General features: G+C 58.0%; 107 protein-coding genes and 4 tRNA genes (2 of these 111 cut by a window edge). 66 read left to right on the forward strand and 45 right to left on the reverse strand.

The features are described 5' to 3' along the window. A protein-coding gene (locus ACRZ9U_RS03995) for an isopenicillin N synthase family oxygenase (RefSeq protein WP_170401499.1) crosses the window boundary here: on the reverse strand, positions 1 to 188 show its 5' end (the start). 787 nt of this gene lie to the left of the window's left edge; the window shows 188 of its 975 coding nt (coding positions 1–188); its start codon is at positions 186 to 188; its stop codon lies beyond the left edge, outside the window. After that, positions 188 to 1,585: an FAD-dependent oxidoreductase gene (locus ACRZ9U_RS04000; RefSeq protein ID WP_170401496.1), complete on the reverse strand. Its 1,398-nt coding sequence runs from the start codon at positions 1,583 to 1,585 to the stop codon at positions 188 to 190. Before ACRZ9U_RS04000 ends, ACRZ9U_RS03995 begins: the two co-directional genes overlap by 1 nt. Before the next feature lie 132 nt (positions 1,586 to 1,717). Between ACRZ9U_RS04000 and proS the strand changes: the two genes are divergently transcribed. Next, positions 1,718 to 3,058: a proline--tRNA ligase gene (proS, locus tag ACRZ9U_RS04005; RefSeq protein WP_170401493.1), complete on the forward strand. Its 1,341-nt coding sequence runs from the start codon at positions 1,718 to 1,720 to the stop codon at positions 3,056 to 3,058. Positions 3,059 to 3,088: 30 nt separating this feature from the next. On the opposite strand, the gene ACRZ9U_RS04010 is transcribed toward proS, so the two are convergent. Further along, positions 3,089 to 3,445, reverse strand: coding sequence for a hypothetical protein (locus tag ACRZ9U_RS04010; protein WP_170401488.1), 357 nt, complete (start codon positions 3,443 to 3,445; stop codon positions 3,089 to 3,091). A gap of 392 nt (positions 3,446 to 3,837) precedes the next feature. Between ACRZ9U_RS04010 and ACRZ9U_RS04015 the strand changes: the two genes are divergently transcribed. Together ACRZ9U_RS04015 and ACRZ9U_RS04020 are read left to right on the forward strand one after the other, a co-directional pair. After that, entirely contained in the window at positions 3,838 to 5,124 is a 1,287-nt protein-coding gene (locus ACRZ9U_RS04015) for a lipoprotein-releasing ABC transporter permease subunit (RefSeq protein ID WP_170401484.1), read from the forward strand. Then, entirely contained in the window at positions 5,117 to 5,803 is a 687-nt protein-coding gene (locus ACRZ9U_RS04020) for an ABC transporter ATP-binding protein (protein WP_170401481.1), read from the forward strand. Before ACRZ9U_RS04015 ends, ACRZ9U_RS04020 begins: the two co-directional genes overlap by 8 nt. On the opposite strand, the gene ACRZ9U_RS04025 is transcribed toward ACRZ9U_RS04020, so the two are convergent. After that, on the reverse strand, positions 5,787 to 6,224 hold the full coding sequence (locus ACRZ9U_RS04025; RefSeq protein WP_170401478.1) for a DMT family transporter: 438 nt from the start codon (positions 6,222 to 6,224) through the stop codon (positions 5,787 to 5,789). The two genes, ACRZ9U_RS04020 and ACRZ9U_RS04025, sit on opposite strands and share 17 nt — an antisense overlap. 97 nt (positions 6,225 to 6,321) lie before the next feature. Between ACRZ9U_RS04025 and ACRZ9U_RS04030 the strand changes: the two genes are divergently transcribed. Next, positions 6,322 to 6,729 carry a c-type cytochrome gene (locus ACRZ9U_RS04030; RefSeq protein ID WP_170401475.1) on the forward strand — a complete coding sequence of 136 codons (408 nt, stop codon included), beginning with the start codon at positions 6,322 to 6,324 and terminating at the stop codon, positions 6,727 to 6,729. A 5-nt stretch (positions 6,730 to 6,734) separates the two neighbouring features. Here ACRZ9U_RS04030 and ACRZ9U_RS04035 read toward each other — a convergent pair whose 3' ends face one another. After that, on the reverse strand, positions 6,735 to 7,421 hold the full coding sequence (locus ACRZ9U_RS04035) for a hypothetical protein (protein WP_170401472.1): 687 nt from the start codon (positions 7,419 to 7,421) through the stop codon (positions 6,735 to 6,737). A 42-nt stretch (positions 7,422 to 7,463) separates the two neighbouring features. Continuing rightward, entirely contained in the window at positions 7,464 to 8,126 is a 663-nt protein-coding gene (locus ACRZ9U_RS04040; protein WP_170401469.1) for a DNA-3-methyladenine glycosylase I, read from the reverse strand. 334 nt (positions 8,127 to 8,460) lie between these two features. On the opposite strand from ACRZ9U_RS04040, the gene ACRZ9U_RS04045 reads away from it, so the two are divergent. The 6 genes from ACRZ9U_RS04045 to ACRZ9U_RS04070 all read left to right on the forward strand — a co-directional run bounded on the left by ACRZ9U_RS04045 (position 8,461) and on the right by ACRZ9U_RS04070 (position 15,545). Then, positions 8,461 to 9,411, forward strand: a complete 951-nt coding sequence (locus ACRZ9U_RS04045; RefSeq protein WP_170392106.1) for an ABC transporter substrate-binding protein — start codon at positions 8,461 to 8,463, stop codon at positions 9,409 to 9,411. A 10-nt stretch (positions 9,412 to 9,421) separates the two neighbouring features. Further along, positions 9,422 to 10,471: a betaine/proline/choline family ABC transporter ATP-binding protein gene (locus ACRZ9U_RS04050; RefSeq protein ID WP_170401466.1), complete on the forward strand. Its 1,050-nt coding sequence runs from the start codon at positions 9,422 to 9,424 to the stop codon at positions 10,469 to 10,471. Further along, a complete protein-coding gene (locus tag ACRZ9U_RS04055) occupies positions 10,468 to 12,531 on the forward strand; it encodes an ABC transporter permease subunit (RefSeq protein ID WP_170401463.1) in 2,064 nt (687 codons plus the stop codon). Before ACRZ9U_RS04050 ends, ACRZ9U_RS04055 begins: the two co-directional genes overlap by 4 nt. Positions 12,532 to 12,636: 105 nt before the next feature. Continuing rightward, positions 12,637 to 13,302: an NnrU family protein gene (locus ACRZ9U_RS04060; RefSeq protein ID WP_170401460.1), complete on the forward strand. Its 666-nt coding sequence runs from the start codon at positions 12,637 to 12,639 to the stop codon at positions 13,300 to 13,302. A 75-nt stretch (positions 13,303 to 13,377) separates the two neighbouring features. Continuing rightward, complete coding sequence (locus tag ACRZ9U_RS04065) at positions 13,378 to 13,914, forward strand: DUF2478 domain-containing protein (protein WP_170401457.1); 537 nt, start codon at positions 13,378 to 13,380, stop codon at positions 13,912 to 13,914. Between the two features lie 158 nt (positions 13,915 to 14,072). Continuing rightward, complete coding sequence (locus ACRZ9U_RS04070; RefSeq protein ID WP_170401454.1) at positions 14,073 to 15,545, forward strand: glycosyltransferase family 39 protein; 1,473 nt, start codon at positions 14,073 to 14,075, stop codon at positions 15,543 to 15,545. 86 nt (positions 15,546 to 15,631) lie between these two features. Here the strand turns inward: ACRZ9U_RS04070 and ACRZ9U_RS04075 are convergent. Beyond that, a tRNA-Tyr gene (locus ACRZ9U_RS04075) sits at positions 15,632 to 15,715 on the reverse strand. 116 nt (positions 15,716 to 15,831) lie between these two features. Between ACRZ9U_RS04075 and rlmB the strand changes: the two genes are divergently transcribed. The 5 genes from rlmB to ACRZ9U_RS04100 all read left to right on the forward strand — a co-directional run bounded on the left by rlmB (position 15,832) and on the right by ACRZ9U_RS04100 (position 18,739). Further along, positions 15,832 to 16,605 (forward strand): 23S rRNA (guanosine(2251)-2'-O)-methyltransferase RlmB, encoded by a 774-nt coding sequence (gene rlmB / locus ACRZ9U_RS04080; RefSeq protein ID WP_170401451.1) that lies wholly within the window; start codon positions 15,832 to 15,834, stop codon positions 16,603 to 16,605. A 12-nt stretch (positions 16,606 to 16,617) separates the two neighbouring features. After that, entirely contained in the window at positions 16,618 to 16,893 is a 276-nt protein-coding gene (locus ACRZ9U_RS04085) for a hypothetical protein (protein WP_255612144.1), read from the forward strand. Positions 16,894 to 17,068: 175 nt separating this feature from the next. After that, a complete protein-coding gene (locus ACRZ9U_RS04090) occupies positions 17,069 to 17,440 on the forward strand; it encodes a YHS domain-containing (seleno)protein (protein WP_255611718.1) in 372 nt (123 codons plus the stop codon). 291 nt (positions 17,441 to 17,731) lie between these two features. Beyond that, a complete protein-coding gene (locus tag ACRZ9U_RS04095) occupies positions 17,732 to 18,202 on the forward strand; it encodes a CoA-binding protein (protein ID WP_170401448.1) in 471 nt (156 codons plus the stop codon). A gap of 120 nt (positions 18,203 to 18,322) precedes the next feature. After that, positions 18,323 to 18,739 (forward strand): VOC family protein, encoded by a 417-nt coding sequence (locus tag ACRZ9U_RS04100; RefSeq protein WP_170401445.1) that lies wholly within the window; start codon positions 18,323 to 18,325, stop codon positions 18,737 to 18,739. Between the two features lie 53 nt (positions 18,740 to 18,792). On the opposite strand, the gene ACRZ9U_RS04105 is transcribed toward ACRZ9U_RS04100, so the two are convergent. The 3 genes from ACRZ9U_RS04105 to hisF form a co-directional block, all read right to left on the reverse strand. Continuing rightward, the gene (locus ACRZ9U_RS04105; RefSeq protein WP_170401442.1) at positions 18,793 to 19,341 is read right to left on the reverse strand and encodes a hypothetical protein; all 549 of its coding nucleotides are present in this window, start codon (positions 19,339 to 19,341) and stop codon (positions 18,793 to 18,795) included. Positions 19,342 to 19,410: 69 nt separating this feature from the next. Then, the gene (locus ACRZ9U_RS04110; RefSeq protein WP_170401439.1) at positions 19,411 to 19,728 is read right to left on the reverse strand and encodes a phosphoribosyl-ATP diphosphatase; all 318 of its coding nucleotides are present in this window, start codon (positions 19,726 to 19,728) and stop codon (positions 19,411 to 19,413) included. After that, complete coding sequence (gene hisF / locus ACRZ9U_RS04115; RefSeq protein ID WP_170401436.1) at positions 19,725 to 20,486, reverse strand: imidazole glycerol phosphate synthase subunit HisF; 762 nt, start codon at positions 20,484 to 20,486, stop codon at positions 19,725 to 19,727. The genes ACRZ9U_RS04110 and hisF overlap by 4 nt, the downstream gene beginning before the upstream one ends. Before the next feature lie 120 nt (positions 20,487 to 20,606). Between hisF and ACRZ9U_RS04120 the strand changes: the two genes are divergently transcribed. Next, the gene (locus ACRZ9U_RS04120) at positions 20,607 to 21,053 is read left to right on the forward strand and encodes a DUF302 domain-containing protein (RefSeq protein WP_255611717.1); all 447 of its coding nucleotides are present in this window, start codon (positions 20,607 to 20,609) and stop codon (positions 21,051 to 21,053) included. Between the two features lies 1 nt (position 21,054). Here the strand turns inward: ACRZ9U_RS04120 and hisA are convergent, their stop codons facing one another. After that, positions 21,055 to 21,774: a 1-(5-phosphoribosyl)-5-[(5-phosphoribosylamino)methylideneamino]imidazole-4-carboxamide isomerase gene (gene hisA / locus ACRZ9U_RS04125; protein WP_170401433.1), complete on the reverse strand. Its 720-nt coding sequence runs from the start codon at positions 21,772 to 21,774 to the stop codon at positions 21,055 to 21,057. 134 nt (positions 21,775 to 21,908) lie between these two features. On the opposite strand from hisA, the gene ACRZ9U_RS04130 reads away from it, so the two are divergent. Beyond that, positions 21,909 to 22,310: a DUF2147 domain-containing protein gene (locus ACRZ9U_RS04130; RefSeq protein WP_170401430.1), complete on the forward strand. Its 402-nt coding sequence runs from the start codon at positions 21,909 to 21,911 to the stop codon at positions 22,308 to 22,310. Positions 22,311 to 22,313: 3 nt separating this feature from the next. On the opposite strand, the gene hisH is transcribed toward ACRZ9U_RS04130, so the two are convergent. After that, positions 22,314 to 22,952: an imidazole glycerol phosphate synthase subunit HisH gene (hisH, locus tag ACRZ9U_RS04135; RefSeq protein ID WP_170401427.1), complete on the reverse strand. Its 639-nt coding sequence runs from the start codon at positions 22,950 to 22,952 to the stop codon at positions 22,314 to 22,316. Continuing rightward, positions 22,953 to 23,540 (reverse strand): imidazoleglycerol-phosphate dehydratase HisB, encoded by a 588-nt coding sequence (gene hisB, locus ACRZ9U_RS04140; RefSeq protein WP_170401424.1) that lies wholly within the window; start codon positions 23,538 to 23,540, stop codon positions 22,953 to 22,955. A gap of 154 nt (positions 23,541 to 23,694) precedes the next feature. On the opposite strand from hisB, the gene ACRZ9U_RS04145 reads away from it, so the two are divergent. Next, positions 23,695 to 23,934: an Lrp/AsnC family transcriptional regulator gene (locus tag ACRZ9U_RS04145; protein ID WP_170325761.1), complete on the forward strand. Its 240-nt coding sequence runs from the start codon at positions 23,695 to 23,697 to the stop codon at positions 23,932 to 23,934. Here ACRZ9U_RS04145 and ACRZ9U_RS04150 read toward each other — a convergent pair. From ACRZ9U_RS04150 to ACRZ9U_RS04160, 3 genes are all read right to left on the reverse strand, one after another. Then, positions 23,931 to 24,797 carry a GNAT family N-acetyltransferase gene (locus tag ACRZ9U_RS04150; RefSeq protein WP_170401422.1) on the reverse strand — a complete coding sequence of 289 codons (867 nt, stop codon included), beginning with the start codon at positions 24,795 to 24,797 and terminating at the stop codon, positions 23,931 to 23,933. The genes ACRZ9U_RS04145 and ACRZ9U_RS04150 overlap by 4 nt on opposite strands. Positions 24,798 to 24,882: 85 nt before the next feature. Then, positions 24,883 to 24,957 (reverse strand) — tRNA-Gly (locus ACRZ9U_RS04155). 33 nt (positions 24,958 to 24,990) lie between these two features. Beyond that, positions 24,991 to 25,065: transfer RNA gene (locus ACRZ9U_RS04160), tRNA-Gly, on the reverse strand. A 148-nt stretch (positions 25,066 to 25,213) separates the two neighbouring features. Between ACRZ9U_RS04160 and ACRZ9U_RS04165 the strand changes: the two genes are divergently transcribed. Next, the gene (locus ACRZ9U_RS04165; protein ID WP_170401419.1) at positions 25,214 to 25,366 is read left to right on the forward strand and encodes a hypothetical protein; all 153 of its coding nucleotides are present in this window, start codon (positions 25,214 to 25,216) and stop codon (positions 25,364 to 25,366) included. Between the two features lie 6 nt (positions 25,367 to 25,372). Here ACRZ9U_RS04165 and ACRZ9U_RS04170 read toward each other — a convergent pair whose 3' ends face one another. After that, a complete protein-coding gene (locus tag ACRZ9U_RS04170) occupies positions 25,373 to 25,756 on the reverse strand; it encodes an MAPEG family protein (protein ID WP_170401416.1) in 384 nt (127 codons plus the stop codon). Between the two features lie 71 nt (positions 25,757 to 25,827). Then, entirely contained in the window at positions 25,828 to 29,265 is a 3,438-nt protein-coding gene (locus ACRZ9U_RS04175) for a pyruvate carboxylase (RefSeq protein WP_170401412.1), read from the reverse strand. Between the two features lie 293 nt (positions 29,266 to 29,558). On the opposite strand from ACRZ9U_RS04175, the gene ACRZ9U_RS04180 reads away from it, so the two are divergent. Next, positions 29,559 to 31,955, forward strand: a complete 2,397-nt coding sequence (locus ACRZ9U_RS04180) for a UvrD-helicase domain-containing protein (RefSeq protein ID WP_170401408.1) — start codon at positions 29,559 to 29,561, stop codon at positions 31,953 to 31,955. Between the two features lie 3 nt (positions 31,956 to 31,958). Here ACRZ9U_RS04180 and ACRZ9U_RS04185 read toward each other — a convergent pair whose 3' ends face one another. Both ACRZ9U_RS04185 and ACRZ9U_RS04190 read right to left on the reverse strand, forming a co-directional pair. Then, positions 31,959 to 32,249, reverse strand: a complete 291-nt coding sequence (locus tag ACRZ9U_RS04185; protein ID WP_170401405.1) for a DUF1330 domain-containing protein — start codon at positions 32,247 to 32,249, stop codon at positions 31,959 to 31,961. Positions 32,250 to 32,623: 374 nt separating this feature from the next. Further along, positions 32,624 to 32,848 carry a DUF1127 domain-containing protein gene (locus tag ACRZ9U_RS04190; protein ID WP_170392061.1) on the reverse strand — a complete coding sequence of 75 codons (225 nt, stop codon included), beginning with the start codon at positions 32,846 to 32,848 and terminating at the stop codon, positions 32,624 to 32,626. 935 nt (positions 32,849 to 33,783) lie between these two features. Here ACRZ9U_RS04190 and mraZ point away from each other — a divergent pair. The 10 genes from mraZ to ACRZ9U_RS04240 all read left to right on the forward strand — a co-directional run bounded on the left by mraZ (position 33,784) and on the right by ACRZ9U_RS04240 (position 43,821). Continuing rightward, on the forward strand, positions 33,784 to 34,251 hold the full coding sequence (gene mraZ, locus ACRZ9U_RS04195) for a division/cell wall cluster transcriptional repressor MraZ (protein ID WP_480439182.1): 468 nt from the start codon (positions 33,784 to 33,786) through the stop codon (positions 34,249 to 34,251). Positions 34,252 to 34,255: 4 nt separating this feature from the next. Further along, the gene (rsmH, locus tag ACRZ9U_RS04200; RefSeq protein WP_170402846.1) at positions 34,256 to 35,248 is read left to right on the forward strand and encodes a 16S rRNA (cytosine(1402)-N(4))-methyltransferase RsmH; all 993 of its coding nucleotides are present in this window, start codon (positions 34,256 to 34,258) and stop codon (positions 35,246 to 35,248) included. Continuing rightward, positions 35,245 to 35,613, forward strand: a complete 369-nt coding sequence (ftsL, locus tag ACRZ9U_RS04205) for a cell division protein FtsL (protein ID WP_170401400.1) — start codon at positions 35,245 to 35,247, stop codon at positions 35,611 to 35,613. The genes rsmH and ftsL overlap by 4 nt, the downstream gene beginning before the upstream one ends. Further along, the gene (locus ACRZ9U_RS04210; RefSeq protein WP_170401397.1) at positions 35,610 to 37,397 is read left to right on the forward strand and encodes a peptidoglycan D,D-transpeptidase FtsI family protein; all 1,788 of its coding nucleotides are present in this window, start codon (positions 35,610 to 35,612) and stop codon (positions 37,395 to 37,397) included. Before ftsL ends, ACRZ9U_RS04210 begins: the two co-directional genes overlap by 4 nt. A gap of 22 nt (positions 37,398 to 37,419) precedes the next feature. Further along, positions 37,420 to 38,901 (forward strand): UDP-N-acetylmuramoyl-L-alanyl-D-glutamate--2,6-diaminopimelate ligase, encoded by a 1,482-nt coding sequence (locus tag ACRZ9U_RS04215; protein ID WP_170401394.1) that lies wholly within the window; start codon positions 37,420 to 37,422, stop codon positions 38,899 to 38,901. Beyond that, entirely contained in the window at positions 38,898 to 40,316 is a 1,419-nt protein-coding gene (locus ACRZ9U_RS04220) for a UDP-N-acetylmuramoyl-tripeptide--D-alanyl-D-alanine ligase (RefSeq protein ID WP_170401391.1), read from the forward strand. Before ACRZ9U_RS04215 ends, ACRZ9U_RS04220 begins: the two co-directional genes overlap by 4 nt. After that, entirely contained in the window at positions 40,316 to 41,398 is a 1,083-nt protein-coding gene (gene mraY / locus ACRZ9U_RS04225) for a phospho-N-acetylmuramoyl-pentapeptide-transferase (RefSeq protein ID WP_170392049.1), read from the forward strand. The genes ACRZ9U_RS04220 and mraY overlap by 1 nt, the downstream gene beginning before the upstream one ends. Beyond that, a complete protein-coding gene (locus ACRZ9U_RS04230; RefSeq protein ID WP_170401386.1) occupies positions 41,395 to 41,925 on the forward strand; it encodes an AAA family ATPase in 531 nt (176 codons plus the stop codon). The genes mraY and ACRZ9U_RS04230 overlap by 4 nt, the downstream gene beginning before the upstream one ends. Before the next feature lie 13 nt (positions 41,926 to 41,938). Next, positions 41,939 to 43,333: a UDP-N-acetylmuramoyl-L-alanine--D-glutamate ligase gene (murD, locus tag ACRZ9U_RS04235; RefSeq protein WP_170402843.1), complete on the forward strand. Its 1,395-nt coding sequence runs from the start codon at positions 41,939 to 41,941 to the stop codon at positions 43,331 to 43,333. Positions 43,334 to 43,446: 113 nt separating this feature from the next. Further along, on the forward strand, positions 43,447 to 43,821 hold the full coding sequence (locus ACRZ9U_RS04240; RefSeq protein ID WP_255611713.1) for a glycine zipper family protein: 375 nt from the start codon (positions 43,447 to 43,449) through the stop codon (positions 43,819 to 43,821). On the opposite strand, the gene ACRZ9U_RS04245 is transcribed toward ACRZ9U_RS04240, so the two are convergent. Beyond that, positions 43,818 to 44,996: a BaiN/RdsA family NAD(P)/FAD-dependent oxidoreductase gene (locus tag ACRZ9U_RS04245; RefSeq protein ID WP_170401383.1), complete on the reverse strand. Its 1,179-nt coding sequence runs from the start codon at positions 44,994 to 44,996 to the stop codon at positions 43,818 to 43,820. The genes ACRZ9U_RS04240 and ACRZ9U_RS04245 overlap by 4 nt on opposite strands. Before the next feature lie 194 nt (positions 44,997 to 45,190). On the opposite strand from ACRZ9U_RS04245, the gene ACRZ9U_RS04250 reads away from it, so the two are divergent. The 17 genes from ACRZ9U_RS04250 to ACRZ9U_RS04330 all read left to right on the forward strand — a co-directional run bounded on the left by ACRZ9U_RS04250 (position 45,191) and on the right by ACRZ9U_RS04330 (position 62,505). Continuing rightward, positions 45,191 to 45,526, forward strand: coding sequence for a cupin domain-containing protein (locus ACRZ9U_RS04250; protein WP_170392042.1), 336 nt, complete (start codon positions 45,191 to 45,193; stop codon positions 45,524 to 45,526). A 253-nt stretch (positions 45,527 to 45,779) separates the two neighbouring features. Beyond that, positions 45,780 to 46,943 carry a putative lipid II flippase FtsW gene (ftsW, locus tag ACRZ9U_RS04255; protein WP_170392040.1) on the forward strand — a complete coding sequence of 388 codons (1,164 nt, stop codon included), beginning with the start codon at positions 45,780 to 45,782 and terminating at the stop codon, positions 46,941 to 46,943. Next, complete coding sequence (locus ACRZ9U_RS04260; protein WP_170401380.1) at positions 46,943 to 48,040, forward strand: UDP-N-acetylglucosamine--N-acetylmuramyl-(pentapeptide) pyrophosphoryl-undecaprenol N-acetylglucosamine transferase; 1,098 nt, start codon at positions 46,943 to 46,945, stop codon at positions 48,038 to 48,040. The genes ftsW and ACRZ9U_RS04260 overlap by 1 nt, the downstream gene beginning before the upstream one ends. Beyond that, positions 48,037 to 49,443 (forward strand): UDP-N-acetylmuramate--L-alanine ligase, encoded by a 1,407-nt coding sequence (gene murC / locus ACRZ9U_RS04265; RefSeq protein WP_170401377.1) that lies wholly within the window; start codon positions 48,037 to 48,039, stop codon positions 49,441 to 49,443. The genes ACRZ9U_RS04260 and murC overlap by 4 nt, the downstream gene beginning before the upstream one ends. A 4-nt stretch (positions 49,444 to 49,447) precedes the next feature. Then, entirely contained in the window at positions 49,448 to 49,696 is a 249-nt protein-coding gene (locus ACRZ9U_RS04270) for a DUF2484 family protein (RefSeq protein WP_170401374.1), read from the forward strand. Further along, positions 49,693 to 49,959, forward strand: coding sequence for a DUF2484 family protein (locus ACRZ9U_RS04275; protein ID WP_170392032.1), 267 nt, complete (start codon positions 49,693 to 49,695; stop codon positions 49,957 to 49,959). Before ACRZ9U_RS04270 ends, ACRZ9U_RS04275 begins: the two co-directional genes overlap by 4 nt. A 23-nt stretch (positions 49,960 to 49,982) precedes the next feature. Then, positions 49,983 to 50,276, forward strand: a complete 294-nt coding sequence (locus ACRZ9U_RS04280; RefSeq protein ID WP_170401372.1) for a hypothetical protein — start codon at positions 49,983 to 49,985, stop codon at positions 50,274 to 50,276. Next, entirely contained in the window at positions 50,273 to 51,199 is a 927-nt protein-coding gene (murB, locus tag ACRZ9U_RS04285; RefSeq protein WP_170401370.1) for a UDP-N-acetylmuramate dehydrogenase, read from the forward strand. The genes ACRZ9U_RS04280 and murB overlap by 4 nt, the downstream gene beginning before the upstream one ends. Positions 51,200 to 51,307: 108 nt before the next feature. Then, entirely contained in the window at positions 51,308 to 52,225 is a 918-nt protein-coding gene (locus tag ACRZ9U_RS04290) for a D-alanine--D-alanine ligase (RefSeq protein WP_170512292.1), read from the forward strand. Beyond that, positions 52,213 to 53,217: a cell division protein FtsQ/DivIB gene (locus ACRZ9U_RS04295; RefSeq protein WP_170401363.1), complete on the forward strand. Its 1,005-nt coding sequence runs from the start codon at positions 52,213 to 52,215 to the stop codon at positions 53,215 to 53,217. The genes ACRZ9U_RS04290 and ACRZ9U_RS04295 overlap by 13 nt, the downstream gene beginning before the upstream one ends. Positions 53,218 to 53,225: 8 nt before the next feature. Continuing rightward, positions 53,226 to 54,560 carry a cell division protein FtsA gene (gene ftsA / locus ACRZ9U_RS04300; protein ID WP_170392023.1) on the forward strand — a complete coding sequence of 445 codons (1,335 nt, stop codon included), beginning with the start codon at positions 53,226 to 53,228 and terminating at the stop codon, positions 54,558 to 54,560. Next, on the forward strand, positions 54,547 to 54,966 hold the full coding sequence (locus tag ACRZ9U_RS04305) for a hypothetical protein (protein ID WP_170401361.1): 420 nt from the start codon (positions 54,547 to 54,549) through the stop codon (positions 54,964 to 54,966). Before ftsA ends, ACRZ9U_RS04305 begins: the two co-directional genes overlap by 14 nt. Positions 54,967 to 55,314: 348 nt before the next feature. Beyond that, on the forward strand, positions 55,315 to 56,916 hold the full coding sequence (ftsZ, locus tag ACRZ9U_RS04310; protein WP_170401359.1) for a cell division protein FtsZ: 1,602 nt from the start codon (positions 55,315 to 55,317) through the stop codon (positions 56,914 to 56,916). A 214-nt stretch (positions 56,917 to 57,130) separates the two neighbouring features. Next, positions 57,131 to 58,051, forward strand: a complete 921-nt coding sequence (gene lpxC, locus ACRZ9U_RS04315) for a UDP-3-O-acyl-N-acetylglucosamine deacetylase (RefSeq protein WP_170401357.1) — start codon at positions 57,131 to 57,133, stop codon at positions 58,049 to 58,051. Positions 58,052 to 58,177: 126 nt separating this feature from the next. Continuing rightward, positions 58,178 to 59,041, forward strand: coding sequence for an outer membrane protein assembly factor BamD (locus ACRZ9U_RS04320; RefSeq protein WP_170392015.1), 864 nt, complete (start codon positions 58,178 to 58,180; stop codon positions 59,039 to 59,041). 36 nt (positions 59,042 to 59,077) lie between these two features. Continuing rightward, positions 59,078 to 60,727: a DNA repair protein RecN gene (recN, locus tag ACRZ9U_RS04325; RefSeq protein WP_170401355.1), complete on the forward strand. Its 1,650-nt coding sequence runs from the start codon at positions 59,078 to 59,080 to the stop codon at positions 60,725 to 60,727. 92 nt (positions 60,728 to 60,819) lie between these two features. After that, positions 60,820 to 62,505, forward strand: coding sequence for a chloride channel protein (locus ACRZ9U_RS04330; RefSeq protein WP_170392011.1), 1,686 nt, complete (start codon positions 60,820 to 60,822; stop codon positions 62,503 to 62,505). Here the strand turns inward: ACRZ9U_RS04330 and ACRZ9U_RS04335 are convergent, their stop codons facing one another. Next, on the reverse strand, positions 62,506 to 63,876 hold the full coding sequence (locus ACRZ9U_RS04335) for a DUF3179 domain-containing protein (protein WP_170401353.1): 1,371 nt from the start codon (positions 63,874 to 63,876) through the stop codon (positions 62,506 to 62,508). A 190-nt stretch (positions 63,877 to 64,066) separates the two neighbouring features. On the opposite strand from ACRZ9U_RS04335, the gene speB reads away from it, so the two are divergent. Continuing rightward, complete coding sequence (speB, locus tag ACRZ9U_RS04340) at positions 64,067 to 65,038, forward strand: agmatinase (protein WP_170401351.1); 972 nt, start codon at positions 64,067 to 64,069, stop codon at positions 65,036 to 65,038. A 30-nt stretch (positions 65,039 to 65,068) separates the two neighbouring features. On the opposite strand, the gene ACRZ9U_RS04345 is transcribed toward speB, so the two are convergent. The 8 genes from ACRZ9U_RS04345 to ACRZ9U_RS04380 all read right to left on the reverse strand — a co-directional run bounded on the left by ACRZ9U_RS04345 (position 65,069) and on the right by ACRZ9U_RS04380 (position 74,332). Further along, the gene (locus ACRZ9U_RS04345; protein WP_480901308.1) at positions 65,069 to 66,289 is read right to left on the reverse strand and encodes an aminopeptidase P family protein; all 1,221 of its coding nucleotides are present in this window, start codon (positions 66,287 to 66,289) and stop codon (positions 65,069 to 65,071) included. A gap of 160 nt (positions 66,290 to 66,449) precedes the next feature. Then, positions 66,450 to 67,661, reverse strand: coding sequence for an ABC transporter permease (locus ACRZ9U_RS04350; protein ID WP_170392003.1), 1,212 nt, complete (start codon positions 67,659 to 67,661; stop codon positions 66,450 to 66,452). Positions 67,662 to 67,666: 5 nt separating this feature from the next. Continuing rightward, positions 67,667 to 68,941 (reverse strand): ABC transporter permease, encoded by a 1,275-nt coding sequence (locus ACRZ9U_RS04355; RefSeq protein ID WP_170392001.1) that lies wholly within the window; start codon positions 68,939 to 68,941, stop codon positions 67,667 to 67,669. 69 nt (positions 68,942 to 69,010) lie between these two features. Then, entirely contained in the window at positions 69,011 to 70,102 is a 1,092-nt protein-coding gene (locus ACRZ9U_RS04360) for an extracellular solute-binding protein (protein ID WP_170391999.1), read from the reverse strand. 101 nt (positions 70,103 to 70,203) lie between these two features. Then, on the reverse strand, positions 70,204 to 71,304 hold the full coding sequence (locus ACRZ9U_RS04365) for an ABC transporter ATP-binding protein (protein WP_170401347.1): 1,101 nt from the start codon (positions 71,302 to 71,304) through the stop codon (positions 70,204 to 70,206). Positions 71,305 to 71,436: 132 nt separating this feature from the next. Continuing rightward, entirely contained in the window at positions 71,437 to 72,150 is a 714-nt protein-coding gene (locus ACRZ9U_RS04370; protein ID WP_170401345.1) for an aspartate racemase/maleate isomerase family protein, read from the reverse strand. Further along, positions 72,147 to 73,292 carry a M24 family metallopeptidase gene (locus tag ACRZ9U_RS04375; RefSeq protein ID WP_170401342.1) on the reverse strand — a complete coding sequence of 382 codons (1,146 nt, stop codon included), beginning with the start codon at positions 73,290 to 73,292 and terminating at the stop codon, positions 72,147 to 72,149. The genes ACRZ9U_RS04370 and ACRZ9U_RS04375 overlap by 4 nt, the downstream gene beginning before the upstream one ends. Continuing rightward, positions 73,289 to 74,332, reverse strand: coding sequence for a pyridoxal-phosphate dependent enzyme (locus ACRZ9U_RS04380; RefSeq protein ID WP_170401340.1), 1,044 nt, complete (start codon positions 74,330 to 74,332; stop codon positions 73,289 to 73,291). The genes ACRZ9U_RS04375 and ACRZ9U_RS04380 overlap by 4 nt, the downstream gene beginning before the upstream one ends. Positions 74,333 to 74,535: 203 nt before the next feature. On the opposite strand from ACRZ9U_RS04380, the gene ACRZ9U_RS04385 reads away from it, so the two are divergent. Further along, positions 74,536 to 74,621, forward strand: a tRNA-Leu gene (locus tag ACRZ9U_RS04385). Positions 74,622 to 74,629: 8 nt separating this feature from the next. On the opposite strand, the gene ACRZ9U_RS04390 is transcribed toward ACRZ9U_RS04385, so the two are convergent. Together ACRZ9U_RS04390 and ACRZ9U_RS04395 are read right to left on the reverse strand one after the other, a co-directional pair. Further along, the gene (locus ACRZ9U_RS04390; RefSeq protein WP_170391988.1) at positions 74,630 to 75,127 is read right to left on the reverse strand and encodes a hypothetical protein; all 498 of its coding nucleotides are present in this window, start codon (positions 75,125 to 75,127) and stop codon (positions 74,630 to 74,632) included. Beyond that, positions 75,120 to 75,881, reverse strand: a complete 762-nt coding sequence (locus ACRZ9U_RS04395) for a helix-turn-helix transcriptional regulator (protein WP_170401338.1) — start codon at positions 75,879 to 75,881, stop codon at positions 75,120 to 75,122. Before ACRZ9U_RS04395 ends, ACRZ9U_RS04390 begins: the two co-directional genes overlap by 8 nt. A 613-nt stretch (positions 75,882 to 76,494) precedes the next feature. Here ACRZ9U_RS04395 and ACRZ9U_RS04400 point away from each other — a divergent pair. The 6 genes from ACRZ9U_RS04400 to ACRZ9U_RS04425 all read left to right on the forward strand — a co-directional run bounded on the left by ACRZ9U_RS04400 (position 76,495) and on the right by ACRZ9U_RS04425 (position 85,198). Further along, positions 76,495 to 78,702: an MSCRAMM family adhesin gene (locus tag ACRZ9U_RS04400; RefSeq protein WP_170401336.1), complete on the forward strand. Its 2,208-nt coding sequence runs from the start codon at positions 76,495 to 76,497 to the stop codon at positions 78,700 to 78,702. A gap of 128 nt (positions 78,703 to 78,830) precedes the next feature. After that, positions 78,831 to 80,777: a type I secretion protein gene (locus ACRZ9U_RS04405; RefSeq protein ID WP_170401333.1), complete on the forward strand. Its 1,947-nt coding sequence runs from the start codon at positions 78,831 to 78,833 to the stop codon at positions 80,775 to 80,777. 36 nt (positions 80,778 to 80,813) lie between these two features. After that, positions 80,814 to 83,120: a type I secretion system permease/ATPase gene (locus tag ACRZ9U_RS04410; protein ID WP_170401332.1), complete on the forward strand. Its 2,307-nt coding sequence runs from the start codon at positions 80,814 to 80,816 to the stop codon at positions 83,118 to 83,120. Between the two features lie 3 nt (positions 83,121 to 83,123). Next, a complete protein-coding gene (locus tag ACRZ9U_RS04415) occupies positions 83,124 to 84,464 on the forward strand; it encodes an HlyD family type I secretion periplasmic adaptor subunit (protein WP_170391969.1) in 1,341 nt (446 codons plus the stop codon). A 72-nt stretch (positions 84,465 to 84,536) separates the two neighbouring features. After that, on the forward strand, positions 84,537 to 84,929 hold the full coding sequence (locus ACRZ9U_RS04420) for a rhodanese-like domain-containing protein (RefSeq protein WP_170401330.1): 393 nt from the start codon (positions 84,537 to 84,539) through the stop codon (positions 84,927 to 84,929). Positions 84,930 to 85,012: 83 nt separating this feature from the next. Continuing rightward, a complete protein-coding gene (locus tag ACRZ9U_RS04425) occupies positions 85,013 to 85,198 on the forward strand; it encodes a hypothetical protein (protein ID WP_170391965.1) in 186 nt (61 codons plus the stop codon). Here the strand turns inward: ACRZ9U_RS04425 and ACRZ9U_RS04430 are convergent, their stop codons facing one another. Continuing rightward, complete coding sequence (locus tag ACRZ9U_RS04430; RefSeq protein WP_170401328.1) at positions 85,199 to 85,957, reverse strand: alpha/beta fold hydrolase; 759 nt, start codon at positions 85,955 to 85,957, stop codon at positions 85,199 to 85,201. An 89-nt stretch (positions 85,958 to 86,046) separates the two neighbouring features. On the opposite strand from ACRZ9U_RS04430, the gene ACRZ9U_RS04435 reads away from it, so the two are divergent. After that, a complete protein-coding gene (locus tag ACRZ9U_RS04435; protein ID WP_170401326.1) occupies positions 86,047 to 86,421 on the forward strand; it encodes a hypothetical protein in 375 nt (124 codons plus the stop codon). A gap of 69 nt (positions 86,422 to 86,490) precedes the next feature. On the opposite strand, the gene glyA is transcribed toward ACRZ9U_RS04435, so the two are convergent. Beyond that, the gene (glyA, locus tag ACRZ9U_RS04440) at positions 86,491 to 87,786 is read right to left on the reverse strand and encodes a serine hydroxymethyltransferase (protein WP_170391950.1); all 1,296 of its coding nucleotides are present in this window, start codon (positions 87,784 to 87,786) and stop codon (positions 86,491 to 86,493) included. A 168-nt stretch (positions 87,787 to 87,954) separates the two neighbouring features. Here glyA and ACRZ9U_RS04445 point away from each other — a divergent pair, with 168 nt between their 5' ends. Beyond that, a complete protein-coding gene (locus ACRZ9U_RS04445) occupies positions 87,955 to 88,716 on the forward strand; it encodes an NAD kinase (RefSeq protein WP_170391948.1) in 762 nt (253 codons plus the stop codon). Positions 88,717 to 88,987: 271 nt separating this feature from the next. Here the strand turns inward: ACRZ9U_RS04445 and ACRZ9U_RS04450 are convergent, their stop codons facing one another. The 3 genes from ACRZ9U_RS04450 to ACRZ9U_RS04460 all read right to left on the reverse strand — a co-directional run bounded on the left by ACRZ9U_RS04450 (position 88,988) and on the right by ACRZ9U_RS04460 (position 95,058). Then, positions 88,988 to 90,427: an amidase family protein gene (locus tag ACRZ9U_RS04450; RefSeq protein ID WP_480901309.1), complete on the reverse strand. Its 1,440-nt coding sequence runs from the start codon at positions 90,425 to 90,427 to the stop codon at positions 88,988 to 88,990. 180 nt (positions 90,428 to 90,607) lie between these two features. Beyond that, a complete protein-coding gene (gene prpE / locus ACRZ9U_RS04455) occupies positions 90,608 to 92,497 on the reverse strand; it encodes a propionate-CoA ligase PrpE (protein WP_170401320.1) in 1,890 nt (629 codons plus the stop codon). 287 nt (positions 92,498 to 92,784) lie between these two features. Beyond that, positions 92,785 to 95,058: an NADP-dependent malic enzyme gene (locus ACRZ9U_RS04460; protein ID WP_170401318.1), complete on the reverse strand. Its 2,274-nt coding sequence runs from the start codon at positions 95,056 to 95,058 to the stop codon at positions 92,785 to 92,787. Between the two features lie 196 nt (positions 95,059 to 95,254). On the opposite strand from ACRZ9U_RS04460, the gene ACRZ9U_RS04465 reads away from it, so the two are divergent. The 7 genes from ACRZ9U_RS04465 to upp all read left to right on the forward strand — a co-directional run bounded on the left by ACRZ9U_RS04465 (position 95,255) and on the right by upp (position 101,654). Further along, on the forward strand, positions 95,255 to 95,959 hold the full coding sequence (locus ACRZ9U_RS04465; RefSeq protein WP_170401316.1) for a hypothetical protein: 705 nt from the start codon (positions 95,255 to 95,257) through the stop codon (positions 95,957 to 95,959). Then, positions 95,922 to 97,025: a cupin domain-containing protein gene (locus tag ACRZ9U_RS04470; RefSeq protein WP_170401314.1), complete on the forward strand. Its 1,104-nt coding sequence runs from the start codon at positions 95,922 to 95,924 to the stop codon at positions 97,023 to 97,025. The genes ACRZ9U_RS04465 and ACRZ9U_RS04470 overlap by 38 nt, the downstream gene beginning before the upstream one ends. Positions 97,026 to 97,129: 104 nt before the next feature. Further along, positions 97,130 to 97,522: a cytidine deaminase gene (locus tag ACRZ9U_RS04475; RefSeq protein ID WP_170391936.1), complete on the forward strand. Its 393-nt coding sequence runs from the start codon at positions 97,130 to 97,132 to the stop codon at positions 97,520 to 97,522. Positions 97,523 to 97,526: 4 nt separating this feature from the next. Continuing rightward, a complete protein-coding gene (locus ACRZ9U_RS04480; RefSeq protein ID WP_170402839.1) occupies positions 97,527 to 98,834 on the forward strand; it encodes a thymidine phosphorylase in 1,308 nt (435 codons plus the stop codon). Beyond that, positions 98,831 to 100,042 (forward strand): phosphopentomutase, encoded by a 1,212-nt coding sequence (locus tag ACRZ9U_RS04485; protein WP_170401312.1) that lies wholly within the window; start codon positions 98,831 to 98,833, stop codon positions 100,040 to 100,042. The genes ACRZ9U_RS04480 and ACRZ9U_RS04485 overlap by 4 nt, the downstream gene beginning before the upstream one ends. After that, positions 100,039 to 101,025, forward strand: coding sequence for an adenosine deaminase (locus ACRZ9U_RS04490; protein ID WP_170401310.1), 987 nt, complete (start codon positions 100,039 to 100,041; stop codon positions 101,023 to 101,025). The genes ACRZ9U_RS04485 and ACRZ9U_RS04490 overlap by 4 nt, the downstream gene beginning before the upstream one ends. Further along, on the forward strand, positions 101,022 to 101,654 hold the full coding sequence (gene upp, locus ACRZ9U_RS04495; RefSeq protein ID WP_170391930.1) for a uracil phosphoribosyltransferase: 633 nt from the start codon (positions 101,022 to 101,024) through the stop codon (positions 101,652 to 101,654). The genes ACRZ9U_RS04490 and upp overlap by 4 nt, the downstream gene beginning before the upstream one ends. A 3-nt stretch (positions 101,655 to 101,657) precedes the next feature. On the opposite strand, the gene ACRZ9U_RS04500 is transcribed toward upp, so the two are convergent. Then, the gene (locus ACRZ9U_RS04500; protein ID WP_170401308.1) at positions 101,658 to 102,671 is read right to left on the reverse strand and encodes a hypothetical protein; all 1,014 of its coding nucleotides are present in this window, start codon (positions 102,669 to 102,671) and stop codon (positions 101,658 to 101,660) included. 147 nt (positions 102,672 to 102,818) lie between these two features. Between ACRZ9U_RS04500 and ACRZ9U_RS04505 the strand changes: the two genes are divergently transcribed. Together ACRZ9U_RS04505 and ACRZ9U_RS04510 are read left to right on the forward strand one after the other, a co-directional pair. After that, on the forward strand, positions 102,819 to 103,757 hold the full coding sequence (locus tag ACRZ9U_RS04505; RefSeq protein ID WP_170401306.1) for a DMT family transporter: 939 nt from the start codon (positions 102,819 to 102,821) through the stop codon (positions 103,755 to 103,757). Between the two features lie 209 nt (positions 103,758 to 103,966). Further along, the gene (locus ACRZ9U_RS04510) at positions 103,967 to 104,743 is read left to right on the forward strand and encodes a Hint domain-containing protein (protein WP_480901310.1); all 777 of its coding nucleotides are present in this window, start codon (positions 103,967 to 103,969) and stop codon (positions 104,741 to 104,743) included. Between the two features lie 53 nt (positions 104,744 to 104,796). Here ACRZ9U_RS04510 and ACRZ9U_RS04515 read toward each other — a convergent pair whose 3' ends face one another. The 7 genes in view from ACRZ9U_RS04515 to ACRZ9U_RS04545 are tightly spaced (at most 53 nt apart) and all read right to left on the reverse strand, a layout consistent with a single transcriptional unit that may run on beyond the window. Continuing rightward, a complete protein-coding gene (locus ACRZ9U_RS04515; protein ID WP_170401304.1) occupies positions 104,797 to 106,998 on the reverse strand; it encodes a 3-hydroxyacyl-CoA dehydrogenase NAD-binding domain-containing protein in 2,202 nt (733 codons plus the stop codon). Beyond that, the gene (locus ACRZ9U_RS04520; RefSeq protein ID WP_170401302.1) at positions 106,991 to 107,479 is read right to left on the reverse strand and encodes a cupin domain-containing protein; all 489 of its coding nucleotides are present in this window, start codon (positions 107,477 to 107,479) and stop codon (positions 106,991 to 106,993) included. The genes ACRZ9U_RS04515 and ACRZ9U_RS04520 overlap by 8 nt, the downstream gene beginning before the upstream one ends. Then, positions 107,479 to 108,690 carry an acetyl-CoA C-acetyltransferase gene (locus tag ACRZ9U_RS04525; RefSeq protein WP_170401300.1) on the reverse strand — a complete coding sequence of 404 codons (1,212 nt, stop codon included), beginning with the start codon at positions 108,688 to 108,690 and terminating at the stop codon, positions 107,479 to 107,481. The genes ACRZ9U_RS04520 and ACRZ9U_RS04525 overlap by 1 nt, the downstream gene beginning before the upstream one ends. A gap of 12 nt (positions 108,691 to 108,702) precedes the next feature. Further along, complete coding sequence (locus ACRZ9U_RS04530) at positions 108,703 to 109,341, reverse strand: glutathione S-transferase (RefSeq protein ID WP_170401298.1); 639 nt, start codon at positions 109,339 to 109,341, stop codon at positions 108,703 to 108,705. Between the two features lie 31 nt (positions 109,342 to 109,372). Continuing rightward, on the reverse strand, positions 109,373 to 109,585 hold the full coding sequence (locus ACRZ9U_RS04535; RefSeq protein ID WP_170391916.1) for a hypothetical protein: 213 nt from the start codon (positions 109,583 to 109,585) through the stop codon (positions 109,373 to 109,375). Positions 109,586 to 109,638: 53 nt separating this feature from the next. Then, positions 109,639 to 111,420 (reverse strand): acyl-CoA dehydrogenase C-terminal domain-containing protein, encoded by a 1,782-nt coding sequence (locus ACRZ9U_RS04540; protein ID WP_170391914.1) that lies wholly within the window; start codon positions 111,418 to 111,420, stop codon positions 109,639 to 109,641. A gap of 38 nt (positions 111,421 to 111,458) precedes the next feature. After that, on the reverse strand, positions 111,459 to 111,762 hold the 3' portion of the coding sequence (locus tag ACRZ9U_RS04545) for a MerR family transcriptional regulator (protein WP_039536426.1). 98 nt of this gene lie beyond the right edge of the window; only the last 304 of its 402 coding nucleotides appear in the window; its start codon lies beyond the right edge, outside the window; it ends in the stop codon at positions 111,459 to 111,461.

A 111,762-nucleotide genomic window follows, 5' to 3' on the forward strand; every position in this document is an offset into this window, starting at 1 on the left:
TCGATATCAAAGATCGCACTGACACACTCGCGCACCTGCTCGATGTGCTCAGGCGCGATGCCTGTCCCTGTGATCGATAGAAACCCGATGCTGGTGCAGGCATCCATGATCTGCGCGACCGTTGCCTGATACAGCGGACCAGAAGGATCAGTCAGCGGGCTGATATCTATGGTTGGAATACGCTCCATCAGTTAATTCTCACGCCTTGCCGTTCCAGTTCCTTATGCACAGGAGCAAGGTTCATACTGTCGAGCTCCTGATTGCTTTTCAGCGATAAGGCCGCCGCGATCCCTGCGCCCTGACCCATCACTGCGCAGCAGGACATGTTGCGCGTCGCGGCGTGAGCGACCCGATCCGCGCCATGGGACCGGCCCGCAACCAACAGGCCCTTGATCCCTTTGGGAAGCATCGAGCGATACGGAATCTGCATATATCGCCCCGTGGTCGGCAAGATCAGAATGCCGTAGCCATCGATGAATTCAGGGTAGATACCGATGGAATCCTCGAACCGGCCCTGATGTCGGGCATCGGTTTCGGTCATGTTGTAGACGGCATCGATCTTGCGCGTATCCCGAATGCCGATGGTCATTCCGAAATTGCGTAGACGTGCGTTTTCGCACCCCGGCATGAAACGGCGGAGGGCATCAATGGCCAGCATCGCCTGTCGGCGGCCTTCGATTTCACCAAAGGTCAGGCTTTCGGGGTCGGTTCCATCGATCTGGTCCATATGAATCAGGTTCATATAGGTCAGTTCTCCGGTATCGTGCATCGCCCCCCAGGTCCCCGCGATCGTGTTCAAATGAGCCGGTATCAAGCCCTCATCAATCGCCTGCTGGAAGGGTTTCTTGACGAAGGGCGAGAACATGTCGTCCTCTTTGCCCGAGGTTTCGATATTCCATTCGCCTCCGCCACCCCAGTCTTTGTAGGTCTGCGGGTCGGCTTTGACACCTTCAATAAAGGCCCGTTTGTCGACACCGGCCAGATGGAACATCACTGAGGCCGCCATCATGTCCTCGCGTGGCGTCTTGTGCGTCGGGGCGCCCGCGCGATGCGCTACATCTGCATCCCCTGTGGCGTCGATAACAACCTTGGCCAAGATCGCCTCACGCCCCGCTTTGGATTCGGTAATCACCCCAGTGATGCGATCCCCCTCCATGATCGGGGCGACGAATTGCCGGTGCAACATCGGATGGACGCCAGCCTCTTCAACCAGCTTGTCGGCCACCAGCTTGAAGCCCTCGCTGTCCAGTTCGTAGCTGAGCGATTGGCTTTCAGGCACTGCTGCACCCATCTCTTTGGCGCGGGTTTCGAACTCCATGCCGATGCCTCCGGCCTCGACAGTTTGTTCGTGGCGATACCAGGCAAAGCCTTCGACGCCGACTGCCGTAATATTCCCACCCATGCAACCGAATCTATCCATCAAGGAAACTTCGGCCCCAGCGCGTGCGGCAGCCAGCGCTGCTGACAATCCAGCGGGGCCCGAGCCGACAACCAATACGTCTGTCTGATGAACAACGGGGATCTGGCGGGCGGGTTCGGTGATTGTTTGCATTGCTGCCTCGCGGTTTAAGGTTTGCGCCAACATTGAAAACCCCAACGCTCGGGTCAATCAAAAAACCGACTGCGCATGGGTCGCAAAACACCGATGTGCGATTGCCCCCGGCTAGGCTTTGGAATAATCACCTTGCAGCGAAATTCTCACCCGTAAGGTTACGTTATGCGCCTCAGCCGTTACTTTCTGCCCGTTCTTAAGGAAAACCCCTCGGAGGCTCAGATCGTCAGCCACCGGCTGATGCTGCGTGCCGGGATGATCAAACAGGCCGCCGCCGGGATTTATTCTTGGTTGCCATTGGGCTTCAAGGTTCTGCGCAAGCTGGAGAACATTGTGCATGAAGAACAGGCGCGGGCTGGGCACATCGCGATCCAGATGCCGATTCTGCAATCAGCCGACCTGTGGCGCGAATCCGGTCGTTATGACGATTATGGCCAGGAAATGCTGCGCATGCAGGACCGCCACGGTCGCGATATGCTGTACACGCCAACCGCCGAGGAACTGGTGACCGACATCTTCCGCGGCCACGTGAGCAGCTACAAAGACCTGCCGCTGACGCTCTATCAGATTCAGTGGAAGTTCCGCGATGAAATCCGCCCACGTTTCGGCGTGATGCGGGGGCGCGAGTTCTACATGAAGGACGGATACAATTTCGATCTGACCAAAGAAGACGCGCTGCACGCCTATAACCGCCACTTGGTCAGCTATCTGCGTACTTATGAGCGGATGGGTCTGCAAGCCATCCCGATGCGCGCTGATTCTGGACCTATCGGCGGTGACTACACGCATGAGTTCCTCGTACTGGCCGATACTGGCGAATCCGAGGTCTTTTATGACAGCGCGGTCACCGATCTGACCTTCGGCGATCGTGAGATCGACTATGATAACCGCGAACAGTGTCAGGCGATCCTCGAAGAGTTCACTTCTAAATACGCCCGAACGGACGAAACCCACGACGAAGCCCTGTTTGACCAAATCCCCGAAAACCGCCGCCGCGTGGCGCGTGGTATCGAAGTGGGGCAGATCTTTTATTTTGGCACCCAGTATTCCGAAGCTCTTGGAGCGACTGTGCAAGGCCCCGATGGCAAGCCGGTTCCGGTGCATATGGGCAGCCACGGCATCGGCGTTAGCCGCCTGATCGGTGCGATCATCGAAGCCAGCCATGACGATAAGGGCATCATTTGGCCCGAAGGCGTGACTCCATTCCATTGCGGCATTGTGAACTTGAAGCAAGGTGATGAAGAGGCGGACGCGGCGTGCGATAAACTCTACAGCGCGTTGACTGCGCTGGGGCTTGAGCCGCTTTATGATGATCGGAATGAACGGGCAGGGGGCAAGTTTGCCACCATGGACCTGATCGGTCTGCCGTGGCGCATCACAGTGGGCCCGCGTGGTCTGAAGAACGGTGTGGTCGAACTCACCAGCCGCCGTACCGGCGAAAGTGAGGAACTCAGCCCCGAAGCGGCCGTCACCAAGATCGCAGAAATCTTTGAGGGCATCGCCTGAACAAGGCGGTGCAACCTTCGGCGGTTTAGCTCAGGAAGCTGAGGTCGGACGTGCGGTCAGGAAATCGCCGTCCGCTTCGCTGCCGCGTGCGACCACGATCGGGCGACCAAAGCGGCGTACAAGTTCCGCCAGTTCGAAGCCCAGAAACCGCAATCCACAGACGCGTTCGTCAGTGGCGCGATCCGTGATGCACAGCCGCCCCTGCCGGAAAGCAAGGCGATAGCCTTTGTCCCGCAGTATGTCGGCCAAACCGGCCCAGCTTGCTGCGCTTGTGAAAACTGGCCTGATCGCTGCCCGCAACAATGCGGCGCTTTCGCAATCCAGTTCTGTTGCTGCTGAACGGGCAGTAATCGGGCCCGTGCCTTCCATATGTTCTTGAATACCCATGAGCGTGCCTCCGCCCTTAAACTCTTAAAATGTGTCCCCCACACAAGTAGGGTGACAAAGTTTCTCACACTAATCAATTTGTGAAACAATATTTCGCACCTGAATGTTGCGATTGTGACTCAGTCGGGTGCTGATATCTCACATTGACTTCATAACTGAAACAATAAGCCCTTGTCTGTGAAGGGGTTCACAACCATTGGTATAATTTGCGGCCAGTGATTTCTCGCGTTGCCGGTGATGATTTGGCGCTTGGGGCAAATGATTCGTTTCAAACTGTTCTTTTCGCCCCTTTATCGGGCGCAGTAACGCCGAACCGGTGTCCGCACGATAACTGGCTTGACCATCCGGCGAAATGTCGAAAGGGTCGCGAAAAATCTGAACCCGAGGCAGAAATGGCCAAATCTCCCCCGCCCTTTGCCCCTTTCGAATGGAAAATCGCCTGGCGATACCTCCGTGCCCGTAGGGCCGAAGGGGGCGTTAGCGTGATGACCTGGATCTCGCTGATCGGGATTACGCTCGCTGTGTTCGCTCTGATCGCGACGCTGGCTGTTCGGTCCGGATTCCGGTCAGAATTCGTGGGCACTATTCTTGGGGCCAACGCACATGTCACGGTGTATTCCGCCGGAGAAATCGATGCGCAGGGGCGGCTAGACCGCACCATCACGGAATTCGATGAAATGGCCGAGCGGATCGCGCAGGTGCCGGGGGTCGAACGGGCAGCACCGCTTGTCAAAGGGCAGGTGCTGATCACCAATGCGGACCGCAGTTCAGGCGTGCAGGTCTTTGGCATTCGTCCCGACGATCTGGCCGAGTTGCCCGGTATTGCAGAAAGCGAAGAGGCCTATGGTGACCTGTCCCGGTTCCCGGACGGCATCGCCATCGGCTCGGGCGTGGCGCGGGCCATCGGGGCGACGGTGGGGGATCGGGTCAAACTGACCTCGCCCAACGGTGTCAAAACCGCATTTGGCACATCTCCCCGCGTGAACGCTTATGAGGTGGTCTATGTCTTTTCTGCCGGGCGCTATGACATCGACCGCACGCGCGTCTACATGCCGTTTGCCGAGGCGCAAAGCTTCTTCAACCGTGAAGGCGTGGCGGACGAGATCGAAGTGATGGTCGAGCGCCCCGAAGAGCTGACCCCGATCCTGATTCCGATACTTGAGGCCGCAGGTGAGCGCAGCCAGATATGGACTTGGCAGGATGCCTCTGGAGGATTCCTGCGGGCGCTGGAGGTCGAAGATAATGTGATGTTCATCATCCTGTCGATCCTCGTGCTGATTGCAGCAATGAACATCGTCTCGGGGTTGATCATGCTGGTGAAGAACAAAGGGCGCGACATCGGTATCTTACGCACCATCGGGCTCAGCGAAGGATCAGTGCTGCGGGTGTTCTTCATTTGCGGGGCCTTTACGGGAATCATCGGAACAGCGATGGGCGTCGTACTGGGCTGCCTCTTCGCTATCTATATCGATCCGATTTTTTCCTTCGTGAACTACGTCATGGGTGGCGGCGTCTGGGACCCGTCCATTCGCGGCATCTACGCATTGCCCGCCGAATTGCACCTGTCTGACGTCATGAAAGCGATAGGGCTGTCACTTGGCCTGTCTTTCCTTGTCACCTATTTCCCGGCTCGTCGCGCAGCGCGGCTGAACCCGGTTGAGGCGCTGCGCTATGAGTGATGTGACTTTGAGGCTCAGCGGTCTGACCAAGACCTATCTGCAAGGCACCCCAGGAGAGGTGCAGGTTCTGCGCGGTGCCGATCTGGAGCTGCGCGCGGGTGAGGCTGTGGCACTGGTTGCGCCATCCGGGGCGGGCAAGTCGACCCTACTGCATATCGCGGGCCTGCTGGATACCCCGGATACAGGCGAAGTCGAAGTCGCGGGGCAGGGCGCGACGGGCAAAGGGGATCGCACGCGCACAGCGATCCGTCGGCGCGATGTTGGCTTCGTCTATCAGTTCCACCATCTGTTGCCTGAGTTTACGGCGCTGGAGAACATCGTGTTGCCGCAACTGGCAAACGGTGCTTCCGAGAAAGCAGCGCAAGCCCGTGCGATGCAGTTGCTTGATCGCGTTGGCGTCGCTCCGCGCGCAGATCACCGGCCAGCAGCCTTGTCGGGCGGAGAGCAACAGCGCGTGGCCTTCTGCCGGGCACTGGCAAATCAGCCACGTGTGCTGCTGGCGGATGAGCCAACCGGCAATCTGGACCCCGATACCTCGGATCAGGTTTTTGCGGCCCTTATGGCGCTGGTCCGGGATGAAGGGCTTTCGGCGCTGATCGCGACGCATAACCTTGATCTGGCGGCGCGGATGGACCGGATGTTGCGGCTGGAGGGCGGCGTGCTCAGGCCAGCTGAGTGATTGCGACCCCGATTGCCATCACCGTAATGCCTCCGGCCCGCATTAATGTCAGCGGCGTAACCTGCGCGCCGAACAAGCCAAAATGGTCAATTGCGGCTGTGCTGATCAACTGGCCGAGTAAGACGAAAAACACCGCATTGCCCACGCCAAAATGTGGGGCCACATGGGTGATTGATAGCACATAGAAGGCGATTAATACGCCGCCCAGCAGCAGATGTTTGGGGGCTTGGGTGAGTTTGGCAAAGGCATCGGATCCACCGAGTACCAACAGCGCCAGCGCTGAAGCGACAAAGGCGATCGCGAACAGGATGACGGCGGCCGCATTGGGTGAGCCGATCAATTTGCCTAATGCGGCGTTCAGCGCGGCGAGGATGGGAACGCCGATTCCGGCGGCCAGCATGATGGCTGCGTATTGTGTCATTGCCTTTTGTCCCTGCGCCTATTTCGTTGATCTGGATCATTGCGCCAGCGCGACCTCCCGGCAAGTCTCGATTTGCCAGGCAGGAGGGAGAAAAGTGATGATCCGATCAATACTTGGCGCGGGCGCGCTGACTGTACTTACCATGATACCACAGGCCTCTTCAGCTCAGGAGGTGGAGACCGGGGCCGAGCTGTATCAGCACTATTGCGCTACCTGTCATGGGTTGGATGCAACGGGGCATGGGCCAATGGCCGGGGTGCTGGTGATCCAGCCGACAAACCTGAGAACGCTGGCCGATGCAAATGGTGTATTTCCGACGGCGCGCGTCGTGGCGCGGATTGACGGGCGCGAACCGTTGGTCAGCCATGGCAGCCCGATGCCGGTTTATGGCCCCTATTTCGAAGGTAACGACACCGCGATCAAAACGCCGGAAGGGCAGCCAATCCTGACCAGCAAGCCAATCGTGGATCTAGTGGCTTACCTGAAGACCCTGCAAGTGAACTAAAAAGCTCAGCGACAGATGCCATTAATCTCTGCGCCCGCCCAGGGTATCAGGACGGAGCTTTCGCGCCTGTTACCGGGCAATTTCGAGACTTCGAATTGGGCGCTTAGCATATCGTGCAGACGCTTGGTTCGAGGTGCGTCGGGGTCGAGCGCCCGGCAGCAAATATATTCCTCGACGATGGCGCCCTGCTGTTCGTAGCCATAGGCCAGAAAATCGGGCGAAGTATCAAGGTCGAACAGGTAAGGATCGTCCTTCCGGCCATGCTCTGCCGCAGCGCGGAACGGGTGATAACCAGTTGTCTTGCGATTTTGCCACTGCCAGACATGGGTTAATTCATGCGCAAGCAACATTGCCCCGATCAGGTTCACCTGATCGGGGTACTGGCTCATGTAGTCGTCCAGATACCAGTCCTTCGTGAAGTATACATGATTGAACAGCGCAACGCCCGCGGGTTTGCCGGTCACGGTTTCCTCTTTGACAGGTGGTAAGATTCGTTCACGGCAGGCAACCCGAGGGCGGGCTTTGCGGGTAAATGTAACCGCTGCGACGGGGGCACCCTCTACCAATCGCACACGATCCAAATTCAATGTGTCTCCGTGGATTTTACTGACAAATGCGCGCTCGTGATCGGTTAGAGGTCGACCACAGGCTACAAATAGAAACAGCAATGAAATCAACAGGGGGCGGATCATGGCATTAAGCCTAATGCGGCAGCTCGGCGCTGCAAGTCGTTTTCAAAGGCTCATCGCCAGAACCCGGCTGATTTCCGTCAGCGATCGCCCGGATTGTCCCATCCATGTATTGAACGCGGCCTGCACCGCGGCCATTGCTTTTTTGGAGGTTGCAGGTTTGTCGATAACGCCCTCAGCGATCAGACGAGCTGTTACATCTTGGGACAGAATAAAGCTGTCCCGACCGGCAAACCGCATAGCATACTGCGCCGAAGCACCGCCAAGCCGCGATCCGCGCTTGGCGAGCATCTGTAGCAAGCCGACATAATCCTGTGATGGCCACCCGCCCAGAATTCGCCCGACGCCACCTTCCGCGCGGAGTTCCAGCAGAAACGCGGCATTGTCGCGCACTGTGGCAATCTTGGTTCCGTTGCGGACAATGCGGGTGTCCTGCAGCAGTGCGTCGAATTTCTCGTCATCCATGAATGCGCAGCGTCCAATGTCGAAGCCGTCAAATGCCGTTTCGAATCCGTCCCACTTCGATTCGATCACTTTCCAGTTAAACCCTGCCTGGAACACGGTTTTCGTAATAAGCGATAACCAGCGATCATCTGACATCGCCACCAATTCGGCGATTGGTTTAGGCTTGCTTAGCTTGCTTTCCAGTTCGGCGGGGCCGCCGTGGCGATCAGCCGATATCTGGTAGATCTTTTCAAAGTGACGCATCTCCCAGACCCTCCCTTATCCAGATGCTGCCTTATTAAGAAGATTTGACAAGGCAAATCAGATCTTGAGATGAAGCGCGTGTTTTATATTGACTAGTCAATCAATATCTTTGACGGTTCCGAACTGACGGTGTTAAGTGTGTGTATTGCCGAGTGGAGCAGCAGGGATGGGTCGTGGTTTAACGCTAGATGAAGCGCGTCGGACCCGGAACAACTGTTCCCTTTCCTTTTTCGGCTAAACTTGTGCATGTTGCGAAATGTGCTGTGACCACAAATGATCCTGGGCGGGCTCGATATCGCCATGGGGCAAACGTAAAAAACAGGGAGTTGTTGTTATGAAAAAGCTAAGCGTAAGCTTTTTGGCTATCGCAGTGGCCGGGGCGGCCCATGCCGCAGATATGGGCGCGGTCGATGAACCGATCAAGCTGGCGATCAACGAATGGACCGGTCAACATGTGACCACCCATGTGGCAGGTGAGATGCTGAAGGCCGCCGGTTATAACGTAGAATACGTGACCGCCGGGATGATGAATCAGTTCCAGGCGTTGGCCGATGGGGACATTGACGCGACATTGGAAATCTGGTCGTCCAACGTGTCCGACGAATACGCCAAGAAGATCGACGAAGGCACCGTTGTTGAAATCGGCGATCTGGGGCTTGATGCCAAGGAAGGCATTGCCTACCCGGCACATGTAGCGGAGCTGTGCCCGGGCCTGCCTGCGTGGGAAGCGCTGAAAGAGTGTGCGCAAGTTTTTGCTACGGCTGAAACTCTGCCCGGTGGCCGTCTGGTCGATTACCCAGCGGATTGGGGTACGCCCGGCGCGGATCGTATGACCGGTCTTGAATTGCCGTTCAAAGCGGTCCCCGCGGGTTCCGAGGGCGCTTTGATCGCCGAATTGCGCGCCTCGACCGAGCGCAAGTCGCCGTTGCTGATCACCTTCTGGCAGCCACATTGGGCGATGTCGGCATATGACGTACAGTTTGTCGAACTGCCTGCAGGCGAAGAGGCGTGCTTTAACGATCCGTCTTGGGGCCCGAACCCCAACGCAGTGAATGATTGCGATTTCTCGCCGTCACGTATCTTCAAGGCCGGTTGGAGCGGCATGGCAGACAAGTGGCCCGCTGCCTATGAAATCCTGACTAACTATCAGCTGTCGGTCGAAGACCAGCAGCCAATGATGGGGGCGATCGACGTAGATGGTGGCGCGGTCGAAGAAGTCGTCGCGGCATGGATGGCCGAGAATGAAGACAAATGGCGCCCCGTCGTTGACGCGGCAACGCAGTGAGTCCGCTTAAGTGACTGAAGCGAATACGCCAGCCATCGCCTGCCAGAATCTCTGGCAGGTGTTTGGCCAAGGTGCCGACAAAGCTCTGACCGACGCGCTGTCTCGGTCAGGGAGTGACGCTGACAAAGCCGCCGCCGATTTGCGCGAACTGGGGTTTATCCCTGCTGTTCAGGATGCCAATTTCGAGGTCAAAGAAGGCGAGCTTTTTGTCATCATGGGTCTGTCCGGCTCGGGCAAATCGACGCTGATTCGTTGCATTTCGCAACTTCTGCCCGGTACGGGCGGCGAGATCCGTGTGGATGGCGAGAATGTCATCGGTGCATCGAAGAAAACCCTGACTGAACTAAGGCGCAAGAAGCTGGGCATGGTTTTCCAGCATTTTGGCCTGTTCCCTCATATGACCGTGGCTGAAAACGTGGCTTATCCGCTGCGTGTGCAAGGCGTCGGTAAAAAGGAACGTTTGGCACGTGCGCAGGAAGTAATCTCGCTGGTCGGCCTGGAAGGCCGCGAAGATAGCTTTCCCCGGCAGCTTTCGGGTGGTCAACGCCAACGCGTGGGGATCGCGCGCAGCCTTGCGGTGAATCCCGATATCTGGTTTCTGGACGAGCCGTTCTCGGCCCTTGATCCTTTGATCCGCCGCCAGCTGCAGGATGAATTCCTACGCATCCAGGCGACGTTGAAAAAATCCATTGTCTTTATCACTCACGACATTCAAGAGGCGCTGAAACTGGCCGACCGCATCGCCATTATGCGCGACGGCAAGATCGTTCAGATCGGCACGCCGACGGATATCGTGCTGCGTCCGGTAGACGACTACGTGCGCGAATTTTCTAAGGACGTGGCCAAAGGCCAGCATGCCAAGGTTGCTTCGGTCATGCGTGATGATGCTGAGCGTGGGCCGGATGATCCGGGCTTGACCACATCCATGACGCTCGACGCGGCGCTCGCACATTGCATGGAGCTGTATGAACCCGTGCCCGTCCGCGATGCAGACGGCAATATTGTCGGTACGGTTCATCCGTCCGATCTCGCCGCAGCTTTGCAGGTGGATGAAGCATGACCGCTGTGACGGATATCCCCGCGCGGCAGGCCCGCCTGACGGCTGGGGCGCAGGCCGCGCTGATTACCCTTGTCGTTGGTGCGGTTTGCCTTGCGCTGGAAGGCGTTGCGCCATGGCTGATCACATGGCCCAAAGAATGGGAACTGCCTGCAACGCAATGGGTTGGTGCGTTTCTCGACTGGTTTCTGAATGGCATTAAACCGGCGATGCGGTTGTTTTCGGACCTGATGACTTATCCGATGAATGCTGCAAACTACGTGCTTGGCAGCACGCCCTGGCCGATCTTGATTGGGGTCGTCACTGCGCTGGGTTGGTATCTGGGCGGTCTGCCGATGGCGGCGCTGGGGTTCTTTGGCCTCAGCTTCGTTCTGGCTTCAGGCTATTGGGCCGAGAGCATGAATACGCTGGCCCTTGTCGCCGTATCTGTCCCCGTGGCGCTGATTATGGGCGGGGCTATCGGTATTCTTGCCAATGAAGTGCCACGTGTGAAGGCCTTTGTTCAGGCAGTACTGGACATCATGCAAACGGTGCCGACCTTTGCCTATCTGACGCCGCTGCTGCTTCTGTTTGGCTTCGGTCCGGTGGTCGGCCTGATCGCTTCGGCCATCTACGCCGCGCCACCTATGGCTCGCAACGTTATGCTGGGGCTGGAACGGGTAGAGCCCGAAATCAAAGAAGCTGCGATCATGTCCGGCGGGACGCGCTGGCAGCAGCTCTTTCAGGTCGAAATTCCTGCTGCCACGACTCAGATCATGGTTGGTGTGAACCAATGCCTGATGGCCGCCCTGTCGATGGTGATCATCGCCGCGGTCATCGGCGGCTTCAACGACATCGGCTGGGAAGTCCTTTTGACCATGCGCAAGGCGCAGTTCGGTGAATCCCTCATGGCCGGTCTGGTCATCGTTGTCTTCGCAGTGATCATCGACAGGATGAGCGGCACTTTGGCGACCGAGCGCAAGCGATATGACAGCCGCGTTGTCTGGGCGATGCTGGGCTTTGCAGTGCTATTTACCGCTGCCTTCTGGTCCCGGTTGCCGAACCCGTCTGACCTTACAGTTCTGGACCCGATGGCCGAGGCGATTGACACCGGCCTGACCTCATTTACGCAGGCTAACGGGCCTTGGCTGGACGCACTCAAGAACAACTCTCTGTTTTATGTGTTGTTGCCCTTGCGGATCGGTCTGGACCAGGCTGTACTACCGTTCACCTGGGGTTTCCAGTGGACCCCGAGCATGAGCTGGGGTCTGTTCGCCGCTGGTGCGGCTATCGCTCTGCTGATGACATGGCGCGGGCATCTGACCGGTGGACTGATCGTTCTTATCCTGATCGGAATGCTGGAAACCGGCATATCAAACCTGCCTTGGCCGTTTGTCCTGACGGGCGCGGCTGCGCTGGGTTGGGTCGCGGGTGGCTGGCGTCTTGCGGCGCTGTCGGTTGGGCTGCTGTGTACCATCCTCGTTTCAGGCCTGTGGGAGCGGGCACTCCTGTCGCTCTACCTCAGCGGTGCCGCAGTGTTTTCCTGCGCAGTAGTCGGAGGGCTGATCGGTCTTGCCAGCGCAGTTTGGGGGCCGGTCTGGAAAGTGGTTCGCCCGATCTGTGATATGCTGCAGACGATCCCACTGTTTGTGTTCCTGATCCCGGTTCTGATGGTGTTTCAGATCGGTGAGTTCTCGGCCTTCTTGGCGATCTGTGCCTACGCCATCGTCCCGATGATCCGCTACACGCGACACGGGCTGGTCAACACACCCGAGGAAATGATGGAAGCCGCAATCTCCAGCGGCGCGACCGAGTGGCAGATCATGCGCGACGTCCGCGCGCCCTATGCCGCACCGACCATCCTACTGGGGCTGAACCAGACCATCCTCTATGCCTTCGCCATGCTGGTGATAGCGGCACTGATCGGGACAACCGGTCTGGGCCAGTCGATTTATCTGGCGCTGGGGCAGGCGGATGTGGGGCTTGGCATCTCGGCCGGTGCCGCCATGGCTATTTTAGCACTGATCGCTGATCGTATGGTGCAGGGTTTTGCCGAGGAACGCCGCAAGGCGCTGGGCCTGTAAGACAGGGCAGGGGCGGGTAACCGCCCCTTTGCCCTCACTTGATTTCGGACAAAGACCAGCGCGCTGTCACGGCCTAAACCGGGCGCAACACGTTCGGAGATTACGATGACTGGTTGGGGCCTCTTCCTCGCAGCACTTGCCACATTCCTTCTTAGCCACATGATTCCAGCACGCCCAGCAGTGCGCGGCTGGCTGATCGGTACGATGGGAAAGCGCGCATATTTCGCCAGCTATTCAATGATTTCTCTAGCAGTTTTGGCCTGGTTGATCATCGCCGCCGCAAATGCACCCTATGTCGAAGTGATCCCGCCGCTTCCAATCTTTCGCTGGGTGCCTTTGCTGGTCATGCCTATAGTCTGCTGGTTGGCCATTGCGGGCCTGTCGATCCGGAACCCGTTCTCATTCGGAGGGCTGGGGCACCGTCCGTTCAATCCCGAAAACCCTGGAATCCTGCGCACGACGCGTCATCCGATACTTGTGGCGTTGATGCTATGGGCTTTGGCACATCTCTTGGCCAATGGAAGCCTGTCGCATGTCATCCTGTTCGGCTTGTTTGCTGGCTTTGCGTTGATGGGCATGGCGCTCATTGATCACCGCACCGCGCGCAATTTGGGGACGGAATGGGTACGCCTTTCCCGCAATACCGCGCGCCTGTCACTCAGCGCGCCCCGCCCTTGGCCCAGCCTTTGGGTCTGGTTGACTGCTTTGGCTTCTTACGCGGTTCTCCTCCACCTGCACGCATCGGTGATCGGGCTTTCTCCGTTGCCTTGATGGATGAAGGTGGTCGGACAAGCCGACGCGTGCTATCTGAAACGTCATCGACTGAAATCTGAGGTCCAAAAAAAAATGCATCTGGCCTATGTAACGACAACCGATCGCGGTGCGACTGACCGCCTGCTTAGCGAATTTGCGGATGGTCTTGTGCAGGCCGGAACACCGATTGCCGGGGTTGTGCAGACCAACACCGAATGTGCCGACGGATATAAATGCGATATGGATCTGAAAGTCATTCCGACCGGGGAAACCATTCGCATCTCACAATCCCTTGGCAAGAACGCTCGGGGTTGCCGTCTGGATCCGGCTGAATTGGAACGGGCCGTCGGCCTCGTGACGCGGTCGCTTGAGGATGGCCCTCAATTGCTGATCATCAACAAGTTCGGAAAGCACGAGGCGGACGGGCGGGGCTTTCGCCCTATTGTCGCCGACGCACTAGAGCGTGAAATTCCCGTCTTGGTGGGCGTCAATCAGTTGAATATTGAAAAGTTTCAGGAATTCGCCGGCGGCATAGCCGAGGCGCTTGGCCCCGATGTCAGCAGCCTGACTGAGTGGTTTGACAAAATATCCCAAACTGACGTTCAACCCGCCGCGGCATCTGGCGGCTGAAGCCCAGGCATCCATCTGCTGAGCTGCGCGCATTGTTTCACGCGCCCAACTGCCGCAAAAATGGTGGACTTGAGCCCACACATCGGGTCTAGCTTCGGTCAAAGTTGCAATCCGGCGGCCAGATATCCTGGGCGAGTGCCGACGAAATGGGCTTATCCATGATCGAAGATCAGTGCGTCTCAGATGAGCGATCTCTGGAAGCCGCTTGCGGGGTCGATGACCCGGCAGCGAAGCAATCCCGTCTCGATGGGTTGATGTCGACAGATCGCTTCTGGTTAAGCATAGTCACGGCTTACTTTCTGCTTCATGTCGTATTGCGAGTTGCAACCGGCGGCGCGCTTGGTCTGGATGAGGCTGAGATACTTCTTGATGCGCGCCGCCTGGAATGGGGCTACGGCCCGCAACTGCCACTTTATGCTTGGCTGCAATGGGGCATCTTTCAGATAACCGGTCCCGGCATATTAGGGCTGTCACTGCTGAAGAACGGGATGCTGCTGGCGACGGTTGTCGCGCTGTACCTGACCATACGAACCCGTCATGCGCCACTGTGGGCAGGGCTGTCGGTCCTGTCACTTCTGATGCTCTATCAGTTTAGTTGGGAGGCGCAACGCGCGCTGACGCATACCGTTCTGGCCAATCTCTGCTCGGTTCTGACCTTCGCGGTGATTTGGGGGCTAATTCGCAAACCGACGACTTGGGGATTCGTCTTGCTGGGCGTAGTCATGGCAATGGGAAGTTTGTCAAAATACAACTATGCGATCGCGCTGCTGGCCATGTTGCTGGCGGCTTTCAGTGCATCTGAGACGCGCAAGCCTCTCTGGTCGCCTCGACTGCTGCTTTCGTTGGGTGTCGCCGCATTGCTTGTCACACCACCGATGCTATGGGTTCTGAACAATCCCGAACACGCATTTGCAAGCGCGCGCAAGTTGGACATGAGCAGCGATGGCCCAACCACATTGATCGCGCTGCAAGGCTTGGTTGAGTTGGCCTTGGCGTCGGCTGGGTTTGTATCGCTCTTGCTAATCGTCCTGGGTGTTCTCTGGTTGGTCTACCTCAGACAAGGGGTGGCCGCCAAAGGCGATGATCTGAGGCGATTGATGACGCGTACTCTGGTCTGGGCGTTGTTACTTATGGCGGCTGTAGTGCTTGTGAGCGGAAGCACCAACGTAAAGGATCGCTGGCTGCAACCGATATTGATTTATGCCGGCCCCGTGCTGTGTTTGTGGCTACTACCCAGAACAGGTCGTAAAGGCGTAAACCGATTTGCTCAGGTCAGCGCCGTTCTAGCGGTGTTTATCGGACTGGCGATGCTGCATCACAATCTGGCAGGGGATGCCAAACGTGCGGCCCCTTTCGCTACTTTGACCTCTGAGATAATCGCGCAAACAACGCCCGAAAGTGCAATTGTTGCTGACAATTGGATTTCCGGAAACATGGCCTATTTTGCGCCCGATCATCCTGTTTACAGCGATCGGGACCCGCGCGCGCCAAATGCTGCTCTTCGGGTTTGGGAATCGGCTCGAAATGTCCCGAAGGACGTCGACCCAGCACAGGTGAAAACCTTGGTTGCGCCATACCGCTTTGACAACAACGAAGAGATGACGCTGTCATTTGGACCTGTGTCGCAATAGCGCGGGGACCATGGCAACTGACAGCGCGCGGTGCAATCAAACAGTTATCGGCCTGAACGAATGGGCCAAATTTATCGGTGAGTAAGTGGTGGGCGACCCTGGAATCGAACCAGGCGTGCGTCTCCGCGAGGGAGTTACAGTCCCCTGCCACACCTTGCGGCCTGTCGCCCACTGTCAGGCGTTGCACCTGACGTGGAGGCGTGATTACTAGCGCGTCTAAAGGGCGTCAACAGGAAAATACCGCTTTGACGCAGGAAACCGAATTCCCGGCCCGGAGGCCCGTATCATGAAGAAACCAAAGTGGGTCGTTGAGAAGGAACAGGCGCGCAAAGCGGCTGCGGCAGAAACCGTCTGGCTGTTCGGTTTACACGCTGTACGCGACGCGCTGATGAACCCGAAACGGCAGAAGCTGCGCCTGATTGTGACGCGCAATGCCCGCGACAAACTGCTGGAAGCTATTGAATTTGCGGAGATTGTACCCGAGATGGTTGATCCGCGAAAATTCACCGCACCGATTGATCCGGGATCGGTTCATCAGGGTGCGGCACTTGAGGTCAAGCCGCTGGAATGGGGTGGGCTTGCCGAGAATTGTATCGGGCAGGAAAACCCACGTGTGCTTCTGCTGGACCGGGTGACAGACCCACATAACGTCGGGGCGATTCTACGCTCGGCAGAAGTGCTGGGCGCCAGCGCCGTCATTGGCACCCGCCACCATTCAGCGCCCGAGACCGGCGCTTTGGCAAAAACTGCCAGCGGCGCGTTGGAACGACAGCCCTATCTACGCGTGCGCAATTTGGCGGATACGATCATCGAGCTGCAGAACATGGGGTATTTAGTCCTGGGTCTGGATGGTGAGGCCGAACAGACGATAGAAGCCACGCTGGGCGACAAGCGTGATCGCCCGGTGGCGCTGGTGCTGGGGGCTGAGGGGCCCGGGTTGCGTCAGAAAACCAAGGAAACTGTCGATCATTTGGTAAAAATTGACGCGGCGGGGGGATTTGGTTCTCTAAACGTCTCAAATGCCGCGGCTATCGCACTATATGCATCCAAACCCAGATGACAGGAGGCCCCCATATCCACTCCACATAAAATTGCCACCTGCTGCTATTGCGGTACCCGTGCCGCATTGGTTCTTCGGGGAAAGCAACAGCACGAGCTGAGTTGCGCAAGCTGCGGCGCACCCCTGCATAATCTCAAGATGGTGCCGAAAGCCAAACTGGCAGATCGGCCGATCAAAAGTTACCAGCCGGCACAGAAGCACAAAAAATACAAAAAGAAGAAAAAGCGGGGCCTGTTCTCAAAGGTGTTGGACGAAGCCTGGGACGTGATCGAAGACGTTTTCGATTAACAACCGCACGCCAGTTCACATCGGCGTCATGGGGGTTTCAGATACGGTTTGAAATATGCATCTTGAAGCCCTCTAACCGCAATCCAGTGAATCACCTATGTTGTCTCGACGTTCCTTCTTGATCAGTCTCTCTTGTACCCCGTTTGCCTCTGTCGTCGGTGCGCAGGAAATGCCCATGTTCTACGTGGACGATGGGATGGCGGTCTCAGGCTATGATGCGGTTTCTTATTTCAAGGCTGGAGCACCAGAGTTGGGTCAGCCCGACATAGCGCTGATGTGGAAGGGTGCGATTTGGCGGTTTGCGTCAGAGGAAAATCGCGATCGATTTGAACGCAATCCGCGCGCCTATGCCCCGCAGTTTGGTGGTTACTGCGCCTATGCGATGGCGAAAGGTCTGCTAAGCAGTACCGATCCCATGGCATGGCAGATTGTGGATGGGCGGTTATATCTGACCCACTCGGAAGCGATCGAACGTATCTGGGAACGCGATGTCACCAATTACATCCGCGAGGCCGAGGGGCATTGGCCTGCGGTTCTTTACCAATAAAGCCTATTGCTCTTGGCTTAAGATCGGCGCGCGGCTTATGTAACGAGCCGTTCTGACCATGATCGCCGAAGGAAATGCGCACGGTTTCATTCGGCGGCATTCCGCCTTTTGTGATGTGTCATCACAAAAATGCGCGCGACCTCTTTTTTTTAGAAAACTCATGCTTAAATGTCACAGTGACCGCGGAATGGAACTGCCGCGGGTCATTTCACTGTCCCTCGTTCCAACAACTGGCGCTCAGGAGTTTCCTGGGCGCTTTTTTCTTTGCATGCGCTTGCTTATGGTGTGCTCATGAATGACTACTCCGACGATGTTCTGACCCAAATCCTTAGGCGCACCAAAGTGGTTGCGGTGGTTGGGGTTTCTATGAACCCGGTGCGGCCCAGCTATTACGTGGCGCGTTATCTGTCGCTCAAGGGATATCGGGTGATACCGGTCAATCCGGGCCATGCAGGCAAGATGCTGTTTGGCCAGACGGTGCAGGCTTCGCTGTCCGACATTCCCGAGCCCGTCGATATGGTTGACATCTTTCGCCGCTCCGACGCTGTGCCGCCCATTGTCGACGAGGCGCTGGATGCGTTTCCCGACTTGCGCACCATCTGGATGCAGATCGGAGTTGAACATGCCGAGGCCGCTGCTAAGGCGCAGGCCCGCGATATCGACGTAGTCATGAACCGCTGCCCCAAGATCGAATATCAGCGCCTGTTTGGCGAACTGCGTATGGGTGGGTTTGCGACTGGAGTGATTTCGTCCAAGCTGTGACGGCCCTGACGTTTGTGTCTACGTCCCGGCCTGAATTGAACAGAAATGGTGCATTTGTTGAGGGGGAGGTCCAATTGGCCTATACCCATTCAGCAAACCAATAAGACAGGACCATGCGGAATGATTGCTTATGTGACCGTTGGTGTTGACGATATCACGCGTGCTGAGCGGTTTTATTCGGCGTTCCTGCCCGCCCTTGGTTATGCGTTGGAGCGGTATCACGGAGACTTGAGCTATGCGCTGCCAGTGCCGCCGGGGCAATCCCCGGTTCAGCCCGAGTTCTATGTAAAATCACCCTTTGATGGAGGCGCGGCTTCGGCTGGCAACGGGGCCATGGTGGCGTTTGAGGCGCGCACCCAACAGCAGGTTCGCGACCTTCACGCCGCTGCGCTTGCCGCAGGCGGGTCTGACGAAGGCCAGCCGGGCTTTCGCGCCTCGTATGGTCCGAATTTCTATGTCGGCTATCTGCGCGATCCTCAGGGCAACAAAATCGCGCTATTTTCCAGCAATCCAAACGAGCCGGGGCGCGACGGGTAACGCTTTCGTCGGGTCGCTATGGCGCTTCGATCACTGCCCGCAGAAGCTCAGTCTCACGGGCTGGATGCTTGTTCCTGTCGCCGCTTTTCCAGAACCACTTCGCGTGGAACCCACTCGTAACGGGTGTCCTCAACCAGGGGCGACCAGAATAGCACTCCGCCATAGCGCCAGGGATCCAAGACAACGCCTTCGTACATGCTCTCTCCCTTGCGGCTGATAATGGCAGTGCTGTGGTCGATGCGGAACGGGTTATCCGCGTTGGCGATGGCGCGGTGCATTTCCAGAGTGCGGAACTGCTCCTGATCCAGTCGCCGCTCAATATCTTCAGCCCAGTGCCAGCACAGACCACGCGGACGCAGACCCTTGTTGACCTTGGCGTTGTGGATAAGCGGAGGGTCGGTGATCTCGTATTCCTGCGCCAGTTGCGCGGTATAGGCATAGGCGATGCGGGCGGCGCGGGTGGCCTCTTCCGGGTCGATATCGGGGCCGAGGCTTTGGATTTCAGCCGCCAGCCGCTGGACCTCATCTCCGGAAGACGGGGGAGGGGTGGCACAGGCGGCGAGGGTGGCAAGCGCTGCCGCGAACACCAAAGCTCTGATCATCTGCGCGTCCTTTGCCTCAATGCACCCGAAGCCGCAGTATAGCGGGCCGGGTCATCGCACGAAACCCGCTTAGTCTTTTGGTCGGGATGCCTTTTCCGTGATGCCGCTGGTGCCCTGTCGACGGGCCAGTTCGCCCAGCACATCATCCAGCGCAACATCGCGCGCGGCCAGCATCACTAGCAGGTGATAAAGCACATCAGCCGCCTCGGAGGTCAGTTTTCCCCTGTCCCCTTTGGCGGCTTCGATGATTGCTTCAATGGCTTCTTCGCCGAATTTCTCGGCACATTTCTCGGGACCTTTGGCCAACAGCTTGGCGGTCCAGCTGCTGTCTGGTTCTGCCCCTTTACGGGCCTCAATCGTAGCCGCCAGATCGTGCAAAATACTCATGTCAGCCTCATCGGTATGCCGGCGGCGGCCATATGCTCTTTGGCCTCGTGGATGGTGTATTCGCCGAAATGGAAGATCGAGGCGGCAAGCACCGCGCTGGCCCCACCTTTGGTCACACCTTCGACAAGATGGTCCAGATTGCCTACGCCCCCGCTGGCGATGACCGGCACTTCCACCGCGTCACTGATCGTTCGGGTCAGGGGCAGGTTGAACCCGGCCTTGGTGCCATCGCGATCCATCGAGGTTAGCAGGATTTCACCTGCGCCCTTTGAAACGACGGTTTTGGCAAATTCAACGGCGTCGATGCCTGTTGGTTTGCGTCCGCCATGGGTGAAAATCTCCCACTTGCCGGGGCTGACCGTCTTGGCGTCAATGGCGCAGACAATGCACTGGCTGCCGAACTGGTCCGCTGCTTCGGCGATGACGTCCGGATTCGCGACGGCGGCCGAGTTAAAGCTGACCTTATCAGCCCCCGCCAGCAACAGGGCCCGCACGTCATCTTTGGTGCGCACGCCACCACCTACAGTCAGAGGCACAAAGCACTGCTCTGCCGTGCGTTGGACCACATCGAACATCGTGCCGCGGTTCTCATGCGTCGCATGGATGTCCAGAAAGCAGATCTCATCCGCTCCGGCAGCGTCGTATGCCTTGGCCGATTCCACGGGGTCACCAGCATCGCGCAGGCCAACGAAATTCACACCTTTGACCACACGGCCATCGGCGACATCCAAACAGGGAATGATGCGGGTTTTCAGCATGGGCTTTCCTTTGCTCGGGGCACCTGTACCGGCAAAGCCCCGCCGATGCCAGACTTGTGATTGTGATCTGTCGCGAAGCCATGGAAATTAGGGGTGAAATTTATGAAAAGGATTACCCAGATGCGACAACTTCTTTTGGCTTCAATTCTCACATTCGGAGGCGCCCTGTCCGCCATGGCTGACGACATCATCAAAGTGGAAACCAACAAATCCGTGGCCGAGGCGCTGGACGCGCTGGAAGCCGCCGTGGGTAATGCGGGCGCCACCGTGTTTGCCCGCGTGGATCACGCGGCGGGGGCGGAAAAGGTCGGAACGCCGATCCCGGCCAATCAGGTGCTGATTTTCGGCAACCCGGCTCTGGGCACTCCCGCCATGCAGATCGACCCGCGCGCGGGGCTGTTCTTGCCGCTGAAGGTGCAGGCCTACGAAGACGCAAACGGACAGGTCTGGCTGGCTTATGAAGATCCGAAAGAGACGATGGACGAGCTCGACGAAGTAGAGAAATCCCCCATCATCGAAAAGATGCGCGGCGCTTTGGCGAAACTGACCGCCGCCGCTGCTCAATAACTCAGTTCAGGGCGCGAATGGCCTCTTTTAGGTCAATCGCGCCATCATAGAGCGCGCGGCCAGAGATCGCGCCGTTCAACTCGACGCCACAATCACGCAGAGCGATCAGGTCGTCCAGCGAGCTGACACCGCCCGAGGCAATTACCGGAATCGAAACCGCCTGCGCGAGCGCCGCCGTGGCTTCGATATTCGGACCCTGCATCGCACCGTCGCGGTTGATGTCTGTATATATGATCGCTGCCACGCCAGCGTCCTCGAAACTGTGCGCCAGATCGGTGACCTGTACGTCGGTCTCTTCGGCCCAGCCCTTGGTGGCAACCATGCCGTTTCGTGCATCTATACCGACGGCTACCTTGCCCGGGAAGGCTTTGGCAGCTTCGCGCACCAGATCTGGGTTTTCGACTGCAACGGTGCCCAGAATCACCCGCGCCAGACCTTTTTCGATCCAGGTCTCGATTGTGGCCATGTCCCGGATACCACCACCCAGCTGAGCGGGCACATCACAGGCTTTCAGAATTGCCTCAACGGGTGCCGCATTAACAGGCTCCCCGGCAAAAGCACCGTTCAGATCAACCAGATGCAGCCACTCGCAACCAGCCTCGACAAAGGCGCGGGCCTGCGCAGCAGGGTCTTCGTTAAAGACCGTCGCCTTATCCATTTCACCACGCAGCAGGCGCACGGCGTTGCCGTCTTTCAGATCGATGGCGGGGTAGAGGATCATGTCGGGCGGCCCTATATCACTGTTACACGCGCGGGATATCGCACAGGCAGGGCAGGGGCGCAACGCGACGCTAAGTCATTCTTGCCCGGTGCCGAACGGCAGGTCAGACTGACCGGAAAGACAGGGAGATAACCATGAAGACATATTCTCTTGCAGCGGTCTTCGTTGCGATGGCCACCACCGCCTTTGCTGCCGATCCGGTAGACGGGCTGTGGAAGACCGCTCCGGGCGATACGGGCGGCTATTTGCATGTGTCGATTTCGGAATGTGGCAGCGCCATCTGCGGAACTATCGACAGCGCATTTGATGCCCAAGGCAACCAACAGCTGGAGTACGAAAACCTTGGCAAGCAAATCATCTGGGACATGATCCCCGAGGGTGACGGCAGCTATGACGACGGCAAAATCTGGGCCCCGGATCGCGACAAAACCTATAGTTCGAAAATGACACTGGACAGCCAGAACAAGCTGACCGTCAAGGGGTGTGCCGTGGGTGGTCTGGTCTGCCGGGGGCAGGTCTGGACGCGGGTGCAGTAAACCTCAGGGCTTCCAGGTCAGGAAATTGCCGATCATACGCAGGCCGACATCCTGGCTTTTCTCAGGGTGGAACTGCATCCCAACCATCGTGTCGCGGCCAATCACGGCCGTGACCTCTTGCCCGTAGTCCACATAGGCCAGCCGTTGCGCCGGATCCATCACCCGGAAGTGGTAGGAGTGCACAAAATAGGCGTGATCGCCTGATTTTATCCCGTCAAAGACCGGATGGTCGCTTTCCAGAATCAGATCGTTCCAGCCCATATGTGGCACCTTGAGCGCGCTGTCCGAGGGCTCGATCTTCACAACATCACCTGCGACCCAGCCCAGACCGTCGGTCTCAGCATATTCATGGCCCTTGGTCGCCATCAGCTGCATTCCGACGCAGATGCCCAGAAACGGGCGGCCTTTCTGCTCGACGGCTTCTACCATAGCGTCATAGATGCCTTTGTGGCCGCGCAACTCGGCGGCGCATGCCGGGAAAGCGCCATCACCGGGCAGAACCAATCGATCAGCCCGCGCGACAACATCTGCATCCGATGTCACGACGACCTCGCCCGCATCCAGTTCGCGGGCCATCCGTTGAAACGCCTTCTCCGCCGAGTGCAGGTTACCGCTCTCGTAGTCAATGATGGCTGTCAGCATCTACAGCGCGCCCTTAGTCGAGGGAATCGCATCCGCCTTGCGTGGGTCGGTTTCGACCGCATCGCGCAAAGCACGGGCAACGGCCTTGAAGGCGGCCTCGGCAATGTGGTGGCTGTTGAAGCCATGCAACTGATCAATATGCAGGGTGATCCCGCCATGGGTGCTGAGCGCCTGAAAGAACTCGCGCACCAGCTCGGTGTCGAACGTGCCGATCTTTTGCGTCGGCAGGTCCACATTCCAGATCAGGAACGGACGAGCCGACAAGTCCAGCGCACAGCGTACTTGTGCGTCATCCATGGGCAGATGGCACTCGCCATAGCGGCGAATACCCTTCTTGTCCCCTAGCGCCTGCGTCAGTGCCTGACCCAGCGCAATCCCGGTGTCTTCGACCGTGTGGTGGTCGTCGATGTGGTAATCACCCTTGGCACGGATCGTCATGTTGATCAGCGAATGCCGCGCCAATTGATCCAGCATGTGGTCAAAGAACCCGACGCCGGTCTGGTTGTCATACTGGCCGGTGCCGTCCAGATTGACCTCGACCGAAATCTCGGTTTCGGCGGTCTGACGGCTGATCTTAGCGCTGCGCATGGGCGAATTCCTTTTGCTACAGGCGCGCTTATAGACCCGGATGGGCGACCTATCCAGACCGCTTTAAGCCTTCGTCGCAAACTGTTGCAGGGGATTGCACCCGGACGCGGCCCGTGCCAGCCTGCGGGCAACACGAACCAACAAGGCCCGGCCCATGTCCACCTGCGTTTTCATCCAGATCCGTTGTAAACCCGGCACCACTTACAAAGTCGCCGAAGAGATCGCGCTGCGTGAAATCCATTCCGAATTGTATTCCACAAGCGGCGAATACGACCTGCTGCTGAAGCTCTACATCCCCGAAACCGAGGATGTGGGCCATTTCATCAACGAAAACCTGCTGGTGATTCCTAATATCGAACGCTCGCTGACCACGATGACGTTCAAGGCATTCTAGCCGAGTTCGAATGTCGTGATGCCATATATCCGTTCAAGGTCGATGTCTGGCGCGTGACTGGAATACATGCGCCCCGTTTCAAATACCTTGGTCAGCCCCAACTGTTTGGCCAATTCCATGGCTTGTGCGTTTGGATTAGGCTTGTCGATGAATACCTCGGCCTTTGCCTGATCGGCGGGTAGCGTCGTCAGAAGGGAAACCAAAAGCGCCTGCGCGATTTGTGGATTGTTGGCAAACAGAGGCCCGACCTTGTACCCGCTCAGGCAGCGCCGCAACGTTGCATAGCCTTTGATCCGCCCATTTTCCTCAAACACCCGCGAAACGTGGCTGGGTGCCTCCAACCAGCCGCGCAAGAACGTGTCGCGCGCGGCGGGGAACAGGCCTCGGTCATACGACTTTAGATCATCGGTTAGTGCGTTGATTGGACGAACCCGGCTGTCCTGCACGCGACCCAGGGCATCCAGGGTGCCGCCGACGGTGCCCGCGAATCGATAATTGTCATACGCCAGTTCAAAACCGAATTTCCGATAGTTGTCCTGCTGTTCGACCACACCATCCATGCCCATGTTACGATCCTGGCAATGTGCCTTGACCGCTTCGGCGACCTGCAATCCGTATCCCGAGCCGCGAAACTCGGGACGCACGATGTAGAAGCCAAGAAATGCGTAGGCATCATCGTAGTTCACGGCGGATGCGGACGCGATCATCTGGCCGTCCAGGAAACCGCCCTTGAATCCTTCGGGGTCCGAACTGCGAAAACAGACCGCGTCGTGCAGCCCGGGGTTCCAGCCTTCCTGTCCCGCCCAATCTACAGCGGTTTGAAGTTCGTCTGCTGTTAAGGCGCGAATGACGTAATCGGGCATATCCGCATCTCCGTCGTAATTTCATGTGCAGCAAAGATGCCGCAGCAATCGCGAAAGAACCAGCATGTTCGGAGAGTTTGGTATCTGGAGCGGGCGAGGCGATTCGAACGCCCGACCCTAACCTTGGCAAGGTTATGCTCTACCCCTGAGCTACGCCCGCATCAGATACTTATATGGTCCGAAGACCTCTCAATGGAGCGGGCGAGGCGATTCGAACGCCCGACCCTAACCTTGGCAAGGTTATGCTCTACCCCTGAGCTACGCCCGCGCCGTTGAGTGAAGAGGGATGTATAAATTCCCACACGAGGCTGCAAGCGGAAAAACACAAAAAACAGCAAAAATCTTTCGACGGAAATTCGGGGCTGCGGTGTTCAAGAGATATAGCAGTGAAGGAAATAAGGGATTGGGCAGAGGAAATGAAAGATATTGCAGACATTAAGATGGCGGCATTGGCGGCGCTGATTGTTCTTACCACCGTGATCTACAGTCAGAGCGATGAAACACTGGCAGAGGCGCAGCCTAGCCTTCCGCAAGCTCCTTTGATCGAAACGCAGGTTTTGACGGGCTAAACGTTCTCATACAGCCAGAACAAGATTCGCCATGGCCGCCAGCAATATGGCCGTAAAGGTCAGACCCATTCCGATCTGGCGCAGGATGATGATCTGTGGGGTCTTGCCAAAACCATAAGCGTGCAGAAGCCTGCCCGCCAAAAGTAACATCCCCAGCAGGTTCACAAGCCAGCCGCCAGCATCTTGCAGTTCGACCATGGCGATAAGCAGCAAAGCAAAGGGAGCGTATTCGGCGCAGTTCGCATGCGTTCGCATTGCCTTGATCATGGCCTTGTCGCCATGATCCCCGACCGATATTTTGCCCACCCGGCGTTGCCGAATGACATTCACGCTGAGTGCGACGTACAGAAATGCGATCAACGCGGCGTAGATCGGGGTGATGGTCAGCATGCGGCCTCCTGATGTTGCAAGGGCCGCCCGGTTCCCCGAACGGCCCTTATTAGCGTAGAAGGCTAAACCGGTTATTCCAGTTCGACCAGCAGATCCTTGGCGTCGATTTGACCTCCGGGCTGGACGTGAACAGCCTTGACCACCGCGTCGCGCTCGGCGTGGATACCTGTTTCCATCTTCATCGCTTCGATGGTCAGCAGCAGATCGCCTTCTTTGACTTCTTGACCTGTGACAGCGGCAACAGTTGCAACGACACCCGGCATTGGCGCGCCGATATGGTTGGGGTTACCAACTTCGGCCTTTGGCCGCTGAGCGGTTGATGCTTTCACCAAACGGTTCGGCACGCGGATCACGCGGGGCTGACCGTTGAGTTCGAAGAACACGCGAACCTCGCCATTCTCGTCCGTCTCGCCGATGGCCTGACAGCGAATCTCCAGCGTCTTGCCGGGATCGATCTCGGCGGTGATCTCCTCGCCCGGCTCCATGCCGTAAAAGAAGGTACGCGTGGGGAGAGTACGGACCGGGCCATAAGTGCGGTGACGGCCCATATAGTCGAGGAACACCTTGGGATACATCAGATATCCATTCAGGTCCTCGTCATCGATCTCTTTGCCCTCAAGCTGTTTGGACAAATCGGCGCGGGTGGCCTCGAGATCGACCGCTTCGACATGCTTGCCGGGGCGTTCGGTGTTGGGGGCCTCGTCCTTCAGGACCTTCTGGATGATGGTATCGGGGAACCCGCCCGGAGGCTGACCCAGATTGCCGCGCATCATGTCCACCACCGAGTCGGGGAAGGCGACATCAGTGTTCGGGTCTTCGACCTGCGCGCGGGTCATGTTCTGGCTGACCATCATCAGCGCCATGTCACCGACCACCTTGGACGACGGCGTCACCTTGACGATATCGCCGAACATCTGGTTCACGTCCGCATACATCTGAGCAACCTCGTGCCAGCGTTCTTCGAGTCCAAGCGAACGCGCCTGTGCCTTGAGGTTGGTAAACTGACCACCAGGCATTTCGTGCAGATATACCTCGGAGGCCGGGGCCTGCAGGCTGGACTCGAAGGCCGCGTATTGGCCACGCACTGCCTCGAAATAGTCGCTGATCTCACGGATGGCCTTGATGTCCAACCCGGTGTCTCGCTCGGTATGGCGCAACGCCTCGACCACGGTGCCGAGCGTTGCCTGAGAGGTGTTGCCGCTGAAACTGTCCATCGCGCAATCCACCGCGTCCACACCGGCCTCGGAGGCGGCCAGAATGGTGGCGCTTGCAATGCCTGCGGTGTCATGGGTGTGGAAGTGGATCGGCAGCCCGACCTCTTCCTTCAGCGCCCGGATCAGGATCTTGGCGGAGGCCGGTTTCAGCAGTCCGGCCATATCCTTCAGGCCCAGCACATGTGCGCCAGCGTCACGCAGTTCCTTGGCCATTCCGACATAGTATTTGAGGTCATACTTAGCACGGTCCGGGTCCAGAATATCGCCGGTATAGCAAACGGTGCCTTCACAGATCTTGTTGTTTTCGATCACCGCGTCCATGGCGACGCGCATGTTCTCGACCCAGTTCAGCGAGTCGAACACGCGGAACACGTCGACACCCTTGGCCGCCTGACGCACAAACTCCTGCACCACGTTATCGGGATAGTTGGTATAGCCAACCCCGTTCGCCCCGCGCAGCAGCATCTGGGTCATCAGGTTCGGCATCGCCTCACGCAGATCACGCAGGCGCTGCCAAGGGCATTCCTGCAGGAAGCGATAGGCGACATCGAAGGTTGCACCGCCCCAGCATTCGACGCTGAATAGCTGCGGCAAGTTCGCAGCATAGCTGGGTGCTACTTTGATCATATCGATCGAACGCATCCGGGTTGCCAGCAGCGACTGGTGCCCGTCGCGCATGGTGGTGTCGGTGATCAGCAGCTGACGCTGCGCCTTCATCCAGTCAGCAACCGCCTGCGGGCCTTTTTGCTCCAGCAGGTTGCGGGTGCCCATCTGCGGTTCGGCCTTGGGCGCGGGGGGCCTGGCCTCTTTCAGGTCGGGGCGCGGCATCGGGCGATCCTTGGTTTCGGGATGCCCGTTCACAGTGATGTCGGCGATATAGTTCAGAACCTTGGTGCCCCGGTCGCGGCGCTTCTTGAACTGGAACAGGTCCGGTGTCTCATCGATGAACTTGGTGGTGTATTCATTCGACAGGAAAGTCGGGTGCTTTAGCAGGTTTTCGACAAATGCGATGTTGGTGGAAACACCGCGCACACGGAATTCCCGCAGCGCACGGTCCATCCGCGCAATCGCCTTTTCTGGCGTTGGGGCCCAAGCGGTCACCTTGGTCAGCAGAGAGTCATAATACCGCGTGATCACCCCGCCTGCATAAGCGGTGCCGCCATCCAGGCGAATGCCCATGCCGGTGGCCGAGCGATAGGCGGTGATGCGGCCATAGTCGGGGATGAAGTTGTTTAGTGGGTCCTCGGTGGTCACGCGGGTCTGCAGCGCGTGGCCGTTCAGGCGAATGTCGGACTGCGTGGCCTTGCCGGTGGCCTCGGTCAGGGTCTTGCCTTCGGCGATCAGGATCTGAGCCTGCACGATGTCGATGCCGGTGACTTCCTCGGTGACGGTGTGTTCCACCTGCACGCGCGGGTTCACTTCGATGAAGTAGAACTTGCTGGTGTTCATATCCATCAGGAACTCGACGGTGCCCGCGCATTCATAGTTCACATGGGCGCAGATACGACGGCCCAGCTCGCAGATTTCGGCGCGCTGTTCTTCGGTCAGGTACGGGGCAGGCGCGCGTTCCACGACCTTCTGGTTGCGGCGCTGGACCGAACAATCGCGTTCATAGAGGTGGTAGATCTCACCATGCTTGTCGCCCAGAATCTGCACTTCGACGTGACGGGCGCGGGTGATCATCTTTTCCAGATAACCCTCGCCATTGCCGAACGCCGCCTCGGCCTCGCGGCGGCCTTCCAGAACCTTTTCCTCCAGCTCATCCTCGGACAGGATCGGGCGCATACCACGGCCACCGCCGCCCCAAGACGCTTTCAGCATCAGCGGATAGCCGATCTCGGCTGCCTCGGCCTTGATGGCTGCCATGTCGTCGCCCAACACCTCGGTCGCCGGGATAACCGGAACGTCGGCGGCAATCGCCACTTTCCGAGCGCTGGCCTTGTCGCCAAGCGCGCGCATGGTCTCGGCCTTGGGTCCGATGAAGGTGATGCCGTTCTGAACGCAGGCATCCACGAAATCCGGGTTTTCGGACAGCAAACCGTAACCAGGGTGGATCGCATCTGCGCCGCTTTCTTTGGCCACCCGGATGATCTCGTCAATCGACAGATACGCCGCAACCGGTCCCAGATCTGCGCCAATGCGATAGGCCTCATCCGCCTTGAACCGGTGCAGGCCCAACTTGTCCTCCTCGGCGAAGACCGCGACGGTGCGCTTGCCCATCTCGTTGGCTGCCCGCATCACACGGATGGCAATCTCGCCGCGATTGGCAATCAGGATTTTCTTGAAGTCTGTCATTTCAGGTCCCGGTCTTAATGGCTGTGGCCTTGTGCATAGGCGGACAATACGGCCACGTACATATGTAGTTCTGGGTAGAACCGGCATGTTAACGCTCGCAAACGCCGCCCTTTTGCGCAAACTTATTGCACATGCTGCATTGCGGCATCAATCCCTCGTAGAAAAGAGCAGATTATGCCCGTTTCCCCGAATATCTTCGCTGCGCCCTTTGGAGGGATGATTCTATTTGATTTGAGCGAACAAGCCGTGAACAAACCCTTTCCCTCCGCGCCCATCCGGCGTAGTTTACCGGCATGAGCAGTTTTGACGAAATGGACGCCTTCGAAGGCGCATCGCTGTCGGCGCGGGCGATGCCTGCGACCTCGGCTGAGTACCTCAACGATCTCAACCCGGCGCAGCGCGAAGCGGTTGAGCGGCTGGATGGTCCGGTGCTGATGTTGGCTGGTGCGGGCACGGGCAAAACAAAAGCTCTGACCGCTCGGATCACCCATCTGCTCAGGACACATAGGGTGCGTGAGAATGAGATTCTGGCGGTGACCTTCACCAATAAGGCCGCGCGAGAGATGAAAGAGCGGGTAGGGCGGATGCTGGGCCGACCCGCTGAGGGGATGCCGTGGCTTGGCACCTTCCACGCAATTTGCGTCAAGCTGCTGCGTCGCCATGCGGAACTGGTCGATCTGAAATCGAACTTCACAATTTTGGACACTGACGATCAGAAACGGCTGCTAAAACAGCTGACTCAAGCCGCCAACATTGACGACAAGCGCTGGCCCGCTCGGATGCTGGCCGGGATCATCGATGACTGGAAAAACCGAGCCCTGACGCCCGACAAGGTGCCTGCTGCGGATGCGGGGGCCTATAATCACAAGGGTATCGAGCTTTATGCCCAATACCAGACCCGCCTACGCGAGCTGAATGCGGTGGATTTCGGCGACCTGTTGCTGCACATGGTCACGATTTTCCAAACCCACCCGGACGTGCTGGAGCAATACCAGCGCTGGTTCCGTTACATCCTTGTGGACGAGTACCAGGATACCAACGTCGCCCAATATCTCTGGCTTCGTCTGCTTGCAGGGGGCCACAAGAACATCTGTTGCGTCGGCGATGACGATCAGTCGATCTATGGCTGGCGCGGGGCCGAGGTGGGCAACATTCTGCGGTTCGAAAAGGACTTCCCTGGCGCCTTCGTGGTCCGGCTGGAACAGAACTACCGCTCGACCCCGCATATTCTGGCCGCTGCGTCCAACGTCATTCGTGGCAATGAAAGCCGCTTGGGCAAAGAGCTTTGGACCAACCGCGAAGAGGGTGAAAAGGTCCGTCTGATCGGCCATTGGGATGGCGAGGAAGAAGCGCGTTGGATCGGAGAAGAGATCGACGCGATGCAAGGTGGCACGCGCGGTGTGCGGCCGATGAACCTTGATGAGATCGCGATCCTCGTACGCGCTTCGCACCAGATGCGGGCGTTTGAGGATCGGTTTTTGACCATTGGTCTGCCTTACAAGGTGATTGGCGGCCCTCGATTCTATGAGCGGATGGAGATTCGCGATGCCATGGCCTATTTCCGGCTGGTGGTCAGCCCCGAGGATGATCTGGCCTTCGAGCGGATCGTGAACACACCCAAACGCGGCCTCGGCGACAAGGCGCAGCAAACGATTCAGGTGGTGGCGCGCGAGAATGGCGTGTCTCTGGTCGAAGGGGCACGGATCGCGGTCGATAACAGCCTGATCAAGGGCAAGGGTAGCAAGGCGCTGCGCGAACTGATCGACGGGTTGGCGCGGTGGAATGCAATGACGCGTGGGCCTCGGATCGAGGTGGACGATGATACGGTGATTGATGACGGTGTTTCACCGATCCGATACGGCGCGCCCGAGCATTCGCATATCGAGCTGGCGCAGATCGTCTTGGACGAATCCGGCTATACCGCGCATTGGCAGAACGAAAAGACGCCCGAGGCGCCGGGGCGGCTGGAAAACCTAAAAGAACTGGTCAATCAGCTGGACAATTTCGAAAACCTGCAAGGGTTTCTGGAGCATGTCAGTCTGGTGATGGATAACGAGCAGGACAGCGACGGGGCCAAAGTCTCGATCATGACGCTGCACGCGGCCAAGGGGCTGGAGTTTCCCGCGGTTTTCCTTCCGGGGTGGGAGGATGGATTGTTCCCCTCTCAGCGTTCGATGGACGAATCCGGTCTCAAAGGCCTCGAAGAAGAACGAAGGCTGGCCTATGTCGGTATTACCCGTGCAGAAGAGGTCTGTACGATTTCCTTTGCAGCCAACCGACGGGTGTTCGGACAATGGCAGAATTCGATGCCGTCCCGGTTCATTGATGAGTTGCCCGAAGATCATGTGGAAGTGCTGACACCTCCGGGGCTCTATGGTGGTGGTCAGCAGGCAGCCGGGATCGAAACTCGCGCAGCCGAGGCGAATGTCTATAACTCTCCGGGCTGGAAGCGGATGCAGGCGCGGCAGGGTCAATATGGCATGTCTCAGCCAAAAGAAAGCCGGAATACTGTGATTGATGCGACAGCCGTGGCCAGCTTTACGCTGGGCGAGCGAGTGTTTCACCAGAAATTCGGCTATGGCGCAGTGATCGGCATCGAAGGTGATAAAGTCGAGGTCGATTTCGACAAGGCAGGGGTCAAGAAAGTGGTCTCGCGCTTTCTGACCAACAAGGATGACGTGCCGTTCTGAAGCTTACAACCCTTCGACCAGCACAAGATTCGCCGTCGCCGTTTTTTGCCTGATCTTGGCCAATTCGACATAGTCCGGATCGTCCTTCCACGCGTTTGCGGCAGCCATATCCGGAAACTCCATCAGGACGATCCCATCTTCTTCCCAACTGCCTTCGATCACTTCAACGGGTTTTGAGGATACGGTTAGAAGCCTTCCGCCATGCCGGTCAAAGATCGGCATGAATCCTTCGAGGTATTTCTGGTACCCATCCGGGTCATGAATGGAAATCTGGGCGATGAAATAAGCGGCCATGGGAGACTCCTGACAAATCGTTCACGACCCCAGCCTACATCTTGTGTGCAAAAAACGAAAAACGGCGGTTCCCAGGGAGGAGGAGGGGAACCGCCGTTCTTTTCTACATCAGGGCAGGGAGGAGGAAGCCCCGATGTATCCGTACCCGGGTTTGATCCCGGTATGAGGAAGACGCGGCGACGTCAGGGAGGAGGAAGACGTCGCCGCGCGCTTTCAACATCGAGGCAGGGAGGAGGAGAGCCCCGATGTATCAGGTTCCGGCGGTCAGGGCCGGTATTAGGTGCGGCAACGTCAGGGAGGAGGAGAGACGCTGCCGCTGAAATACAGGTCCGAAAGGGAGGAGGACGGACCTGATCTCGGTGTTCTTGTTGCGCTTACCGCGCGATCTGCTCTTCGGTGGCCTGTTGGGCCAGCCGGCGGATCATCGAGCGGTGCAAGCCCAGATCAGCCAATTCCCGATCTGACAGTCCCGACAATTCGTTGACTGTCTGACGGTACAGGCGATAACGAGCAACCCGGGTTTTCACGGTCTCAACCAGCGTTGAGATTCCATTTGCCGGTGTGCCTTTCAGAGCTGTTTGTGTGCTTGCGACTGCCATCTTCAAGATCCGTTCATTCTTACTGTTGCCGGCATCGTCCGGCGTTTGCTTGAGACTGAAGATAGGCAAATGCTGCGATCGCACAATAGTTCGCGTCGTCAATGCTGCTATGCAGCAAATGCATGGATTGGCAGGATAATCCGGTACGCCCCAATAATTGCCTTTAAAATACTGGTTTTCACGTGTGGTTGACGTTTCGTGTGTCCAGACCCTGTGATGGTGACCGCTTATCTATTGAGCGGAATTGGTGTTTGTTTGGGCATGTTGTGTCAACTCAAGAGGGGCAAATCTTCTCACCGCAGGTCCGGCGCCTGGGGTGATGGTGCTATGGGAAAGCATGGGTCGCCTATGGGAATGGCCTGTAAAGGGACCGCGATTCGCCCTCTTCGGCTGTCATTCATGGGTGTCTGCGCCAAATAGTGCGTAATTCTAAAAATTATTGGGAATTCATGGGAGGAATAATCTAGGCGTCAATTCTTACATATTTAGTGTTAGTAAGCATTTGGAGCACAATTTGTGGCATATTTGATCCGAGTTTCGATTGCATTAGTCTTGATCTGAAGCCTGCATCAGGCCTCCATATGCAAATTTCCTATTGATTTCCATGAATTCCCATGGCATCCCTTGTGTACCCGATGAGGGCGAGGACAGTTGAGGGGCACCAAACGACCCCGAACCAAAAATACAAAAACAGGTTTCATACAGGCATCTCGCTTTCATCACTTAACAGATCCGGCGCGCGGGCGAGCAGACATCCCCCCAGGTGGCGCGCGCAGCTGGACATCCCGCAAAGCGGGTCAATGCGGCGGGTTGATCAGTGGCAGCAGATCAACCCGCCGTTTTACTTCCGGGGGGAACGTGAATTTTGAGGTGGAGCGCAAGCGAAAGGGACAGTCGTCTTGGCGCGCAGGTTTAGAGGCGAAAGCCAGCATAAGGTGGATACGAAGGGCAGGGTCTCGATCCCGGCCTCGTTTCGTCGTGTGCTTGAGGCCTCGGACCCCAGCTGGCAACCCGGTGACAATCCTGAACTCGTGATTGTCTATGGCGACCACCGCCGCAAATACCTTGAATGTTACACCATGGAAGCGATCGACGAGGTGGATGCCAAGATCGATGCGCTGCCACGTGGCTCGATGCAGCGTCGGATGCTTCAGCGGATGTTCCATGGTCAGTCCTTCCCGACCAATGTGGACGAAACGGGTCGTTTGGTGCTGCCCGCAAAGCTGCGCAACAAGATCGACCTTGAGAACGAGGCGTTCTTTATCGCTGCCGGTGATACCTTCCAGATCTGGAAGCCCGAGACATACGAGGCCGAGGAACTGGCCACGACCGAGGAATGGCTTGACGATCTGCCGGATGATTTCGATCCGATGCAGTATCTCGATGGCATCGGGGATGGGTGACGGCATGGCCGGCGCTCAGACCTCATCGGACAAACCTCATATCCCCGTTCTTCTGCGCCCGTTGTTGGCCGCCGTGGCGCCGGTATCCGGTGCCTGGCTGGACGGCACATTCGGCGCAGGCGGCTATACTCGTGCGTTGCTGGAGGCCGGGGCCGAGAAGGTCATTGGCGTCGATCGCGACCCACTGGCATTTGAAATGGCCGCTGACTGGGCTGGGGAATACGGTGACCGGCTGGTGATGCAGCAGGGCGTGTTCTCTCGCATGGATGAATATGCACAGGATCTGGACGGCGTGGTGCTGGATCTTGGTGTCTCATCCATGCAGTTGGATCAGGCTGAACGCGGTTTTTCCTTCATGAAAGACGGTCCGTTGGACATGCGGATGAGCCAAGATGGTGAAAGCGCAGCTGATCTGGTGAATACGGCAACCGAGACGCAATTGGCCGACATCCTGTTCCATTTCGGTGAGGAACGCGCCAGTCGTCGTATAGCAAAGGCCATCGTCAAGACGCGGGCCGAAGAACCGATCACAACAACTCTGCGGCTGGTCGAGATTATCGAATCCTGCCTGCCGCGCCCCAAACCGGGCCAATCGCACCCGGCGACGCGCAGTTTTCAAGGGCTACGGATCGCGGTGAACGCAGAATACGAAGAACTGTTTCAGGGGCTTATGGCCGCCGAGCGCGCTTTGAAGCCGGGCGGGCAACTGGCCGTTGTGACTTTCCATTCCATAGAAGACCGGATGGTGAAGCGGTTCTTCCAATCGCGCGCGGGCAAAACCGGACGCGCCAACCGTTATGCGCCTGAGATGGAGCAGGAGAAGCCGCAATTCATACTCAAGACCCGCAAGGCCGTAGGGCCGGATGAGCAGGAACTTGAAGAAAACCCACGTGCACGCTCGGCAAAATTGCGTGTCGCGATAAGAACGGATGCCCCGGCAGGGGAAATTGAGGCCCGGGCCATCGGCATGCCGCAATTGGGGGGAAGGGCAAGATGAAGAGTATTCTGTATGTGTTGACTGCACTGTCCGTATTCGGGCTGGCGCTTTGGGCTTATCAAGAGAACTATCGCACGCAGCAGGTGCTGAAGGAAACGCAGTTGCTGCAAGGCCAGATCGGGATGGCGCAGGCGCGACTCGCCGTGCTGAATGCCGAATGGGCCTATCTAAACCGGCCTGATCGTTTGCGTGAGCTGGCGGACTTGAATTTCGAACGTCTCAGCTTGCTGCCTCTGCGGGCTGAGCAGTTTGGTCGCGCCGATCAGATTTCCTATGGCGAGGACCCGGATCTGCCCATCGTCGACCCGCTTGAAATACAGGACGTCACTGACATTCAGGCACTGATCGAGGTGCAGGTTCCATGACCCGTACACCACTTCGCCCTCTGGCCCGTATCCTCGACGCCCGTGCAAAGGGTGAAAACCCCAAGGCGATTGAACGAGAGAACATCCGCAAACGCCACGAAGACATGAAAGACCGCGCCCGCGCACGCGCCGAGGGCCGCCTGTTGGTGTTGGGTATTTTCTTCTTTTGCGCCTTTTCGGTCGTAGGCTTTCGTATGGGCGTTCTGGCTACATCCGAGGCGCAAGAACCATTGGCAAGTGCGCCGGGGGCCTCCATCGCCATGCAACGCGCCAATATCGTGGATCGCGAAGGCCGTATTCTGGCGACCAATCTGGACACCTATTCTGTCTATGCGCAGCCACCGCTGATGATTGACCCGATCGCCGCAGCCGAGCAACTGGTCGCTATTTTCCCTGATCTGGAAAAAGAGCGTTTGGTCAAAGACTTCACCGGTAAGCGAAAATTCCTGTGGATCAAGAAGCGCATCTCGCCCGAGCAGAAGCAGGCGGTGCATGACATCGGAGATCCCGGCATCCTGTTCGGCCCGCGCGAAATGCGGCTATATCCCAATGGCAGACTCGCGGCGCATATTCTGGGCGGCTCGGGCTTTGGCCGCGAAGGTGTCAGCGCAGCTGAGGTGATCGGCGTAGCTGGCGTCGAAAAACAGTTCGACGGCTATCTGCGCGACCCGGCCAACGGCAACAAGCCGCTGCAACTGTCGCTGGATCTGACCGTTCAAGCGGCGGTAGAACAGGTGCTATATGGCGGCATGAAGATCATGAACGCCAAAGGAGCCTCGGCGGTTCTGATGAACGCCCATACGGGCGAGGTCGTCTCGGCCGCGTCGTTGCCGTCTTTTGACCCCAATGACCGTCCGCGCCCGCCGACCTCGGGCTTCGATCCCTCGGACAGCCCGCTGTTCAATCGCTACGTACAGGGTGTCTATGAGCTGGGTTCGGTGTTCAAAATCTTCACCGCCGCGCAGGCGGTGCAGCTAGGTCTGGTGAACTCCAACACCATCATTGACACTTCCGGCCCAATGAAAATCGGGCGCTTCCCGATTGGCGAGTTTAACGGCAAGAATTATGGTGAGATCAGTGTCTCGGATGTAATCAAGTACAGCTCGAACCGAGGCACCGGGCGGCTGGCCTTGCAAATCGGGGCCGACCGGCAACAGGATTTTCTGAACGCGCTAGGCATGTTCGACCCAACCCCATTCGAGATTGTCGAGGCCAAGGGCGGGCAACCGCTCAAGCCCAAGAAATGGGGCGAGTTGAGCACCGTGACGATTTCTTATGGCCACGGCCTTTCGACCAGCCCCATGCATCTGGCCGCTGGTTACGCAGCGATTGCCAATGGCGGGTACTATGTCAGCCCCACGATCTTGCGCCGCAATGGCCCGCAATACGGCCCTCGCGTGATGTCCGAAAACACCGCCAAGCAGGCGCAAAATATGCTACGCAAAGTGGTCACGGATGGCACCGCCAGCTTTGGTGATGTCAAAGGGTACGACGTGGCGGGAAAGACCGGTACTGCCGATAAACCCAAGCCGCGTGGCGGGTACTATGAGGACAAGGTGATTGCCACCTTCGCCACCATCTTCCCGGCTTATGATCCGAAATATGTGCTAATCGTCACGCTGGATGAACCGTCCATCGTAGCCTATGGCGAAAAGCGCCGCACGGCGGGTTGGACTGCCGTTCCCGTTGCTGCCGAACTGATTGGACGGGTGGCGCCGCTATTGGGTCTCAGACCCCGGCTTGAGCCTGAGGCGCGCGCTGCTATAACGCTGACCTCAAATTAGGCTGTCCAGCGAAAGGTGGGTCATGGGCAATCGGTCAAAGAAACTCAGCGAACTGGCCCTGACCGCACGGGGAGGGGCCAATCCCGAAATCACCGGTCTGGCTGTCGACAGCCGCGAGGTCAAAGACGGCTTCCTGTTCGCAGCTCTTCCCGGCACCCGCGTCCATGGTGGAGACTTCATCCAATACGCCCTGCGTATGGGCGCCGCCGCGATCCTGACGGACGCGAAAGGGGCCGAGATTGCCACCGACGAACTAGCCGCATCCGATGCTGCACTGATCGTCACGGAAGACCCCCGTCAGGCACTGGCAGGGGCCGCCGCCCTATGGTTTGGCGCGCAACCGCAGACCATCGTAGCGGTCACCGGCACCAATGGAAAAACCTCGGTCGCCAGTTTCGTCCGCCAGATCTGGACCGAGCTTGGACTTGCCGCCGTCAACCTGGGCACCACCGGTGTCGAGGGCGCATGGACTGCGCCGCTGGCCCATACCACACCCGAGCCGATCACTCTGCACCGCTGTCTTGCCGAGGCTGCCGAAAATGGCGTGACCCATGCGGCGATGGAGGCCTCCTCGCACGGGCTTGAACAGCGTCGCTTGGACGGGGTGCATCTGACCGCTGCCGGGTTCTCGAATTTCACGCAGGATCATCTGGACTATCACGACACGTTCGAGGCCTACTTCGCAGCCAAGGCGGGTCTGTTTGATCGTGTGCTGCCCGAAGACGGGGGCGCTGTGGTCAACCTTGGTGATCCCAAGGGTGCTGAGATGCGCAAGATCGCCGAGGCACGCGGCCAGAATATAATCACCGTGGGCCCTGAGGGTTCTGATCTTTGTCTTCTGAATCAACGCTTTGACGCGACCGGGCAGGATTTGCGCTTTTCATGGAAAGGCAAGGCCTATCAAACCCGCCTGAATCTGATCGGCGGCTTTCAGGCCGAGAACGTTTTGCTGGCTTGCGGATTGGTCATCGCGGCGGGCGAGGACCCCGACCGCGTGTTCGAAACCTTGCCGCACCTGATCACCGTGCGCGGACGGATGCAGCTGGCTGCCACCCGCGACAACGGCGCGGCGGTGTTTGTGGATTACGCGCATACGCCGGATGCCGTGGCCACTGCACTGAAGGCGATGCGCCCGCATGTCATGGGACGTCTGATCGCCATTGTTGGTGCAGGCGGTGACCGAGACGCCACTAAACGCCCATTGATGGGGCGGGCCGCTGCTGAAAACGCCGATGTGGTCTTTGTTACCGATGACAACCCACGCAGCGAAGACCCGGCCACCATCCGCGGTGCTGTCATGTTGGGCGCACCCGAAGCCACGGAAGTCGGGGACCGGGCCGAGGCCATCCTGCGCGGCATCGACGCGCTGCAACCGGGCGACGCTCTGCTGATTGCGGGCAAGGGACACGAAACCGGCCAGATCGTCGGAGATCAGGTCCTGCCCTTTGACGATGTGGAACAGGCCAGTATCAGCGTTGCCGCGCTGGACGGGAGGGTCGCATGACGCTCTGGACCGCAGCCGAGGCCGCAGAGGCCACCAACGGGCGCGCCACCACCGATTGGCAGGTGAACGGCGTCTCCATCGACACGCGCACCCTGCAGCCGGGTGACCTGTTCGTTGCGTTGAAGGCTGCCCGCGACGGCCATGATTTCGTCGCCCAAGCGCTTGAAAAAGGCGCAGGCGCAGCGCTTGTGTCGCATATTCCCGAAGGCGTGCCCGAAGATGCACCGCTGTTGATCGTCGACGATGTGCAGACGGGTCTAGAGGCGTTGGGGCAGGCGGCTCGCACCCGGACAGGTGCGCGCGTGGTGGGGGTGACTGGCAGCGTGGGTAAAACCTCGACCAAGGAAATGCTGGCCAGCATTCTGGAGACGCAAGGCAAAACTCATGCCAGCGTCGCCAGCTACAATAACCATTGGGGCGTGCCTTTGACGCTGGCGCGAATGCCGCGCGACACCGAGTTCGCGGTGATCGAGATCGGCATGAATCATCCGGGCGAAATCGCTCCGCTGGCGCGTCAGGCGCAACCGCATGTGGGGCTGGTGACTACAGTAGCCGCCGTCCACCTCGAAGCCTTCGACTCGGTTGCGGGTATTGCATTTGAAAAAGCTGCGATCTTCGACGGGCTGGCCGAGGGCGGCACCGCTATCGTCAACGCCGATATCGAACACGCGGGCATCTTGCGCGACTGCGCCGCTGCGCATGGTGCAAGGATCGTCGAATTTGGCCACAAGGCGCGGGACTATGCCCTGACCAACGTGCTCCAAGGCCCTGACTCGGTGCGGGGACACGGAATCGTCGGCGGCGCAGACATCACATTCGATGTCCAATCCGCGGGAACTCACTTTGCTATGAACGCGCTGGGCGCTCTGGCGGCCTGTGTCGTGCTGGGGGTCGATCTGGATCAGGCGATTGCCGGTCTGCGCCGCTGGTCTCCGGTCAAAGGGCGCGGTGTGCGCGAGGTGATCGCGCTGCCAGATGGTGGGCAGATTGAACTGCTCGATGACAGCTACAACGCCAATCCAACCTCGATGGAGGCCGCTCTCGACGTGCTGTTTGCGTCGGCGGGCAAACGCAAGATCGCGTTTCTGGGCGACATGAAAGAGCTTGGTGCGCAAGAGCAGGCGATGCACGCCGCCATGGCCGAGGTGCCTGCGATAGCGCATGTTGATCAGGTTCATTGCATCGGCCCGTTGATGCAAGCGCTGCATCAGGCTCTGCCCGAGGGCAAGCGCGGGTTGTGGACGGAAACCAGCGATGAGATGGCCGCCCATTTGCCGGAATTGATCCGCAGTGGCGATGTAGTGATGGCCAAGGGCTCTCTCAGCATGGCTCTGGCACAGATCGTTGACGGTCTGCGGCAAATGGGGCATGGCAGCGCGCCAGAGAGCCGCCGTATTGTGAGAAAGGTTTTGTAATGCTCTATTGGTTAACCGCCCTGTCGGACGGAGGGGATTTCTGGAACCTCTTCCGCTATATCACCTTCCGGGCGGGGGGCGCCTTTCTGACTGCGCTAATCTTTGGGTTTCTGTTCGGAAAACCCTTGATCAACGTATTGCGCAAGCGGCAAGGCAAAGGTCAACCGATCCGAGATGATGGCCCCGAGGCGCATCTGTCCAAGGCCGGGACCCCCACCATGGGCGGGCTTCTGATCGTGGGTGCGCTGGTCACCTCGACCCTGATCTGGGCGCGCTGGGACAATCCGTATGTCTGGATGGTACTGTTCGTGACGCTGGCCTATGCGGCCATCGGCTTCGCGGACGATTATGCCAAGGTCTCAAAGCAGAACACCAAGGGCGTTTCCGGTAAAATGCGGTTGGCGCTGGGGATCATCATCGCCGTGCTGGCGTCACTCTGGGCGACGCTGCACCATCCCAGCGATTTGCAGAACCAGCTGGCTCTGCCGGTGTTCAAGGATACGCTGATCAATCTTGGCCTTTTCTATATCCCCTTTGCGGTGATCGTCATTGTGGGTGCGGCCAACGCGGTGAACCTGACAGATGGTCTGGACGGGCTGGCGATCATGCCCGCGATGATCGCGGCCTCGACCCTTGGTGTGATTGCCTATGCGGTCGGGCGGGTCGACTTCACCGAGTATCTTGATGTTCACTATGTGCCTGGCACCGGTGAAATCTTCATCTTCACTTCAGCGCTGTTTGGTGCGGGGCTGGGATTCTTGTGGTACAACGCCCCTCCGGCGGCGGTTTTCATGGGTGATACCGGATCACTGGCTCTGGGCGGTGCGCTGGGCGCGATTGCCGTGGCTACCAAACACGAGTTGGTATTGGCAGTCGTGGGCGGGCTGTTCGTGGTTGAAGCTTTAAGTGTGATCATCCAGGTTCTTTATTTCAAACGGACCGGAAAGCGGGTGTTCCTGATGGCGCCGATCCATCACCATTATGAGAAAAAGGGTTGGGCTGAACCCACCATCGTGATCCGGTTCTGGATCATTTCACTGATCTTAGCGATGATCGGGCTGGCGACGCTGAAAGTCAGATGAGCCCGCGTTGCGTCGTGCTATCTGGATGCTCCGGTGGTGGCAAATCAACACTGCTGGAGGAGATGGCCCGACGCGGATATTCAACAGTTTCCGAGCCGGGTCGTCGTGTCATTGCCGAGGAAAGACAAGGTGGTGGTCGCGCTCTGCCTTGGGTCAACTCCGAGGTATTCTGCCACCGGATCATTGAACTTGCGATATCAGACTTCGACAATGCCAAAGATGATCTTGTGCTATTTGATCGTTCGGCATTGGACGCGCTGATTTGGTTTGATCGAACCGGTACACCGTTGGAGACCAAAGTGCGTGAACAGATACTGCACTTGGGCTACGACCCATGCGTGTTTCTCTTTCCTCCTTGGCCTGAGATATTCGAACAGGATGATGACCGGCGGCACAACTTGGCCGCAGCTATTGCGGAATACGATGCATTGTGCGACCGGTTACCAGACTATGGGTTCGTAATAGAAAACGTTCCAAAAGGGCCAGTCGCTTGGCGGGCGGACTGGCTGGAAGAACGGCTCGGATAGAAGGTGTATGGCAATGATCCCGGTCAAAGGGTTTTCAGGGCAGAAAGTAGCGGTTCTGGGGTTAGGTCGGTCGGGTCTGACCACCGCACGAGCGCTGCGCGCTGGCAGGGCTGAGCCGATCTGCTGGGATGACAACCCCGCCGCGCGTGAAGCGGCGGAGGTCGAGGGATTCTCGTGTGTCGATCTGCGCCGCCACGGGGCGTATGACGATATTGTCGCACTAATTGTCTCGCCCGGCATCCCTCATCTCTACCCCGCGCCGAACCCGGTTGTGGCCGCTGCGTTGGAAGCCGGAGTTCCGGTCGACAATGATATAGGTCTGTTCTTTCGCTCTTTCGCAGGCCCTGAATGGAACAACTACGACATCCCACCGCGCGTCATCGCGGTGACGGGATCGAATGGCAAATCAACCACCGCTGCGTTGATCCAACATATCCTGACCGAGGCCGGGCGCGACTCACAACTGGCGGGTAACATTGGGCGCGGCGTGCTGGACATCGACCCAGGTGGCGATGGATCGGTCGTGGTACTGGAGCTATCGAGCTACCAGACCGAACTGGCCCGCGCACTGACGCCGGATGTGGCGGTTTTCACCAATCTTTCACCTGATCACTTGGATCGACATGGTGGAATGGGTGGTTACTTTGCCGCCAAACGTCGCCTGTTCGCCGAAGGAGGCCCAGACCGCGCCGTGATCGGGATAGATGAGGCCGAGGGCGCGTTTCTGGCCGGGCAACTGGCCGAGGGGCCGTCGGATGACCGGGTGATCCGCGTCTCGGTGGCGCGCAAGCTGACCGGGTCGGGTTGGCAGGTCTTTGCCCGCAAGGGTTTCCTGTCGGAATACCGCAAGGGCCGTCAGGCCGGATCGATCGACCTGCGTGAGATCAAGGGCCTGCCCGGTGCGCATAATCACCAGAACGCCTGCGCCGCCTATGCCGCCTGCCGTTCGCTGGGCCTTGCTCCGCGCGTGATCGAAGACGCGCTGCACAGCTTCCCGGGTCTGCCGCACCGCAGTCAGATCATCGCCGAGGCGGACGGCGTGACCTATGTGAATGACTCGAAAGCCACCAACGTAGATAGCGCCCTCAAAGCCTTGAGCGCGTTCAAGAAGATACGTTGGATCTGTGGCGGGCTTGAGAAAGAAGGCGGGCTTGAGGCGCTGAACGGGGCAGGGGACCACGTAATCAAGGCCTACGTCATCGGGCGTGAGGCGGCGAGCTTTGCAATGCAGTTGCAGGCCGATGCGCAAGTCTGCACCACTATGGAAGCGGCGGTTATGCAGGCCATGGCCGATGCGCAGCCCGGTGAAACCGTTCTATTGGCACCTGCTGCGGCCAGTTTCGACCAGTATGACAACTTCGAACAACGTGGCGATGACTTCGTGGATCAGGTTAAAAAACGCCTCTGAAAGCAATGCGTTTGCAATAGATCGCCGGTTCGGCGAAGCTGTGGGCCTATCTGCTTGACGCACTGCCTGCATTGGTTTTTTGCCTTCAGGAAATTCAACACGAGGTCATGAATATGCCAAACCGTAAACTTCTTCTGGTCGTTCCAGCGCTGCTGGCTGCTGCGGCTTGCACCAATACCGGGGCCAACTATCAGCCCGTGATCGATGGCCCTGTAGGCCCGAACTACAATTCGGACCTGTATCAGTGCCAGCAACTTGCAGCCTCGCAGGCCAGCGTTGACGGATCGACCGCAGGTAATGCCGCAATCGGCGCTGCAGGTGCTGCAGCCGTCACCGGCATCGTTCAGGACAGCAGCGACAACCTGGGTCGCGCCGCCGTTGCCGGTGCGTTGGTTGGTGCAGGTGCTGACGTGATCAACAAGAACCAGAACAAGGAAGTCATTGTGCGCAACTGTATGCGCGGACGGGGTTACAACGTCGTAGGCTAACGGCTTGCGATGGCACTTCCGGCGGCGTGGCCCGAGGACCACGCCCATTGGAAGTTGTAACCGCCAAGCCAGCCGGTGACATCCACCGCTTCACCAATGACATAGAGGCCGGGGACATCCCTGGCCTCCATCGTTTTAGACGACAGCCCGTCAGTGTCGATCCCGCCCAGAGTGACCTCGGCGGTGCGATAGCCCTCGGTGCCCGACGGCGTAAGCCGCCAGTTGGACAATGCGGCGATCAGTTCCGACAGCGCCGTGTCGGACTGATCCGCAAGATTGCCCTTCATCGGGATATGGTGTGCGAGGTATTCCACCAGACGCGTGGGCAGGTGGCGTGCCAATTCGGTGGTCAGCGCCTTGCGCCCAACAGCCTGCCGCTGATCGCGAAGCAGATCGTATAAAGGCAAATCGGGGATCAGGTTGACCCATATTGCCTCACCCTCGCGCCAGTACGAAGACAATTGCAGCACCGAAGGACCGCTCAACCCGCGATGGGTGAACAACAAAGCCTCGTCGAAACTGGTGCGCTCGTTTGATAGTCGAGCGGGCAGGGAGACGCCGGACAAATCCTTGAACCGACCGTCCGAGAAGGTGAACGGCACCAGCGCCGCTCGTGTCTCGGTTATCTGCAGCCCGAATTGCTGCGCGATGTCATAGGCCAACCCCGTCGCGCCCATTTTGGGGATCGATTTGCCACCCGTGGCCAGAACCAGATTACGACAGGTCAGAGGGATGTGCTTGCCATCGCGTTCGACATCCAAAGCGAAACCGCTTTCGGTTTTGCGCAAGTTGCGCAGCGACGTCTGCACCCAGAGCTCGGCCTCGGCCTTGACCATTTCATTCAGCAGCATCTGGACGATCTGTTTCGAAGACCCGTCGCAGAATAATTGCCCAAGCGTTTTTTCATGCCATGCAATGCCATGGCGATCGACCAGTTCGATGAAGTCCCACTGTGTATATCGCGCCAGCGCTGATTTGCTGAAATGCGGATTCTGAGACAGGAAATTGCCCGGTCCCGCATACATATTGGTGAAATTGCATCGTCCACCACCCGAGATGCGGATCTTTTCTCCGGGAGCTTTTGCATGGTCGATCACCAGCGCCTGGCCACCGCAATGGGCTGCGCACATCATGCCGGCCGCGCCAGCACCGAGGATGATCGTCTCGAAATCCATATGCTGCGCATGGCGTGGATTGTGAGCGATGGCAAGAGCGCAGACCAAGAACGGTGTGGGTTTGGCCCACGGAATTTCTCAGCAGCACTTGGGTTTGTGCCATATGGTATGTGGATTTTTACTCGTAGTGCATTCTGACATGCTAGGCTCTGTGCTAATGCTTGCCGGTTAAATCCATTTAAAGGGACAAAAATATGCGCTTTCCAAACTTCATTACCGACTTTCCAAGACTAGACGTGCCATTTCCCGAAGACGTCGTGCAGACGGCAGTCATTCGATCTGATGCTGGTTTGGTCGCCTTTTTTACTTTTCTTAAAGAAATGGAACTCCCACTACATTCACATGGTGCCCAATGGGGTACGGTGGTGGAAGGAGAAATTGAACTCACCATTGGCGGAGAGACGAAAGTTTATCTGCCCGGCGACAGCTATTCTATCCCAGCCGGAGTGGAGCATGGCGGGCGCATCAAGGCGGGTTCCCGAGTGATCGATGTGTTTGAAGAGCCTGACAGATACCCCATCAAAGACTGACGATTTACTTTTTGAACAATGACGTTGGGCGCGGTTGATAGTTGGATGAACTCAAACCGAGCCTCAACGGGCCGTCGATCAGAACAGGCAGCATGCGCTGCTTGAATGCATGCGCGTTTGTCAACGGCGGCTCATTGTTCCGGAATTCCAGTTCTGCCTGTCATTCTGCTAGCCCAAATGTAAAAATCCCTGTAGACTCTCAATCAGATCCCGAAAAACGGGACGTTAACGAGGCAGATAGTGGCGGTATCTCATGACTGAGATGGTGTATGGCGCGGTCCAGGACCAGCGCGGAGAACCGATTCTTCCGAAGTGGTGGCGAACGATTGATCGCTGGACGATGTCCTGCGTCCTGATCCTGTTTGTCATCGGGCTTTTGCTGGGGCTAGCCTCGTCGCCGCCACTAGCGGGGCGTAACGGGTTCGATCCTTTCCACTATGTAGAACGTCAGGCGATCTTTGGCGGGCTGGCGCTGGTCGCGATGCTGCTGACCTCAATGATGTCGCCGACACTGGTGCGGCGGCTGGCGATTCTGGGCTTTCTGGCCTCGTTCGTGGCGCTGGCCTTCCTGCCGGTCTTCGGTACAGACTTTGGCAAAGGCGCGGTGCGCTGGTATTCGCTGGGTTTTGCCTCGTTGCAGCCATCCGAGTTCCTCAAGCCCGGTTTTGTCGTGGTGGCCGCATGGCTGTTGGCCGCATCACAGGAAATCAACGGCCCGCCGGGGCGGTTGTGGTCCTTTGCACTGTGTATGTCCATCGTGGCAATGCTGGTGATGCAGCCCGATTTCGGGCAGGCCTGCCTTATCCTTTTTGGTTGGGGTGTGATGTATTTTGTTGCCGGAGCCCCGATGCTATTGCTGGTCGGCATGGCCGGGGCGGTCGTTCTGGGCGGCATGTTTGCCTATTCCAATTCCGAGCACTTTGCCCGTCGTATCGATGGTTTCCTTAATCAGGAACTCGATCCGACCACTCAGCTTGGGTATGCCACCAATGCTATCCGCGAAGGCGGCCTGTTCGGCGTCGGCGTGGGTGAGGGGCAGGTCAAGTGGTCTCTGCCTGATGCGCATACGGATTTCATCATCGCGGTCGCGGCCGAAGAATACGGGCTGATTCTGGTGCTGATTATCATCGCGCTGTACTCGCTGATCGTTGTGCGTTCGCTGCTGCGGCTGATGCGCGAACGCGACATGTTCATCCGTCTGGCTGGCACTGGTCTGGCCTGCATGTTCGGCGTGCAGGCTATGATCAACATGGGCGTCGCTGTGCGTCTTCTGCCCGCCAAGGGCATGACGCTGCCGTTTGTCAGTTATGGCGGATCGTCCCTGATTGCAGGCGGCATCGCGGTTGGCATGTTGCTGGCCTTCACCCGAACCCGCCCGCAGGGCGAGCTAGGCGACATTCTGCGCGGACGAGGCTGATGGGCAAACCTTATCTACTAATCGCAGCAGGTGGCACCGGGGGCCACATGTTCCCTGCGCAGGCGTTGGCCGAGGCGATGCTGCAGAAAGGCTGGCGTGTGCGCCTGTCCACCGACCCGCGCGGAGCGCGCTATACCGGCGCGTTCCCCGCAGACGTCGAGATTGTCGAGGCATCCTCGGCCACCTTCGCCCGAGGCGGATTAGCGGCCAAGATGTTGGTTGGACCCAAGATTGCTGCTGGAGTCACTAGCATGGCTGCGCAGATGATGCGTGACAAGCCGGATGTGGTGGTGGGCTTTGGCGGCTATCCGTCGATACCGGCGCTGGGCGCGGCCATCCTGCTGAAGCTGCCGCGTATGATCCATGAACAAAATGGCGTTCTGGGCCGGGTAAACCAACTGTTTGCCACGCGTGTGGCTCAAGTGGCCTGTGGTGTCTGGCCCACCGATCTGCCTGAAGGGTCCAAGGGCATACACACTGGTAACCCGGTTCGCGCCTCCGTTCTTGAACGCGCTGCTGCCCCCTATATCCCGCCTGGGGAGTACCCGATGTCCGTCCTGGTGATGGGCGGCTCACAGGGCGCACGTATCCTCAGTGACGTGGTGCCGGGGGCCATCGCTGCGCTGCCTGAATATCTGCGCGGGTACATCCGAGTCTCGCATCAGGCCCGCGATGAGGATCGTGAACGGGTCAAGGCCTTTTACGCCCATCACGGCATACGCGCCGATGTACAGCCTTTCTTTGATGACGTACCTCGCCGCATGTCCGACGCGCAGCTGGTTGTCAGCCGGTCGGGTGCCTCCAGTATTGCCGACATTTCCGTGATTGGCCGTCCGTCGATTTTGATCCCGCTTGCCACGGCTGCCGGAGATCATCAAACAGCCAACGCGCGTGGGTTGGTTCAGGCAGGTGGGGCGATCATGATCCCCGAAAACGCCCTTGACGTTCCCGCGCTGACACAGCAAATGACCACGGTTCTCACCAACCCCGAAGCCGCACAGCAAATGGCCCATGCCGCGCTATCGGTCGGGGCACCGGACGCCACCGAGCGTCTGGTCGCCCTTGTCGAGCAACTGGCGCAGAAGGAGACCTCATGAATCCAGCAACCAAACTGCCGCAGGACGTTGGACCGATCCACTTCGTGGGCATCGGTGGGATCGGGATGTCGGGTATCGCAGAGGTGCTTTTGAATCTTGGCTACCGTGTACAAGGTTCGGACTTGAAAACCTCGAAGATTACTGACCGGCTGGCTGGGCTGGGTGCTGAGATTTTCGAAGGCCAGCGTTCGGAGAACTTGCAGAACGCCGCCGTAGTCGTGGTCTCAACCGCGATCAAACCGGGGAACCCGGAACTGGACGAAGCACGCGCGCAGGGCCTGCCGGTTGTCCGCCGCGCCGATATGCTGGCCGAACTGATGCGGCTGCGCTCGAATATTGCCATCGCCGGAACCCACGGAAAAACGACCACGACCACAATGATGGCCGAACTGATGGTTGCCGGCGATTTCGACCCCACAGTCATCAATGGCGGCATCATCCACGCCTATGGCAGCAACGCCCGCATGGGGCAGGGCGAATGGATGGTGGTTGAAGCGGATGAGAGCGACGGTTCATTCAATCGCCTGCCTGCAACCATCGCCATCGTCACCAATATCGACCCCGAGCATATGGAGCACTGGGGCGATTTCGACCAACTGCGCGACGGGTTTTACGAGTTCGTCTCGAACCTGCCGTTTTATGGCTTGGCCGTCTGCTGCACAGATCATGCCGAGGTGCAGGCGCTTGTTGGCCGCATCTCCGACCGCCGCGTGCGCACCTATGGTTTCAACGCACAGGCCGATGTGCGGGCCGAAAACCTGACCTATAAGGGCGGCGTTGCCCATTTCGACATCCATTTGCGCCACGAAGACAAGGTGATTGAGGGCTGTACCCTGCCGATGCCCGGCGATCACAACGTCTCGAATGCGTTGTCTGCCGTGGCCGTGGCCCGTCATCTGGGCATGAAAGCTTCGGAAATTCGCGACGCGCTGGCCAATTTCGGCGGCGTCAATCGCCGCTTCACGAAGGTTGGAGAAATTGACGGCGTCACCATCATCGACGATTACGGCCACCATCCGGTCGAAATCGCCGCCGTTCTCAAGGCCGCACGTCAGGCCACCGAGGGCCGCGTTATCGCCGTCCACCAGCCTCACCGCTATTCCCGCCTGTCCGACCTGTTCGACGATTTCTGCACCTGCTTCAACGACGCCGACGTGGTCGCTATTGCCGAGGTCTTTGCCGCAGGCGAAGATCCGATCGAAGGTGCCAGCCGTGACGATCTTGTGCAGGGCCTGATCCGCCACGGCCACCGCCACGCGCGCGCGATCTTGAACGAAGAAGACCTCGCCCGCCTTGTCCGTGAACAGGCCCGCCCGGGCGATATGGTTGTCTGCCTCGGCGCAGGTACGATCAGTACCTGGGCCAACGGTTTGCCTGACCGGTTAATCGCCAAAGCGAGCTAACCTCGTGGCGTTGTCGCTCATACTCGCCTGCGTCTGGGTCTTCGCTTCCACCATTGTGGCGATGCTGCCGATGCACCTGCAATTCCCACCGGGTGTTGTACTGTTTGCCAGCGCGCCTGCTCTGATTCTTTGGCTGAGTTTAGACTATGGCTGGTTCGTCGGAGTCCTGGCTGCTGGCGGTTTTGTTTCGATGTACCGCAACCCGATCCGCTACTACTGGCGCAAGTGGACGGGTAAAGAGGTGTCGGAATGAACTGGTCGATTGCGCTTGCCGGTCTGTGGGGTGTTGTCGCCAACGTGTTGGCGATGTTGCCCAGCAAGGACAACCATTGGCGGCGCGCCTATTTCCTGATCGCCGTTGGCGTCCCCATCCTAGGCTATGTCACCTATGAAAATGGTCCATGGATCGGGCTGCTGGTTCTGGCGGCAGGTATGTCAGTTCTGCGTTGGCCGGTGATTTACCTCACCCGTTGGACAAAGGCGAAAATGCAGGGCATGAAGGCGGCGAACAAGTAACTGGCCATTTTCAGGAGGCCCCCATGGTCGACATCGCCACTTTCGCCTATTTGCCGCTGATTACCCTGATCCTCGGGACGCTTGCGGGTTTTGTCGCCGCGCGCTGGATCGGCCTCAAGGCACTGCTGTGGCTGATCGGGCTGACCTCGGCCCTTGGTCTGGTACTGATCATAGTGCTGGCCGGTGTCGGAACAGGAGAAGAAGAACAGGCGTTCGGACCCTTCGTCTGGCTGACCGGTGCGGTCCTGCCCTTCCTGTTTGCGGTGATCATGGGTGGAGTAGGCGGGCGCAGCCTTGCATCGCGGGAAGGCGCATGAGCGAACTGCCCGACGTCCGTGGCCGCCTGTCCGCGGCGCGTTCTCTTTCCGAACTCACCTGGCTGCGCGTCGGCGGACCAGCGGATTATCTGTTTCAACCCGCCGATACCGAAGACCTTCAGTCGTTTCTGCGTGATCTGCCTGCGGATGTTCCCATCTTTCCCATGGGTGTCGGATCCAATCTGATCGTCCGTGATGGTGGTCTGCGGGCGGTGGTGATCCGATTGGGGCGCGGGTTCAATGGCATCTCGGTCGAGGGCAATACCGTCAGCGCGGGTGCCGCCGCGCTGGATGCGCATGTGGCGCGTAAAGCAGCGGATGGAGGTGTGGACCTGACTTTCCTGCGCACGATACCAGGCTCGATCGGCGGGGCCGTGCGCATGAACGCGGGCTGTTACGGCAGCTATACGGCGGATGTGTTGCAAAAGGCTACCGTCGTCACCCGCGCCGGAGAGATCGTGGACCTGACCCCGCAAGACCTCAGCTTCCGCTATCGCCAGTCCGACCTGCCCGAAGGCGCGGTGCTGATCTCGGCGACGCTTCAAGGCCCCTCGGGCGATCCAGCTGAGCTGCACGCTCGCATGGAGGCGCAGCTAAAAAAGCGCGACGAAACTCAACCCACCAAGGACCGCAGCGCCGGGTCGACCTTCCGTAATCCAGCCGGGTTCTCGTCGACTGGGCGCGCGGACGATGTGCATGACCTCAAGGCGTGGAAAGTGATCGATGACGCGGGTATGCGCGGGGCCACAAAAGGTGGCGCGCAGATGAGTCCCAAACACTCGAATTTCATGATCAATACAGGCGACGCCACCGCCGCAGACCTCGAAGGTCTGGGCGAAGAGGTGCGAAAAAAGGTTTACGAAACAAGCGGCATCACGCTAGAGTGGGAAATCATGCGGGTCGGTGATCCGCTGGAAGAATAAGGCCCCGACCGTCAGACCATAACAGGCAAATTAGGACGACGGATCAAAGGCATAAACGCAGTACGGACCACCACATAAGGTCCGGGGACATTGAGGCGCACATTGGGTATGTCGAGCAGGACAAACCCCAAAGTGGCGGTGTTGATGGGCGGCCCCTCGGCGGAACGCGAGGTGTCTCTCAGCTCTGGGCGCGAATGCGCAGCCGCCCTTGTGGGAGAAGGCTTTGAAGTGGTCGAACTGGACGCAGGTCCGGACCTTGCTGCTCGCCTTACCGATATCAAACCCGATGTGGTGTTCAACGCCCTGCATGGACGCTGGGGCGAGGATGGCTGTGTGCAGGGGCTACTGGAATGGATGCGCATTCCTTACACGCATTCCGGCGTGCTGGCTTCGGCCCTTGCGATGGACAAACAGCGCAGCAAAGAGGTCTACGCCGCCGAAGGATTACCTATCGTACCCAGCCTGATCGTTCCCAAGGTCGAGGTGGTCGAGGTCCATGTGATGGAGCCGCCCTATGTGGCCAAGCCCAACAACGAAGGTTCCAGCGTCGGCATCTACATCGTGCATGAAAATGCCAACGGCCCGCCGCAACTGGACGAGGCGATGCCTGATCAGGTGATGGTCGAGAAATACGTCGCGGGCCGTGAACTGACCGTGACCGTGATGGGCGATCGCGCCCTGACGGTGACCGAGATCATGACCGATGGCGGTTGGTACGATTATGATGCCAAGTACAAGCCCGGCGGCTCGTGGCATGTGCTGCCCGCTGACATTCCGCAGGACATCTTTGACCGCTGCATGGACTATGCGGTGAAGGCGCATAATGCGCTGGGGTGTCGCGGCGTGTCCCGCACCGATTACCGCTGGGATGACAGCAAGGGTGCCGACGGGCTGTTCCTGCTGGAAACCAACACCCAGCCCGGCATGACGCCGACTTCGCTGGTGCCCGAACAGGCCGAGCATCTTGGCATCAGTTTCGGCCAGCTCTGCGCCTGGATGGTGGAGGACGCCTCATGCGACCGCTGACCGCCACCCGCGCGCCGGTGATTCACCGGACCAAACCGTTGGCGGGGCCGGATGCCGATTTCACCGCCGCGCCAAGGCCCGAGCCCAAAACCGAACCTAAGCTGCATTTGCGCGGGGCGCGTCTTTTTGGCCGCGCGCGCAACGTGGACCCCGCGCCCTCGCGCCTCAGCTACCGCTTTCAGCGCTGGATGCTCACCCCCGGCATCCGGCGCGGGCTAAAAATTGGCCTGCCGGTTCTGACCGTCGTTGGTTTGGTGGGTGGCTTCTTTGCCGCCGAAGAACGTCGTGAGGCGGTCAGCACCTATATCGCCGACATCAAGACCTCGATCCAGGAGCGCCCCGAATTCATGGTCAACCTGATGGCCATCGATGGGGCAGGAACCGCACTGTCTGAGGATATCCGCGAGATCGTGCCGCTCGATTTCCCGCTCAGTTCGTGGGATCTGGATGTGGAGTTGATCCGCGACACCATCACCGGGCTTGACCCGGTGAAATCGGCAACCGTACGCATTCGCCCTGGCGGGATTCTTCAGGTTGATGTGGTCGAACGCCAGCCGGTCATCGTCTGGCGCACCCGAGACGGGATCGAGCTATTGGATGAAACCGGAGCTCATGTTGACCGTGTTTCAGCACGCGCCGATCACGCAGCCCTGCCACTGATCGCAGGGAAGGGCGCGAACAAACATGTCCCCGAGGCGCTGCAAATCCTGACCACTGCCCGCAGCTTGGGCGACCGCGTTCGCGGTTTGGTGCGCGTTGGCGAACGGCGCTGGGATCTGGTGCTGGATCGCAACCAGCGCATCATGTTGCCGACCGAACGTCCGGCGCGCGCGCTGGAACGCGTGTTGGCGGTGAACGAGGTGCAGGACCTTCTAGAACGTGACGTGGCCGTGGTCGACATGCGACTGGGGCAGCGACCAACCATCCGAATGAACAAAACGGCCAGCGAAGACTGGTGGAACACAAAAGTAGATGTGAGTAGCGGGCAGTAACGACCATGATGACCGATCTTTATCAGTCCCAAAGGGCTATGCGGCAGATGCGCCGACAGGCAATGCAACGCGGTGTAGTTGCTATCCTGGATGTCGGCAGCTCCAAAATCGCTTGCCTTGTATTGCGCTTCGACGGGACGGGGCGGTTGTCCGAGGATAACTCGATCGGCTCGATGGCCGGACAAACCGGTTTCCGGGTCATTGGCGCTGCGACCACCCGTTCGCGCGGGGTGCAGTTCGGCGAGGTTACCGCGATGCAGGAAACCGAGCGCGCCATCCGCACCGCGCTGCAGGCGGCGCAGAAGATGGCCGATATCCGCGTCGATCACGTGATTGCATCCTTCTCAGGGGCGAACCCGCGTTCCTACGGGCTGGATGCGCAGGTTGATCTGGAAGGCCAATTGGTTACCGAAGCCGAGGTCGGTCGTGTCCTGAACGCCTGCGACGTGCCCGATTACGGCGAAGGGCGCGAGGTACTGCATGCGCAACCGGTGAATTTCGCGCTCGACAACCGCTCGGGACTAATCGATCCGCGTGGACAGTTGGGGCAGAGCCTTGCAGTGGATATGCACATGCTAACCGTCGATGCGGTGGCGATCCAGAACATCGTCCGCTGCATCAAGCGCTGCGATCTGGAGCTGGCAGGGATTGCGAACTCAGCCTATGTCTCGGGCATTTCCGCATTGGTCGAGGACGAACAGGAGTTGGGCGCGGCCTGTATCGATTTGGGCGGCGGCACCACCAGCATCTCGATCTTCATGAAGAAACACATGATCTATGCCGATTGCGTGCGCATGGGCGGGGATCACGTGACCAGCGACATTTCGATGGGCCTCGGCGTGCCCGCAGCGGTGGCCGAACGGATCAAGACCTTTAACGGTGGCGTTCACGCGACCGGAGCCGATGATCGCGACCTGATCGACATCGGTGGCGATACTGGCGATTGGGAGCATGACCGCCGTACCGTCAGCCGAGCCGAGTTGATCGGCATCATGCGCCCCCGCGTCGAGGAGATTCTCGAAGAGGTGCGTACTCGTCTGGACGCTGCCGGTTTCGACCACCTGCCAAGCCAGCAGATCGTTCTGACTGGTGGTGGCAGCCAGATCATGGGGCTAGACGGGCTTGCCAGCCGGATTCTGGGTCAGCGTGTTCGTTTGGGCCGCCCGCTGCGCGTTCATGGCCTGCCGCAATCCGCGACCGGGCCCGGTTTTTCTTCGGCAGTGGGGCTTAGCCTGTTTGCGGCGCATCCTCAGGACGAATGGTGGGATTTTGAGATCCCGGTCGACACCTATGCCGCGCGCCCGTTCAAGCGCGCCGTGCGCTGGTTCCGTGACAATTGGTAATGCCCTGCGTGGTGCAGCCGTTGGCGCGGCCCTTGGGCCCGCTGCGGCCCCGGCTCAAACCCTGATTACGCCAGAGGCGTTTCTGAGCGCCGTCGTTGGCAAAACGATCACCTTCCATGAAATCCGAAGCGGTATGTTGGTCGGGACCGAGGAATTCCTCAGCCCGACTCTCTCGGTCTGGCGGATGGAGGGGCGGGGCTGTGTCTATGGCCAGATCACCACGCCAAATGGCCAGATCTGTTTTCTGTACGATGATGCGCCCGATGGCCTGCCAGTCTGCTGGTGGCCCTACCTGTACAATGACCGGTTGATGGTGCGGCTGGCGCGCTTCGTCGGCAGCGAAACGCAAGAGGTCCGTAGCATCTCTGAAGATGGCCTGAATTGCCCAAGTGCCCCGGTAGGCTAAAGAAATCAGTTGCGGCAACTGCCAAATTGCCGCAAAATAAGGCTCAAGGCCCGGCAGAGGCCCAGCGGCAGGACATTGAGCAGTTTTCCGCGACCAAACGAGTGACTAAAAGTTTTACACCCCCCTCAAGGTGGGCGGGGTCTTTCCGTGTGTAGTAGCGCATGAGTCTTTCGCCGCAACATGTCGCGGTAACAGCGAAATGCCGCTGTTTGCTGCCTTATTTCCTCCATATTTTGTGGATTCGTGCGATTTTTCTGGTGACGTTTCCGAAATGACACAGTAAAATCGACTGTGGATAGGTCAGAAAAACCGCATTTTGCGGCAACATAAAAAACAGGCGGACAGAGCATGACATTAAATCTTTCGATGCCCGGGCACGACGAACTCAAGCCTCGGATTACCGTATTTGGCGTTGGCGGCGCTGGGGGCAATGCTGTCGACAACATGATTGAAAAACAGTTGGACGGCGTAGAATTTGTCGTCGCCAACACAGACGCACAGGCGCTGCAGCAAAGCCGTTCGTCGGCGCGGGTGCAGCTGGGCGTCAAAGTCACCGAAGGGTTAGGTGCAGGTGCGCGTCCGACCGTGGGTGCTGCAGCAGCTGAAGAAAGCATCGAACAGATCGTCGATCACCTAGCGGGTGCGCATATGTGCTTTATCACCGCCGGCATGGGTGGCGGCACAGGCACCGGCGCAGCCCCGATCATCGCGCAAGCAGCGCGGGAGCTGGGTGTCCTGACCGTTGGGGTTGTCACCAAACCCTTCCAGTTCGAAGGCGCCAAGCGTATGCGTCAGGCCGAAGACGGCGTTGATGCGCTGCAGAAAGTCGTTGATACGCTGATCATCATTCCGAACCAGAACCTGTTCCGTCTGGCCAACGAAAAGACAACGTTTACCGAGGCGTTCTCGATGGCCGACGATGTCCTGTATCAGGGCGTCAAAGGCGTAACCGACCTGATGGTGCGTCCGGGTCTGATCAACCTCGACTTCGCCGACGTTCGAGCCGTGATGGACGAGATGGGCAAGGCGATGATGGGCACAGGCGAAGCGACCGGTGAAGATCGCGCCATTCAGGCAGCCGAGAAGGCCATTGCCAACCCGCTGTTGGACGAAATCAGCCTCAAGGGTGCCAAGGGTGTGCTAATCAACATCACCGGTGCGCACGACCTGACCTTGTTCGAACTGGACGAGGCCGCCAACCGCATCCGCGAGGAAGTGGACCCGGAGGCCAATATCATTGTCGGTTCGACCCTCGACACCGAGATGGAAGGCGGAATGCGCGTTTCAGTCGTTGCCACCGGTATCGATGCCAGCGAGAAAAGCGAAGATGTACCGGTCGCCCGCCGTTCGATGTCGGCTCCGCTGACACGCACGGTTTCGGCAGAAGACTCCACGCCTGAACAAATCGCTGCAGATGAGGCCCCGGCTGAGGACAACATTGCGCCCACGCTCTTCGAGTCCATCGAAGATGTCGAGTTCAATGAAGGCTGGCAAGAAGAACAACCCGCTGCCGAGCAGGACGATGACGGGCTGCCTCCGCCCGCCTATCAGCCTCAGGTGGCGCAGTTCGAACCGCAACCCGAAGTCGAAGAGACAGTCGACACCTACGACGCACCGCGTGCCCAGACCCCCGGCACACCGTCTCCAGAAGCGATGCAGCGGTTGCAGGCCGCAGTTCAGAAAGTACCTTCGAACCGGCTGCGTCCGACGCCTGAGGCACCTCGCGAACCGGCCCCTCAGCCGCAGCAAGCGACCGAGGATCGCCCGCGTTTTGGCTTCAACCGATTGATTGACCGGATGACCGGCCATGCGGCCGATACGCCCGCTCAACCGGTACGCCAACAGCCTGCGATGCGGTCGGTTGACGCAACGGCACCTGTTCAGGATGAAGCCGATCCTGATCAGGAGCGCATCGAAATTCCCGCCTTCCTACGGCGTCAGGCCAACTGATCGCGGTAACAAAATCATCCCGAAGGGCCGCCATCGCGCGGCCCTTTTTTGTGGAAACACAAAGTGTTGAGCTGGTGTAAGCAGGGATTTGCCGATGTGTCACATTCATGTTTCATTCGGTTGCAAAAGGTGAGTTGAGCCTTAACGCCCCCTTCCTTAGTTGAGGGTGCAACACAGCCCCTGATAGGCTGGACACAACTCACCGAGGCTCACATTGCAACATACGCTCAAATCTTCAGTCACGTTTGTGGGCACTGGGCTGCATAGCGGCAAGCCTGCGACGATGGTTCTGAAGCCTGCAGCGGCAGGTCATGGAATCTGGTTCAAACGGACTGATATCGAGCTGGGCAATGCGTTGATCCCCGCAATCTATGACGTTGTTGAGCGGACGCCTCTTTGCACACGATTGGTTAACGATGCGAATGTGTCGGTATCGACTGTGGAACACATCATGGCGGCACTTGCCGGATGTGGTGTGCATAATGCACTGATTGAAATCGATGGTCCCGAAGTCCCGATCATGGATGGCTCGTCCGTGGCCTTTGTTCAGGGCATCATGGCCAAAGGCGTTCGCCGTCAGGCTAGTCCGGTACTAGCTTATGAGGTGCTTAAGCCCGTCTCTGTTGAACGAGAGGGCGCAAAGGCATCGATCGCGCCTGCGGAAGGTCTGGAGATCGAGTTTCACATCGATTTCGAAGATGACGCCATTGGAAGCCAGACAAAGGTTTTGGACATGCGCAATGGTTCGTTTGCGCGTGAACTCTGCGACAGTCGCACGTTTTGCCGCCGCACAGATGTCGAAGCGATGCGTGAAAACGGATTGGCCTTGGGCGGCACATTGGACAATGCCGTAGTCGTACAGGGCGACGAAGTCCTGACCCCGGGTGGCTTCCGTCACACGGATGAAGCGGTGCGCCACAAAATGCTGGACGCTCTGGGTGATCTCTATCTTGCAGGCGGTCCGATTCTGGGGCGCTTTGTCGGCGAGAAGTCGGGGCATTCGATGACCAACACATTGCTGCGCAAACTGTTCGAAACACCGGGCGCTGTGCGACCGATCCTTTGTACCCCTGAACAAGCCGCGCGTCTGCCCGGCCAGGGCCTTGTGCGAAGCGAAATCCCGCAGGTTGCGTGATCTGATCAACTCTGACGACATTTGCGCCATGAGGGTGGATAAGGCGTTTTGCACTGGAATTTTATGTGCTAGACCGAGGCCCGATCAGGGGTAATTCCCGCTAAGTAGACGACAAGGATGGGCGGAATGGTTGGCAGCAAAGCGGCAGTCAGAATCGCAGGTGCGCTTCTTCTGGCAGCAACTTTGACGGCATGTGGCAATGCCGGAGGTCTGTTTGGTAACCGTGGGGCAGACCGCAGCCAAAACCTCGAAGGTTTCACGCCTGAACAGATTTACACCCGCGGTGAATACGAGCTGTCGCAGAATCGCTCGGACGACGCGGCTTGGTATTTCTCTGAAGTAGAGCGGCTTTATCCTTATTCCGATTGGGCGAAACGTGCGCTGATCATGCAGGCGTTCTCATTCCATTCGGACCAGAACTATGAAGAAAGCCGCGCCGCCGCGCAGCGATATATCGATTTCTATCCCACTGACGAAGACGCCGCCTATGCCCAGTATCTTCTGGCGCTCAGCTACTATGATCAGATCGACGAAGTTGGCCGTGATCAGGGGCTGACCTTTCAGGCACTGCAGGCCCTGCGCACGGTGATCGAAGTCTACCCAGACAGTGAGTATGCCACATCTGCCGTACTGAAGTTCGACCTTGCCTTCGACCATCTGGCTGGCAAAGAGATGGAGATCGGGCGCTATTATCTGCGTCAGGATCACTTCACTGCGGCGATCAACCGATTCCGCGTGGTGGTCGAAGATTTTCAGACCACATCTCATACCGCCGAGGCGCTCTATCGCCTGATCGAGGCGTATCTGGCGCTGGGACTGGTGGACGAGGCGCAGACCGCGGGTGCGATTCTGGGTTACAACTATCAGTCCTCGGAATGGTACGACGCGGGGTACACGTTGCTGACGTCGCGTGGTCTCGATCTAAAGAGCCGAGGTAACAATTGGCTCAGCACGATCTATCGCCAGACCGTCAAGGGTGAGTGGTTGTAACGGCCATGGCTAAAGGCTTGGGACGCTAAAGACCCGATGCTGCGCGCCCTTGATATCCGCGACATGCTGATCATCGACCGGCTGGAGCTGACGTTTCAGCCGGGCTTGAATGCTTTGACCGGTGAAACCGGCGCGGGCAAGTCGATCTTGCTGGATTCGCTGGGCTTTGTGCTGGGCTGGCGCGGGCGCGCCGAGCTGGTTCGTCAGGGGGCCGCACAGGGCGAAGTTGTGGCCGAGTTTGAACTGCCTGACGATCACCCTGCCCATTCGATTCTGGCCGAGGCGGGTCTGCCCGGTGGCGAGGAGCTGATCCTGCGCCGCGTCAACACGGCCGAGGGACGTAAGACTGCATGGGTCAATGACCGCCGTTGTTCGGGCGAAGTGTTACGGGCGCTGTCGGAAACTCTGATCGAACTGCACGGCCAACATGATGACCGAGGCCTGCTGAACCCGCGCGGGCATCGCGCAATGCTGGATGCCTATGCCGGGGCAGGGGATCAGTTGGCCGCCGTGCGTGCCGCGTGGGGCCAGATGTCCATCGCCCGCAAAGCTCTGGCGCAGACTGAGGCAGCGCTGGAGGCTATGCGTGCCGAAGAAGATTTCCTGCGTCATTCCGTTGCCGAGTTGGATCAGCTTGACCCGCAGCCGGGCGAGGATGCAGATCTCGACGCCCGCCGCCGCATGATGCAAGGGGCCGAACGGATTCGCGACGACGTGGCCCGTGCCTTTGCCTTGCTGGGCGGCGACGGGGCCGAGGGCGCGATGGCCGATGCCGTGCGCTGGCTGGAAGGCGTGTCGGACAATGCGGGTGGCCAGTTGGAAGGCCCCATTGCAGCGCTGGGTCGCGCCCTGATCGAACTGGGCGAGGCGCAGGATGGGGTCAACGCCTGTCTGCAAGCGCTCGATTTTAACCCAGCGGAACTGGAACAGGCCGAGGAACGCCTCTTTGCCATTCGCGCGCTGGCACGGAAACACGATGTGGCCCCCGATGATCTGGGCACCTTCGCCGATACCTTGCGCGACCGCCTGAACCGGCTGGATGCAGGTGACGCCGACCTCAGCAACAAACGCGCTGCTGTGGACGCGGCACAAGCTGCGTATGACAACGCGGCCACCGCACTCGGCGAAACGCGCCGTAAGGCCGCCAGTGCGTTGGACACCGCAGTAATGGCTGAACTCGCGCCCCTGAAAATGGAACGCGCCGTGTTCCGGACCGAGGTCACCGCGACCGACGCAGGCCCCGAAGGCATCGACGCGGTGGCCTTCACCGTCGCCACCAACCCGGGGGCGCCGTCAGGGCCGCTCAACAAAATCGCCTCGGGCGGCGAGCTCAGCCGCTTTCTGCTGGCGCTTAAGGTCTGCCTAACGGGCGAAGACAGTGCCCGCACGATGATCTTTGACGAGATTGACCGCGGTGTCGGCGGTGCCACGGCGGACGCGGTGGGCCGCCGTCTGGCCGCACTCGCGCAGGGCGGGCAGGTGCTGGTCGTCACCCACTCGCCGCAAGTGGCCGCACGGGCGGCGCATCACTGGCGGGTGCAGAAACAGGTCACCGGCGATCAGACCCTGTCCACCGTGATCCCGCTGGCCGACCCCGACCGCGTCGACGAAATCGCCCGGATGGTCGCAGGCGACACCATTACGGATGAGGCACGCGCCGCTGCCCGTGCCCTGTTGGATGCATGACGCGCATTCTGTGAGCATCTTGTCGTGAACCGACTTTTCTACGGCGCGCGCGTGGCTTACTAAGGGTCAGGCGACCACCCCAACGAGGGCCAATGACCCAATCGACCCGCACCGTGCTGCGCAATCAGCTCAATCAAGCCCTCTCGGCGCTGCGGGATGCATGGCGGGTAATGCTTCATCGTGGCCCCAGCCAGATTCAGTTCTGGTTTATTGCTCTGGTCATCGGGATCGCTGCAGGCTTCATGGCGCTGGGATTCCGGATGGCGATCTCGTCGTTGCAGGCTTATCTCTACAACACCGAAGATATCCTATTCCTGCACAGCCATGCTGAGAAGCTGCATTGGCTCTGGATTTTCCTTACACCTGTGGTCGGCGGGTTGGTCGTCGGGATCATCCTGAACAGGTATACCGATGATGGCCGTGTGCGTTCGGTAGCTGATGTGATCGAGGGTGCGGCCATCACTGATGGACGGGTCGAAAAGAAGGCCGGTATCGCATCTTTTTTCGCTTCGCTGATCACGCTCAGCTCAGGCGGATCCACGGGGCGGGAAGGACCTGTTGTGCATATGGCCGGGGTCATCTCGACTTGGGTCAGCGACCGTATCCACGCCGACGGCATCACCGGGCGCGACCTATTGGGTTGCGCTGTGGCCGCTGCAGTTTCGGCCAGTTTCAACGCCCCCATCGCCGGTGCTTTGTTTGCGCTTGAGGTTGTGCTGCGCCACTTCGCCGTTCATGCCTTTGCGCCCATAGTCATCGCCTCGGTCGCGGGGACCGTGATCAACCGGCTGGCTTATGGTGACGTGACCGAATTCACGCTGGATACGCCCGGGTCGTTGCAATTCTATGTCGAGCTGCCCGCCTTCCTGATCCTAGGCCTGATTTGCGGGCTGGTCTCGCTGCTGCTGATGCGATCGATCTTCTTCGCCGAGGATATCGGCACGCATATCCAAAACCGCTTGTCTCTGCCGCGCTGGCTGCGCCCCGGTGTTTCGGGCGCGATGCTCGGCCTGTTGGCGGTCTGGTTTCCGCACATCATCGGCGTGGGATACGAAACCACGATCCGTGCCTTGACCGGGGACCTCGTGCTGACGACCGCGATCCTGTTCGCGGTCATCAAAACCGTCGCAGTGGCGATTACCATGGGCGGTCGCATGGGTGGTGGTGTGTTTTCCCCTTCATTGATGATCGGAGCGCTGACCGGGTTGGCCTTCGGCCTGATCGCCACCGGATTGCTGCCAGATGTGTCAGGCACCCATACGCTCTATGCCTTTGCCGGGATGGGCGCGGTGGCCGCCGCGGTGCTGGGCGCACCAATCTCAACCACGCTCATCGTGTTTGAATTGACCGGAGACTGGCAGATCGGCCTCGCCGTGATGGTTTCGGTCTCGATGTCCACTGCGCTGGCCTCGCGCCTTGTGGACCGGTCCTTCTTCCTGACCCAGCTGGAACGACGCAATGTGCACCTTGCCGCCGGGCCGCAGGCCTACTTGCTGGCAATGCTGCGCGCAGGCGCAGTGATGCGCCCGCTGGGGGACGCGCGTTCGATCTCCAAGGAAGACGCGCAGGCATTGATCGAACAAGGCCTATGCGTCAAGGCCAGCGCCACGCTTGAGGCCGCGATGCCATATTTCGACCGCGATGACATCCCTTGCATCCCGGTGGTGATCATCGACAAGGACGGCTGTGAAAACCCCGTTGGCGCGCTCTATCACATCGACGCGCTGAAAGCTTACAACCGCGCGCTGGCCGCTACAGCGGCCGAGGAACATTCTTGATCAGCGTCCGTAAACGCTGGCTGCGTCGCCCAGATAATTGTCCCAGGCAAACCAATACGAGATATGTCCCGCGACGCGCGGCAACTCTGCGCCATCCGGGCCAATCAGTGCCTCTTCGGTGACGCGCCACTTGTTGCCCGTTTCGTCCAGCAGCCCGCCATCGGTGGTCGCGCGGAACTGGCGCGATCCACGCTCGTAGGCGCGCACGCTGCGCTTGTCCGGGTCGCCCATCAGCATCAGTGCCCGCCCGCCAATCGCATCGTTGATCACCGGCTTGCCCTTGAACGCGTCCAACGGCCACGCCCGCGCCGCGCCGAACTGGCGCACGGCGAACACGTAGTCCTTCTGGCGATGCCGACTTTGATCGACCAAGGCCGGGAACATCAGATCGGGTGAGGCAAAGTAATCGCGATACACAACGCCCGAGCCATAGTTGCGCCGATGACCGGTGCTGAGCGACAGCACCTGCGTATCTGAATGCGACGCCTTCCAGCTGTCCCAGCGGGTGATCACCACAGGACGCTGCTTCAGCTCGATCCCACTGTTGACCAGCGGTCCGACCACGGGCTTACCTGTGTACTGGTTCCATAACGAATGCGTCTCACGGTCGAACATCAATTTGTTCGACCGATACAGGAACCCGGACGAGCCAAATACAAACGGCTTCCGCCGCCCCTCGACCTGCGTTTCAAACAAAATCCCCGATCCGCACAACGTACAATAGGCCAGTGCTACCGGAACGCCTCCGACCACCTCGTTGAACATCTCGTGCCAGCCCATGATGCGCAGCGGATAAGCGCGTACATCGCCGTTGATCGAGACGCCAAAGACCAGATCGTCGTCTTTCATGTAGTCCGCCCGCGCCGCCGGGATCAGCTTGGGATTGTCCAGCGAAGGGATACCGTCCTTGAGCACACCACCCCAACTGATCTCTTCCAGCCGAATCTTCATCTTGTCGCGTTGCAAATATTCGGGTTTCAGGAAAACATCGAAGTTCTGATCGATGCCCAAAAGAACTTCGCGTTTGAACGGTATCAAAGATGGATGAGGTACAATCTGAGCGTTCCGTTCTTGCCATAGCATCCATTCGAACCAGTCCGTGCCGTGGCGCGCGCCGCTCAACGCTTCCATGACTTTGGCAATGTCTCGCTCTCGCCTTCTGCCATAGCGCATCGCCGTCAAAAGCGCGGGCACAACGTCCGGGTTGCCGCGCGCGGTCAGGAACGCCATCCCGGCTTCGAAATCGGTCCGACTACCATACAAAGTTGAACGTACGGCATCGTAGACAGGGTCATCCTGCGCCCAAAGAGCGCGAGGTGCTACAGCGCTTGCCCCCAACAGGCCGACAAAGCTGCGACGTGGAATCGACATGGCATCCTCCGATCGGGTTCATATTCGATCTTGCCCGCAAAGCAGATCACATACACGCAACACTCGCGTGAGTGGCTCGAATTTCTGAAGCTGCACGCCGGGCATCTCGACATTGGTCCATCCTGAGCACAAGATGCTGCTGCGATTGATGTCATCGAACGTGACAGTGGCAATGAAAAAGGAAATACCCATGCAAGACCATGGTTATAAGGCGGGGCGACTAAACCTGCCTTTTGTCGGCATCTCAACCTTCGCCAAATCTCCATATGTTGAGAATTGGGATGAGATAGAGGCGGATATCGCCGTTCTCGGCGCGCCCTTCGATTTCGGGACCCAATGGCGACCGGGGGCGCGGTTTGGACCTCGGGCCGTGCGCGAAGCCTCGACCCTGTTCAGTTTCGGCCACGCCGGGGCTTATGATCACGAAGATGACGCAACCTATCTGGATGGCTCGGTGCGGATCGTTGATCTGGGGGATGCAGATATCATCCACACCAAGACCGACGAGAGTCATGCGAATATCGCCTTGGGGGTGGGCAAGATCCTGAAAGCAGGGGCCTTGCCGGTGACAATTGGCGGGGACCATTCGATCAACATCCCCTGTATCAATGCCTTCGCCGAGGATTGCGCGCAGAACGGCCCGATCCATGTGGTGCAGATCGACGCACATCTGGATTTCGTCGATGAACGCCACGGGGTGACCGCCGGGCACGGAAACCCGATGCGGCGGGCGATTGAGAAAGACTATGTCTCAGGCATGACGCAGTTGGGCATCCGCAATGTCTCATCCACTGCGAAAGAGGGCTACGAGGACGCCCGCGCGCGGGGCTCGGATATCCTGTCGGTGCGGCAGGTGCGCAAACTGGGGGCCGAGGCAGTGCTGGCGCGTATCCCGCAGGGGGCACGGTATTACGTAACGATAGATATCGACGCTTTTTGCCCTTCAATCGCAGCGGGCACAGGTACGCCCAGCCATGGCGGGTTTCTCTACTACGATGTACTGGAAATTCTACAGGGTCTGGCCAAACGCGGGGATGTTGTGGGCATCGATCTGGTCGAAGTCGCGCCTGCTTACGACCCGACGGAAAGTACCCAAATTCTGGCGGCGCAGCTATTGCTGAACTTTCTGGGCTTCATCTTTCACGAACGCGCCCAGCGGTAGAAGGTGGGGCATGTCGCCCCACCCGTTTTTTCATGCATCGATGATGTTGTGGCCGGGACCATAGGGGAAGCCGGTGATGTTCTCGGCCCCGTCTTCACCAACCACAAGGATGTCGTGTTCACGATAGCCGCCCGCGCCGGGCAGGCCTTCGGGGATCCACAGCATCGGCTCGATGGAAACGACCATGCCGGGTTCCAGCACCGTATCGATATCCTCGCGCAGCTCCAGACCCGCCTCGCGCCCGTAGTAATGGCTGAGGATGCCGAAGGAATGGCCGTAGCCGAACGAGCGGTATTGCAGCAGGCCCTCATCCTCGAAGAAGCGGTTGATCTCAGCCGTGATGCCCGAACAGGTCGCGCCGGGTTTGATCAGGCTCAGGCCCAGCTCATGCGCGGCAACGTTGGCCTTCCACAGGCGCAGGCTGTCTGCGTCGGGCTCGCCCAGGAACAGGGTGCGTTCCAGCGCGGTGTAATAGCCCGAGATCATTGGGAAGGTGTTCAGCGACAGGATATCGCCCTTTTGCAGCGCGCGTTTGGTCACCGGGTTGTGCGCACCATCGGTGTTGAGCGCCGACTGGAACCAGACCCAGGTGTCGCGGTATTCGGCATCCGGGTAGGCGCGGGCGATTTCCTCTTCCATCGCGTCGCGGCCGGCCATGGCGATCTCGATCTCGGTTGCGCCTTCGCGGATGGCGGCGTGGATGGCGGCCCCACCCACGTCAGCGGTGCGCGCGCCGCCTTTGATCAGCTCGATCTCTTCTGCGGATTTCACCATGCGGGCAAACATCGTGTCAGGTGCGATATCGAACAGTTCCGGTCCGCCCAGCATGTCCAGCGCCGTGTTGCGCGCCGCCAATGTCATGTGGTCGCCTTCGATCCCGATCCGTTTGGCCCCGCCGATCAGGCTGGCCACTGCGCGCCAGTAATTGTCGCGCTTCCAGTCGGTGTAGATGACGTTGTCCTCAACCGAGCGCCGCCACGGTTGGCCCGCGTCGATGTTTGCCGAGACAGTGGTGCAAGCGTCCTGTGTTACAACGCAGCCGTAGGGGCGGCCGAAAGAGCAGTACAGAAAGCCGGAATAGTAGGCGATGTTCTGCATCGAGGTCAGCAGGACGGCGGGGACGTCATGCTTGGCCATGATTGCGCGCAGGGCGCCAAGGCGGCGGTCGTATTCGCCCTTGCTGAACGGCAGGGGCGCTTTGTCGCCATTGTGGCAGGTGAAGAATTCGGGGCGTTTTGTTGTGTCTGTCATGACTTGGTCTCTCATCATTGCCGGGCGGCAAACCCGGCCACTTGTCCCGGCGTTCAGGACAGGCGGTCTCGGGGTCCGAGAGCCGATCATCCCAGTGCGTCCGCGACGCCATCGCGGCTGGGATGAACAGGTGAATCGTTAGATCAGACCTAGGCCTGCGTCAAGCGGGGGAAAGGCCTCGCAGGCGCTCGGACCGACGGCGCAGCAGCTCGACCGTGGTCAGCAGCGCAATCGAGATCACCACGAGGATCGTGGCCACCGCCAGAATGGTCGGGCTGATCTGTTCGCGCAGGCCGGTGAACATCTGCCATGGCAGCGTTTTTTGGCTAGCCGAGCCGACAAACAGTACCACGACCACCTCGTCGAATGAGGTGATGAAGGCAAACAAGCCGCCTGAGATCACACCCGGCAGGATCAAGGGCATCTGAATCTTGAAGAATGTCCGCACCGGACCCGCGCCCATATTCGCAGCCGCCCGCGTCAGCGAGCGGTCAAAGCCCACTAGCGTTGCGGTCACGGTGATGATGACGAATGGAATACCCAGAACGGCGTGAGCGAGGATTACTTTCACATAGCCCACAAAATTCTTGTTCATGCCCAGTGTTCCCTCCATGAAGCGGCCGATATCGCTGTAGAAGAAGAACATGCCTGTGGCTGAAATGATCAGCGGCACGATCATTGGCGAGATTAGGATGCCCATGATGGCGCGGCGGCCTGGAACGTGGCTCTGGCTGAGGCCAATGGCCGCCAGCGTGCCCAGCGAGACCGAGATGATCGTCGCAATCGGCGCAATGATGAGCGAGTTCTTGAAGCTGCGCTGCCATTCATTGTTGGTGAAGAAATCGCGGTAGTGCTTGAGCGAGTACCCTTCCGGGTCCAGACGCAGCATTTCTGGCGTGAAGGTAAAGAAGTCCTGCGCGTTGAACGAGAGCGGCAAAACCACGAGGATCGGGGTGATCAGGAACACGAAGATCGCGCCGCAGATCACCCGGAACAAGTAGTGATAGAACACTTGTTTCGCGGTCAGATAGGGCAACAGTTTTTGGCGATATCGACCTTCGTACAGCCAAAAGATAAACCAGACGAAGAACCATCCACCCAACAGGCCCAGAACGCCGCCCATTGGGCCAGAGAACAGAAAACCGACGATGCCAAAGCCAAGGATATTGATCCATCGGGCCAGTTTTTCGTTCTTGAGTATCGTGATGTAAACCCAGGCCACAGCGGCGATCAAGGCTGCCCCGCCAATGATGCCGAGGAAGACCGAGCCATTGCCCGCGCCGACAAAGATACCGGCGAAGGCGCCTGCCAGCGCAACGCTTGGCAAAACCATGGACAAAGGTTTGCGGGATATCGGAGTAAGTGCGGCCATGTCGATTATCCCAGCTTCACGTTATCAATGCCGACAATCTTGTCGTAGCACCAGTAGAGCAGCAGTACGACGCCCAGAAGGATCGTTCCCAATGCCGCGGCCAGCCCCCAGTTCAGCGAGGACGAGATGTGATAGGCAATCCGGTTCGAAATAAAGACACCCTTGGTGCCGCCAACGATTTCAGGCGTGATGTAGTAGCCGATCGCCAGAATGAACACGAGGATTGAGCCCGCGCCAATGCCAGGAATGGATTGCGGGAAGTAGATGCGCCAGAATGTCGTCCAGTTGGTCGCGCCCATGGATTTTGCGGCGCGGGTATACGAGGGCGGTATGGTCTGCATCACCGAATACATGGGCAGGATCATGAACGGCAGCAGGATATGCGTCATAGCTATGATCGTGCCGATCTGGTTGTTGATGATCACCAGCCTGGCGTCGTCGGCGACCAGTCCCAGCCAGACCAATGTTTCATTGATCACGCCCTGTTGCTGCAACATCACCTTCCACGCCGAGGTTCGCACCAACAATGACGTCCAGAAGGGCAACAACACGAGGATCATCAGCAGGTTCGACACCCGCATCGGAAGTGTCGCCAGCAAATAACTGACCGGATAGGCCAGCAGGATACAGGACGCGGTGATCACCAGCGACATGAACAAAGTGCGCCCGAACAGCTTGATCAGGATCTGCTTGTCCTCGGGCTGCGCCTGCGCGCCCTCGGGCGTGCGGCGCATGTCCACAGCGTTCAGAAAATAGCCATTGGTGACAGCGGGCGAATGCGTCTTGATAACCGCCCAAGTCTGCGGTTCACCCCAGCCGTCGTGAATCTCGATGACCTGGTCTTTGAACGGCCCATCGGTCTCGGGGTCCAGCTTACCCATTTTCCGACCCGAGCGGCGGAACATCGAAGACATGCCTGTCTCTTCGTAGTTCAGACGCGAACCCAGCCGGGTGTGTGTCTTGTTATCGACGGCCACGACCATATCGCGGACAAAGGCGTCATAAACGGCCTCGTCGGGCAACTCGCCGCTGGTTTCATCCCAGCTTTGCAATGCTTCAACCGTCAAGGGCAGTGTCTCTTGTACGATGCTGTTTTCCACAGATCGGAACAGCATCGCCGCAATAGGCACGATGAAAGAGAACATAACGAACAGCAGCAGTGGGGCGACCAGCATCAGGGCCCGCAGCTTTTGCCGTCGCAGAGACCGGGCCAGCGATTGCTTGAGTGGCGTGCCGTCCGCGGCCAGCATGGGACCAGTATTTTGGGTGGCGTCAGTCATCGGTACCCCTTGGGTATTTTTGGGGTCGGGGGCGATAGCCGCCCCCGACAATCTCAGGAAATCAGACGCTTATTGCGCCAGCCAAGCCTGGAATTTGGCGTCGATATCGTCGCGGTAATCCGCCCAGAACTCGTAGTTGTACAGGAACGTGTTCTTGGCGTTTTCCGGATCGGTCGGCATGTGTGGTGCCATGTCGATGCCCAGATCGGCGTGCTGACCCACCAGCGGTGCAGAGGAGGCACGAGCCGGGCCGTACGAGATGTACTTGGCCTGATCTGCCAGACGCTGCGTGTCAGTTGCGAACATGATGTAGTCCAGTGCGCGCTGTTGACGCTCCTCGCTCAGACCAGCCGGAATGATCCAGCCATCAAGATCGAATACCTGAGCATCCCACAGCATCGCAACCGGCTGCTTTTGCTCTTCGATCACGCTGAACAGACGGCCGTTATAGGTCGAACCCATGACAACTTCTCCATCAGCCAGCAATTGTGGCGTGTCGGCACCGGCAGACCACCAGACGACACTGTCCTTGATGGTGTCCAGTTTGGCCAGGGCCTGGTCCTGACCTTCAGCAGTGGCCAGAACGTCGTAGACGTCGTCTTTTGCAACGCCGTCACACAGCAACGCCCATTCCATGTTGTTGATCGGGCGCTTTTCCAGCGAGCGCTTGCCGGGATAGGCTTCAAGATCGAATACTGCGCAGATGTCGGTTGGCGGAGTATCACCGACCAGATCTGTGCGATAACCGAAAGTGGTTGAATAGACGATCTGCGGGATAAAGCAGTCGCTGACCAGAAGGTCACCGAAATCTTCGGAGGCAGGCGTGCCATCGGGGGCAGGGGCCAGTTGAGTGTCGAAATCGATCTCAAGTGCCAGACCTTCGTCGCAGAGGCGGATCGCGTCCGCCGCAACCACATCAACCACGTCCCATGTGATGTTGCCCGCTTCGTTCATCGCGCGCAGTTTGGCGACGGCCTCGTTCGAGCTGTCATCATTCAGGATGGTGACGCCGGTCTTCTCCGAATAGGGCTCGTGATAAGCCTTGAGCTGCGATTTGGAATAGGCGCCGCCCCACGAGACGATGGTCATCTCTTCGGCGGAAACGCCGCCAGCCGCTGTCGCAATAGCAGCTGCTGTCAGCAGTGTTTTGGTAGTTTTCATGTGTTACTCCCAGTACTTCCCGTTTGTTGTTTGGTCAGCTGACGCACGGGTTTTCGCCAGCTGGTCCCTCGGTAAGCCACGTTTGTACCGCGCGGCTTGGTCTATGCGTCGAGCGCACGACAATCCTTTGCAAGCCAGCCGATCTCGATTTCCTGTCCAGGATTCAGACGGATGGCGTCGGGGGCATTCCGTGTTTTGACGATGAACTCGTCATTGCCCGCCACCGACATGCGGAAGCGGAACACGTCGCCCATATAGATGAATTCCTTGACCGTTGCTTTCAGCGTATGTGCATCGGCATGCAGTCGGTCTTTATTGAATTCTACGCGCTCGGGCCGGATCGAGACCTTGGTACGTTCGCCCGGATTGTGCACGTTGATCGGCACCGCATCGATTTCCGAGCCGTCATCCAATTGCACAAGGCAGGTATCTCCATCGATGGATTTAACAACACCTTCCAGGGTATTGTTTTCACCGATGAATTGCGCCACGAAACTGTTGTCGGGTTCTTCATACAGCTGATCCGGCGGGGCCAGTTGCTGAATGCGGCCATCGTCAAACACCGCAACACGGTCGGACATGGTCAATGCCTCGGTCTGGTCGTGGGTCACGTAGACGGTGGTAATGCCCAGTTCATGCGCCAGACGGGTGATTTCGAACTGCATATGCTCGCGTAGTTGTTTGTCCAACGCACCCAGCGGTTCGTCCATCAAAACCAGTTCGGGCTCGAACACCAGCGCACGTGCCAGTGCGATCCGTTGCTGCTGACCACCCGACAACTGCGCGGGGCGACGATTGCCGAAGGCACCCATCTGCACCATGTCCAGCGCGCGTTTGACTTTCTCCTCGCGCTCGGACTTACCCAGCTTGCGGACTTCCAGCGGGAATGAAAGATTCTCGGCCACAGTCATATGCGGGAACAGAGCATAATTCTGGAACACCATCCCGATGCCACGTTTGTGCGGAGGGATATTGTTGATGGGTTTTCCATCCAGAAGAATCTCGCCATGTGTGGCGGTTTCGAATCCGGCAAGCATCATCAGGCAGGTCGTCTTACCTGATCCGGACGGCCCGAGCATGGTCAGGAATTCGCCCTTTGGCATTGCCAGGTTGAGATCTTTGACGACGAGGTTCTCGCCATCATAAGACTTTTGAACGCGTTGAAATTCAACAAACGCGGCGTCGCTATTTGTGTCGGTCACAAGACCCCCTGTTGCGTCAAATGATTACCCGGTTGGTCAGGGCCTCATTGATCTTCTCGTGCATTGATGACGAGGCTAACAAATGGTCGCAAGCCCGTAAAGCAATTGGAGTCGCGTAAACGCCGCATTTGCCTAATTTTGCGACACGTTCAGTTGTTTCATATGCCAGGCCAAACTCTGGTTGCTTGACAGGACAGGTTTGCCGATCTGCGCTTCGATCCTTGGGATAGCCGTCAGTGTCCGAAGGTTCGTACAACTAAGGAATACGGCGTCGACTGTTGAATCTCTTCCGAGTCGCACGGCGGCATCGACCACGGAATCGGTTGAGATCCGCACAACTTTGGCTTCTTCGGATTCGCCGAAAGTGCCAAACACATCCATCGAGATGCCTTGTTCTGCAAACGCGCGTCGCAACGGAGTGTTTACTTCTTCAATGTAGGGCGACAGCAGTGCAAATTTTGAGACGCCCAAATGTCTCGCGCAGGCAGAGGCTGCCCGCAACGGGTTGGTGACGGTCGATGTATTACAGGTCTGCATGACCATCTGCTCAACCCGATCCGAGCCGATAACCGAACTGGCTGACGTACATCCATAGCCAACAACTCGATAGGGCCGCGCCTTTGGCAGCAAATCAGCCGCTGCAGGCAAGTCGGTCTCCATCTGCGCCAGCGTGTCGGTGTTAACCTCGGCCCCGCTGGGAATGCGGCTGACATAAAGCGGGCTTTTGTCATCGATAAAAAGGCTACGAAACTCAGGTTCGATTGTCTCGTCAGTCTGTAAAACGATCAGCCCCATTGGTACAGCCGAGGGATCGTCAGGATCCAGTGTGTACGGCAACGTGCTCATATCTCGGCAATCTCCGGTCCTATCCGGGGGCTGAGGAATTCGGGCGCGCCTTCGGTGATCAGAATGTTTTCTTCGTGCACGAGAATTTTGCCATCGACCGCAATACCCGGTTCAAGCGTCAAAACCATTCCCGGTTGCAGTTCAGTATGATCATCGGGAATAAGCGAAGGCCATTCGGTCAACGACATTCCTAACCCGTGGCCCAGTCTCCCGGCATCGGTACCCGCGCTGCCATCGGTAAGTATTGTGTTCATCGTATGAAAAAGCTGAGAAGCCGTCACGCCTGGGCGGGCTTGATCAAACGCTGCATCCGAAGCCTCGACCAATCTGGCATGTGCATCGCGTACCGCCTTGCTCGCTGGGCCGACGGACCAATTGCGATCATAGTCGCAAAAATAGCCATCGTGGACGAGGCCAGTGTCGAGCATCAGCACATCGCCTATACGAAGCGGGGTCTGTGTCGTGGGTGAGATTACATCCGAGTACCCGCCTTGCTCGGCCCCTCCGGCCAGATAGGGCACCCAGTCGGCACCCTCTTCAAGGCAGAGTCTCTGAAAGTTTCGAAATATCTGATCCAGCGGTGTACCTGCTGAGGCAACCTCGGGCACTCGTTCAAAGGCGTGGGCACCAATCTGACAGGCAGTTCGAATCTTTGCGATCTCGGCGTCAGATTTCACCATCCGCAGCGCCCGCAGGATGCCATGGTCACCCGTAATTTGGCGCGCTCCAATTGCGGATTCGAGATGCCTTAGATCGGCCAGTGGCATCCTTACATGGGTCTCATGCCCGTCGGGGCAGCCGATTGAGGCGTTTTCAGGCGTCAACCCTCTCAGTGTATCGGCCAGCAGGGATACCCCATCATCTTCAAGGTCGGGTGCACTCCAGGTTCGAATGTCGTCGATCCATGTCTGTGCCATCAATGCAGCACCGATGGATGGGATTACTGCAACCGGCTTGCCAGAAATCGGAACGATCAGAAACCAAGGCCGCGTTGGGCTTTCCCAGAAACGGGTGAGATAACCGGTGAAATAGCGAAGCTGGGGCTCAGTCGTAAGCAACAGGGCCGATAGACCGGTTTCTTGCATCCGATGCTGGGCGCGCGCAACGCGGGTCGCGAATTCCTCTGGTGCGAAACCTCTCATGCAGGTTGCTCGCTCAAGATGCAGAGCACTTTGGAATTCGGTCCAATACCCAGTTCACTACGGATCGCGTCGTTCAGAACGGCCGCAATGCCAGCACCGCCCGAGGCGCTGGTTTCCAACCCGGCCTTCGCCATGGCCGGAAGCTGTGCTTCGACAGTGTCATCCTCGATTGTCACAAACAGATCGGCATCTCGGGCCAAGCCGTTCAAGGCGATCAGCGAGGGCTCTTTGCAATCCAGTCGCCCCATGATGCTGTCGGGCCCGTCAGCAAACACACAATGCCCCGCTTCGATACTGGCCTGCAGCGCCGGGGCAGAGGTTGGCTCGACAACGATGATCTGCGGAGCATCTCCCCAAACGACCCGCGCATAGGCAGCGACGGCACCGGCCATGCCGCCAACACCGGCTTGCAGAAGAACGTGCGTTGGTGCCTCAGTACATTGCTCGGCGGCTTCGACCGCCATTTGCAGATACCCTTCCATCAGCAAGTACGGTAGTTCAGTATACCCCTCCCAGGAACTGTCCGAGAGCAAAGTCCAGCCATTGTCCTGCGCCGCCTGACTGGCTGCTTCCATGCTGGCGGCGTAATCCGCACCCGCCCGGACCACTTGTGCGTTTTGAGCGCGCAGGCGATCTGCAAAGCTTTCTGGAACTGTTTCTGCGATGTAGACAACTGCATCAGCTCCGAAAGTGCGCGCGCCCGCGGCCATGCTCATCCCGTGATTGCCCGCGCTTGCTGTAACATAGGTGTGCCCTTTGAGCGTGTTACCATCTGGCGTGACCGAGATGTCATTCGCTTCGCAGGCGATCACATAAGCCGCACCCAGCGCTTTGAACGATCCCAGGCCCATACGGCTTCGCTCATCTTTAACCCAGAGATTCGCGACGGGTGCCAGCGCCGATGCATTCACAAGGGGCGTTTCGGCAAAGTCAGGGCAGAAGAATCGATGCCGGCCCAACCCATCTGTCTCTACGGAGGGATAAGGGGCCTGATCCGAAAGCTTAGAACCACCTCGAAACGGGTTACTGACTAGTTTCATCGCTCGCTCCCTGATCTTGTGTTGCGCCGACGTGAACGAATTGGCCGAAGGCTGTCAAGCTCGGCCTTGATTCAGCAGGATTGTGTTCGTGTTCTGCCTGCATCCCTGGTTCTGATGAATGAGTATCTTTTCAATCGTTTTGGTTGGTTGTAAGTGTCTGCACACGACATCGGCGCGGCGAGACAAAACTTCGACGATGATGTGCGGGCGTGATGGAATGGTAGACATATCGGACTTAAAATCCGAAGGCCTTAGTGCCGTGTGGGTTCGAGTCCCACCGCCCGCACCAGTACCATCTCAGACAGGGAAACCCAGCTGGGTGATCAATTTCCAGATATCCCTGTTGGCATTCGAGAGCTGAGTGACAACATCCTCGATTTCTTTCATTGCTTTGTCGTCAACTGTGTCTTCACGACCAAGTTTGATGTCGGTCTTGCGATCAGCAATGCGCATCAGGATGGTCTTTGGATTTCCGCTTTCCTGATCGAAAGAATAGATGCAGTGATTGTACTTGTTTCGAATAGAGGACAGGCGCGACAACCGCTGGGTGTGTTCGAGAATCGGATCGCGGATTTCAGGGGGGCGACCCTCCATCTTGGCGAGACGTTCGACCAGATCGATACGGGCACGTGTGGTGTTAAGCGTCAGGAATATGATGACCGCAACATCTTTATTGGCCCCGGTCAGACCTGCGATCAGGTGGATCAGCAGGCTTTCCGTGTTCGTCCACATATAGTTGAGCCGACCCACCAACAGAATGAGCCGGTCGAACCGGGTTTCGAATGCCTCATCCAACGGGCGCGTTGCGCGCTTCGTTCGGCGCGACCTCAAAGTAGAAATGCGCAGCTTCAGTCCGGTTGCTCACATCGATCTTGCCCGAGACATTGTGCATATGCAGTTTGACGGTGTGTTCGGTGATGCCCAGATTCGACGCAATGGTCTTGTTGCTCTTGCCTTGCGATACCAGCCTCAGGACTTGCTTTTCGCGGCGCGTCAGCTTTGAGTATCGCAACAGTTTGTCAGGCGACCGGGTTCTGGTTGCAGGCTGTTTTTCGATAGGTGTGCCTGGCGCACTTTGTGTTGCGGTCATGCTGTCGGCCAGAAAGCAGGGCAGGTGCAGCTCTTCGTGCATCAGAAGGCGCAGTATTGCGCGCCAAACATCCGGCGCCACGTTCATTGGCAAATACCCGACACTGCCGAAACGGGTACGATCCCAGCGTTCGAACAGAACCCGGGCCGGACTTTTCTTGCGATAGGCGAAGGCCAGACATCCTGTCTCGGCGAGCCGGGAGTAATCAGCGGGCCGCGCCAACAGATCTTCGAGCATCATCTGATCCACGACAATGATGCGCTCGGAGGGAACAGAGTTCCCACTCTCAGCCAGCAGGTCGTCAAGGCTTTCATATCTTGATGCACGAACGCCGAATTCGCTTTGAACACTTCTAAGGGTTTGGTTCGAGTAGAACAGTTCCTTGCCGATAAAAATAATCGACAGCTCTTCGGGATATTCAATCTGATCACGGGCGTCTTCTTGCAATGAAATATTCATTGACTTTCCCCCCACTAATACAAACGCCGCCCTCTGAATCTTTAAATCGGGTACAGAGCTGGGTGGCGCGAAACATTAACTTTGAACTCAAATAGTACCTTATCATAGCTGAAAGTACGTGTTTCAGCAACCAAAGGCGGGTTCTGCAATACCGCTTACTAGAACCTTTGATCAGGTTCTTCGCATCTGGTTTTAGCGTAACTCCATGAAATATCAGGGTTAATAATCCTATATGTTTGCGCATGATTGTTTCCGGGTAAAATCTGGCGCGAAATAAGGCGAATTTCAAAAAAATATATATTAAACAGTGATTTGCAAAAAAATAATGCTTTCGGCCAGCTATGCATACCCCTTTATCGCTGCGACCATTCCTAGGCTTCTATTTGTGAAGTGAACTTGAACCTGACGTGTCTGCGGTCCGCGTATTTCAGCGAATTTCTCGTGGTCATGGAATCGGCTTAGCCGAGAAAGGGGGGCAAACCAAACAGAAGACTTTCACTGCCGCGCGAGTGTCCAGTTTGACACCTTGTGCGCGTACTCTGTTTTCAACCGCGCCTGTAGCCGCTTTGTAGATGAATGGCGGCCCGGTGCTTCAGTAAAAGTGGAAAATTTTATGAGACGCCAACCCAACCAAACAACAACCGTGACCACAATTGATGACGTCCAAATCGATAATCTGGACGCCGATTTCGAAACAGATATAGCGGTAGACGAAGCCTATATCGAAGCTGACATCAACGCTCAGAAGCAAAAGCAAGATCAGGACGTTGAAAACTCTGCGAACAACTCTGATTCACAAGGACAAGATCAGTCACAGCGTTCTAAAAATGATAACGACAATGACAACGCGCAAGATCAGGATCAAAATCAGAAGCAGCAGCAGCAAAACACCAATGGTGGTGAAGACAATAATGATAATGACAACTCTAACAATAATGCGGTCAACATTGACTTCGGTGGCGGCGAATGGATTCCCCGCGATGACGATCAGGTAGACTTGGATCTGGGCGACAACGCCAGCGTTGGTGATGTAATCACCGCCGGTCGCGACCTGAATTATGATCCCGGTGATGATCTGAACCTTGATATTTCGCTGGATGGTCCTGGCAACGATATGTCGTCGATCAACAATCAGCTGGCAAGCTTGGAAGACAACGATCAGTTGGATAATGCCGAAGTTGGTAACTACGGAGAATTCAAGCAAAACGGTGATGCCAATGGTGGCGAAGCCAACGCTGCGGAAGGTATTAGTTCCAATGCAAATGGTGCAGCTTCCGGAAAAGGTGGAACCAGTTATGGCGGTGAAGCTGTAGGCGGCAAGACCATTGGTAGCGACGCTTACGGTGAAGGCGGAGACACTGGTGACGCTGATGCCCATGCCAAAGGTGGTAGCGGTGGCGATTCAGGTAATGCTGACAATGCAAGCACCGGCAAAGCCAAATCCAATTCGAACGCTGATGGTGAGAGCATTGGCGGGTACGGTGGTGACAGCACCAGCGACTCGAATGCTGACAACAACACCGACAGCGATAACACGACTGATGGCGAAGGCGGAGATGGCGGCTATGCCGATTCCGAAGGTGTAGGCAAAGGCTATGGTAAGGCGTACAGCGAGTCCGATGCCGATGCTGACGGTGGTGATGCTGACTCAGAGTCCAGCGCTAAAGGCAAGGGTGTAGCGGATAACGACGCAGATGCATCTGGTGCAGATGGTGGCGACGGCGACTCGAATGCGGATGGCAACGCTGATAACGACAGCGACAACAACACCGACGCCAACGACAATGACGGCGGTGACAACACAGCTGACGGAACAGGAACTGGTACTACCGATAGCGACGCTTCAGGCGACGGCGGCGATGGCTCGGGTGGATTCTCGCGCCTAGTCGAAGAAGCAATCGCGCGCCTCCAGCAGGAAATCTCTGAAAGCGGCCGTGGTGATGCAGATGCCGACACCGGTAATTCCAGAGCTGATTCTGGCAGTGGTTCATCCACCGGTGGAGACGGAGACGGCGGAGACAACAACGGAAGTTCAGCAGCTGATGCCGATGTTCAAGGTTTAGGTGATCAAGACGCTGAAGGCCCAAGTGTCGATCAGACATCTGGTGATGTTGACGGATCGGCTGCCAACGCAAGTGATGCGGACGCTGATGGTGGTGATGGTGGTTCGAACGCTGCCAACGGTTCCGGTGATGGCACGGGCACAGGTACTTCAACGGCTGATGGTGATGGTGGTGCAGGTGGAACTGGTTCTGCTGCATCGGATTCAAACGCCAGTGCTGCTGGATCTGGTGCTTCCGAGGCCACAGGTGGTCTGGGTGGTGCATCAGATGTATTCTCAGAGACCGACACTGATGGTTCTGCAGATAGCCTCGCTGAGGCGATTGCCGGATACGGCGGTGCATCTGCATCGGACAATGACTCGGATTCGTCCGCAACGGGCAATGCCACTGGTACCGCATACAGCGGTGATGGCGGTGCAGGTGCTGCTGGTACTGCAGCAGGTGGAACTAGCGGCGCGTCAATGGTTGACGTCATGTCTGGTGACACAATGGGCGGCAACACGACAGGCGGAAGCGCAGCCGGTGCCTATTCGGGTGACGGCGGTGCCGGAGGCCATGGCGGTGATTGGGGTTCGAATAACGGTGGCGATGGCATCGTGACCGGTGAATCCTACGCCTCGGCCGCTGCCGTAGTCGATACGAACGCCTTCAACCAATCGATCGTACAGGGTGCCAATGTGCTAGGTAACTCAGTCGATACGACCATGGTTGGTGGTTCGATGACCTCGTCCTACGCAAGCGACGACACTGACGTCTAAGACAAAAAATCGGGGGCCGCATTATCGGCCCCCGTTCAATGAAATCGCCGGGGCCACGCAATGTGGCCTCGGCCCAGAAAATCCCGAACCGGAAATTTTAGTCGGCAAGGGGGTAAGGGATCATCGAAATGTCATTCGATAGTGTTACCGAAAAGATTGCACACTTTATTGGATCTTTTGATCTTACGATTGAAAAAGCCCGGTTGAGGGATCAGTACGAAGAGTTCACCGCCATGCGGCGCAAGGCGGAACTGGACGAACTGGAAGAACCCGCAAAGATCCGGATCAAGGCAGATCTTGAATTGGACCCAGGCAAATATGGTCCGCTTTCCTATCGGTTTGACACCCCCCCCGCCACTCCTGAACTTCCACCCCCAACCGACGGCCCTGAATTTGAAACGGTCGTTGTACTTGAACCACCACTCTCAGACGGTCTGCCGTTACCCGAAGCGACAACCGGCCTAGGTGCAACGTTTGTGATCGAGCAGCAGCTGGAGATTGTGACAGAGCTTATCGGGTCTGCTGTGACCTACACGTTCCAGACGATTTTCCTGCGCGACAATGACGTTGTCGGCGAGGGAGATTTCCGCGATGTCGATCAGTTGATCGCATTGGCCGAGGCGGCTGCGCAGGTCGCAGCATCGATGCACGCGTTTGCCGTGCCCTCGTTCTCGATCTCGGACTACTTGTCGGTTGAATACGTCGAGTCTTTGGCCGAAGCGATGTTGGCCCCGATCAATGTCGAAGTTGAAGGCGCAGTTGTTTATCAGTTCCACGGCGAAGACGCGATGGGCGTGATCGTCAATGGTGAGTATGTGGACGAAGCCCCGGAATGGGAAGATCTTCTGCCTGCGCATCATAGACCGGACGAGGAAGAAGAAGACGAAACGCCCGATATGATGCCCGCCGAATGGGATCAGGACGAGGAAGACGAATTTGCCGAAGGTCACACGGTGATCGCAGGCGGCAACCTTGCGATCAACGAGATGAACGCAACTGTGGCTTGGGTCGATGCGCCTTATATTGCGGTCGGTGGAAAAGCAATCGAACTGGCCATGGTGAGCCAGGTCGCCGTTGTATCTGACACCGACAAGGGCACGAATGGCGGCTCGGGCACCAATGTGGTGCACTCGTCGACGATCGAGGTCGAAGGCAACTCAGCCCCTTGGCTTAAGAAAGGCTCAAGTGGAGACGATGCCCCGGCATATGTGCATGTTGATTGGATTACGACCGATCTGATCGTAGCAAATTTTGTCAAGCAGGACATCGATGCAACGGATATCGATCATATTGATGCCGAGATTAGCGCGACGACCACGCTGTATGCGTTGGGTGACAACGAGTTGATTGATGTCACCAATATTCTTCAACTTGGCAGTTATTATGACCTGATCATGATCGAAGGCGACATGATATCGGTCGATGCGTTTGTCCAGACGCACGTATTATTGGATGACGATGTGGTGATGGGCGGATTGCCCGGACCCATCGATGGATCGGACGAAAACCTGGTTATGAACGAGGTTTCTCTCAAGAAAGAAGGCGAAGATACGTATCAGGCGATGCACGACTCCATGGCCGACGCCATGACCATGGGCGAGGACGACATGGCAGCGCTGGAAGAGGCGCTAATGAACGATCCGATGTTTGCTGGCATGGAGCAGATGCGGGTCCTCAAGATCGATGGATCGCTGGTTCAGGTCAACGTAGCCGAGCAATCGACGATGCTTGCCGATCAGGATGACGTATATCTGAATGGTCCCCACGCGGACGAGACCGAGGTTCTGGCAGGCAGCAATGCGATGCTGAACGCCGCCAATGTAACCAAGGCCGGCGTGGATTCGGTTGTTATGGCTCAGGATGGGGCATTTTCTGACCTGCTATTGCATCAGGCAAGCCTGCTTGACATGCCCACGAATGAGGACATCGCCGAGATGACCAACGAGGCAATCGCCGCCATTATGGAAGAGGCGGGTATGCCAGGTCACGACAATGGCATTGGACCTAACGGTAACGATCTCACGCCAAGCGAAATGGCGAATTCCTCTGATGGCCTGCAGACCATGCTGGCCTAATATTTCCTGATTTACGAGTGACCGGAAGGTTAGTTTATGTCGATCGTTTTTTCGTCGCGCCGCACCCGTTTTGCAAGTCCATTGGACCGGCACGGAGGCGGAGGCCCATTGACCCTGGAACCCCGAAATCGGGTAGCAAAACCAAATGAAAGTAAACTTGCAAAAACAGCGTCCCGCCTGCGTTTGACAAGTGATATGCAACTGGCGGAACCCGAAACCAAACCAGAGACCCCGGAAGCAAGTGACACCCCGGTTGCCGGGCCCGCGAAACGATCGCGGCAATTAGAAGCGCCTCAGGCGACGACACAACCGGATGATCCGGGGCAGACCCAGGCAGAGCAGTTGGATCAAACATCACAACCGCGCGCTGGTTCTCCCCTTCGGCGCGCGTCGTCGCGGCCCGCGCAAGATAAGGATCCTGCGGGTGGCGACACTGGGGTGGCCGATACCGAAGCCCCCGATTGTGAAACCGCCGACCAATCGACTGCACGCATGACCCCCTCTGCGCCGTCGGATGGTAAAGACCGCATGGGCACCACGATCGAGGCCAAGGCCAACCAACCCTTGCTGCGCCCGGGGACGGGTGGTGGCGATGGCAAGGGGCCACCCCAAACATTCCACAAACGCACGCCGCCTGAGGATTTCCAGAAGACGCTGCGTACCTCACTGCGCGCCATCTGGCGCAATCTGGCTTTTGTGCTGGTACTGACCTGCGCGACCAACGTCCTGATCCTAGCGATCCCGATCTACCTGTTTCAGATCAGTGACCGGGTTCTGACTAGTCGCTCGCTGGATACGTTGATCATGCTGACGGCAATCGTTGCCGGAGCAGTCATTTTTCAAGCCGCATTTGATGCCGTTCGTCGGTTCATGCTGATGCGTACAGCGGTCGAGGTCGCCGCCCGTCTTGGGGCCCCGGTTCTTAGCGCTGCGGCCCATGCCTCGCTGCACGGCAACGGACGCGAATATCAGACACTTGGGGATCTGCAACAGGTGCGGGGCTTTCTGGTCTCGGGCACTCTGATCTCATTTCTGGATGTACCATTTGCACCGCTGTTCATCCTGATGATCTTTCTGGTGCATCCGCAACTTGGGATGATTGTGGTGACGACCGCTGTGATCCTGATGATTATCGCGCTGATCAACCAGAAAATGACTGCCAAGCCCTTCGCCAAGGCCAACCAGGCGCAATCCCTGGCGAACCAGCATCTGGATTCAATGTCGCGCAACAGTCAGATCATCAACGCTTTGGCGATGATCCCCGAGGCAGTGCGCATCTGGGGGCGTGACACCGCACAATCGCTGACATGGCAGGTCAAGGCGCAGGATCGCAACGTGATCTTCGCGGCCATTTCGCGTGCCGTCCGTCTTTTGACGCAGATCGGCATTCTGGGCTGGGGCGCCTTTCTGGCCCTTCAAGGTGAAATTACCGGCGGTATGGTCATCGCCGCCTCGATCATCGCGGGGCGGGCTTTCGCGCCGATCGAAGGCTCGATTGAGGGTTGGAATACCTTCCTGCTGACGCGCGGCGCTTTTGGGCGGATCAAGGCTCTGCTGTCGAACTCGGCCCTGCAATATGAAAAACTGCGCCTACCACGGCCTGAGGGGCGGTTGGATGTCGAACGCCTGCTATATGTCCCAGGCGGCACCAAGCGGGTGGTTCTGAACGGAATCACCTTTGCGCTGAACCCGGGTGAAACTCTGGCGATCATCGGGAATTCAGGCGCGGGGAAAACGACGCTTGGCAAAACGCTGGTGGGTTCGATCCTGCCGACCTCGGGCAGTGTGCGGCTGGACCTGATGGATATCCGCAACTGGGATCCCCGCCAGTTTGGCGAAAATATTGGCTATCTGCCGCAAGACGTACAGCTGTTCCCCGGCAGCATCAAAGACAATATTGGCCGGATGCGTGCCGATGCCACGGATGAGCAGATTCACGATGCCGCCGTTTTGGCCGACGTGCACAACATGATCGCAACGCTGCCGCAGGGGTATGAGACTGTTGTGGCCGCCGACGGCTCACCTCTCTCAGGTGGCCAGAAGCAGCGTATTGCTTTGGCGCGTGCCTTCTTCGGCAACCCGCGTTTGGTTGTTCTGGATGAGCCGAACTCGAACCTCGACGTGGCGGGTGACAAGGCGCTTGCGCGTGCGATTGAGCAAGCAAAGGAAAGCAAGATCACCGTTGTGGTGATTACGCAAAAGCCGACTCTGTTGAATGTTGTCGACAAGATCATGCTGCTGACCGATGGGCGCGTGGCGCTGTTCGGGCAGCGCGAACAGGTGCTGGAACAGCTCAACGGGCCGCGCCAGCAACCGCCCGAAATACAGGGCAAGGGGGATTAAGCGATGAACGACGTGGCACGCACCGATGAAGGCGGTCTTTGGTACTCTGAGGTTCCGCGCTCGATCACCAAATTCATCGTGATTGGCTTTATCATGCTTATTGTCTGTTTTGGCGGCTTTGGCGTCTGGTCCTTCCGTGCACCTCTGGCCGCTGCAGTCATCGCGCAAGGCAGCTTTGTCGCGACCGGTCGCAACAAGATCGTGCAGCATTTGGAAGGCGGTATCATCGAGAACATACTGGTCTCGGAAGGTGAATCTGTTCAAGCCGGACAGATCATGATGACTTTGGATCAGACCTCGGCCGAGGCGAGTGAACGCGAATTGTTCATTCGCAAACTTCGCCTTCAGGCCATGACCGAACGGTTGCTGGCTGAGCATAGCGAACAGGAAACCCTCGTGTTTTCGCCCGGATTGATCGAAGCATCGGACGACGTCGAGGTCATGACGATCCTCGACAATCAGAAACTCAGCTTTGATGTATCGCGAAAGACGCTGCTGAACGATATTGCTTTGCTGCAGCGCAACATGGAGGCGTTGAAAATTCGTGCGTCAGGATTTGAAGCACAATTGGTCAGCATGGAAAGGCGATCAGAGATTCTCGAGGAAGAATACGAGACCAAATATTCGTTGTTTGAAAAAGGATTAGTGCGCAAAGGTGATCTGAATACGATCCGCCGGGTGCAGGCCGAAGCCGAAGGTCAACTGGCGCGTTTGCGCGCAGAAACGGCTGAGGTAAACCAGATGCTGCTGAAGTATGAAGAGCAGATTCTGCGCACCCGCTCAGCCTACCGCGAGGCTGCGCTGGACGAGTTGGGCGTTATTGAAGCCGATCTTGAAAGTGTGCGTGAAAAAGCCCGTCAGGCCCGTAGCGTTCTGGCCCGTGCCGTTGTGCGTGCACCGGTGACAGGCACAGTGGTGCGACTTCATCACCACACGCCGGGCGGGGTGATCGAAACTGGCGAACAGATTGCTGAGATTCTGCCCGCCGATGCGCCATTGATCATCGAAGCGCAGATCCCGCGTACCGAGATCGACAGCGTGGTCACCGGGCAGATTGCGACGGTGCGCCTAGTCGCGCTCAATCAACGGACAACCCCAGTGCTTGAGGGCGAGGTCTATTACGTCTCGGCTGACTCGCTTGTCGAGGATTCTGCCGGTATGCCGCAAGAGGTCTATCTGGCGCGCATTTCTCTGACCACGGAAGAGATGGGTCGCGTGCGGGGCTTCGTGCCGACACCCGGAATGCCCGCCGAGATCATGATCCAGACCGAGGAACGCACCTTTGCGGCCTATATCGCCAAGCCGGTGGTTGACAGTATGTCGCGTGCTTTCCGCGAACATTAAGCGCCTGAGTCTCTACACCTTCAATTTTCTGCATGTTAGCCTTTCACGGATTCATTTCCTGGAGGGGCGCAAATGCCATTGACGGTCAAAGACATGATGCAAGCTGCAAACGCGGTGGTTGAGCGTATCGATGCCAGCCGGGCCAAAGAACTGATCGGGCAGGGTGCCCTGTTGTTGGATATTCGCGATGCGCCTGAACTTGAAAGGACAGGGCGCGCGGTCGGCTCGCTTCATATCCCGCGCGGGATGTTGGAGTTTCGGGCCGATCCCGAGCTGCCTTCCCATGACGCGGAACTGCGCAAGGACCGGGTGATCATCCTGCATTGTGCATCGGGTGGCAGGGCGGCGCTGGCTGGGAAACTGCTTAAGGATATGGGGTATTTACACGTCTACAATCTGGGCGGGTTTGCGGATTGGGTGAATGGCGGCGGCGAGGCGACCGGGCCAATGGATCGCGGGATGTAGCTACATATCTGACCCAAATCAAAGTCACACATATTCCGTTGCTGTAATGTAAAGGCCAGAAGCTTAAACACAGGATACTGGCCATGATACGCCTAGCAGCCACGCTTTATTCTTTGATCGCCACAGCCATCGCGGGTTCTGCCGTGATTGCGGTCCTAGCGGTTGGAATGGTGACCTGGATGGCCATCGTTTCCGCCGCAGCAGCAGGGGCGGTTGTTGCCGCGCCGGTGTCGTGGCTGGTGGCAAAACGCCTGTATCAAGGCGCTTGATTAAGCGTTAAAGAAGGTCCTGACTGCAGCTTCGAATTCGCGGGGTTTCTCGGCGTGCAGCCAGTGCCCCGCACCGGGAATTTTGGCGAAGCGAGCTGCAGGAAACAGGGTGCGAATCTGCTCTCGGTGTTCGGGCTGCACATAATCTGATGCTGCGCCGGACAGGAACAGAGCAGGGCCGTCCCAATGGGTCGAAATCTCGGGGAAGCCCATGATCTTTGGCATTTCGCTGGCCAGTACATCTAGGTTCAGCCGCCAGCGGCCTCCCTCAACATCCAAAGACTGCGTAAAAAAGCTCTGCAGCGCCTTTTCGACGCCCAGATCGGCCAGCTGTGCTTCGGCATCTGAACGACGCTGAACGCGGGACATATCGACCGCCCGCATTGCCTCGATGAATTGAATCTGGCTGTGGCTGTATGCCACTGGTGCGATGTCTGCGACGACCAGCTTGCGCACCAGATCGCCATATTCCAGCGCCAGCACCATCGAAGCTTTTCCACCCATGGAATGCCCGACGATATCGGCGATGCCGCCAACGCTGTCGATGACCTTTGCCAGATCATGCGCCAAATCCGGGTAGCCATGCTGAGCATCCCAAAAGCTGTAGGCGTGATTGCGCATATCGACCGCGATCACCTGTCTTTCGTCCGACAGTCGCCGCGCAATGACTCCCCAGTTGCGCGCCGAACCATAGAGGCCATGCGCTATCAGCAGGGGCGGATGATCGGTCGGGTCGCCATGGATGATCGTATTCAGCATGCTCCTGTGATACGCGTCACCGCGCGGAACAACCAGCCCCATTGTCGCCGGTGTGACGCGCGGCTACATTGTCCCGTCAGGAGGCGCCAATGACGCAGGAAATCGATATCCAGACCCGGATCGCAGAGACCATTCGGTTGCTGCGTAAAAAGCTTGGCGTGAAAGACAAGACCCTGATTGCCTCGGTCCGGCGCGCAAAGCGGCGTTTGCCGCGCAAGGTCTATAAACAGGCCTTGGTTCTGGCAGAGGCCGAGCAGATGGCCGAGCATCCCAAACTGCGGATGGTTTTGGATATGCCCCGGCTCGAAAAAGCGTCGGACGAGGTGCAAGGCCACCTAAACGCGATCAATCTGGCAGATCGACGTTGGGGATGGTTCCTGAACTTTCTTGGTTCGCTTGCGTTGGGCCTGATCGTGTTGGCGGCGTTGGCTGTGTTCGTACTACGATGGCGCGGGTATATCTGACCGCTGCACGCCTCAAAGAAAAACGGCGCCGATCAGGGCGCCGTTTTCTGTTCTAAGATCCGTATTGGATCAGAGATTCGGATAAAGCGGGTAGCGCGCGCAAAGTTCGGCGACTTCGGCTTTGACTTTGGCTTCGACCGCACCGTTTCCGTCTTCGCCATTTGCGGCCAGACCGTCGACCACTTCGATGATCCAGTCTGCGATTTGGCGGAACTCGGCCTCACCAAAACCGCGGGTGGTTCCGGCAGGCGAGCCCAGACGGATACCGCTGGTGATCGTCGGCTTTTCGGGGTCGAACGGCACACCGTTCTTGTTGCAGGTGATATGTGCCCGGCCCAAAGCTTTCTCGGTTGCGTTGCCTTTAACGCCTTTGGGGCGCAGGTCGACAAGAACCACATGGGTATCGGTGCCGTGGGTCACAGTGTCCAGGCCACCCTTGATCAGCTGATCTGAAAGGGCCTGCGCATTCACAACGACCTGCTTGATATAGTCCTTGAACTCAGGACGCAGTGCCTCGCCAAAGGCAACGGCCTTGCCAGCAATCACATGCATCAGCGGACCACCCTGAATGCCCGGGAAGATCGCCGAGTTTACCTTTTTGGCAATCGCTTCATCATTGGTCAGGATCATGCCGCCGCGCGGGCCGCGCAGGGTTTTATGCGTGGTGGTGGTGGCCACATGCGCATGCGGGAAGGGCGAAGGGTGCGCGCCTGCGGCAACCAGACCGGCGATATGGGCCATATCCACATGCAGATAGGCGCCGACCATATCGGCGATTTCACGCATGCGGGCAAAATCGATGACGCGCGGGATGGCCGAGCCTCCGGCGATGATCAGCTTGGGGTTATGTTCCTTTGCCAGCGCTTCGATCTGATCATAGTCGATCAGGTTGTCCTGCTTGCGCACGCCATAATGTACCGCGTTGAACCACTTGCCTGACTGGTTCGGTGCCGCACCATGGGTCAGGTGACCACCTGCATCCAGCGACATTCCCAGAATGGTGTCACCGGGCTTGATCAGCGCCTGAAATACACCTTGGTTCGCCTGCGATCCCGAATTCGGTTGGACGTTGGCAAACTCACACCCAAACAACTGCTTGGCACGGTCGATAGCCAGGTTCTCGGCAATGTCGACGAACTGACAACCGCCATAGTACCGGCGGCCCGGATAACCTTCGGCATATTTGTTGGTCATGACCGAGCCCTGCGCCTCCATCACGGCGGCAGAGACGATGTTCTCCGAGGCGATCAGTTCGATCTCGTCGCGCTGGCGGCCCAATTCAGATGTGATCGAGCCGAACAGCTCGGGGTCACGATCCGCGAGGGACTGGGTGAAAAATCCGTTGTCACGAAGATTGGCGTTCATGTGCGCTCCGCATGGCTGGGGTGTATCTGGCGGATTTCCTATCGGAAACGACGTGTGTCAGAAAGGTTGTAAAGCGACGAAATGGCCCTCTATGGCGTCAACTCTGGCCTATTGCGGAAAGGTATGTTTGTTTCGGAACCAAATGTGCAGCACTGGAAACTATAAAACATGACAAAGAGAATCGCCTTTCTGGCCAGCGATGCCAAGGTTGCGCAGACCGCCCGGGATGCGCTTGTGGCGCGCTACGGAAATGCAGCGCCGAGAGACGCAGATGTTGTGGTGGCGCTGGGTGGTGATGGCTTCATGCTTCAGACGTTGCAGGGCGTCCAGCACTTGGACAAGCCGGTTTACGGAATGAATCGCGGTACCATCGGGTTTCTGATGAACGAATATGCCGAAGTTGATCTGATGGCCCGGCTAGCAGAAGCAGAGGAAGAAGTCATCAATCCACTGGCGATGACTGCAATGGACCAGGCGGGCCAAAAGCACCAAGCACTTGCAATCAACGAGATTTCGCTGCTTCGCGCAGGGCCGCAGGCAGCGCGGCTGCGGATCAGCGTGGATGGGCGGGTACGTATGGCCGAACTCGTGTGTGATGGTGCATTGCTTGCCACGCCGGCGGGTTCAACCGCATATAACTATTCCGCTCACGGACCCATTGTACCCATTGGCGCGGACGTTCTGGCATTGACGCCAATCGCCGCGTTTCGCCCCCGGCGGTGGCGTGGCGCCTTGCTGCCGAAAGTTGCGAAAGTCAGATTCGATGTGATCGAGGCTGACAAACGCCCGGTTATCGTTGCGGCCGATTCCATATCGTTTCCGGATATCGATTGGGTCGAGATCAGGTCTGAGATTGCGATCCAGCATCGTATTCTATTTGACCCTGGCCACGGCCTGGAAGAACGATTGATCTCCGAACAATTTACTTAAATCTCAGCGTGTTGATCATTTTTCCACCGCTTGTGTGAACCAGTTCACATGCAACGCGATAAGGGTTTGTTAACTTCAAGTTGCCCGGAGAACACGCCGAGGTGGAAGTGAGTGGCCATCTAAAGGTGTTTTCGAATGGTTGCGCAGTTTTCGCGCTGGCGAGGGTGGGTGGTGCTACGCTCGTCATCTTAATCCGGGCATATTTTAGTATGCGGACCCCGGGACAAAATCCCGGGGTCTATTTCATTTGTGAGGCCTGAGTGAAGATGTCTCAGGTTTGCGTGCTCATTCGATCCCACAGAATCGGAGCCATCTGCCCCACACGCGCTTCGATCGCGACCGCTGCATCCACCGCCATATCCTCACGCCAGCGTCGAGCAGCAATCTGAACATTGATCGGTTGCGGCCCATTCGGCAATTCGGCCAAGCGTGCGGGAACGCTGGCGGCGGGCAGCCCGAGGAAATTCATCGCATAAGAATAGACTGCGCATCCTAACACCTCATGAACGCCTTCGGCGCCTTCGGTATCACGATCGGGTCTGAAGAACGGTTGCGGCAGGAATGGAGACAGGACCAAAGGATATTCCTGCATGAATAGCGACCATTGGCGCGCATAATGGCTGCGTTGCGCCAACGCCTGAATCAGTTCGTCGCCTACGATCGGAGGAAACTCCTGAAAATAAACCTCGAAAATATCACGAATGGTTTGAGACCCGGCTGCCTCGATATCGTTTTTCATCAACGTCAGCACTTCACCCATCAGCGCGCGATAGCCGATGCGCCCGCATTCGAACACATCCGGCGGATCAATGTCTTCAACTATATATCCGGCATCTACCAGCGCCTCCCGAGCAGTACTTAGCGCTTTGTCCACTTCGGGATGCAAAGCGTATTCGAACGTATTTTTGGTGAACGCAACTTTGATTGGGACGTCCGGCCCCGCGCCGCGCCAAGGCATTGGCACATGGAAGGGGTCGCGGGCGTCCGGGGCGATCAGGCTGGGCATCGAAAGGTGCAGGTCCTTTGCGCTTCTTGTGATCAAGCCCTGTACCGACATCGATTGTGCCAGCATCCCGCGTTCCACCTTCTGGCTGGGGTTCCAGGCCGGTACGCGGCCCAGCCCCGGTTTCACTGTAACCGCACCATTGGCTGCAGCAGGGAACCGCAAGCTACCTCCGATATCGTTGCCATGAGCCAGTGCGCCGATGCCCGCCATGACCGCAGCCCCCGCGCCCCCAGACGACCCACCGGGCGAGATATGGCGGCCCCAAGGATTGTGCGTGCGCCCATGAAGTGGATTATCCGTGTCAGCGCGGAACGAGAATTCGGGCGTGTTGGTCCGCCCGATGACAATGGCCCCCGCATTGTGCAAGTTTAAAACCACCGGGGCGTCATCAGGGGCAATGACATCCTTCAAGGCAACCACACCATTTGTAGTGGCATGGTTCTTCTGGTCGACATTCACTTTTATGGTCACGGGGACCCCGTGCAGCGGCCCAACCGAGGCACTATTGCGGCGCGCCTTATCAAGCGCAGATGCACGCTCTAACGCTTCTGTGCCCAGATCGTCCACGACAGCATTCAGCGAGGGATTTACCTGATGCATCCGCTCCAATGCATCACTGATCACCTCTACTGCGCTCAACTCGCCAGCTTGGGTCAGCGCAGCCAATTCTGTTGCATCAAAACGCCAGATATCGCCCTGTGTCATGCTCGTCCTCCTCACCTCAAACTGAGGTGAGGAGGACCCAATGACAAGCCCCGCAATCGCAAAACGGATCCAACCTTCATCTGGCCAAAAACATCTCGGAGCGCGAGGCAGAGCCTCGCACACGCGCGACAGCGCAAATCGATTGCGCCGTAAGGCGCTCCGCTTGATCGTACCGTGAAATTACTGCGCGTAGCCGATAGTTTGCAGGGCCACCGTGATCTCGTCCAGAATTGCTGGGTCATCGATTGTGGCAGGCATTTTATACGCCTTCCCATCCGCGATCGACACCATCGTACCACGCAGGATCTTGCCCGAGCGTGTCTTGGGCAGACGATCCACCACCACTGCTTTCTTGAACGCAGCGACTGGGCCGATTTTGTCACGAACCATCTGGACCACATCGGTTACCACCTCCGCGTGATTCCGGTCGGATCCGGCATTCAGGCACAGGAAACCTACGGGCATCTGGCCTTTCAGTTGATCAGAAACCCCAATCACGGCGCATTCTGCCACATCGGGGTGGGCGGCCAACACCTCTTCCATCCCGCCCGTCGAAAGTCGGTGCCCGGCGACGTTGATCACGTCATCGGTACGGGCCATGATATAGAGATACCCATCTTCGTCGATCATGCCCGCATCACCGGTTTCGTAATAGCCGGGAAAATGCTCAAGGTAGGATTTTCTGAAGCGCGCCTCAGCATTCCATAGGTTTGGCAATGTGCCTGGCGGAAGCGGAAGTTTGACTGCGATCGCGCCCAACTCGCCCGGTTTCATAGGATGGCCGCCTTCGTCCAGAATCTGAACGTCATAGCCCGGCATAGGCTTGGCAGGTGATCCCAGCTTGACCGGAAGCTCTTCGATTCCGAGCGGGTTGCCAGCGATGGTCCAGCCAGTTTCGGTTTGCCACCAATGGTCGATGACCGGAACTTTCAGCGCATCCTGCGCCCAGATGATCGTATCTGGATCAGCCCTCTCTCCTGCAAGATACAGAGCCTTAAGGCAGGATAGATCGTAATTCGCCATCAATTCTGCATTTGGGTCTTCGCGTTTTACGGCACGAATGGCAGTTGGGGCAGTGAAGAAGCTTTTGACCTTGTGTTCGGATATCACGCGCCAGAAAGTTCCGGCGTCAGGTGTTCCGACGGGCTTGCCCTCAAAAACAATCGTCGTGTTGCCGTGGATCAGCGGGGCATAACAGATATAGGAATGGCCAACGACCCAGCCGACATCCGAAGCCGCCCAGAACACATCTCCCGGATCGACATTGTAGATGTTTTTCATCGTCCAGTTCAGCGCGACCAGATGGCCGGCAGTCGGGCGCACGACGCCTTTGGGCGCACCAGTGGTGCCGGATGTATAGAGGATATAGGCTGGATCATTGCCGCTGACTGGTACACATTCTGCGGGCTCCGTACCGTATTGGAATCCGTGCCAGTTGACGTCGCGACCCTCGATTAGTTGTGCGACTTCCTGCTCGCGCTGGAATATTACGCAAAACTTGGGTTTGTGGGTGGCCAGATCGATCGCGCCATCCAGCAGAGGTTTGTAGTGCACAACGCGTCCCGGCTCCATCCCGCATGAGGCAGCGATGATCGCCTTGGGTTTCGCATCGTCGATACGTACGGCCAGTTCGTTGCTGGCAAAGCCGCCGAATACCACTGAATGCACTGCTCCTAGCCGGGCGCAAGCCAGCATTGCCTCCAGCGCTTCGGGGATCATAGGCATGTAGATGATGACGCGGTCACCTTTCTCAATACCTTTTGCACGGAGCGCGCCAGCCAGATTAGCAACCCGATTGCGCAACTCGACGTATGAGATTTCGCGTTTGGTATGAGTAATGGGGCTGTCATAGATGATCGCGGTTTGCTCACCACGACCATTTTCCACATGGCGATCAACCGCGTTCCAGCACGTATTTACCTTGGCATCACTGAACCATTCGTAAAGAGGCGCATTGTCGTCAAACAGAGCTTTTCTGGGCGCTTGAACCCAATCGATCCCCTTGGCTGCATCCATCCAGAATGCTTCGGGGTCGTTCTTCCAGCTCTCGTAGACGTCCTGATATGCCATAATGGCCTCCTCCCAAATTCCTTGTGCTATGTGTTAGGCATCGTGGATGTTTCGAGCAAGCGATGCGCATAACGGCGCGTCAGTTTATCGCAAAATCTTTGCAGAACCTTGCAGTTTGGCTTGCAAATTTTTGCAAATCCTCTGATCTGAGCAGACTTCTGAGCGTCATATGTAAGGATTTGCAAATCTGCAAATTTATTGCTGCAAATGTGCTGGCGCTAAAAGAATCAAACCGGGCACCTAATCTGGTGCCCGGTCATGTATACGTAATGATATTGGCGCTGGGCTTATCCGTAGTGCGCGACTGGCGTACCTGCGATGGCCGCCATGTTCAGCAGTCCCCTGGCCGTAATCGAGGGCGTTACGATATGCGCCTTGTTTCCCATTCCCATGAGGATTGGACCTACCTCAAGCCCGTCCGCTTTCATCTTCAGGATATTGCGCACACCGCTTGCCGCATCCGCATGGGCGAAGATCAGGACATTTGCAGAACCTTCCAAACGCGAGTTCGGGAAGATACGTGCACGCAATTCAGGATCCAAAGCCAGATCAAGGTTCATCTCGCCTTCATAGCTGAAGTCGCGTGGCTCGGAATCGAGAATTTCAAGCGCAGCCCGCAGCCGCTTGCCTGATCCCTCGGCCTGATTGCCGAATTGCGATTGCGAACAAAATGCGATCTTGGGTTCCAACCCGAACCGCCGCACGTGACGAGCAGCTCCAATGGTGGATTCGGCAAGTTCTTCTGGTGTCGGCAATTGTCTTACATGCGTGTCTGCAATGAACAGAGGGCCATCTTCCAGAATCATCAGCGAAAGCGCGCCATGCGGGCGCAAATCGCCATCATCCAGAACCTGTTCGACATAGTTAAGATGCCAGCGATACTCACCAAAAGTGCCACAGATCATGCTGTCTGCCTCACCGCGATGCACCATGATTGCTGCAATGGCGGTGTTGTTGGTGCGCATGATGGCTTTGGCCAGATCCGGAGTGACCCCCCGACGCTGCATTATTTGATGGTACGAATTCCAATAATCGTAGTAACGGGGATCGTCCTGAGGGTTCACGATTTGAAAATCCTGCCCCGGTCGTACTGTCAGGCCTAGCCTTTCGCAACGTGCGCTGATCACGTCCGGTCGCCCGATCAGGATCGGGGTTTCCGTGGTTTCTTCCAATATCGCTTGCGCAGCCCTTAAAACACGCTCGTCCTCCCCTTCTGCGAAGACAATTCTACGCGATGCGACGGCTGCGGCTTCGAACACTGGCCGCATCAACAGTGCAGATTTGAACACGGTCTGGTTCAGGCGCTCTTTGTAGGCCTCGAGGTCATCAATGGGTCGTTTTGCGACCCCGCTCTTCATAGCAGCCTGTGCAACCGATGACGAAACGACCCCCACTAGGCGCGGGTCAAAGGGTTTTGGGATCAGGTAATCTGGACCAAAAGTCAGCTGCTCACCCTTATAGGCCGCCGCGGCTTCGGCGCTGGTCGTCGCGCGGGCCATGTCGGCGATGCCGTCGACGCAGGCGATCTGCATCTCGTCGTTGATTTCAGTCGCGCCCACGTCCAGGGCACCTCGGAAGATAAACGGGAAGCACAACACGTTGTTCACTTGGTTCGGAAAGTCGCTGCGACCGGTCGCAATGATCGCGTCAGGGGCAACTTCGCGCGCCGCCTGTGGCAGGATTTCCGGAGTGGGGTTGGCCAGCGCAAAGATGATCGGGGTCTTGGCCATCTTCTCGACCATCTCAGGCTTGAGCACATTTGGTCCGCTCAAACCCAGAAACAGATCGGCACCTCCGATCACATCATCCAGAGTGCGCAGATCGGTTTTCTGTGCAAACTGGTCTTTGTGGGGGTTCATATCCTCGGCGCGGCCTTCATAGACCAGCCCGTGAATGTCGCACAGCCAGATATTCTCACGTTTAACGCCGAGCTTAACCAACATGCTGAGGCAGGCGATCCCGGCAGCACCGCCGCCGGTCGAAACTACTTTGATATCCTCGAAGCTCTTTCCTGCCACATACAGGGCGTTTTTAGCTGCGGCACCAACAACGATTGCCGTGCCGTGCTGATCGTCATGAAACACCGGGATGTTCATCCGTTCCCGGCACAGTTTTTCGACAATAAAACAATCCGGTGCCTTGATATCTTCAAGGTTGATCGCGCCAAATGTGGGCTCCAGAGCACAGACGATATCTGCCAGCTTTTCTGGGTCAGGCTGATCCACCTCGATATCAAAGCAATCGATGCCTGCGAACTTTTTGAACAGGACGGCCTTGCCTTCCATCACCGGTTTCGAGGCCAATGCGCCTATATTCCCAAGGCCCAGAACTGCGGTGCCGTTTGACACAACTGCAACAAGATTGCCGCGGGCCGTGTATTTCTCAGCATTGGCGGCGTTGTCCTTTATCTCAAGACTGGCTTCGGCGACGCCTGGCGAATATGCCCGCGCAAGGTCCCGACCATTTGCCATTGGTTTGGTTGCCTTGATCTCAAGCTTTCCGGGTTTTGGATGCGCATGATAGTCAAGCGCGGCCTGTCTCAGGTTCGGTGTGTCAGACATCGGTAATACAACTCCGTTCCAATATTCGTTTGATGGTTAAACTATTTCTCAGCGCTTGGCTATGTCGCCTCGGACCGCAGTCAGAGACAGGCCTCACGGATACGTTAACGAAACGTTGGTTGAGAGTTGCTGCATCGTTTTTATGTACAGCCAATTCCGGGGAACCTGACGGACACCAGAAGCGGCGGACCTTATCATGCGTCATGAAGACAAAGCTTGTGCTAGTGCGCAATTTGCCAACCCTTCAATCAGGATTGGTGCCAATCGGAATGTCTTCTTTGTTGTGCTTGTTTCGGCGGTTTCATTTCTTTGCGTCGTTGTGACTTGGCACCAACCGGCAGCAACTTTCATCCAAGAAGGCGGGTTGATTGAGACGATATCGGCCACTGCGTTACTGGCTGCCGGTTTGGTCGCGTTGGTACGCTTCCGAGGCGTCTTGCGGCTTTACATCGCGGTGGTCTGCCTGCTGTTGGCCGAGCGCGAATTGGAGGCGGAGGTGTACACAGAAGGCAGCGCGCCTTTCGTGGTGCTAAACTGGGTTGATTTATTGCTTGATGTGACTGCAGTAAGGATCGTTTTGGCTGCGATCGTCATTGGTGGTTTGCTCTGGCATGGGATACCGAACGGAATTAAGGCACTTAAAATCCGCGCGCCTTTTCTGATGATTTTTTTCCTGGCCGGAAGTGTTGCGGTGCTGGCTCAGCTTCTTGAGGAAATCAGCGGATTGTTCGACGAATACCTTTCGGTTGCGATGGTTACACGTTTGTTCGTGATGGAAGAAACGCTGGAGATGTACTTTTCGATTGGCATTTTGGCTGCTGTTCTGATCGGATGGCCAAAACCAAAATCCGAAGAGAAACAGAATGACCAGCAATACCGGCGACTCCCTCACGCGCGCTGAAATCCGACTGCCGACGCAGGAACTGCGCAACGATATCCCGTTTTATACCAAGGTACTGGGGATGCGGATGGATATGATCTATCCGGCAGATGACCCTCGGGTTGCCGTGTTCTCTGGTCACGGTCTGCGCTTGCGGATCGAGAAAGATGCAGCTGAAGCGGCGGGAACGTTGCGCATTCTGACAAACGATCCAGATGGTTTTGCAGACGGTCAACGAAGTCTTGTAGCCCCAAACGGCACCCGGATCGAGATTGACGAGTTGAACCCGCCGCTGGTCATGCCGGATACCGTCCACTCTTTTGTTGTTCGTAGGCTCAAGGATCAGGCGCCGTGGATCATTGGACGGGCAGGGATGCACTATCGCGATCTCGTGCCGGACCGGCTTGGCGGATCGATTATCGCCAGCCATATACGTATCCCAGATGGTGGTCCTGTGCCCGACATGGTGCATTTCCACAAAGTCGGATTTCAGCTGATCTTCTGCATCCACGGTTGGGTCGATGTGGTCTACGAAGATCAGGGCGACAAGATGCGCCTGACGGCAGGCGATTGCTTTATTCAGCCGCCTGAAATCCGCCACCGCGTGCTGGAAGCGTCAGACAACGTTCAGGTGATCGAGATTGGTGTCCCAGCCGAGCATGTCACGGAGATTGATCATGAGATGGAACTACCCACCCCGCATTTCCGCCCGGATCGGGAATGGGATGGGCAGCGGTTCGTTTACAATCAGGCGAAAGATTCCGACTGGGTGCCATTCCGTTTGCCCGGTTACATCTGTCGTGACACGACGATTGCCGAGAATACCAAAGGCGTGGCGGGCGTTCAGGTCGTGCGCCGGGGCGAGGGTAACCCTCAATGGGCCAGCCACGACACCGACATACACTTTACCTTCGTGATGACCGGCGAGGTGACGCTTGAGGGTGAAGGGCGCGAGCCCTATCGGTTGGAACAGGGCGATGCCTTCGTCATCCCGCCGGGAATGCGAACACGGCTGTCAGACCCCTCGCGGGATGTGGAACTGCTTGAGGTGACTTTGCCGGGGACCTTCAACACGACGTTGGGTTAGGGCCAAGAAGAAGTGGATAATGGCGTCAAGGGGGCTTCAATTCCCCCGTCGCTTTCCAGTAGGGTATGATATTCTGACCAGATGATCAAAAATTGGGATTCGCCATGTCTTTGAAAGATGCAGCTTTGGCCGTTCGGGAAAATGCCCACGCGCCTTATTCGAATTTCAAGGTCGGGGCGGCGATCCGGTCCAGTTCAGGTGTGATCTATTTTGGCTGCAATGTCGAAAATATTGCTTACCCCGAAGGTACGTGCGCCGAGGCCGGGGCAATCGCGGCAATGGTCGCCGCTGGTGAAAAAGAACTGACCGAGGTCTACGTGGTCGCCAGCAGCCCGCAGCCGGTGCCCCCATGTGGTGGATGCCGTCAGAAACTGGCCGAATTCGGCAACGGGGATGTGGTCGTTACGATGGCAACGGTTGATGGTCTGGAAACCAAAACCACGATTGCCGATCTATTGCCGGGTGCGTTCGACGCGTCGCATATGGAGGATGTCTGACTTCATGGATGCGCGCTCGATCATCGCCAAACTTCGCCGTCAGGAAGTACCAACCGGCGACGAACTAATGTGGTTCGCGCAAGGCCTGGCCGATGGTGGCGTCAGTGACGCGCAGGCCGGGGCCTTTGCAATGGCTGTCTGTATGGGCGGTCTGGGGGCCAATGGGCGGGCTGATTTGACTGTTGCCATGCGCGACAGCGGCGAGGTGCTGACGTGGGATTTGGACGGGCCGGTGGTCGATAAGCATTCGACCGGTGGGGTCGGCGATTGCGTCAGCCTGCTGCTTGCCCCGGCTTTGGCGGAATGCGGGGCGTATGTGCCGATGATCTCGGGGCGTGGTCTGGGCCATACCGGGGGCACTCTGGACAAGCTCGAGGCCATACCGGGAGTGACCACTCAGATCGGGCAGGCGCGACTGACGCAAGTGCTGAAAGACACAGGGGCAGCCATCGTGGGGGCAACGGGCCAGATCGCCCCTGCGGACAAGCGGCTGTATGCGGTGCGCGATGTGACGGCGACGGTGGAGAGCCTTGACCTGATTACGGCATCAATCCTGTCCAAGAAGCTGGCGGCTAGCCCGGATGCGTTGGTTCTGGACGTTAAGGTGGGCAGCGGCGCGTTCATGAAGACACTCGATGAGGCACGCAATTTGGCGCAGGCCTTGACCGAAACGGCTAATGCCGCTGGTTGCCGTACATCCGCAGTGATCACCGACATGAGCCAGCCCCTTGCGTCCGCGCTGGGCAATGCGCTGGAAGTGGCCGAGGTGATGAAAGCTTTGACCAGCGGGCAGGGATCACCTTTGGCGGAAATCTCGGCCGAGTTGGGGGGCGTTCTCATGGCGGATGCCGGTATGTGCGCTTCGGCAGAAGAAGGGAACGCCAGAATAACCCAAGTGATCCGCGATGGCCGTGCAGCCGAACGGTTCGGACGCATGATGGCTGCCGTGGGTGGACCGGTGCATTTCGTTGACACATGGGATCGGTTTTTGCCGGAGGCCAATGTGATCCGGGAAGTTCACGCTCCGCATGGCGGATATGTCTCGTCTATTGATGGCGAGGCGCTGGGCCTCGCAGTCGTGGCCCTAGGCGGTGGGCGCCAGATCGAGAGCGATGAGATTGATCCGGCGGTTGGCCTGTCGGGCATTCTGAGGGTCGGAGATAAGGTGACCAAAGGCGCTCCGTTGGCGGTTGTTCATGCGGGGCGCGAAGATGCAGCGCAACGGGCTGCCGCGGTGGTGCTAGATGCCATCGCGCTGAGTGACGAACCGGTAGCACAGCCGCCTCAAATCCATGAAAGGATCAGCGCATGAGCCGCGCTTTCCTTGTGGTAATGGACTCGGTTGGTATCGGCGGCGCGCCGGATGCCGATCAGTTTTACAACGGCACCAAACCCGATACAGGCGCGAATACATTGGCCCACATAGCACAAGCTTGTGCCGAGGGGCGCGCGGAAGAAGGGCGGAGCGGACCGTTGCAACTGCCCAACCTGGATGCCTTGGGGCTGGGGGCGGCGACCCGTCTGGCCTCGGGCGCACCGACGCCGGGGCTTGAGGCTGCGCCCACGGGGCTTTGGGGTTGCGCCCGTGAACACTCACCCGGCAAGGATACGCCTTCGGGGCATTGGGAACTGGCAGGTTTGCCAGTGCCATGGGATTGGCACTATTTCCCGGACACCCGACCCGCTTTTCCCGAAACCCTAAGTATAGCCGCTGCCAAGGCCGCAGGGACCGACGGTATTTTGGGCAATCGCCATGCCTCGGGGACGACGATCATCTCGGAACTGGGGGCCGAGCATATACGTACCGGCTGGCCGATCTGCTACACGTCTGCCGATAGCGTATTCCAGATTGCTGCGCATGAAGACAGCTTTGGGCTCGACCGCCTGCTGGATATGTGCCGCACCCTTGCGCCGCGCTTGCACGAGATGAAAGTGGGCCGCGTTATCGCCCGACCGTTTGTCGGAACGCCCGAAAAGGGGTTCACCCGGACAACCAACCGCAAGGATTTTGCCATCGTTCCACCAGAACCCGTTCTGACGAATTGGGCACAGGATGCCGGTCGCCGTGTGCATGCGGTGGGCAAGATTGGCGATATATTTTCAATGCAGGGGATCGACACGCTGCGAAAGGGTTCGGACGCAGAGTTGATGCACCACCTTTCGGACCTCGTTGATGAGGCGGAAGAGGGTAGTCTGACATTTGCAAACTTTGTCGAGTTCGACAGTCTGTATGGCCATCGGCGTGATATCAGCGGCTATGCCCGCGCGCTGGAATGGTTCGATCGTGAAATCGGAGTGATTGCGCAAAAACTGCGCCCCGGTGATCTGATGCTATTGACCGCAGACCACGGCAACGACCCCAGCTGGAGCGGCACTGACCACACCCGTGAACAAGTGCCCGTGCTGATCGCAGGGCAGGGCACGGGCGAGATCGGTCCCGTGAACTTTGCCGATATCGCCGCCAGTATCGCGCACCATCTGAACATACCGGCGCAAGGGCCGGGAAGGACTTTTATATGACAGTCGCTGACCTGCCTAAGATCGAATTACATTTGCACCATGAAGGCGCCGCTCCGCCTAGCTTCATACGCCAACTGGCCCATGAGAAACGAGTGGACCTGAGCGGGATATTCAAACCCGACGGCTCTTATGATTTCCGCGACTTTGCCCATTTCCTTAGCGTTTATGAGGCTGCGTGCGAGGTGCTGAAAACACCTGAAGATTTCCGCCGCCTGACGCTGGCCATTCTGGAAGAGAGCGCCGCGAATGGTGTGGTGTATTCCGAAACATTCCTTAGCCCGGATTTCTGCGGCGGTGGCGATTTGCATGCATGGAAGGATTACCTGACTGCGATTCAGGACGCCGCAGACGAGGCCGAGCGCAAATTCGGGATCACCCTGCGTGGTGTCATCACTTGCGTGCGCCATTTTGGACCCGAGCAAGCCAAGGCCAGCGCCCATTGTGCGGCTGAAACCGCAGGTGACTGGATTACCGGATTTGGTATGGGCGGCAACGAATCCGTCGGAACGCAGGGCGATTTCAAATGGGCCTTTGACTGCGCGCGCGAGGCTGGGTTGCGATTGACGACCCATGCCGGTGAATTTGGCGGTCCAGAGAGTGTTCGGGATGCTGTCCGTGATTTGGGGGTCGAGCGCATAGGCCATGGCGTTCGCGCCATCGAAGACCCGGATCTTGTGTACGAGTTAGTTGACCGGGGCATAACGCTTGAGGTCTGCCCGGGTTCAAACGTGGTACTGGGCCTGTTTCCTGATTTTGCCGCCCATCCCATCGCGAAATTGCGTGATGCAGGCGTCAACGTCACGGTATCCACTGACGATCCGCCGTTTTTTCATACCACGATGCGGCGCGAGTATGAGATGCTGAATGCAGCGTTCGGCTGGCAAGCCGAAGATTTTGCTGCCCTGAATGAAACAGCCCTGAACGCGGCCTTTTGCGATGAAGAGACCCGCGCGCGGGTCAAGAAAAGACTGGAGACATCATGAGCGATCACCTGACCGTCGTCGACCACCCACTGGTGCAGCACAAATTGACGCTCATGCGGGACAAAGGCACCTCAACCGCTGTGTTCCGGCAGTTGCTGCGCGAAATCACGCTTTTGCTGGCTTATGAGGTCACCCGCGAGATGCCGCTGACCACCCGCCATATCGAAACCCCGATGGAAGAAATGGACGCTCCCATTCTGGCGGGCAAGAAATTGGCGCTGGTATCGATCCTGCGGGCCGGAAATGGGATGCTGGACGGCGTGCTGGAGCTTATTCCCTCTGCCCGAGTGGGGTTCGTGGGGCTTTATCGGGATGAAGAGACGCTGAAGCCGGTCCAATACTATTTCAAAGCTCCCGAGGGTTTGACGGACCGTTTGGTCATTGCTGTTGATCCGATGCTGGCAACCGGCAACAGCTCGGCTGCGGCCATTGATTTGCTGAAAGAGCAGGGGGCGAAAGATATCCGCTTTCTATGCCTGCTGGCTGCCCCCGAGGGCGTCGCGCGCATGAAAGAGGCGCACCCAGATGTCAAAATCGTCACGGCCGCGCTGGATCGTGAGCTGAACTCAAAGGGTTACATTATGCCTGGACTAGGTGACGCTGGCGACCGGATGTTCGGGACCAAATAGGTGCTATTGCCCGCAAATATTCTGTAGCCGGACCCAATCGCGGTCGGGCAGTACCTGTTCCAAAGTACGACCCGCCATCGGATCGGCTTCTATCAATCCAAGCACGGACTCGCCTGTGATATCAAGCGCATAGGCGTATGGGGTCGAGGGCAGTGCGGTCTGTGCAAAAACCGCGAGCAGCACGTCATCGCTTAGCTGCGGCTGTGGACCGGATAGAACCTGCTCAGTGTAGGTGTCCACGATCTCGGGCGTCAATTCGCCGGTGGTCAGCAACCGAAATGCGGCACTCGGGCCTGTACGGTCCAACAGATCGTCCAGCGGTTCCTGCTGAGTTGCCCGCGCGCGCGCGGCTATGATGTATCCGGCGGCAACGGCTGGGTCTTCGTGATCTTCGACCAGTGCCCGGTTTAGCAGTACGGTTCCACCCGGCAGGCTCAGGCTGTCAGGCAGACCTGCTGGAAGGATCACGATTTGGCGGACACCGGTGCGGCGCGCCAGCTGATCCAGCGACGCTTGCGCATCAGGCGAAGAGCAAGCCTTGCCTGACACCCTTTCGATCCGCTGCAGGATTGCATCGCCGATTTCTTGTTGCTTGACCTCTGGCACTACCGAAACAACATGGCGCTGCAGTGCTCTGGGTAGCCAAAACAAAAGCACTGCCAAGACCGCCAGAACAACCCCTGCAACGCTGAGCCAACGCAGCCGTCCGGGATGTGGTCTGGCACGGTCGATGGCGCGCTGCAGCCGGTCAATTGCTTCGATCATTGTGGTTTCAGATTCTGCAAGCTCCAGTGTTTCGCCGGGATCGCCGTCGGGATTGAATATTGCAGGGTAGGTTCCGGGGTTTTGTCGCTCTAGCGCCGCCAGCGACCAATGGGTCAGCGCGCTGTCATTGAAGTCAGAAATCGTCAGAGTGGCTTCACCAATCGATACGACTACTTCGCGCCGTTGCTCATCGGGCGAGGGACGCCACAGACCGGTGGCTTCGATCCGCTGGTACTGTTTGAGTGCGGTCATCGGGTAATGCTGCTCGAATATTATTTTGCGCCAAGCTTAGCATGGCGAAAACCAGCGGCGCAAACCTGTTGCGCAGTGTTTGTGAAATGTGCTGAGTGTGCCGGGTAAGTTTCGGCCAGAACGGGCTGATTAAGGGCAGAGGCGCGGATGCAGTCACAACAACAAACCCATTCAATCATGGCGTCGTTGCTGATGGTTGCGGCCATGTCCATTATCGGCGTGATCGACAATTTCGTGATCCGCGTGGCCGAGAGCGTGGGGCTTTGGCAGTTTCACCTAAGTCGCGCCTTACTGATGCTGCCGCTGATCGCGGTGTTGTCGATATTGGGTTTGGGCACCTTGAGGCCCCGGCGGATTGGTGTCGTCGCGGTGCGCAGCGTGTTGATCACGCTGGCGATGCTCTTCTATTTCAGCGCGCTGGCATTGATGCCCATCGCTCAGGCGCTTGCCGGGTTATTCACATCGCCGATATTCGTGCTGTTGATTTCGGCCCTTTTGTTGAAACAGCGCATAGGTCCCTGGCGGATCGTGGCTGTTTTATTGGGGTTTTCGGGAATTCTGTGCGTATTGCAACCGGACCCGACATCGTTTGATGTAAAGACGCTGCTGCCAGTCGCTGGTGGCTTCTTTTACGCACTCAGCGCTGTTGTAACGCGCACCCACTGTTCCGATGAAAGCACTGTTGCGCTGCTGGCGGCGATGGTAGTCACACTGGGGCTTGCGGGGGCGATCGGACTGATCTGGCTTGCCCTGTTTCCGGTTGGCGTGCCAGTCGGGCCGGATGGCTTCGCGATGCGCGGTTGGGTTTGGCCGATGCAAGAGGCGTTGCCTTGGGTTGTGGTTCAGGCCGTGGGCTCAACAATTGCCGTTTTTATGCTGATCAAAGCCTATCAACTGGGTGAGCCATCATATGTCGCAGTCTTTGAATACTCGGTCATGATATTTGGCCCGCTCTTTGCCTGGGTGGCGTTTGGGCAGTCCGTCGGGCAGATGCAAATCATCGGCATTGGCATGATCGCCTCTGCCGGAGTGCTGCTTGGGTGGCGGGAGCGGCGGTTATCCTCACTACAGCATGCGGCGCAGTAAGAACGGAATAGAATCGGCTTGTATCCCTCTTAGCATCGTTTCGAAATGCCTATCAAAGCTCGCTCGGAATACTGATTTGTTTATTCAAAACCAGTAAATTGCGGCGAAACTGACCTAATTTGGCCTCAAATGTGGCAAAACTAAGTCCAATTGAGGCACAACTCTAAGACCTTCTGAGTTGTGTGAAGGTGCCAACAGGGGGACGGCACGTGTTAGAGTTAGTGAGTGTTTCGGGGTATTCGAAACGTGAAGTTAAAGGCCGACAGGCCTTTGTGGGACAGGCCGCATCAGCGCGTCGTGGGGGATTGCTGCACGGAACCAAAGTGTCCACAACAGGGGGCTGGAAACGGGTCGAAAGACTAGTTGCAGGCGATCTGGTGCGGACCCGGGACCATGGGTTCAAAGAACTGAGGCGCGTTTGCGTCGACCGGATCGTGGTGCCGGGAGACGAACGCAGGCCCGAGCATCTGCCGATCCTTGTGCCATCCCGAGCAGCTTATAATGGGCGCCCAGTCTGGCTGATGCCGGAACAGGGTATGGCATTGGATCAAGGCAAGCTTGGCGTTGGAATCGAGGGGATTTCGATTATTCCAGCTCGAACGCTCAGCGGGGTGGGGCGTATTGAGTCCAGCACGCCTGCGCAGTCATTCGATGTCACGTCATTATTCTTTGACGAGGATGAGCTGGTTTTTATCGAGGGCGGATTTCAGGCTTATTGCCCGTCCGGTCGCATGAATACCGGGTCAAGTCGAAACCCTGAGGCCTATGAAGTCGCGGATGCTGAACACGCCGATCTTCTGATCGAGGCCGTGACCGGCAAAGGGAACCTTTCGGCTTTAACCAACCCGTTGGCTGCGTTACCTGCACCCATTCCGCAAGAGCCAATTTTCCCGATCCGACCGGCATTGGGCGTACGTCGACCCGGGCGACCGGGGCGGCCCAATATGCCTGCGCTGTTCCTGCGGCCTGAATGGCAGCTGCAATAGTAGGTGTTTGAGTATGAAGCAGGCGCATGGGCTCATGCGCCTGCTGTCTTTGTTCAGGCGGCCTGTGCTTCGGGGTTGAAGCGGCCATAGAAGCTCTGACCTTTTTCCGCCATCTCGCGCAGCAGCGGCGGGCAGGTAAAGCGCTCACCATAGGCTTCGGTAAGTTGATCGCAGCGTTCGGCGGCGTAGGGCGTACCAATGATGTCCAACCAGCTGAGCGGGCCACCGGACCACGGCGCAAAGCCCCAGCCAAGTATCGCACCCACGTCGCCCTCGCGGATATCTTCCAGAACACCTTCTTCCAGCGCACGGACGGCTTCCAGAACCTGCGCGAACATCAGACGTTCCTGCACTTCGATCAGGTCGGGCTGGTTTGCGGCATGTGGGTATTTGTCCTGCAGGCCCTTCCAATACTCGACGCGTTTGCCCTTGTCGTCATAGTCGAAGAATCCTGCATTGGCCTTGCGACCCAGACGACCTTGTTCTTCCATCCAAAAGATCAGATCATCGCCCGGATTTTCCGGGTAAGCGTTGCCCATAGCTGCCTTAGTAGCGCGGGCGATCTTGGCCCCCAGGTCAATCGAGGTTTCGTCGTTCAGCTGAATGGGTCCTACGGGGAAGCCCAACTGACGAGCCGCATTGTCGATCAGAACAGGGCTGACGCCTTCGGTGATCATCCGCAGACCTTCGTTGATGTACGGAATAATGCAGCGGTTGGCGTAGAAGAAGCGCGCGTCATTGACCACGATCGGTGTCTTGCGGATTTGGCGCACATAGTCCAGCGCCTTGGCGACAGCACGATCACCGGTTTCCTTGCCTTTGATGATTTCGACCAGGAACATCTTCTCGACCGGTGAGAAGAAGTGGATGCCAATGAATTGCTCGGGCCGTATGCTGGCCCTGGCCAGATCTGTGATCGGTAGGGTCGAGGTGTTCGACGCAAAGATGCAATCCTCGGGGATGATCGCCTCGACTTTCTTGGTCATTTCAGCCTTGACGCCGGGGTCTTCGAACACGGCTTCGATGATCAGGTCGCAGCCTTTCAGGTGCTCCAGATCGGGCGTGGCGGTGATACGGGCCAACAGGGCTTCTTTCTTCTCAGCCGTCGCTTTGCCGCGCTTGATCCCTTTATCCATGTAGCTTTCGCTATAGGCTTTGCCCTTGTCGGCGGCCTCTTGATCGCGGTCGATCAGAACGACCTCCATCCCGGCCTGTGCCGAGACTAGCGCGATACCAGCCCCCATCATGCCGGCACCCAGAACGCCGATCTTCTTGACCCGCTGATCGGGTACATCCTTGGGTCGCACTGCGCCTTTCTCCAGCGCCTCCTTGTTCAGAAACAGCGACCGGATCATCGCTGACGAAGACGGGTTCATGAGCACGTTGGTGAACCAGCGCGCCTCAATCTTCAAGGCGGTGTCAAAGTCAACCAATGCGCCTTCATAGATCGAACTCAGCAGAGCCTTGGCCGCCGGGAAGGCACCTTGGGTCTTGCCGTTCACCATGGCGCTTGCGCCCACGAAGGTCATGAAACCGGCGGGGTGGTAGGGAGCGCCGCCGGGCATCTTGTAGCCCTTGGCATCCCACGGCTTTACCAGATCGGCTTCCTTGGCGTTCAGTACCCATTCCTTGGCTGCCGCAACCGGATCATCCGCCACCGCGTCGATCAATTGCGCGCCTTTGGCCTTCTTCGGGTCCACCATCTTGCCTTCAAGCAAGACGGGTGCCGCCGCCATTGCGCCGACCATACGGCTGTAGCGCATGGTGCCGCCTCCACCGGGGAAGATACCCAGCAGAATCTCAGGCAGGCCGATCTTGGATTTCGGATTGCTGGTCATCACACGGTGATGACAGGCCAATGCGATCTCGGTCCCGATCCCTGCGCAGGTGCCGTTGATGGCACAGGCGACCGGCTTGCCGCCTTTTTTGGACTTGGGGTCCATGCCTGCCAGTTCCAGCCGACGCAGGATGTTGTGGCCACTCATGACGAAATCGAACAGTGCCTGCGCGGGTTCGTCGCCGGCCTCCTGTCGGATCGTGGCGAGCGTGCTCAAGTCCATGCCGCCTGCAAACGACCCTTCTTTTCCACTGGTGATAACGATGCCCTTGATCTCATCATCCGCCAGCGCCTGATCGATCAGATCACCGACCAGAGTGAAGGCCTCGCGCGACAGGACGTTCATGGATTTGCCGGGAACGTCCCAGGTGATGAAGGCGACGCCATCGGCGTCTTTGCTGAGGGTGAAATCAGTCATTGTCATCTCCAATCTGGTCAGCCGTCAGCGGGCTGCCATCCTTGCGAGTGAAAGAGAATCCGTTCTCATCATCTTTCACCATCATATCTAAATCGCTGTAATAGCCGGTCTCTGTCGGGGTCCGGGTGCCCACCACCAGAAAGGTTGCGGGCGCGTCGGTTTTGTTCACAAGGTGATGGCCATTGGCCTCACCTGCAGGCCAAGCAGCGCAGTCACCGGGCAGCATCTCATGCTCGCCATCATCATCGATCAACACGCATTTGCCGCTGAGCATGATGGCAAACTCGTCCTGCTCCATGTGGTAATGGCGCAGCGAGGATAGCCCTGCGGGCTCCAGCCGTACGATGTTGACTCCGTATTGGGTCAGCCCGCCTGCATCTCCGACGCGTTGGACAAAACGACCGGCCGTCGCTTCTGCCAGTATGCCGGGGTAGGAGGAGCCGCCTTTGAACGGTATCTGAGAAAGATCCAGCTTAGGCATCAGACGCGCTCGATAATTGTTGCCGCACCCATACCGGATGCGATGCAGAGTGTAGCCAGACCAGTTTCTTTATCCTGACGCTCAAGCTCATCCAGCAGCGTGCCAATGATCATCGCGCCGGTCGCGCCCAAGGGGTGACCCATCGCGATTGAGCCGCCGTTCACGTTCACCAGAGTCGGGTCCACATCGAACGCCTGCTGGAAGCGCAGTACGACCGAGGCGAAGGCTTCGTTCACTTCGAAAAGATCCAGATCGCCGATTTTCATTCCGTTGTCGGCCAGAATTTTCTCGGTTACCGGAACCGGACCGGTCAGCATGATGGTTGGGTCGGTGCCAATCTTGGCCGTTGCCTTGATGCGCGCGCGCGGCTTCAGGCCGTATTTATCGCCGAACTCCTTATTGCCGATCAGCACAGCCGCCGCACCGTCGACGATGCCCGAGCTGTTGCCCGCGTGGTGGATGTGGTTGATCCGCTCAAGATGCGGGTATTTGATCATCGCAACCTTGTCGAAGCCCGGCATTTGTTCACCCATCATGGCAAAGGACGGGTTCAGCGCGCCGAGGCTCTGCATATCTGTTCCGGGGCGCATATATTCGTCGCGGTCCAGAATGGTCAGGCCGTTTTGATCTTTGATTGTGATGACCGATTTCTCGAACCGGTTGTCCTCCCACGCCGCTGCAGCGCGTTTCTGAGATTCAACGGCCAGCGCATCCGCGTCATCGCGGCTGAAACCATATTCGGTCGCGATAATATCTGCCGAGATACCCTGCGGCACAAAATAGGTTTCCATCGCCAAAGACGGGTCAACGGCAATCGCCGCACCGTCGCTACCCATGGCCACGCGGCCCATCATCTCGACACCGCCAGCGATATAGGCTTCTCCAGCGCCGCCTTTGACCTGGTTTGCAGCCAAGTTCACGGCTTCCATGCCCGAGGCGCAGAAACGGTTGATCGCCAGACCGGGGATCGATTCATCTAGATCCGAAGCCAGAACTGCCGAGCGCGCCAGACAGCCGCCTTGCTCCATCACCTGCGTGACGTTGCCCCAGATCACATCCTCGACGGCGTGGCCTTCCAGATTATTGCGCTCTTTCATAGCGTTCAGGGTCAGGGCGGACAGGCGCACCGAGGTTACCTCGTGCAGGCTGCCATCCTTGCGGCCCTTGCCGCGCGGAGTGCGCAGGGCGTCATAGATATAGGCTTCGGTCATGGGGTCTTCTCCTTAAGCTCGATCCGACGGGTTGCCGGGCATCAGGTCGTAGGGGTGTTTCCAACCGGGCTGTTCGCTAAGGCGCGTCAGCCAGGCATCGATGTTGGGCCAGTCGGCGCGATCAAAGCCAAATGGTTCGGGATAATAGAGGTAGCCGCAGCAGCTGATATCAGCATTGGTCACGCCGTCACCAACGATCCAGTCGCGGCCTTCAAGATGGGCGTTCAGTGTCTGATAAGCAGCCTTGAGGCGACCCTGATTGAACGCGATCACATCCGGGTTGCGGTGCTTTTCGGGCAGGAAGTTAATCAGGAAACGGGTCAGCCCAGCCATTGAGCTAAGCTTGTGATTGTCCCACAGAACCCATCTGAAAATCTCATAGTTCTCATCCCGATCCTTGCCGCCGAATTTGCCGGACTTCTCGGTGACATAGGCCTGAATTGCGCCAGACTGACTGGTGCGAAAATCGCCATCGACCAGTACGGGTGCTTCGCCCATTTCGTTCACTTCGGCCCGGAATTCAGGGGTGCGCGTTGCGCCGTTGAAAAAGTCGACAAAGACCGTCTCCCACTCCAGACCCGACATCTCAAGCGCCAGAGCGGCTTTGTAGCTGTTTCCGCTTTCACCGAAGCAATGCAGTTTGATGGTCATTTGGGCGCCCCTCCCAAGGCGTATTGCGCGTTCAGCGCTTTCTTGCGTCCAGCTCGGAGTTGAAGATGCGCAATCTGTGCGTCAGGTTCTCGTGATCAATCACGCTATTGAAATTCTCGAACAGGAACGACAAAGCCTCACCTTCATCCAATCCCGCCTCTCGCGCGAATCCGCGGAGTTTGCGATAGCCATCCTCGGTCATGGCGACGGGAAAGCGGCGGGTCAGGCGAAAGCGTTTTGGCATCTTGTCTCCTCCAAGGGTGGGTTCGGGCTACGACGCCCGAGCCCACACTGAGATCAGAAGTTCGCTGCGTCCAGCGCCATTACCGTGTCCGCTCCGGTTTGGATGCGCGCCAAATGCATGGCTGTCGCGGGCAGGCGACGGGCCATGTAGAAGCGACCGGTATTGATCTTGGTCTCGTAGAACTCTTTGTCCGAGGCGCCACCATCCAGCGCTTCGCGAGCGGCTTTCGCCATCTGAGCCCACATCAGGCCCAGGCAAACATGACCAAACATGTGCATGAAGTCATACGAACCGGACAGCGCGTTGTTAGGGTTCTTCATGCCTTCCTGCATGAAATACATGCCAGCAGCCTGCAGGTCCTTGGACGCGGCCTTCAGCGGTTCGATGAACGCTTTGTCATAAGCTTCATCCTTGCCGGCATTTTCCTTGCAGAAGGTTTTAACCATCTCAAAGAACGCCATGACATGCTTGCCGCCATCCTGCGCCAGCTTCCGGCCAACAAGATCCAACGCCTGAACGCCGTTTGCCCCTTCGTAGATCATCGCGATGCGGGCGTCGCGGGTGTATTGCGACATGCCCCATTCTTCGATGTAGCCATGGCCGCCATAGACCTGCTGCGCCTGAACGGTCATGTCGTAGCCTTCATCCGTCAGGAAGCCCTTGATGACCGGCGTCAGCAGCGAGATCAGCCCGTCCGCATCCTTGTCACCCGAGCGGTGCGCCTTGTCGATCATGGTTGCGCCCCACAGGATGAATGCGCGTGCGCCCTCGGTGAAGCTTTTCTGATCCATCAGGTTGCGGCGAATGTCGGGGTGTACGATCAGCGGATCGGCGGGGCCGTCCGGGTTCTTCACACCTGTTACGTCGCGGCCCTGCAGGCGGTCTTTGGCGTATTCGACGGCGTTTTGATACGCTGCCTCGGCCTGAGACAGTCCTTGCATGCCCACACCCAGACGCGCTTCGTTCATCATCGTGAACATGGCGCGCATGCCTTTGTGTTCGTCGCCCAGCAGCCAGCCGGTGGCCTCGTCATAGTTCATGACGCAGGTCGAATTGCCGTGGATGCCCATCTTTTCCTCGATCTTGCCGACCGAAACACCATTACGCTCGCCAGGAGTACCGTCTTCGTTCACGATAAACTTCGGGACAATAAACAGCGACACACCTTTGATGCCCTCGGGTCCGCCTGGAATTTTGGCCAGCACCAGGTGAATGATGTTGTCGGCCATGTCGTGATCGCCCGCCGAGATAAAGATTTTCTGACCGGAAATCTTGTAGCTACCGTCGCCCTGAGGTTCCGCCTTGGTGCGCATCAGGCCCAGATCGGTACCGCAATGCGGTTCGGTCAGGTTCATGGTGCCGGTCCATTCGCAGCTGACCATGTTGGGCAGGTACGTGTTCTTTTGCTCATCCGAACCATGCGCGAGGATTGCCGAGGCTGCGCCGTGGGTCAGGCCCTGATACATCACAAACGCCTGGTTCGCGCCCGAGAACATTTCGCCTACCGCAGTACCCATCACATAAGGCATGTTCTGGCCGCCATACTCTTCCGGCATGTCGAGGCCAGTCCAGCCGCCTTCTTTCATCTGCTCGAAGGCATCTTTGAAACCTGTTGGGGTGTACACAATCCCGTTTTCCAACCGGCACCCTTCGATGTCCCCAACCACGTTCAGCGGGTGCAACACATTGGTGGCAACTTTGCCCGCTTCTTCCAGAACCGCGCCGGTAAACTCGGCCTCCAGTTCATCATAGCCGGGGATATCCGACTGCGAGACTTTCAGAACATCGTGCAGGATGAACTGCGTATCTTTGGTTGGCGCGTTATAGACGGGCATGTGAAGCTCCCTTAATTCATATGTCCGAAAGGCCGGGCTTATTCGGCGGCCTTCTTTTCCTGTTTCATCGAGGCGATAACCTTTTCGCCCCAGCGCAACTGCTCTTTCAGTTCGTCAATGGCCTGCGTCAGCTCTTCGCGGCGCGATTCCATGTCAGCAAGGCGTTCGCACGCGATTTCATAAGTGCGGGACATCTGGGTCAGCTGCTGGTCACCCACGTGGTACAGGTCCAGAAGCTGGCGGATCTCTTCGAGGCTGAAGCCAAAGCGCTTGCCGCGCAGGATCAGTTTCAGGCGTGCACGATCCCGTTTGGTGAACAAGCGCTTTTGGCCCTCGCGGATC

The sequence above is a fragment of the Ruegeria sp. D7 genome (assembly GCF_056534355.1).

Excerpts from the sequence above, each read along its gene's own strand:
- ACRZ9U_RS04500 (WP_170401308.1), bottom strand. The coding sequence starts at position 102,671 with ATGACCGCACTCAAACAGTACCAGCGGATCGAAGCCACCGGTCTGTGG.
- hisA (WP_170401433.1), bottom strand. The coding sequence starts at position 21,774 with ATGATCCTCTACCCCGCCATCGATCTGAAAGACGGCAACGCCGTGCGC.
- ACRZ9U_RS04275 (WP_170392032.1), top strand. The coding sequence starts at position 49,693 with ATGAACTGGTCGATTGCGCTTGCCGGTCTGTGGGGTGTTGTCGCCAAC.
- ACRZ9U_RS04375 (WP_170401342.1), bottom strand. The coding sequence starts at position 73,292 with ATGAGAGGTTTCGCACCAGAGGAATTCGCGACCCGCGTTGCGCGCGCC.
- hisH (WP_170401427.1), bottom strand. The coding sequence starts at position 22,952 with ATGCTGACAGCCATCATTGACTACGAGAGCGGTAACCTGCACTCGGCG.
- prpE (WP_170401320.1), bottom strand. The coding sequence starts at position 92,497 with ATGGCATATCAGGACGTCTACGAGAGCTGGAAGAACGACCCCGAAGCA.
- ACRZ9U_RS04245 (WP_170401383.1), bottom strand. The coding sequence starts at position 44,996 with ATGGATTTCGAGACGATCATCCTCGGTGCTGGCGCGGCCGGCATGATG.
- ACRZ9U_RS04145 (WP_170325761.1), top strand. The coding sequence starts at position 23,695 with ATGTCCACCTGCGTTTTCATCCAGATCCGTTGTAAACCCGGCACCACT.
- ftsA (WP_170392023.1), top strand. The coding sequence starts at position 53,226 with ATGACCGATCTTTATCAGTCCCAAAGGGCTATGCGGCAGATGCGCCGA.
- ACRZ9U_RS04415 (WP_170391969.1), top strand. The coding sequence starts at position 83,124 with ATGAACGACGTGGCACGCACCGATGAAGGCGGTCTTTGGTACTCTGAG.
- ftsW (WP_170392040.1), top strand. The coding sequence starts at position 45,780 with ATGACTGAGATGGTGTATGGCGCGGTCCAGGACCAGCGCGGAGAACCG.
- ACRZ9U_RS04025 (WP_170401478.1), bottom strand. The coding sequence starts at position 6,224 with ATGACACAATACGCAGCCATCATGCTGGCCGCCGGAATCGGCGTTCCC.
- ACRZ9U_RS04370 (WP_170401345.1), bottom strand. The coding sequence starts at position 72,150 with ATGAGCACGTTGCCGTACACACTGGATCCTGACGATCCCTCGGCTGTA.
- glyA (WP_170391950.1), bottom strand. The coding sequence starts at position 87,786 with ATGAACGCCAATCTTCGTGACAACGGATTTTTCACCCAGTCCCTCGCG.
- ACRZ9U_RS04020 (WP_170401481.1), top strand. The coding sequence starts at position 5,117 with ATGAGTGATGTGACTTTGAGGCTCAGCGGTCTGACCAAGACCTATCTG.
- ACRZ9U_RS04035 (WP_170401472.1), bottom strand. The coding sequence starts at position 7,421 with ATGATCCGCCCCCTGTTGATTTCATTGCTGTTTCTATTTGTAGCCTGT.
- ACRZ9U_RS04290 (WP_170512292.1), top strand. The coding sequence starts at position 51,308 with ATGTCGAGCAGGACAAACCCCAAAGTGGCGGTGTTGATGGGCGGCCCC.
- ACRZ9U_RS04175 (WP_170401412.1), bottom strand. The coding sequence starts at position 29,265 with ATGACAGACTTCAAGAAAATCCTGATTGCCAATCGCGGCGAGATTGCC.
- ACRZ9U_RS04110 (WP_170401439.1), bottom strand. The coding sequence starts at position 19,728 with ATGAGTATTTTGCACGATCTGGCGGCTACGATTGAGGCCCGTAAAGGG.
- ACRZ9U_RS04185 (WP_170401405.1), bottom strand. The coding sequence starts at position 32,249 with ATGGCCGCTTATTTCATCGCCCAGATTTCCATTCATGACCCGGATGGG.
- ACRZ9U_RS04345 (WP_480901308.1), bottom strand. The coding sequence starts at position 66,289 with ATGACAGACACAACAAAACGCCCCGAATTCTTCACCTGCCACAATGGC.
- ACRZ9U_RS04030 (WP_170401475.1), top strand. The coding sequence starts at position 6,322 with ATGATCCGATCAATACTTGGCGCGGGCGCGCTGACTGTACTTACCATG.
- ACRZ9U_RS04350 (WP_170392003.1), bottom strand. The coding sequence starts at position 67,661 with ATGGCCGCACTTACTCCGATATCCCGCAAACCTTTGTCCATGGTTTTG.
- ACRZ9U_RS04470 (WP_170401314.1), top strand. The coding sequence starts at position 95,922 with ATGACCAGCAATACCGGCGACTCCCTCACGCGCGCTGAAATCCGACTG.
- ACRZ9U_RS04095 (WP_170401448.1), top strand. The coding sequence starts at position 17,732 with ATGAATGACTACTCCGACGATGTTCTGACCCAAATCCTTAGGCGCACC.
- ACRZ9U_RS04055 (WP_170401463.1), top strand. The coding sequence starts at position 10,468 with ATGACCGCTGTGACGGATATCCCCGCGCGGCAGGCCCGCCTGACGGCT.
- murC (WP_170401377.1), top strand. The coding sequence starts at position 48,037 with ATGAATCCAGCAACCAAACTGCCGCAGGACGTTGGACCGATCCACTTC.
- ftsL (WP_170401400.1), top strand. The coding sequence starts at position 35,245 with ATGAAGAGTATTCTGTATGTGTTGACTGCACTGTCCGTATTCGGGCTG.
- ACRZ9U_RS04065 (WP_170401457.1), top strand. The coding sequence starts at position 13,378 with ATGCATCTGGCCTATGTAACGACAACCGATCGCGGTGCGACTGACCGC.
- ACRZ9U_RS04230 (WP_170401386.1), top strand. The coding sequence starts at position 41,395 with ATGAGCCCGCGTTGCGTCGTGCTATCTGGATGCTCCGGTGGTGGCAAA.
- ACRZ9U_RS04105 (WP_170401442.1), bottom strand. The coding sequence starts at position 19,341 with ATGATCAGAGCTTTGGTGTTCGCGGCAGCGCTTGCCACCCTCGCCGCC.
- ftsZ (WP_170401359.1), top strand. The coding sequence starts at position 55,315 with ATGACATTAAATCTTTCGATGCCCGGGCACGACGAACTCAAGCCTCGG.
- ACRZ9U_RS04505 (WP_170401306.1), top strand. The coding sequence starts at position 102,819 with ATGCAGTCACAACAACAAACCCATTCAATCATGGCGTCGTTGCTGATG.
- ACRZ9U_RS04250 (WP_170392042.1), top strand. The coding sequence starts at position 45,191 with ATGCGCTTTCCAAACTTCATTACCGACTTTCCAAGACTAGACGTGCCA.
- rsmH (WP_170402846.1), top strand. The coding sequence starts at position 34,256 with ATGGCCGGCGCTCAGACCTCATCGGACAAACCTCATATCCCCGTTCTT.
- ACRZ9U_RS04090 (WP_255611718.1), top strand. The coding sequence starts at position 17,069 with ATGTTCTACGTGGACGATGGGATGGCGGTCTCAGGCTATGATGCGGTT.
- ACRZ9U_RS04355 (WP_170392001.1), bottom strand. The coding sequence starts at position 68,941 with ATGACTGACGCCACCCAAAATACTGGTCCCATGCTGGCCGCGGACGGC.
- rlmB (WP_170401451.1), top strand. The coding sequence starts at position 15,832 with ATGAAGAAACCAAAGTGGGTCGTTGAGAAGGAACAGGCGCGCAAAGCG.
- ACRZ9U_RS04260 (WP_170401380.1), top strand. The coding sequence starts at position 46,943 with ATGGGCAAACCTTATCTACTAATCGCAGCAGGTGGCACCGGGGGCCAC.
- ACRZ9U_RS04400 (WP_170401336.1), top strand. The coding sequence starts at position 76,495 with ATGAGACGCCAACCCAACCAAACAACAACCGTGACCACAATTGATGAC.
- mraY (WP_170392049.1), top strand. The coding sequence starts at position 40,316 with ATGCTCTATTGGTTAACCGCCCTGTCGGACGGAGGGGATTTCTGGAAC.
- ACRZ9U_RS04425 (WP_170391965.1), top strand. The coding sequence starts at position 85,013 with ATGATACGCCTAGCAGCCACGCTTTATTCTTTGATCGCCACAGCCATC.
- speB (WP_170401351.1), top strand. The coding sequence starts at position 64,067 with ATGCAAGACCATGGTTATAAGGCGGGGCGACTAAACCTGCCTTTTGTC.
- ACRZ9U_RS04515 (WP_170401304.1), bottom strand. The coding sequence starts at position 106,998 with ATGACTGATTTCACCCTCAGCAAAGACGCCGATGGCGTCGCCTTCATC.
- ACRZ9U_RS04060 (WP_170401460.1), top strand. The coding sequence starts at position 12,637 with ATGACTGGTTGGGGCCTCTTCCTCGCAGCACTTGCCACATTCCTTCTT.
- ACRZ9U_RS04445 (WP_170391948.1), top strand. The coding sequence starts at position 87,955 with ATGACAAAGAGAATCGCCTTTCTGGCCAGCGATGCCAAGGTTGCGCAG.
- ACRZ9U_RS04000 (WP_170401496.1), bottom strand. The coding sequence starts at position 1,585 with ATGTTGGCGCAAACCTTAAACCGCGAGGCAGCAATGCAAACAATCACC.
- ACRZ9U_RS04130 (WP_170401430.1), top strand. The coding sequence starts at position 21,909 with ATGAAGACATATTCTCTTGCAGCGGTCTTCGTTGCGATGGCCACCACC.
- ACRZ9U_RS04475 (WP_170391936.1), top strand. The coding sequence starts at position 97,130 with ATGTCTTTGAAAGATGCAGCTTTGGCCGTTCGGGAAAATGCCCACGCG.
- ACRZ9U_RS04120 (WP_255611717.1), top strand. The coding sequence starts at position 20,607 with ATGCGACAACTTCTTTTGGCTTCAATTCTCACATTCGGAGGCGCCCTG.
- proS (WP_170401493.1), top strand. The coding sequence starts at position 1,718 with ATGCGCCTCAGCCGTTACTTTCTGCCCGTTCTTAAGGAAAACCCCTCG.
- murD (WP_170402843.1), top strand. The coding sequence starts at position 41,939 with ATGATCCCGGTCAAAGGGTTTTCAGGGCAGAAAGTAGCGGTTCTGGGG.
- ACRZ9U_RS04360 (WP_170391999.1), bottom strand. The coding sequence starts at position 70,102 with ATGAAAACTACCAAAACACTGCTGACAGCAGCTGCTATTGCGACAGCG.
- hisB (WP_170401424.1), bottom strand. The coding sequence starts at position 23,540 with ATGCGCAGCGCTAAGATCAGCCGTCAGACCGCCGAAACCGAGATTTCG.
- ACRZ9U_RS04480 (WP_170402839.1), top strand. The coding sequence starts at position 97,527 with ATGGATGCGCGCTCGATCATCGCCAAACTTCGCCGTCAGGAAGTACCA.
- ACRZ9U_RS04040 (WP_170401469.1), bottom strand. The coding sequence starts at position 8,126 with ATGCGTCACTTTGAAAAGATCTACCAGATATCGGCTGATCGCCACGGC.
- ACRZ9U_RS04335 (WP_170401353.1), bottom strand. The coding sequence starts at position 63,876 with ATGTCGATTCCACGTCGCAGCTTTGTCGGCCTGTTGGGGGCAAGCGCT.
- ACRZ9U_RS04520 (WP_170401302.1), bottom strand. The coding sequence starts at position 107,479 with ATGCCTAAGCTGGATCTTTCTCAGATACCGTTCAAAGGCGGCTCCTCC.
- ACRZ9U_RS04180 (WP_170401408.1), top strand. The coding sequence starts at position 29,559 with ATGAGCAGTTTTGACGAAATGGACGCCTTCGAAGGCGCATCGCTGTCG.
- murB (WP_170401370.1), top strand. The coding sequence starts at position 50,273 with ATGAGCGAACTGCCCGACGTCCGTGGCCGCCTGTCCGCGGCGCGTTCT.
- ACRZ9U_RS04070 (WP_170401454.1), top strand. The coding sequence starts at position 14,073 with ATGATCGAAGATCAGTGCGTCTCAGATGAGCGATCTCTGGAAGCCGCT.
- ACRZ9U_RS04420 (WP_170401330.1), top strand. The coding sequence starts at position 84,537 with ATGCCATTGACGGTCAAAGACATGATGCAAGCTGCAAACGCGGTGGTT.
- upp (WP_170391930.1), top strand. The coding sequence starts at position 101,022 with ATGAGCGATCACCTGACCGTCGTCGACCACCCACTGGTGCAGCACAAA.
- ACRZ9U_RS04190 (WP_170392061.1), bottom strand. The coding sequence starts at position 32,848 with ATGGCAGTCGCAAGCACACAAACAGCTCTGAAAGGCACACCGGCAAAT.
- ACRZ9U_RS04460 (WP_170401318.1), bottom strand. The coding sequence starts at position 95,058 with ATGTCTGACACACCGAACCTGAGACAGGCCGCGCTTGACTATCATGCG.
- ACRZ9U_RS04430 (WP_170401328.1), bottom strand. The coding sequence starts at position 85,957 with ATGCTGAATACGATCATCCATGGCGACCCGACCGATCATCCGCCCCTG.
- ACRZ9U_RS04210 (WP_170401397.1), top strand. The coding sequence starts at position 35,610 with ATGACCCGTACACCACTTCGCCCTCTGGCCCGTATCCTCGACGCCCGT.
- ACRZ9U_RS04170 (WP_170401416.1), bottom strand. The coding sequence starts at position 25,756 with ATGCTGACCATCACCCCGATCTACGCCGCGTTGATCGCATTTCTGTAC.
- ACRZ9U_RS04395 (WP_170401338.1), bottom strand. The coding sequence starts at position 75,881 with ATGAATATTTCATTGCAAGAAGACGCCCGTGATCAGATTGAATATCCC.
- ACRZ9U_RS04220 (WP_170401391.1), top strand. The coding sequence starts at position 38,898 with ATGACGCTCTGGACCGCAGCCGAGGCCGCAGAGGCCACCAACGGGCGC.
- ACRZ9U_RS04330 (WP_170392011.1), top strand. The coding sequence starts at position 60,820 with ATGACCCAATCGACCCGCACCGTGCTGCGCAATCAGCTCAATCAAGCC.
- ACRZ9U_RS04240 (WP_255611713.1), top strand. The coding sequence starts at position 43,447 with ATGCCAAACCGTAAACTTCTTCTGGTCGTTCCAGCGCTGCTGGCTGCT.
- ACRZ9U_RS04320 (WP_170392015.1), top strand. The coding sequence starts at position 58,178 with ATGGTTGGCAGCAAAGCGGCAGTCAGAATCGCAGGTGCGCTTCTTCTG.
- hisF (WP_170401436.1), bottom strand. The coding sequence starts at position 20,486 with ATGCTGAAAACCCGCATCATTCCCTGTTTGGATGTCGCCGATGGCCGT.
- ACRZ9U_RS04525 (WP_170401300.1), bottom strand. The coding sequence starts at position 108,690 with ATGACCGAAGCCTATATCTATGACGCCCTGCGCACTCCGCGCGGCAAG.
- ACRZ9U_RS04450 (WP_480901309.1), bottom strand. The coding sequence starts at position 90,427 with ATGACACAGGGCGATATCTGGCGTTTTGATGCAACAGAATTGGCTGCG.
- ACRZ9U_RS04100 (WP_170401445.1), top strand. The coding sequence starts at position 18,323 with ATGATTGCTTATGTGACCGTTGGTGTTGACGATATCACGCGTGCTGAG.
- ACRZ9U_RS04540 (WP_170391914.1), bottom strand. The coding sequence starts at position 111,420 with ATGCCCGTCTATAACGCGCCAACCAAAGATACGCAGTTCATCCTGCAC.
- ACRZ9U_RS04465 (WP_170401316.1), top strand. The coding sequence starts at position 95,255 with ATGCGTCATGAAGACAAAGCTTGTGCTAGTGCGCAATTTGCCAACCCT.
- ACRZ9U_RS04535 (WP_170391916.1), bottom strand. The coding sequence starts at position 109,585 with ATGCCAAAACGCTTTCGCCTGACCCGCCGCTTTCCCGTCGCCATGACC.
- ACRZ9U_RS04015 (WP_170401484.1), top strand. The coding sequence starts at position 3,838 with ATGGCCAAATCTCCCCCGCCCTTTGCCCCTTTCGAATGGAAAATCGCC.
- ACRZ9U_RS04045 (WP_170392106.1), top strand. The coding sequence starts at position 8,461 with ATGAAAAAGCTAAGCGTAAGCTTTTTGGCTATCGCAGTGGCCGGGGCG.
- ACRZ9U_RS04150 (WP_170401422.1), bottom strand. The coding sequence starts at position 24,797 with ATGCCCGATTACGTCATTCGCGCCTTAACAGCAGACGAACTTCAAACC.
- ACRZ9U_RS04380 (WP_170401340.1), bottom strand. The coding sequence starts at position 74,332 with ATGAAACTAGTCAGTAACCCGTTTCGAGGTGGTTCTAAGCTTTCGGAT.
- ACRZ9U_RS04215 (WP_170401394.1), top strand. The coding sequence starts at position 37,420 with ATGGGCAATCGGTCAAAGAAACTCAGCGAACTGGCCCTGACCGCACGG.
- ACRZ9U_RS04010 (WP_170401488.1), bottom strand. The coding sequence starts at position 3,445 with ATGGGTATTCAAGAACATATGGAAGGCACGGGCCCGATTACTGCCCGT.
- ACRZ9U_RS04490 (WP_170401310.1), top strand. The coding sequence starts at position 100,039 with ATGACAGTCGCTGACCTGCCTAAGATCGAATTACATTTGCACCATGAA.
- ACRZ9U_RS04405 (WP_170401333.1), top strand. The coding sequence starts at position 78,831 with ATGTCATTCGATAGTGTTACCGAAAAGATTGCACACTTTATTGGATCT.
- recN (WP_170401355.1), top strand. The coding sequence starts at position 59,078 with ATGCTGCGCGCCCTTGATATCCGCGACATGCTGATCATCGACCGGCTG.
- ACRZ9U_RS04295 (WP_170401363.1), top strand. The coding sequence starts at position 52,213 with ATGCGACCGCTGACCGCCACCCGCGCGCCGGTGATTCACCGGACCAAA.
- ACRZ9U_RS04530 (WP_170401298.1), bottom strand. The coding sequence starts at position 109,341 with ATGACCATCAAACTGCATTGCTTCGGTGAAAGCGGAAACAGCTACAAA.
- ACRZ9U_RS04280 (WP_170401372.1), top strand. The coding sequence starts at position 49,983 with ATGGTCGACATCGCCACTTTCGCCTATTTGCCGCTGATTACCCTGATC.
- ACRZ9U_RS04485 (WP_170401312.1), top strand. The coding sequence starts at position 98,831 with ATGAGCCGCGCTTTCCTTGTGGTAATGGACTCGGTTGGTATCGGCGGC.
- ACRZ9U_RS04410 (WP_170401332.1), top strand. The coding sequence starts at position 80,814 with ATGTCGATCGTTTTTTCGTCGCGCCGCACCCGTTTTGCAAGTCCATTG.
- ACRZ9U_RS04435 (WP_170401326.1), top strand. The coding sequence starts at position 86,047 with ATGACGCAGGAAATCGATATCCAGACCCGGATCGCAGAGACCATTCGG.
- ACRZ9U_RS04165 (WP_170401419.1), top strand. The coding sequence starts at position 25,214 with ATGAAAGATATTGCAGACATTAAGATGGCGGCATTGGCGGCGCTGATT.